Genomic DNA, 114,950 nt, shown 5'->3' with positions numbered 1-114,950 from the left:
ACCGCACCGGTCGGCCATTCGGCCACCAACGTCATCTCTTCTATAGTGATTTCCAGTCCCGGTTTAGCGGCACGATGAGCGTGGAAAAAAGCGCTCAGCGCGGCGAAACCCAGTCGACTGCCGTTTAACGCGATCATGCTGAACGCCGGGTCAAAACGTGCCAATAAGGCCTGTTCTTCCCCAGTACCTTTATCCAGCCAGTTTTCAATGGCGACATGAGCGTCGATCACTTCGGTAAAATATCGGTTCATCAATTTTCCTGTTGAGTATTGAGACGGCGCACGATGGCGCGGTTAGCGATGCGCAGACACAGCAGCAGTGGTACTAGCGTGCTGGCGGCGGCCAGGTAAAAACAGCTTTGGTAAGCGACGGCGGGTGAAAAATGTTCAAGCAACAGATTCAGCAGCAGGCTGAGCAGGGCAACCCCCAGGCAAAAGCTGAGCTGTCGATTGATATTCCACAGTGCGCTGGCATCCGCCAGTTGCTCATCGGCAATCTGCAGGAAAGCGCTGCTTTGCGCGGTGCTACTGCACAGGCTGCCGCCAAAACCCATCAGGGCGAAGGCCGCCAACTGCAATCCATGATCTCCGGCGTGGCTAATTTGCGACAGCGCCAGAATGCCCAGCCCCTGCAGCAGACAACCGGCGGTAAACAGCGGTCGTGGGCCAAAGCGGTTAAATTTCTTGCCGGTCAGCGTAATGGCCAGGAACGAGGCCAGCGACCAGGGGATCATCAGGCTGCCGACCTGCGCGGCGTGCATGCCCAATTGATTTTGCAGATACAGCATGGCGACCAGGCTGACGCCGATAAACAGGCCGGGGATGCATTGATAAATCATCATTGAAGTGCGCAGCAACGGATCCTGCATCAGCCGTAAATTCAGCAGCGGTTGGGCAATGCGCAGGCTGCGTCGCAGGTAATAGGTCAGCATCAATGCCCCGCCAGCCAACAACATCAGGCCCTGAAGCAGGCCATCGGCTTCACCCAGCCAGGTCAGCCCCAGCAGGATTAGCGTCAGTGCCGCGCAGGCGCTGAGCAGCCCATTAAGATCGAGCGGTCTGCGCTGCGTATCCGCTGCCTGCGGGTGTAACCACAGCGCGGCCAGCAGCAACGCCAGCGCCGCCAGCGGCAGGTTGGCGAAAAACACCCAACGCCAGTCAAGACTGTCGACAATCACCCCGCCCAGAGCCGGTGACAGCGCCGGTGCCAGCAGGCCGACCAGCATAATGGCGGCGGAAAGTCCGGCGCGTTCGTGGCTGCGATACAGCTGATAGGTCAGCGTTTGGCCGATAGGGATCAGCAAGCCGCCCCCCATACCTTGCAGCACCCGCCAACCAATCAACTCGCCAATGGAGCCGGCGTAGCCCGCCGCGGTCGTCGCCAGCATAAACAGTGTCAGCGACAACAGGAATACCCGTCGTCCGCCGATACGCTGTGCCAGCCAGGCGCTGAGTGGGATCACCAGCGTCAGGCCGAGAATATAACCGTTACTGAGCCAGGCCAGTTCACCGACCGAAGCCTGTAGGGCATGGCCGATCGACGGGTAAGCGACATTGGCGATAAACATGTTGATCAGATCGACAAAAAATCCGAGCAGATAGACGATTGCGACTTTGATGCGATAGGGCATGAGGCCTCCGGTTGAAGGCCCGCAGTGTAGCGGGTGGGAAACTGGGGATAAATCGGCTGCGAACGATTACACTGTCAAAATAATTTTGACAATAATAGGCAACACTATGCTTAACCTGCAGCGTTTGGCGATCTTTGTGGCGGTGGTGGATGTGGGGAGCTTCACCGCCGCAGCGGTGGCATTGGGGCAAACCAAGGCGGTGGTCAGTTTCAATGTCAAACAGTTGGAAAGCGAATTGGGCGTTTCGTTGCTGGTGCGCAGTACCCGGCGGCTGGCGTTGACCGATGCCGGTGAACGCTTTTATCAACGCTGCCTGCGGCTGCTGCAAGACGCGGAGAATGTGCTGGATGACGTGCGTCGCGATCACCACGGCCTGAGCGGGGTATTGCGTATCACCACCACGCCGGAATACGGCGCACAGGTGGTGGTACCGGCGCTGGCTGCATTTTCCCAGTTGCATCCGCGCTTGCGCATTCAGCACGTTTCTTCTTCTTATCATGCTGATTTGATTTCGGAGCGCTTCGACGTGGCGATCCGGCTGGGACAACTGGCGGATTCCAGTCATCACGCCGCGCGGCTAGACAGCTTTGCCATCCTGCCGGTCGCCTCACCGGCGTATCTGGCCCGCCATCCTGTTGGCTCGCTGGCGCAACTGGCACAGGCGCAGTGGATCGCCCACAGTCGATTGAGTTCCCCCTTGAACTGGCAGGTGATTACCCCGGAACGGCAGGCGGTGCTGTTCAAGGTTGAAGACACCGCCACACTGATGGGGGACAGCGCCGCCGCCCTGCTGGCTTTTGCCCTGCACGGTGCCGGGGTAGCATTGCTACCCGAATGGCTGGTGCGGCCCGCCATTGCCGAAGGCAAGCTGTGCCCGCTGCTGGCAGACCATCAATTTCCGGCGCAAAGCATTTATGCGCTTTACCCAAACACGCGTCACGTGCCGGAAAAGGTGCGGGCGTTTATTGATTTCCTGCGGGCGAGGGTAGCCACGGGCGAATAAACGTCATTATGGCCTCCACTGTCTTCTGGTGTACCCATTCACGCTGCGTGTTGGAGGAAGCGCATAACACCGCTGCGTCTTCCTCCTCTGCGGCCAGAATTTGACTGCCATTCGGCTGACACAGCGGAAGAAAATCGAAATGGTTACCTTTCGAGAGCCGCAGTGCATCAATCGGTTGCTGTCCTGCGTCTTTGGCCAGTGCGGCACCGCCAAGGCCGGGGAGCTGGCTGTCTGGTTCGAAACGTTGAGGTTCGATAACCAATAAAGGGGCGCTGAGCCGACGCAGGCTGGCAGGCAGCAGGTAAGGCACCATGCCGGGATCGAGGGCGACGGCAAAACGGATGCGCGGGTCGGTATAATCCGTATCAAATTGCCGGGCGGAGAGTGCGCCCAAATCAACCTTGGCCCCGGTATAAAACTGGCAGTTGGGTGACTGCGGGGCCTGTCGGCAGCCGCTGATGAAATCGGCCAGCCGGACTCGCCCGCCGATGGCGGCAATGGCACTGTAACCGCCCTTGGAGTGGCCGATAACACCAATCATCTGGCGATTAATGACTTTATCCCACTGGGGGGCGGCGGTGATGGCGCTGATCAAGGCGGAAATATCTTCGGTCTGTAACCACAATTCGGCGGAGAGCGCCGGGACAGAGTTGCCGGTGGTGCTGCCGGGGTGGTTGGCTGCTACGACAATTATTCCCTGTTGAGCTAACGCCGCCGCCAGCCAGGCCTGACTGGCATTATTGCCGCCGCTGCCGTGGCTGATAACGATCAGCGGAAAACGTCCACTGGCCACAACGGCATCCGGTTGGCTGTTGATACCGGTAAAGACTGGATTCGCCCCGATGATCCGTTGTTGATGGGTCTCGGTGGTGGGGTAGTAAATTTGGCTGTTCAACGAACGTGAACCGGCCTGAAAGACTTCATCGCGGGTGGCGACCTGATAAGGGGTCGCGCCGGCAACGCCGCACAGCAGTATCCACAACAATAACGCTCTGTTCATTTTCACTCCTCAAAATGTTGACCTGGGGAGGGTGGCATTGGCGGCGCTATCCGGCGACCTCGATCGCGATCCGGGTCGTTAAATGATTGTTTTGACAGTACACTGCCGGTTCTGTGTGAACACAACAAGATGCCAACAATGCCACTTATTCCGCTCACTTTTCTGTTTGGTTTGCTGTGCCTGGGGTTGCTGTGCCGCCTGGGACGACCGCGGGCGCAGCTTTGGATTTTCCAGCTATTGCTGCTGTTATGTGCCTGGCAAAGTTTGCTGGTGGGTGTCCGCTATGGTTATGGCGTGACGCAATTCAATGGGGTGCAACCCTTCGGTGCGGTGGCGATCCCTGCGTTGACCTATCTGGCCTTTTTGGTCAGCACCCAGGGTCGGCTTCGCTGGCGTGAGCTCGGGCACCTGACGCCGCTGGGGCTGACGCTGTTAGCCTATCTGATCGCGCCTTGCTGGTTGGATCCCCTGATTGTTAGCGTTTATCTGGGTTACGGCGTGGCACTGCTGTATACACTGCGGCGCGGTGAGAACGGCTTACAACAGGTGGCGCTGGCGGAAAGCTGGCTCAGTTACCGGTTGTGGCGTGGTCTGGGCATGCTGTTGATAGCCATCGCGCTGGCCGAACTGGTGATTGCACTCGATTTCTCACTGTTCGATGGACGGCAAGCAGGCGTGCTGGCGACCATCGTTAACTTGCTGGTGGCCTTGAGCCTGTACCTGGTGGTGTCCCGTAGCCGCCCTCTGGATAACCCGGTGGAGCCGCTGTCGGAGCCGACGACGGAGGTCACCGAAGACGAAGAGCAACTGGCCGAGTGGTTTGACCGGGTACAACAGCGGCTGCGGCAGGATGATCTTTATCTGGAGCCCGAGCTGAATCTGGCCCGATTGGCGCGCAAAGTGGGTCTACCGACACGTCGGGTGTCACAAGCCATCAATCGGCATGCGGGCATGAATGTGTCGCAATATGTGAATCAGCTGCGTGTCCACCAGGCGGCGCAGTGGTTACTTGCCAGTGATGATCCGGTGACCGATATCATGCAGGCGGCGGGCTTTACCACCAAGTCGAACTTTAACCGCGAGTTCTTGCGTATTTATGGCGTCAATCCGAGCGAATGGCGCAGGCAACAAACGCGTAGTTAAATAATAATTCGTTATAACTCTCACATTTATCATCGGATCCCATCGGGGTGTGCTGAGCACTGTTGCTTACCCCGTTCGATGCGAGCCATCTTCGATAACTGCAATCAGTTCCAAAGAAAAACATCTCCAGCTGAATAAACGTATTTTGTCGGTCGTGATGTTCACCTTCGTTTGCTACCTGACCATCGGCCTGCCGTTGCTGAGTTTAATCCTGCTATGTGTCGGCCGGGGGGTTCTGGGCGTGCTGTTGACGCTGCGTTTGCTGCTGCAAAACCGAGAAAATCCATAGTTAAGGATTATTCCTAAACCCACATCCATACCGAAAAATTTATTGTTTCATCTCATGATTACGGTAAGGTCGCTCAGCGGTCCAGAACGAGAGGAGAAATCGATGTATTTACGGCCGGATGAAGTGGCTAGGGTGTTGGAGAATACTGGCTTTGAGCGTGATTATGTCACCGACCAGTCTTATGGTTACCGCAAGGGTGAGCACTACGTGTATGTGAATCGTGAAGCGCGGATGGGCAGAACCGCGTTGGTGATCCACCCGGCGCTAAAAGAGAAAAGCGTGCATTTTGCCACGCCGACCTCGCCGGTACGCATCAGCAATCAGTACCTTGAGTTCCCCCTGGATTTAAGCAGCGATGCCCCGAGTGCGCGTTACGGCATTCCACACGGCTTCAGCTCGCGTGATGCGCTTTCGCGCTATATCTACAGCATGTTCCAGTAATGCTTCCCCCGCCAGCGGGGGACACACTTTTACCAATTCGCAATCGCTTCCTGATTAAAACGCTCATTGTAAGCGCGGCGAAACTGCGCCAGTTCGAAAGCGTCGATATCCAGATCGGCAAAGTAAAACAGCGCGGCCTCAGTGTGTTCGGCATGCAGTTCCGGCGATAACCCGGCGCGCACCAGCGTTTCCCGCCACAGGGCTATCTGGTGGTCATCTGCCTGTTTGATAAAGGTCAGGTAGATAAACAGCAAATAGGCCGCCTGGTGCATTTCTTCGGTGTAACCGTTGTTCAGCACGCGGATAAAAGTCTGGCTGTTGCGGCTGCCCATCTCCTGAATCATGGATTCAATCAGCATCGGTTTTACTTTCAGCAGGTGGGCCAGAGAGTCGATGGCTTTGCGAGTATCGGAAGTCAGAATACGGTAACCAATAATAAATACAACGATCAGGGCAGCGATGATGATCCAGGTCATTTATGATTTATAACACTCTCAGAACGCCAGTATTTGGCAGGAGGCGCTGTGTGACAGCGCCCGGTGTCAACGCTGTTCGCCGCTGAAATTGTCGGCTGCCCGCTGTTGATGACGCAGGTGGTGGTTGAAGGTGGCAGCATCCTTGGCCAGCGCGTCCAGATGGGCGCCCAGCATTTTGATTTGCTTCACTAACGCGTGCTGTTCCGGCACTGAACTGGCGGTGCTCAGCTTGCGCACCAGCTGCTCATTTTGCATACGCAATGCGACTTCACGCTGTTTAGCCTCTTCCAGCAACTGCTGCAGTGCCTGATAGCTGTGCTGCCACTCACGGTGCTGCTTTTCGAAGCTGGCCTGCAACTCGCTCATGGCATTTTGAAACTGGGTTTCCAGCTCGCGCATTTTCATGGGATCGATCCTTTGCGGCACTCAATAATGGTTTAGCAGTATAACGAAAACTACACAGAACCTCACCCGTTGACGACAATTGCGGAAAATTCCCGGCTTGCAACCGGGGCGCGCCGTCTTACAATCTGTTTCATCCCCGGTATTAAAGGCCCAGTCTAAGAGTGGCAGAAAGATGAGCAACCAGGACAAAGACTTTTTTGAGCAGGCGATGGCGGATGTCATCCCGTTATCCAGCGCCCCCGAGACCCTGTACCTTAAACCGCAGGAGACGATGGATAAAAGTGCGCGGCGTGAGGCGCAGGCGCTGCGGCAGGAAAACTTTCTCAGTACCGGTTTTCTCGAACTGATCCCTTGCGAAGTCCCGTTGGAATACAAAGGCGAGGGGATCCAGCAGGGGGTACTGGACAAGCTGAGCCATGGCCGCTATCCGCCGCAGGCCAGCCTGAACCTGCTGAAACAATCGGTGGAGGCTGCGCGGCAAGCGCTGTTCCGCTTTATTTTGCAGGCAGAAAAGCAAAACCTGCGTTCGCTGCTGATTATCCACGGACGCGGGCGGGAAGAAGAGAGCCATGCCAATATCATTCGCAGCTATCTTGCCAAATGGTTGGCACAGTTTGAACAGGTGCAGGCTTTTTGTCGGGCGCTGCCGCGTGACGGCGGTGAAGGTGCCTGCTATGTCACGTTGCGCAAATCGGCGCAGGCCAGGGCGGATAATTTCGAGCGCCACGCCAAGCGCAGCCGTTAGAAAATAACAGCCGGCAGAGCGGCTACCGGCTGGAAGTGGCTATTTATTGAAGAATTTGTAGTCCAGTGAATAACGCCCGGCGCCGGTAACCGCCAGCAGCAGCAGCCCGCCGATAATGCTGATATTTTTAAAGAAGTTTATTTCGTTGCCCATCATTTCCATGCCGGTCATTTTCCAGAACGGGTGACCGATAAAGGCGGTGCAGAGAACATAAACGGCAAAAATAACCGCAATAGGCCGAGTAAATAACCCGAGAATAAGCGCGATGCCAAAAAAGAACTCAACCACCACGGCGATAATCGCCGCCAAATACGGCATTGGCGTACCATAACCCTCCATTGCCGTCACGGTTGCGCCAAAGCTGGTCAGCTTCATCCAGCCAAAAATGATAAACAGGATCATCAACAAGATTCGAGATAGCAGAAGAACGCCGTCTTTTGAGCTTTCACCCATTTTGAACTCCTCAGCCACTGTCACGATTATGTTGTGTTGTTGATTAAATAGTAGACTAATATCAGCTTTGTTCTAGACCCTTCATCTTTCAAGCTGCAGCTTAAAAGCTATAGGGTATAAATTTATGTATTTTTAAGATGGGATAAATTTATGGATTTTGAAATTCTGGCAGATGAAAAACGTTTCTATATAAACGATCGGCAGGGAAAAATGATAGCCGAGATATCTTTTGTGCCGAGCGGCGATAAATTAGCCATTATCGATCACACTTGGGTGGATGAGGTGTTGAAAGGCCAGGGTGTCGGTAGAAAGCTGGTGGCGTTGGTGGTGGCGAAAATGCGGGCGGAAAACCGTAAAATTATTCCGCTGTGCCCGTTTGCCAAACATGAGTTTGACACCACGCCTGAATATCAGGATATCCGTGCCTGAAGGCTGAATCATCGGTGACTTTGGGGGAGGCAGCCTCCCCAATATTGGATATGTTAAGGATTTACTACGCAGGGCAATAATTATGCGGGTTTATGGGCAGCCAGAATAAAAATCATCGGGCGTTCTTTCTCTTCGTCCAGCGCGGGGTTTTCTGCGATTTGCCGTGCCGAAGGGCCCCATTCATTGAGGTAGTTCACGACGAAACCTTGCTGCACCAGCAGATTAAGGTAACTGCCGAGCATGCGATGCTGCTTGATCACCCCTTCCGCCAACCAGTTTGAAATGCGTTGACCTTCCTGCTGATAACCGTTGACCGGCCAGGATTTTTGCCCATTTTCGTCCAGCAACCAGCCCTGCTGTTTTGGTGCGGTGTAAATCGGGTGCTCAGCGGTGAAGATAAAATGCCCACCCGGCACCAGCGCCTGATAAACCGTGGCAAACAGCCGGGCCAGATCTTCGATGTAATGCAAAGTCAGCGAGCTGTAGGCTAGATCAAAAGACAGCGATGGTAATTGAAGCTGTTCCAGATCCTGTTGACGGTATTCAATGCCGCTATCCTGAGTCATCGCCCGTGCCTTATCGAGCATTTTCTCCGACAGATCTAATCCCAAAACGCTGGCGGCACCCTGTTCACGTGCGCTGCGGCAGAACCAGCCATAACCACAGCCGAGATCGACCACACTTTTACCCTGCAAGTCCGGCAGGACGCTACGGATGGTTTGCCATTCCGGTGCGCCGTCCAGCCCCTGTACCGAGCGGCTGAGCTGGGCATAGCCGTCGAAAAAGGCCTGATTGTCATAAATGTTTTGCGTCATAACGACTCCTGTTTGAGTAAATCGCTGCCGTAAATTTAGGCAGCGTCGTCATGTTATCTGCACATCTCGCTGATTTCCATGTTAAATAAGTAGGCTTGATTAAGGCCATATTTAACCCGTGGCGATTTGGAGCCGGTGCTTGAAGCCTGGTGGCCACAATTTTCCGGTCTCTATCTCTATTATTCTGACCGCCGATTTATTCCCGCGCCATTGCGGGCCTTTATCGATTTTATCAAACAGGCGCAGGACCACGGCTGACAGGGTTGGCGAGGTTAGACCAATCGATGCTCATGCAGCTTGATGGTATTCATGATGCTGTCCATCATCACCTGTACCCGATGGGGTAACACTCCACGTTGGCGGTAAATCAGGTACGCCTGCACACCCGCCTGCGCGTTTTGGATCATAAAAATTTTTCAGTTTTATTTTTCTACAAATCACCCCGCCAGCCCGCGCCGCTGCTGGGGTTTTGCGAACAGGGCCAAACTGAAAACTTTGAAACGGATTTCAGGTTTTTACAGTTTTGACGATCTCGGCAGGATCTCGCCAAAAATCCAGTTGATTGAAAGTTAAGGGAAAAGTTTGTTTTACGTGAGTTTTATGCTTGCTGATAGGGATCGTTAGAGTTTTGGAGGAAACCTCATGACGCCAGGCGCCGCAAGGTTTCGAGGGCTGTTAAGGGGTTTAAGTCAAACTGAAAAATCTGAACAGCAGGGAGCTAACAAAAAACCCGCATGTTAATGCGGGCTTGCTGGATTCAAAAGGTTTTACTTGGGCGCTATTTCACTAAACTTAAAGATAAACTCTGGTTCTTCAAGCCCACCGCTTAAGCCCATGCTCGACTCTCTGATGCAGCTTTCATTGTCTGCTATGAATCGGCCAGAAAAGACAACGTAATCGCCTTTCTTAAGGTTTGAAGCAGCATTGAAAATTGGAGTCCTGGGAGTTAGCAAGGTGTTATCAGAGATATCAGATAGCGCGTTATTCCAAGTTTTTACCGAAATATCGCGAGTAAGTTGAATGGTTAACACCCCTTTACCGTCACTATTAGAATCAACGGTATCAACTTTACCGACCCAATCTTTTACCGATTTATTCTTCAATAAACCACATAAGGCGTCTGTACGGTCTGCTTTAACTCCGCCTTTTTGCATGTCATTGGCGGAAGCTTTCGAGCCACTGATTGCCTGCTCAACAATTTGAATGAAGCGTTTTTCCTGATCAGGGTAACTATCTTCTACCCTTTCCTTTTTGGGTTGCTCTGTAGTTGTACTGCTAGAAAGCGCTGTTGTGCTGGTAGTCTGTTTGTCCTTACCAGAGATATAACCAATTACAATAAGAACAACGAAAATTATTAAAACCCATTTTAGAAATTTTTTCATGAAATCCTCTATAAATCTCCATATTAAGGAAAGCTAATGTTAACCCTTTGAGGGGTTCGAAAAAAGCCCATAGTGAGCTGATTGATAGGGATCTCTCAGAGCCAAGGCGGTTATTGTTATGTCGCCATTTTGTCGCCACTGTAAAGAAAAAGGGGCTACGCTTTCACGTAACCCCTTGTTTTATTTGGTGGAGCTGGGGGGATTTGAACCCCCGTCCGGAATTACTACACCGTCGGCACTACATGCTTAGTCCAATCTTCACATTCGCCGGTCAGCTGCGGATGGACACGCCACTAACAAACTAGCCTGATTGGGTTTAACGCTTCAGCCCCAGGCAGGACATCCACGCGATCTCTTTTGGGTTTGACCTCTCTTGATCCCCGTCCTAAGAGCGGAGGCTAGGGAGAGAGGGAATCTTCAGTTTCTTAGGCTGATTAAGCTGCTAAAGCAGCAGATTCGAATTGCGAGTCGTTTGCAATTATTTTTTTTGCGGCTTTTAACGAGGCAAACCGCCCCTCGGCATGCTCCTAAGGCCTCACAATCCCGTCGAATCCAGAATCAGCCCCAAGTTACGTCGCGCAGTATAACAGAAGTTTTACCCGATAAGCCAGTGGCTTATCGGTTGGCGTGTTTCATGATACGGGATTTCGCCGTCTGCCATTCACGATCTTTGATGTCATCGCGCTTATCGTGTTCTTTCTTGCCTTTGGCTACGCCGATTTTGATCTTGGCCCAGGCATTTTTCCAATACATGGACAAGGCAACCACGGTGTAACCGTCACGGTTTACACGGCCGAGCAGTGAGTCCAGCTCACGTTTTTTCAGCAGGAGTTTACGGGTACGTGTCGGATCGCAGACCACATGAGTAGAAGCTACGTTGAGCGGTGAGACAGTGGCGCCAAACAGGTAGGCTTCACCATCGCGGAAGGTCACGTAGCTGTCACTAATGTTGGCTTTGCCGGCACGCAGTGATTTGACTTCCCACCCTTGCAGGGACAGGCCCGCTTCGAATTCTTCCTCAATGGAGTATTCGAAACGCGCTCGCTTGTTTTGCGCAATGGTGGCAGAGCCGGGTTTGTGTGCTTTTTTCTTTGTCATAGTGCGTTCATTATACTGGATGCGTCAGCGAAAGAAATCCTTTACCTCTCAGCACCTGCGCAATTTTTCGCATTTTTGGCCTCCGCGTTGCATAGCAGATTTTTTGTTTGCCGATAGATAAATGGTATGATTTGTACGTTTTGTGTCTCACAGGAAATGATATGCCCCAGATCAGTCGATCTGCGTTAGTGCCATTTAGTGCCGAGCAGATGTATCAGTTGGTTAACGATGTTCATTCTTATCCCGATTTTCTGCCAGGTTGTACCGGTAGCCGGGTGATTAACGCGTCCAACAACGAAATGACCGCCGCGGTAGATGTTGCCAAAGCCGGTATCAGCAAAACTTTTACCACGCGCAATACGCTGCTGGATAATCAGAGCATCAATATGCAGTTGGTTGACGGCCCGTTCCGCAAGTTGATGGGGGGCTGGCACTTTACGCCGCTCAGTCCGGAAGCCTGTAAGGTTGAGCTGCACCTGGACTTCGAATTTACCAACAAACTGATCGAGTTGGCGTTCGGCAAGGTATTTAAAGAGTTGGCCGGTAATATGGTGCAGGCATTCACCCAGCGGGCGAAAGAGGTTTACAGTGTCTGAGATACGGGTTGAGGTGGTTTATGCCTTGCCGGAGCGTCAGTATCTGCGCAATGTGAAACTGGCAGAGGGCAGCAATGTTGAGCAGGCCATTATGGCCTCCGGATTGCTGGAACTGCGCAGTGACATTGATTTGCAAAGTAACAAGGTGGGCATTTATAGCCGACCGGCCAAGTTGAGCGATGTGCTCAATGATGGCGACCGGGTGGAAATTTATCGCCCCTTGATTGCCGATCCCAAAGAGCTGCGCCGTCAACGGGCAGAGAAGGCAAAAAAATAAGGCGCTGAGTGCGCCTTATTTTTTTATCAGAATTTTATCTTCCGAGTTGCAGCCTGTGACTGTCATGAAGAACTTGATTTGTCCCTCACGGGCCGGACGACAGTTCCTGTACTGATTACTTGGTCAGCGCAGGCTTGTTCTGAATATCGGTCAATACGCCCGCGCTGTTAAAGGTCAGCGTCAGAGTTTGCTGGGTGATATTTTCATGACCCGGCTGCTGGCGGAACACATAGAACCACGTTTGAGTACCGAACGGATCCTGCAGCATTGGGGTTCCCAATGTATAAGCGACCTGTTGCTGGGTCATACCTTTTTGGATTTTAGCTACGTCGGTTGACGTCAGGTAGTTCCCTTGGTTGATGTCAGGCCGGTAAACCACCTTCTCAAAAGTAGAACAGCCTGCACTCAGCATCACAAGAACCACAGCGGCGGCAGTCAGCGTTTTACAGCGCATAGTAATCACATTCCTTTAGGGCATAGGATGCCGATGATAATAGACCTTGCAGCAGTTGGAAACCTTTACAGGGCCCCAATATGACCTCAGGAAAGTAAAAAAGTTGAGCTTTTCTATGCAGCAAGCAGTTCTTTCGCGTTTGCCAGGGTATTTCGGGTGACTTCACTGCCGCCCAAAAGACGCGCCAATTCTTGCAAACGAGCACGTTTATCCAACGGTGACATCTTCGTTTCGGTTTCCGTGCCGTCAGTCTGCTTGCTGACAAACAGGTGCTGATGCCCACAACCGGCCACCTGCGGAAGGTGGGTGACGCACATGACTTGGGTAGATTCTCCAAGTTGACGCAACAGGCGACCAACAATGGCGGCCGTCGGGCCGCTGATACCAACATCCACTTCGTCGAAAATCAGCGCCGGGGTTTCCATCTTACGAGCGGTAATCACCTGGATGGCCAGCGCAATGCGGGACAGTTCGCCACCGGAGGCCACTTTTGCCAGCGCTTGCAGCGGTTGGCCTGGGTTAGTGGACACACAGAATTCGGTGCGGGTCGCGCCTTCAGCACTCAAATGCTGCGGCTCGAAGCGGACGTCGATATTGAATTTGCCGTGCGGCATGGAGAGTGCCTGCATGCTGTCGGTAATCAACGTGGTCAGCTCAGCGGCATAATGCTGGCGTTTCTGATGTAGTTGCTCTGCCAACAACAGCGCTTGTTGATGATGCAGCGTAACCGCCTCGGTCAGGTGTTCGTGGTCGTTTTCTTGCTGTGACAGCAGCTGTTGTTCAGCCAGCATTTGCTGGTGCAACTGCGGCAGCTCTTCAGGCGCGACGTGATGTTTACGCGCCAGGTTGATTTGCCGCGACAGGCGCTGTTCGAGTTCTTGCAGGCGGTTCGGATCCAGATCCATGCGATCGGCGTAGTGGCGCAGTTCATCGCTGGCTTCACTGATTTGGATTGATGCCTCTTCAAGCATATCCAGCAGGCCACTGAGCTTTTCATCCATGCCGACCAGCTCAAGCAGCAGGTGTTTGGCGGTATAGAGCTGGCTCAGCATATTACTTTCTTCGCTATCGGCCAGTAATTGCAGGGTTTGCTGGCTGATGGTCAGCAACTGGCCGCTGTTGGCCAGGCGTTTGAATTCGGTGTCGATTTGTTCAAACTCACCGGCCTGCGGCGCAAACTCGTTCAGCTCTTTCAATTGGTATTGCAGCAGTTGTTTGCGCGCGTCGCGCTCGATGGACTGCTGCTGATGATGAGCCAGTTCGCGGCAGCTTTGGTGCCAGCGCTGGTAAGCCTGTTGCATTTGCGTTAGCAGGGCGGGTTCATCGGCGTAGGCGTCGAGCAATTGTTTTTGGTGCTCTGGTTTGAGCAACAACTGGTGGGCATGCTGGCCATGGATTTGAATCAGGCGCTGGCCGAGTTCGCGCAGTTGCGAAAGCGGGACGGCGGTGCCATTGATAAAGCCGCGGGAACGGCCATCTGCGTTGATCACCCGGCGCAGCAGGCACTCATTGCTGTCGTCCAACTGGTTCTGCTCGAGCCATTGTCGTGCAGAAGGGGTATCCGCCAGTGAGAAACGGGCGCAGATATCGGCACGGGCGGCTCCCAGCCGGACGACGTTACCATCGGCGCGATTACCGAGGCATAGCCCCAACGCGTCGATGGCGATCGATTTGCCGGCGCCGGTTTCACCGGTAATCGCCGTCATACCCGGTTGAAAATCAATTTCCAACTCACGAACGATAGCAAAATTGCTGATGGTCAATTGCGCCAGCATGGGAACCTTCCTGTGTATAAAATCATAACTGTATTTTCATACAGTATAGACTGGTTTTATATACAGTAAAGAGGCTGGTGCAGTTTTTAGAATAATTTTTTTGACCAACCCAGCTTGGTGCTTAACGTATTGAAATAGCTGTAGTCCTTTGGGTGAATAAGATTCAGATGGAAATCACTACGGCGTATCAATACCTCTTCACCTTCCTGGATTGGTAACGCGATTTGGCTGTCGCAGCTGATCTCCAGATCGCTGCCAATCTGCGAAAACTTCAGCCGGATGGTGCTGTTGCCGTTGATCACCAACGGGCGGGCCGAAAGGGTGTGTGGGAACATCGGGACCAGCGCGATGGCTTCCAGCGACGGCGTCAGGATCGGCCCGCCAGCAGAAAGCGAATAGGCGGTCGAACCGGTTGGGGTGGCGATGATCAGGCCGTCAGAGCGTTGTGAGAAGGCGAAGCGATCGTCGATATACACTTCAAACTCAATCATGTGCGCCACTTTACCGGGGTGCAGCACCACTTCGTTGATAGCGGTGCTGATGCGGCACTGCTGGTTTTCTTTGTGTACGATGGTTTCCAGCAGGAAGCGCTGTTCATCGATATATTCGCCTTCCAGCACGTCGGCCAATTGCTGCAATGCGTTGTCGGGATCAAGATCGGTCAGGAAACCGAGATTTCCACGGTTAACACCGATAACTTTTATGTCGTAACGCGCCAGCACGCGCGCTGCACCCAGCATATTACCGTCGCCACCGACCACTACGGCCAAATCGGCCTTTTGGCCAATCTCTGCCAGGCTGCCGGTGACCGCATCTTTCAGCGCCAAATCCTGGGCTATCTGCTGTTCAACCATTACCGAATAGCCTCGGGCGACCAGCCAGTGAAATAACATCTCATGTGTTGCCAGCGCCGAAGGGTGACGCGGGTGGCCAACAATGCCAATACAGGCGAATTTTTTATTCATTGTTGTGATTTTCCTCACCGGGACCAGTTTATGCCCCACATTATGACCGGTTGACTTGAAACCCCGGTTTTGATCCCCATAATAAGCCAAGTTGCGAGATTAATGCTAAAACGCGGAGATATTCATGAGTAGTAAAGAACAGAAGACGCCAAACGAGCAAGTCTCGGAAGAAATGGAACAGCAGGAAGTCTTGCCGGAAGCGGCTGAGGGCGTCGATCTGCGGGATGAGCGCATTGCTGAGCTGGAAGCTCAACTGGCCGAAGCCCAGCAGCATGAACGCGACAGCCTGCTGCGTGCCAAAGCGGAAATGGAAAACGTCCGCCGCCGCACCGAGCTGGATATTGAAAAAGCACACAAGTTTGCTCTGGAGAAATTTTCCGGCGACCTGCTGCCGGTGTTGGATAACCTGGAGCGTGCGTTGGAACTGGCGGATAAAAATAATCCGGAGCTGACGGCGATGATCGAAGGTATCGAGCTGACGCTGAAGTCCCTGCAGGACGTTGTGCGCAAGTACGGTATCGAGATCGTTGGTGATATTAACGTGCCGTTCAACCCGGATGTGCACCAGGCAATGAGCCTGATGGAATCTGCCGATCACCAGCCGAACCACGTAATGATGGTGATGCAAAAAGGCTATACGCTGAATGGTCGCCTGCTGCGCCCAGCGATGGTCGCGGTTTCCAAAGCCAAGGCTTAAGCTAATTAAGTAAAGAAAAGGCACCCTCGGGTGCCTCAGACTGATGACAAACCTCATTCCTGCCCAGAGCGAGTAGAGGCCGATAAATAAAAATCAGGAAAATCAATTTATTGATTTTCGGCTGCTCACCACAAAGCAGGAAAAACCACGCTTTTTCCTGCTTTGTCAGAAACTTAAGGCACCCTCGGGTGCCTTTTTTACGTTTGAATCAGGCTAGCGGCAGTTGCGGCAGCCAGTCGATAGGTTGCAATCCCTGTTGCACCAACAGCTGGTTGGCCTGCGAGAAGTGGCGGCAGCCGAGGAAACCCCTATGGGCGGAAAGCGGTGAAGGGTGCGGCGCTTTCAGCACGTGGTGGCGGTTGCTGTCGATAAAGTTGCCTTTCTTCTGGGCGTGAGCGCCCCACAGCAGAAACACTACGCCTTCGCGGTTTTCATTCAGCGCGGCAATCACCTTATCGGTAAAGGTTTCCCAGCCCAGCTTGGCGTGTGAATGTGCCTGGCCGCCTTCCACCGTCAACACCGTGTTCAGTAGCAGCACGCCTTGTTCCGCCCAGCTTTGCAGACAGCCGTGGTCAGGACGTTCAAAGCCAGGAATGTCGGTTGCCAGCTCTTTATACATATTCACCAGCGAAGGGGGAGCAGGTACACCGGGCAGCACCGAGAAAGACAGGCCATGGGCCTGATTCGGGCCGTGATAGGGATCCTGACCGAGGATCACCACTTTCACGTCTGCCAGTTCGGTATAACGAAAGGCGTTGAACACGTCTTTTTGCGGTGGGTAAATGGTTTTACCTGCCTGACGTTCAGCGGCAACAAAGGCAAGCGTTTCATGAAAATAGGGCTGCTCTTTCTCCTTGCCGATAACATCATGCCAGGTGAGGGAGGTGGACATAAACGCTCTCCTTTGTTTTCGTTAACAATTCACTGGGCATAGCTTACCGTTTAGCTTCACTCAGTGAAACCCGCTTTTATCCTGACGTCTTTTCGGTTGATGCAAATAATGTTGAAAATTTACAAAAATAATTGCGATGTGTCCTGCGGGGAAAATTGACATAAAACATAAACTTGCCCCTTTTCGGTGTATGGGTACCCCGTGAAAATTGACTTTAATCAAAGAATTGCCCCGGTCAGACTGGTATACAGAACAACAAGACAACAATGGTTTTACCAAATGGCCGAAACCAACATTGGGTTTTCTTTCGAAGTAGAATTTTTCGCCCTTGTACGGAGGCAACAACATGATTACTGGTATTCAAATCACTAAAGCGAACGACCAGGCGCTGGTGAACTCTTTCTGGCTGCTGGACGATGAACAATCCGAAGCTCGCTGCGTTTGTGCGAAAGCCAACTACGCGGAAGATCAGGTCGTTCCGGTCAGCGAACTGGGCCAGATCGAGTACCGTGAAGTGCCGTTGGAAATGCAATCGACCGTTCGCGTAGAAGGTGGTCAGCACCTGAATGTGAACGTGTTGCGCCGTGAAACGCTGGAAGATGCGGTTAAGCATCCGGAAAAATACCCGCAGCTGACCATCCGCGTGTCCGGTTATGCGGTGCGTTTCAACTCGCTGACGCCAGAACAGCAACGCGACGTGATTACACGTACTTTTACAGAAAGTCTGTAATTGTCCGCGTGATTAATAAGGGAGCTTCGGCTCCCTTTTTTCTTGCCGCAACGGCCAGAAAGTGAATCCTGATCACATTCCCCGCAAAGATAATCGCTCGCATTACAGAACTGCTCCGACCTGCCGATAGCTACAGCAGCACTCATTTGGGTGCGGCATAGATAAGTCTATCGACAAGGAGTTGGCATGAGTATGTCTTTGAGTTTTACCTCTGCGGTCAGCCCTGCGGCCATTCAACCCCCGCTGGCCCGTGCGATACCGGAACCCCTGAGTTCGCCACAGCCGATTGAGTCCCCAGCGACCAAAGCCCCTGCGGTCACGCTTTCCCCAAACAGTCTGAATGCGCAGAATCTGCTGAATACGCTTGTGAGCGATATGTCGGCCGCTGTGCCGGTGGCTGCCAATCAGGGCGTGACGCGTGGGCAACAGTCACAGCAAGGGGACTATACGCTGGCGTTACTGGCCAAGGATGTTTACAACACCGCCAGTCAGGGCGTTGGTGGTTTCACCCGCTTGAGCGACGGTGCCTTGCTCGGTGCAGGCATTGACCCCGCCAGTCTGCATGACTCGGCATCGGGTTTCCAGGCCGGGATCTACAGCGATAATCAGCAGTATGTATTGGCTTTTGCTGGCACCAATGATATGCGTGACTGGTTGAGCAATGTGCGTCAGGCGACCGGCTATGATGATGTGCAGTACAATCAGGCGGTCGCGGTTGCCAAAAGTGCCAAAGCGGCATTTGGCGAGGCACTGGTGATTGCCGGCCATTCGCTTGGCGGTGGTCTGGCAGCAACGGCGGCACTGGCGACTGGCACTGTGGCGGTTACTTTTAATGCCGCAGGCGTTTCCGATTACACGTTGAACCGTATGGGGCTCGATCCGGCAGCGGCGAAACAGGATGCTCAAGCGGGGGGGATCCGCCGTTACAGCGAACAATACGACATGCTGACTGGCACCCAGGAGTCCACTTCGCTAATTCCGGACGCCATCGGGCATAAAATCACATTGGCCAATAACGATACTCTGAGCGGCATTGACGACTGGCGGCCGAGTAAACATATGGATCGCAGCCTGACCGCGCACGGTATCGATAAGGTCATCAGTTCGATGGCGGAGCAAAAGCCATGGGAGATCAAGGCCAATGCCTGACAGACGGCGCGTACGGCAGACCTTGATTATCGCCATGCTGGCGTTGGTTGCGATCGCCGGTTTGCTGATGATGGCTAAGGAGCAACAGATGAATCAGGAAAACTCTCCCTTCAACGGGCACGACAATGCGGCGCTGGCCCAGGCGGTAGCGCGTGGTGACACCAAGGGTATCCTCGAACAGGCAACGCAGGGGCGTCTGAGCGAGCAGGGCGACCGTCAGGTTACTTTGCTGCAATGGGCAATACTGGCACAGCAACCGCAAAGTCTGGCCTTACTGCTGGAGCTGGGGGCTGATGCCTCCATTCCGGGGCTGGATGGCAACAGCGCGCTGCATACTGCGGCGGCGGTGCAGGACTCGCAGTATTTGCGGCTGTTGCTGGAGCAGGGGGGAGCGGTTAACCCACGTAACGCGGTAACCGGTGCCACACCCCTGGCGACTGCCGTATTGGCCGGGCGGGAAGAGCAACTGCGGTTACTGTTGGTCTCCGGGGGCGATGTCACGTTGAGCGATCGGCTGGGCGATACGCCTTTGCATGTCGCGGCAAAAACCAATGCGCCGCAGTTGGCGTTGATGCTGTTGCAGGCGGGGGCGGATGCCAAGGCTCGCAATCAGCAGGGGATGGCCTTTCAGTTCTATTTCTCACAAACGCCAATGTCGTTGCAGAGTGAAGAAATGCGCGAGGGTTCTCGACAACTGAATGCCTGGTTGAAAGGCCATCAGCAGGCAACGCATTATGCACAACTGTAAGCGGGCATAAAAAAACCGCCTTCAGGTTAATGGAAGGCGGTTTTTATTCACTACGGCAGCATTACTTCGCGCCGTTGCTCTCAGGTTTTGCCTTCGGCTGGCGACGTTTGCCCACGTTTTTCGCATCGCGATGACGTACTTTCACCTTGGCTTTTTCTTTGTTCTTTTCTTTGTCGGCTGCGCGTTTGGCAAGCACCTTCTTGGAAGGCTTGCCGTTGCTTTTTTCGCTCGGCACTTTGGTTGACGGACGCAGCTCTTCGATCACCCGCGCTTTCAACGGCTCGTTCAGGTAACGGCCCACTTTGCCCAGCAGCAGGTGGTCGTGTGCCTCAACCAGCGAGATCGCGGTACCTTTACGCCCGGCACGACCGGTACGGCCGATGCGGTGCAGGTAGGTATCCGCCGTGCGCGGCATGTCGAAGTTGAACACGTGGGTGATATCCAGAATATCCAGACCACGGGCAGCAACGTCGGTGGCGACCAGCACGTTGACACGGCCGTCCATCATGCGTTTTACCGCTTCGTTACGCTTGGCCTGCACCATTTCGCCTTCGAGGTAACAGGTATTAATACCGGCCTCGCGCAGCCAGGCTGCCAGCTCATGCACGCGCTCACGCTTACGCACGAAGATCACGGATTTCTGCACGTCCGGTTGTTGCAGCAAATGCACCAGCAGGGCGGTTTTATGTGCCACATCGTCGGCGCGGTAGTACCACTGCAGGATCTTTTTGCGCTCGCGGCGTGACGGGTCAGCTTCGACTTCTACCGGCTCTTTCAGAATACGTTCGGCGAATTCGCGGATGGCATCGCCTTCCAGCGTCGCGGAGAACAGCAGGGTCTGGTTACGCCAGCGGGTTTCGGCGGAAATGGTTTCGATGTCCTGCGCGAAGCCCATGTCGAGCATGCGGTCGGCTTCATCGAGGATCAGCGTTTCTACCGCGCGGCAGTCGAAGTTTTCTTCTTTAATGTACTGCAGCAGACGACCGGTAGTGGCAACGACCACGTCCTGGTTTTCGCTGAAGACTTCCGCGTGGTTCATATAGGCGACGCCACCGGTGATGGTAGCGATATCCAGCGAAGTATGAGCAGCCAGTTCACGTGCCTGATCGGCTACCTGCATCGCCAGCTCGCGTGTCGGGGTCAGGATCAGTACGCGCGGTGGGCCGGACTTCTTGCGTGGGAAGTCGAGCAGATGTTGCAATACCGGCAGCAAAAATGCAGCGGTCTTGCCGGTGCCGGTCGGCGCCGAACCCAATACGTCGCGCCCATCCATCGCAGGCGGGATCGCCTCGGCTTGAATGGCGGTTGGGCGTTCGTAGCCTTTATCACGCAGGGCGTTGATCAGGCGTTCATCGAGTTCGAGCTCGGAAAAATTGGTTACTGTCATGGTCTACCTCTACTTGGGGCGCCGATTATAGACGGGTTGGCCGCGTTCTTCACCTATTTAAGCGGAAAGCATCTCTTTTCCCAAAAATCAGATTGCCTTATGCTACGCCAGTTTTGTATTCAGGTGGTTATTGTGAGCACTCAATCGAAAGCGAATTTTACTCCGCGTCGCGGCGGTTTTACCTTTAAGCAATTTTTTGTTGCTCACGATCGCTGTGCAATGAAAGTGGGTACCGACGGCGTGTTGCTCGGTGCATGGGCCCCCCTGGCGCAGGCACAACGGGTGCTGGACATCGGCAGTGGCAGCGGATTGATCGCGCTGATGCTGGCGCAGCGTACCGCCGAGAACGTGCAGATTGACGCTGTAGAGCTGGATGAAGCCGCCGCTGCACAGGCGAATGACAATGTGCTGGAATCCCCCTGGTCGCCGCGCATTCGGGTACATGCGCAGGATATTCACCATTTTTCCCAGCATCATGCCGGTGAATATGATTTGATCGTCAGCAACCCGCCGTATTTCGAGCCTGCGGTTGCCTGTCGTGACCAGGCGCGACACAACGCACGCTATACCGAAACCCTGACCCACGATGCCCTGCTGGCCAGTGCGGAACAGTTAATCGCGCCGCAGGGGACTTTTTGCGTGGTGCTGCCGCATGACATTGGCGAAGCTTTCGAAACTAATGCCCAACGCCGTGGCTGGCATACTGCGCAGCGACTGAATGTCAGCGATCGTGCGGATACGCCGATGCACCGGGTACTGTTAGCCCTGGTGCGTCAGCCTGCGGAAGATGCAACCGAGCAGAAGCTGGCGATTAAGTTGGCCGATGGCAGTTACACCGATGATTTTCGCCGTCTGATTACCGATTTCTACTTGTTTTACTGAGATGAAAAGGGCACCGCTATTGGTGCCCTAGCGATGCGATTAAGGCTGCAGAATGGTCGGCAACGCTTCCGGCAGCAGGTCCGGATAGTCCAGCGTATAGTGCAATCCACGGCTTTCCTTGCGTTCCAGGGCGCTGCGGACGATAAGCTCCGCCACCTGTACCAAATTGCGCAGTTCCAGCAGGTTGTTGGAGATGCGGAAGTTGGCGTAGTACTCGTCAATTTCTGCCTGCAAGGTATTGATGCGGCGCAGCGCTCGCTCCAGCCGTTTGGTGGTGCGCACTATCCCTACGTAGTCCCACATAAACAAGCGCAATTCATGCCAGTTATGTTGGATCACCACTCGTTCATCAGCGTCGTCCACCCGGCTTTCATCCCACTGCGGCAGCTGTTTCGCCAGCTTGATAAACGGCAGACGCATCATGATGTCTTCCGCTGCCGACCAACCGTAGACCAGACATTCCAGCAGTGAGTTGGATGCCATGCGGTTAGCGCCGTGCAGGCCGGTATAGCTGACCTCGCCAATGGCATATAGCCCGTCAAGATCGGTACGACCATGCTGATCGACCATCACACCCCCGCAGGTATAGTGCGCGGCGGGGACGATAGGGATCGGCTGGCGGGTCAGGTCAAAGCCCAGCGTCAGCAGTTTTTCATGGATCATCGGGAAATGCTGGGTAATGAATTCAGCCGGTTTATGGCTGATGTCCAGATACATGCAGTCCGCACCCAGACGCTTCATTTCGTGGTCGATGGCTCGCGCGACTACGTCTCGTGGTGCCAGTTCGCCGCGAGGGTCAAAATCGGGCATAAAGCGGCTGCCGTCCGGGCGTTTCAGATAGGCACCTTCACCGCGCAACGCTTCGGTCAGCAGGAAGTTACGCGCCTGCGGATGGAACAGGCAGGTCGGGTGGAACTGATTGAACTCCAGGTTGGCGACGCGGCAACCTGCGCGCCAGGCCATGGCGATACCGTCGCCGGACGAGATATCCGGGTTGGTGGTGTATTGATACACTTTGGCTGCACCGCCGGTAGCCAGCACCACGGTTTTGGCGCGGTAGGTTTCTACCTGCTCCAACTCGCGGTTCCACACATAGGCGCCGACGACCCGGCGAGTGCCCGGCAGGCCGATTTTGTTCGAGGTGATCAGATCGACCGCATTACGGCGTTCCATCACGCAAATATTGGGGTGGTTGCTTGCTTTCCCCACAAGGGTAGTCTCTACTTCTTTACCTGTAGCATCAGCGGCATGCAGGATACGGCGGTGGCTGTGCCCCCCTTCCCGCGTCAGGTGGTAATGAGCTTCGCCCTGAGCGTTGACCTCGGTGTCGAACAATACCCCCTGATCGATCAACCACTGCACGCAGTGGCGCGCATTGCCGGCGATAAACTCAACGGCGTCTTTGTCACACAGGCCGGCTCCGGCAATCAAAGTGTCATCTACGTGTGAGGCAATGCTGTCCGTTTCATCGAAAACCGCGGCGATCCCGCCTTGGGCATAAAATGTGGCGCCTTCGTTGAGCGGCCCCTTGCTGAGTACGGTAACCTTGCAATGCTGCGCCAGGCGCAGCGCCAGTGACAGGCCGGCAGCACCGCTACCGACGATCAGTACATCGCTAACATGTTCAGATGATGGTTGCATAGCGTATGATGTGCAGAAGAAGAGTGAAATTCATGTTAGCCTAATTGTCCGGGCAAAAGCCACGGATGGGTGACATCAACATAAAAAACAATGGCCATACGGAACTTCGTGTTCTGTATGAACTCCAAGCGAGTGCTTGCTCAGGAAAATAATGTATGGCTGGCAGTACAATTTTACGCGTGGAGACGGATTTGGGGAGAGTTTACCTCGGATGAGCGAGCAGTTAACGGATCAAGTTCTGGTTGAGCGGGTCCAAAAGGGCGATCAGCAATCGTTTAACTTACTGGTAATTCGTTACCAGCATAAAGTGGCGAGTCTCGTTTCCCGGTATGTACCGCAGGGCGATGTGCCTGATGTGGTACAGGAGTCGTTTATTAAAGCCTATCGCGCACTGGAATCGTTCCGTGGGGATAGCGCTTTCTATACCTGGTTGTATCGAATTGCTGTGAATACGGCAAAAAATTATTTGGTGGCTCAGGGCCGTCGTCCGCCATCCAGCGATGTGGATGCCAACGATGCCGAAAATTACGAAAGTGCGGGTGCACTGAAAGAAATTTCGAACCCTGAGAACTTAATGTTGTCAGAAGAGCTGAGACAGATAGTTTTCCGTACCATTGAGTCTCTCCCTGAGGATCTTCGCATGGCGATTACCCTGCGGGAGCTGGATGGTTTAAGCTACGAAGAGATAGCTGCCATCATGGATTGCCCGGTCGGAACCGTACGTTCGCGTATTTTCCGCGCCAGGGAGGCTATCGATAATAAAGTTCAACCGCTGATTCAACGTTAGCAATGGCGGACACAGGAAGGGTACTTAGGCATGCAGAAAGAAAAGCTTTCCGCTCTGATGGATGGGGAATCGCTCGACAGCGAGCTGCTGAGTTCGTTGTCTAAAGACAGAGCGCTTCAACAAAGCTGGCAGAGCTATCACCTGATACGTGACACACTACGGGGTGATATCGGACAAGTCATGCATCTCGATATCGCAGATCGTGTTGCTGCTGCACTTGAGAAAGAACCTGCACGTCTGGTTCCTTCTGCAGTTCCGGAATCTCAGCCGCAACCTCACACCTGGCAGAAAATGCCGTTCTGGCACAAAGTCCGCCCTTGGGCTAGTCAGATCACTCAGATTGGTATGGCGGCCTGCGTGTCGCTGGCGGTGATTGTAGGCGTACAGCAATACAACCAACCGGCTGCACAATCTGGTGCCGCTGAATCACCGGCGTTTAATACCCTGCCAATCATGGGGCAGGCGTCACCGGTTAGCCTCGGCGTACCGGCAGACAGTTTCTCCACCGGCAGCGGTCAACAGCAGCAGGTGCAGGAACAGCGCAAACGCATTAACGCTATGCTGCAGGATTATGAGTTGCAACGTCGTTTGCATTCTGATCAACTGCAGCTTGAGCAAAGCACCCCACAACAGGCTGCCGTTCAGGTTCCCGGAACTCAGTCTTTAGGAATGCAACAGCAGTAATGAAGCAAATTTGGTTCTCCGTCTGTCTATTGACGGGCAGCCTGCTCTACTCAAACATCGCCCCGGCGCAGCCCTCTGCGTCCGGGGCGTTGTTACAACAGATGAGCAGTGCCAGCCGTTCGCTCAATTATGAACTCGCCTATATCAGCATCAGCAAGCAGGGGATTGAATCACTGCGCTATCGTCATGCGGTGATTGACCAGCAGCCGCTCGGCCAATTACTGCATATGGACGGTCCGCGCCGTGAAGTGCTGCAACGGGGTGGTGGGATTAGCTATTTCGAACCCGGCCTGGAGCCCTTTACGCTGTCGGGCGATCACATCGTCGATGCGTTGCCGGCCATTGTTTATGCTGATTTTGACCGTCTGGCGAAATATTACGATTTTATCTCCGTCGGCAGCACCCGCATTTCCGATCGTCCCTGCGAAGTGATCCGCGTGGTTGCTCGTGATGGTTCACGCTATAACTATATTGTCTGGATGGATGAAGCTACCAAGCTGCCGTTACGGGTGGATTTGATCGACCGTGATGGCGAAACGCTTGAACAGTACCGGGTGATTTCGTTTGTCGTCGGATCGCAAGTACAAGGCGCAATGCAGGGGCTGATCAAGGCTAACCTGCCACCCTTGCTGTCGCTCCCGGCGGTAGATAAAATCAAGTTGAGCTGGAGCACCGGCTGGTTGCCTGCTGGGGTCGATGAAGTTGCACGTAACCGCCGCAAGTTGCCGAATGTGACCGAACCCGTTGAGTCGCGGCTCTACAGCGACGGCTTGTTCAGTTTTTCGGTCAACGTCAGCCCTGCGGGCAGCGGTGCCGGCCAGCAATATTATCGCCAGGGTCGTCGTACTATCCAAACCGAAGTCCGTAACGGCAATGAGATCACTATCGTTGGCGAACTGCCGCCGGCAACGGCCAAGCGAATCGCTGACAGCATTTCCTTCAAGGTGTCACCACAATGATGAAAGAGTGGGCCACGGTCGTTTCGTGGCAACAGGGCGTGGCGCTGCTGCGCTGTGAGCCGAAAGCCGGATGTGGCAGTTGTACTGCCCGTTCTGGCTGTGGCGCACGGGCGTTGAATGAACTGGTGCCGGAAACCGAACACCAGTTACAGGTTCATATCGCGCAGCCACTTGAACCGGGACAGCGGGTTGAGGTGGGGATTGCGGAAGGCAGCCTGCTGCGCTCAGCAATGCTGGTTTATCTGACGCCGCTATTGGGCATGATGCTGGGGGGCAGTCTGTTGCAATACTGGCTGGGTACCGATGCTTCTGCCGCGATTGGCGCACTGCTCGGCGGTGTTGCGGCCTTTATGTTGGCGCGTAGTTTGGCACACCGCCTCGGTGAACAGGCAAATTACCAACCCGTCGTTCTGCAAATTGGTTTACCGCCTGGGGCCATGCGCCTGAAAACGGAAAACCAGCCTCTGTGTTAAAACTGCTGCCGCGTCATCGCCGGGTTATGGTAGGCGGTGATGCGGGTGTAGATCATATGCTCCAGCAGCGCGATAAACAGATCGGCGCTGAGCAGCGAAAAATAGCCGATAGTAAATAATGCATTGCCCTGATTATCCAACAGGCGAATGGTGCCGCGCTGCGGATTATTTTCCAGTTCGCGGATCTGCTCAATCGGGATAGACCCCTGAGGTGTGATCAGTGCCGTTGAACTCAGGTTCAACGTTTGGGCCGATTGTCCTTTCCGATGGTCAGCCAGCAATTGAGTCAGCCAGCGAGCGCCGCAACTGAGATAGTGAAATGACAGCACTTCCCCCTGATACAGTGCATTCAAGGCCAGTGGTCCACGCTGTTGGATCTGCTGAGCGATAATGGTATCGGCCAGCCGCATGGAGTGGGAAACATTGCTGAACACCGGACACCAGGGGTGATCGGCCGACGCGCGAAACGCCATTACATCCAAGACTCCTCTGAACAAACGACCGCCGCGAAAACGATAAATATCACCAATTTTTTCAAAGGGAATAAATCGTTCTTTATGACTATATGGGTTAATCACCCGGACACCGTGTTCGTACAGGCGATAGGTCAATGCCGGCCGCAGGTAATGGCGCAGTGCCAGCAGGATACAGCCGAGTAAAATAGTCGCTGCGCCGGTTTGCAGTAAGGTCAGTACCTCATTTTCATCCATGTTGCTCAGCAGCGGCAGCAACAGCAGTGCCGCACCGAGAGTTAGCAGCAGCGCTGCCGCTGCAAGAATGCCCCAATTGACCTTTGAAAAATCGTGCCGGCTCAGCATTTGCCCTTTATCGATCATTATGCACCTTCCAATCAACACGCAGAGATATGCTGGTGAACCCCGGTGGGCATGCCGATGTAGTGCCCTGAATTATGTTTTATCGCGGTGTTCACCTTCATTTCTATAGGAGCAGCCGGCGAGCGTACATCGGGTTTTTCCTAAAGCCCGGAGAGCAAAGTACAATTCTAAGATGTTGATCCGAATATTATTTTATTCGGAATTAGGAGAGGGTTTATTGCGTTATTGGCGGTTATGTATTAATACACGATCCTGACAGCGGCAGGCGAGGCAATATGGGGGGAAGATTGTTATCACTTACCGTTTTGACCGCGTTGGGCTTTGTTAACATCCGCTTTCATAACCCGGAGCGCTCTGTAACATTAAAGTGTACATAATAGAACGCCTTCGCTGCACCGATCGCTAGGTTTTCAGTGGTGTGGCATGTAGAATGCAGCGATTCAGGCGCAAGACGGCCGAACCCATTCACTGTCGCTTTAGGTCCATGCGGGTTTCTATAGGCGAGTAATTCAGAAATACCAAGGCAGAAAAACTTTTATAATGAAGCACATACGAAATTTCTCCATTATTGCCCACATTGACCACGGTAAGTCGACGCTGTCCGACCGTATTATCCAAATCTGCGGTGGCTTGACCGAACGTGAAATGGCCGCGCAGGTGCTCGATTCTATGGATCTTGAGCGCGAGCGTGGCATTACCATCAAAGCGCAGAGCGTGACGCTGGATTATAAGGCGCAAGACGGCCAAACCTACCAGCTCAACTTTATCGACACGCCTGGGCACGTTGACTTCTCCTACGAGGTTTCCCGTTCACTGGCCGCCTGTGAAGGCGCACTGCTGGTGGTTGATGCCGGGCAGGGCGTAGAAGCCCAGACGCTGGCCAACTGCTACACCGCGCTGGATATGAATCTGGAAGTGGTGCCGGTACTGAACAAAATTGACTTGCCGGCAGCCGATCCCGATCGCGCCGCGCAGGAAATTGAAGACATCGTTGGTATCGACGCTACCGATGCGGTGCGTTGCTCGGCCAAAACCGGCGTTGGCGTACCAGAAGTGCTCGAACGCCTGGTGCGTGATATTCCGGGGCCGGCAGGCGATCCGGAAGCGCCACTGCAGGCACTGATCATTGACTCCTGGTTCGATAACTACCTGGGCGTAGTTTCCTTGGTGCGCGTCAAGAATGGCACCATGCGTAAGGGCGACAAGATCAAGGTCATGAGCACCGGCCAAACCTATAATGCCGATCGTCTGGGCATCTTCACCCCGAAACGTGTCGATCGCGACGTGTTAAACTGTGGTGAAGTAGGCTGGTTGGTCTGTGCAATTAAAGACATCCTTGGCGCACCGGTGGGCGATACCCTGACACTGGCTCGTCAACCGGCGGACAAAGCCTTGCCGGGCTTCAAAAAAGTGAAGCCGCAGGTTTACGCAGGCTTGTTCCCGATCAGCTCCGACGACTATGAATCCTTCCGCGATGCGCTGGGCAAGCTGAGCCTGAACGACGCCTCTCTGTTCTACGAGCCAGAGAGCTCCACTGCGCTGGGCTTCGGCTTCCGCTGTGGCTTCCTCGGCCTGTTGCACATGGAGATCATTCAGGAACGTCTGGAGCGTGAATACGATCTGGAGCTGATCACCACCGCGCCAACGGTAGTGTATGAAGTGGAAACCACCAGCAAAGAGACTATCTACGTTGATAGCCCATCCAAGCTGCCGCCACTCAATAACATCGAAGAGCTGCGTGAACCGATCGCCGAATGCCACATGCTGATGCCGCAGGAATTCCTGGGTAACGTGATCACTCTGTGTATCGAGAAACGCGGCGTGCAGACCAACATGGTTTACCACGGTAATCAGGTTGCGCTGACTTACGAAATTCCAATGGCAGAAGTGGTACTCGACTTCTTCGACCGTCTGAAATCTACCTCGCGCGGTTATGCGTCACTGGATTACAACTTCAAACGCTTCCAGACCTCTGACATGGTGCGTGTCGACGTGTTGATCAACAACGAGCGCGTGGATGCGTTGGCGCTGATCACTCACCGCGATAATTCGCAGTACCGTGGCCGTGAGCTGGTAGAGAAGATGAAAGAGCTGATCCCACGTCAGCAGTTCGATATTGCCATCCAGGCCGCGATCGGTACCCATATCATCGCGCGTTCGACGGTGAAACAGCTGCGTAAAAACGTTTTGGCGAAATGCTATGGCGGTGACGTCAGCCGTAAGAAGAAGCTGCTGCAGAAACAGAAAGACGGTAAGAAACGCATGAAGCAGGTGGGTAACGTCGAGTTGCCGCAAGAAGCGTTCCTGGCCATTCTGCACGTTGGCAAGGACAAGTAAGTAACAGCGATAAAGTCGCGAAACTAGGGAGTTTGCATGGCGAATATGTTTGCCCTGATCCTGGCACTGGCCACCTTGGTGACCGGGATCATCTGGGCTTTTGAGCGCTTCAGATGGGCGCCGGCCCGCCGAGCGAAGATTGCGGCGGTGAATGCACAGACAGCGGGTGCCGTAGACGAGAAAACGCTGGCAAAAGTGGCGAAACAACCGGGTTGGATTGAAACCGGCGCATCGGTTTTCCCGGTATTGCTGCTGGTCTTTGTGGTGCGTTCGTTTATTTACGAACCTTTCCAAATCCCGTCCGGTTCCATGATGCCGACGTTGTTGATTGGCGATTTTATTCTGGTGGAGAAATATGCCTACGGCATTAAAGATCCTATTACCCAGACCACGCTAATTGAAACCGGTCATCCGAAACGCGGGGATATTGCGGTATTTAAATATCCGCTGGATCCGAAACTCGATTATATCAAGCGCGTGATTGGTCTGCCGGGCGACCGTGTGAGTTACGATCCGATCAATAAGCGTGTGACCGTTCAGCCTTCGTGTAATAGCGGCCAGTCATGCGATACTGCATTGGCCGTGACTTATAACGACGCACAGCCAAGTGATTTTGTGCAGCTGTTCAGCCGCAGCGGCATGGGTGAGGCCAGCAACGGTTTCTACCCGATCCCACTGAGTGAAAACGTGCCGCAGGGTGGCATTCGCCTGCGTGAACGCCAGGAAACGCTGGGTAATGTTTCTCACCATATTCTGACCGTGCCGGGCACGCAGGATCAGGTAGGCGCTTACTATCAGCAGCCGGGCAAACAGTTGGCGGAATGGGTTGTGCCGGCGGGTCATTACTTCATGATGGGTGATAACCGCGACAACAGCGCTGACAGCCGCTATTGGGGCTTCGTACCGGAGAAAAATCTGGTAGGCAAGGCCACGGCTATCTGGATGAGTTTTGAAAAGCAGGAAGGCGAATGGCCTACCGGCGTAAGATTTAGCCGCATCGGTGGAATTCATTAATCCAGCGTCTATAAACGCAGCATTATATTTCCACTCGTTGTAGAATACCGGCTCTAGCGATAAAAAGTTGGCTCCCTGTTGGGAGCCACTGCAAACGAAACAGCTTTGGATTGGCTTTCGGCAAAGCAGGCCTGTTCCGTATGCTGCAAGTTTTTGACGCATTCTTGATCTATTGGTAACTCATGAACCCCATCGTAATAAATAGGCTGCAGCGGAAGCTGGGCTACACTTTTCAACAGCAGGAGCTCTTACTGCAAGCGTTAACTCACCGTAGCGCCAGCAGTAAACACAATGAACGTCTTGAGTTTCTGGGTGACTCCATTCTCAGTTTTGTCATCGCCAATGCGCTGTTCCAGCGTTTTCCTCGCGTAGACGAGGGCGATATGAGCCGTATGCGCGCCACGCTGGTGCGCGGTAATACGCTGGCAGAAATGGGGCGTGAGTTTGATCTGGGCGAATGTCTGCGTCTTGGCCCGGGTGAGTTGAAAAGTGGTGGATTCCGCCGCGAATCAATCCTGGCGGATACGGTGGAAGCCTTGATTGGCGGCGTGTTCCTGGATAGTGACATCCAAACTGTTGAACGACTGATTTTGGACTGGTATCGCAGCCGGTTGGACGAAATCAGCCCCGGTGATAAGCAGAAAGACCCAAAAACCCGTTTGCAGGAGTTTTTGCAGGGTCGTCATCTGCCGTTACCTTCTTATCTGGTGGTGCAGGTTCGCGGTGAGGCGCACGATCAGGAATTTACTATCCACTGTCAGGTGAGTGGTTTGAGCGAACCCGTCGTGGGAACCGGCTCAAGCCGCCGTAAAGCCGAACAAGCGGCAGCGGAACAAGCGTTAATAAAGCTGGAGCTTGAATGAGCGAAGAGAAACAATACTGTGGTTTTATTGCGATAGTCGGTCGCCCCAACGTGGGCAAGTCCACGTTGCTGAACCAACTGCTGGGGCAAAAAGTCTCCATCACCTCGCGTAAACCACAGACGACCCGTCACCGCATTATGGGTATCGATACCGATGGCGCCTATCAGGCCATTTACGTCGACACCCCGGGTCTGCACATCGAAGAAAAACGCGCCATCAACCGTTTGATGAACCGCGCGGCCAGCAGCTCAATCGGCGATGTCGAGCTGGTGATCTTCGTTGTGGAAGGGACCAACTGGACCGCCGACGATGAAATGGTGGTCAACAAGCTGCGTAGCCTGAAATGCCCGGTCCTGCTGGCGATCAACAAGGTCGACAACGTTACTGACAAATCCAAGCTGTTGCCGCACATTGCGTTCCTCAGCCAGCAGATGAACTTCCTCGACGTAGTGCCGATCTCTGCTGAAAAAGGCATGAACGTGGATACCATCGCGGCTATCGCGCGTAAGGTACTGCCGGAAGCGGAACACCACTTCCCGGACGATTACATCACCGACCGTTCGCAGCGCTTTATGGCGTCGGAAATTATCCGTGAAAAGCTGATGCGTTTCCTGGGTGAAGAACTGCCTTACTCGGTGACGGTTGAGATCGAACAATTTGTGCCGAATGAACGTGGCGGTTACAACGTCCACGGGCTGATCCTGGTTGAGCGTGAAGGCCAAAAGAAAATGGTCATCGGCAACAAAGGCGCCAAGATCAAAACCATCGGTATCGAAGCTCGCCAGGATATGGAACAAATGTTCGAAACCAAAGTTCATCTGGAGCTGTGGGTGAAAGTGAAATCGGGCTGGGCGGACGACGAACGTGCGTTGCGTAGCCTGGGCTATACCGACGACCTGAAATAAACCCACTAATGGACGGCTGGGAACGCGCTTTCGTCCTGCATGGACGACCGTACAGTGAAACCAGCCTGATGCTGGATATGTTTACCGAAGGTCATGGGCGGGTGCGTTTGCTGGCAAAAGGCGCGCGCAGCCGCCGTTCCAATTTAAAGGGTTGCCTGCAACCCTTTACTCCTCTGCTGGTACGCTGGGGCGGTCGTGGCGAAGTCAAAACGCTGCGTAGCGCCGAAGCGGTCTCTCTCGGTTTACCCCTTAGCGGCATGATGCTCTACAGCGGCCTGTACGTGAATGAACTGCTGTCACGGGTACTGGAGCAGGAAGCCAATTACTCGGTATTATTCTTCGATTATCTGCAATGTTTGCAGGCGTTGGCGGCAGAAGACGTTTCGCCGGAGCAGGCACTACGTCAGTTCGAATTGGCCTTGCTCAATCACCTGGGCTACGGCCTGGATTTCCTGCACTGTGCCGGTAGTGGCCTGCCGGTGGACGACGGCATGACTTACCGCTACCGCGAGGAAAAAGGCTTTATCGCCAGCCTGGTGGTGGACCATTACAGCTTTACCGGCCGTGAGCTGCGTGCGCTGGCAGAGCGCCAGTTCCCAGACGTGCAAACCTTGCGTGCCGCCAAACGTTTCACCCGCATGGCACTCAAACCCTACTTGAGGGGCAAACCACTGAAGAGCCGCGAGTTGTTTCGTCAGTTTGTCCGTAAACAGCCGGATCCGCCGGTCGACGACGCCTGACCTTTTCCCTTTTGCAGCACTGTCACCGAGTGTAAACTACGGTCACTGAAAATCGTTTTTTAGAGGGTTGTCATGGCTGATTTGCTGTTGGGCGTCAATATCGATCACATCGCCACGTTACGTAACGCGCGCGGAACCCAATACCCGGATCCGGTTCAGGCGGCATTTATTGCCGAGCAGGCAGGGGCCGACGGGATCACCGTACATCTGCGTGAAGACCGCCGTCATATCACCGATCGCGACGTTCGCATTTTGCGCCAGACCATCCAGACGCGCATGAATCTGGAAATGGCCGTGACCGATGAAATGCTGGATATCGCTATTGAGCTGAAGCCGCACTTTTGTTGCCTGGTACCGGAAAAGCGTGAAGAAGTAACTACCGAAGGTGGACTGGACGTCGCCGGGCAGCAAGACAAGATGGCCATCGCGGTTGAGCGTTTGGCGAAGGCCGGCATTCTGGTTTCGCTGTTTATCGATCCGGACCATCGTCAGATCGATGCGGCGGTTGCAGTGGGCGCTCCCTATATCGAAATTCATACCGGTGCCTATGCCGAAGCTGAAGGTGAACTGGCGGTGAAAACCGAGCTGCACCGCATTGCTGTTGCCGCGACCTATGCCGCAGAGAAAGGCCTGAAGGTCAACGCCGGCCACGGCCTGACTTACCATAACGTTCAGCCGATAGCGGCCCTACCGGAAATTCATGAGCTGAATATCGGTCATGCAATAATCGGCCAGGCAGTGATGTGTGGGTTGCCGGCAGCGGTGACAGACATGAAGTTGCTGATGCGCGAAGCGCGTCGCTAATGGCGGTGCTGGGGCTGGGCACCGACATTGTCGAAATGGCGCGCATCGAAGCGGTCGTGGAGCGCAGTGGCGATCGTCTGGCACGTCGCGTGCTGAGCGAGGCTGAATGGGAACTGTACCAGCAACATCAGCAGCCGGTACGCTTTCTGGCCAAACGGTTTGCGGTGAAAGAAGCCGTCGCCAAGGCGTTTGGCACCGGTATCCGCAATGGGCTGGCATTTAATCAGTTTGAGGTGTTCAACGACGGTCTCGGCAAGCCGAATATCCGCCTGCATGCTCGCGCTGCCGAGCTGGCGCAGGAGATGGGGGTAACCTCGATTCATGTTTCGCTGGCGGATGAACGCCGCTATGCCTGTGCCACGGTGATTATCGAAGGGTAACAGTTTTGTCCGGCGACAAAACCCAAGGGCGCCTGTCGGTGCCCTTGTTGATCTGACCGCAGTGGTCAGAGGCGGTCGGCGTGGTGCAGCACCACAAACTTGTCCCACAGCTGTTCGTTGGTTTCGTTGTGCTGTGGATCAACCACAATAGTGTTATCGATAGGGCACACCTGCTGGCAGGTGGGAACATCGTAGTGGCCGACGCATTCGGTACAGCGATCGGTATCAATCTGGTAGATATCCTTGCCCATCGAAATAGCCTGATTAGGGCATTCGGGTTCGCACATATCGCAGTTGATGCATTTCTTGGTAATCAACAGTGCCATGTCAGTTATCTTTTAATCGGTGCACACGAACAGGCGCGCAATCTATCATAAAACCCATTTTTCCGGGCGTTTTTTCACCTGTAGCAGCAGATGCGCTTAACCGGGCCGTCATAGTAACTCCGGTGGGTCGTTGGCCAACTGATCAAAATCAACCATTTCCTGACCATTGAAGACGTGCCTCTTGTCTTGTGCCATTACCGCTGAAGATAATTGTGGCCGGGTAATGGTGATCCCCGCCTGTTGGGCAAACAGACTGAGGAAGTCAAAGGCACTATGCGGATCCTCAATAAGAGTCCGTTGTCGGTCCGAATCAGAAAGCACCAGTAGGGGCACTTCATAATTCTGCCAATAATTGCCGCCATGGCGCAGGTAAAGTTTACCGTCAATTTCTCGGTGAGAAAGGCCGTGGTCAGAGAAATAGATTAATTTAAAGGGGGTGTGAGTCGCTTGCAGCATCCGATAAGCATGCTCGATGAAGCGGTCTGTCTTGCGGTAGGTTGAAAGATAACAAGCGAGCTCAGCGTTATCGCTGGTGAAAATCGGCAGTTCGTCACCGAGGCGTTCGCAAAAGTCTGAGTGAGATCCCATGATATGCAAAACATACAGATTTCCCAGACCATTATTAGCCAATGCGCTTTGCAGCAGGGGTAACAGCTCATCATCATCGGTATTACGTGATTGATAATCCCCTTTTTTCAGGAAGCGGCGTTCATCACTGAACATGGCTATTTTGGAAACCGGTGAATCAAATTGGCCAATCAAACCTTGATTGGAAAACCAATGGGTGTGTAATCCTGCCGCTTTCGCCAGCGTAATAATGTTATCTGCAATATTGCTGCTTTTCCCCTCGCTCAATGCCAGGGTTCTCGGCAGAGATTCGAACGTGTTCGATGCGGTGGATATATAATCACTGTAAAAGGTCCCGTTCACGTTATCCAGGAAGGGGGTGGTCGGTGTCGCATAACCGAATGATGACATATAGTCTCTACGCATGCTTTCGCCAACGATTATCACATAGTTAGCCTGGGTGCTATTCCCTGCATCTACTATCCAGTTAGGGTGAGCCAAGGTGCCGGTTTCAATTTCTGCCATTTGTTGGTTGTAGCTGTGGTATGAAGAAATCAGCGAGGAAAAGAAATTCACTAATTTAAGATTTTCCACTCCCCCACTGAGTATCCTGGCGAACAGCAAAACGATAAAAATTACCAAGAATGGTAATATTTTTTTTATCGGGAGCGAACGCTGCCAGCTATAGCGAGCAAGAATAAACAACGTTAGCAGTGTGGCGCTGGGTAATAGATAGCAGCTGGCAGGTATGGTGTGCAGAAATTCGACGGCTTCCGCCCGGTTGGTTTGAAACAGGGCCGACACCACGGGAACGGAAGGTGGGCCGTAGATCACGCCGACCGGGGCATAAATGGCACAAAATATAATATAGGGTATAACCAAAAAGTACCGAGTGAGGGGGATTTTAGATAATAATAACAGGCTAAGTGAAATAAATAGGACATCAATCCCTTTGGCACCGCCATAACCCATGGCTTTTATTAATATCAACGAAGCGACAACGAAAAGTAAAAAATGGCGGACCACGGGTGATGTTGCGAGTATGTGGGTTTTATTTAAAATTTCTGTATGTGTTTTCATAAGAACTCGGTTATCAATATATTGCTATCCATGCTTGTTTAAATTCTGGACGGAATTTAAACAATAAACGCCACACGCTCTATTTTTAGATGTGTTTTTTATATCCTGGTGTTTGTGGCATGGGCATTATACGATTCAGACGAGTTTTTTCACTAATTGTTCGCTGTGTTTTATTCTAACGCGGGCGTGATCAAGATCGTGCTGAATTAAGGCCATAAACAGCAGATCGGTGAGGGCATATTGAGCGGTGCTGGAAGAGATAGCCGCGCTGCGGGTATTGGGCTCTTCGGCGATGGTATATAAGCAGTGGTCGGCACGTTGCTGCAGGCCGTTCGGTGAGAAGCTGGTCAGCGCCAGCACTTTAGCGCCGGCCAGGCGGGCTTCTTCCGCCGCCAGGTTGATTTCCCGTCGTTCGCCGCTGAACGAAATGGCCAATAACAAATCCCGCTTGTCCAGCGCCTGAACCGTTGCCAACTGGACGTGCATATCCTGCTCGGCTACTGCCATCACGCCAATTTTAAGTAACTTATAGGAGAAATCTTTGGCGACCAGGCCGGAAGCCCCTACCCCCAGCAAAATAACCCTTCGCGCCTGACGCAACATTTCCAGTGCCTGATGCAGGCGTTCCTCACTATTGATGTCCAGTGTGGCACGCAGCGCTGCCTGCTTTTCAACCAACAGTTTTTCACCGACGGTTTTCAAGACATCACTGCTGAGGATCTGGTTATGTACCGTAACTACGGGCTCTGTTTGCGGTTGGGCCAGGGTTTCACTCAGCGCCAGTTTTAGTGCCGGGAAGCCTTTGTAACCCATCTTCTGAGCAAACTTCACCACGCTCGACTGACTGATGCCGGCCAGTTGGGCCAGCTTTTGCGAGCTGAGATGTCGCGCCTGTTCGGCGTTATGCAGCAGAAAGTCCGCCAGCTTGCGGTCATTTTGAGCCAGCGTTGGATACATCTGACGAATACGAAGAAGGGTACTCATTGGTAATCCCCTGGAAACCAGACGTCATTCTGCCACGGCGATGGCGAAAACGCGCAGTGAAAATTTTTTGTGAGCCAGTCTCTAAAATAGCAAAAAGCGCTCGCTTTGTTGAATAAAATATTCAAATAATGATTTTGTTTTTAGAATTAAAAATTCAAAGGTGAAAAAATGAACTTGGGCGCATTAGTATCCGAAACCCGCAATCCGGCCACCATGGGGCTCGATGAGATGTCGACGCTGGAGATGGTGAGCTGCTTTAACCAGGAAGACCGTAAGGTACCGGAGGCGATTGAAAAAGTATTGCCGGCCATCGTACAAGCGGTGGATCTGGCGGCTGCGGCGTTGAAGGCCGGTGGGCGGTTGATTTATCTGGGGGCCGGCACCAGCGGCCGCCTTGGGGTGTTGGATGCCTCCGAATGTCCACCGACCTTCGGCGTGCCGCATGGCATGGTGATAGGGTTGATTGCCGGTGGCCCGGGCGCGCTGCTCAAAGCGGTGGAAGGTGCGGAGGATGATGCGGCGCTGGGCGAGGCAGATCTCGTCGCGCTGGATTTGACCGCCACCGACATGGTGGTAGGACTGGCAGCATCCGGGCGCACACCTTATGTGATAGGTGCTCTGCGCTATGCACGCCAATTGGGCTGCCCAACGGCGGCGATTTCCTGTAACCCGGATTCGCCGATCGCCCATGAGGCGCAGGTGGCTATTTCACCGGTGGTGGGGCCGGAAGCCCTGACCGGTTCGACGCGTTTGAAGTCCGGCACTGCGCAGAAACTGGTGCTGAACATGCTGTCGACCGGGGCGATGGTCAAACTGGGTAAAGTTTATGAAAACCTGATGGTGGACGTGAAGGCTACCAACGTAAAACTGGTGGATCGCGCCTGCCGCATCGTGGTGGAAGCCACCGGTGCCGAGCGCAGTCAGGCCGAAGCGGCGCTGACGCAGACCGGTTTTGAAGTCAAACCGGCAATCCTGATGATTCTGGCCGATATCGACGCACAAGAGGCGCAGCAGCGCTTACAACAGCATGACGGCTATTTGCGCGCGGCATTGATGCGCTAAACCACACCAGGGGCGGGCGATGGACAAGACAACGGGACTAGCGACACAGATCCTGGCGGGCATTGGCGGTGAGGAGAATATCCTCCGGCTGGAGAACTGCATGACACGAGTCCGTGTCGAGGTTAGCGATGAGCAACGCCTTGACCTGGCGGCGCTCAGGCAGTTACCGGGTGTTAAGGGCTACATCAAACAGGGCGAACAGCACCAGTTTATCGTCGGCCCTGGGGCCGCCGCCAAGGTGGTCGATGCCATGCGTTCACTGCTCACCGGCGCACCGCCTGCCGTGGACAGCGGGGATGATGTCGCCCGTAATAAAGCACAAGCCAAACAAAAGTATGCTGCGCCAGTGAGCGGCGCGCTGAAAAAGCTGGCCGATGTCTTTATTCCATTGATACCGGCGTTCATCGCCTCCGGCCTGATTACCGGCATCATTAACCTGCTGAAACGGCCGGATATTGCCGGCGAACTGGCGCTAAATTACCCCAACGTGCTGGGGCTGCTGGCGATTTTTGGCAGCGCAGTGTTCGCCATCATGAATATTCTGGTCGGGGTTAACGCCGCCAGGGTGTTTGGCGGTTCTCAGGCGATGGGCGGCGTTATGGCCGGTATTCTCTCCAGCCCGGCGTTGGCGCAAATCACTTTATTCGGTGAGGCATTGCAGCCTGGGCGCGGTGGGGTGATTGCGGTGCTGCTGGTGGTGGCGTTGATGTGCTGGGTTGAAAAGCGCCTGCGTAATTGGTTGCCGGAGTCGATCGAGCTGATCCTCAATCCGCTGATCACCACCCTGGTGACCGCATCGTTGGCGATCGTGATCCTGCAGCCGTTGGGCGGCTACATTTCTGATGCCATCGCCCACGGTGCTAACCTGGCGATCGACAAAGGGGGCCTGCTGGTGGGCGCAGTGCTGTCCGGGTTGTTCCTGCCGTTGGTGCTGTCCGGTTTACATCAGGGGCTGGTGCCGATCCACGTCGAACTGGTGCAGGCACACGGTTCTAACCCACTGTTGCCGATTTTGGCGATGGCGGGTGTCGGTCAGGTCGGGGCTGCGCTGGCCGTATTAATGAAAACCCGTAATGCACGGCTGAAAAAGGTAATAAAAGGGGCGTTGCCGGTCGGTATTCTCGGCATTGGCGAACCTTTGATTTTCGGGGTGACCTTGCCGCTGGGGAGGCCCTTTATCGCTGCGTGTCTCGGCGGTGCTGTGGGTGGGGCGCTGATCAGCTACTGGAAGGTGGCTACGGTGATCACCTTTGGTATCTCGGGTTTACCTTTGGCGTTAACCATTGTCTCGGGTAAGGTGATGTTGTATCTGACGGGGCTGGTGATTACCATTGCCGCTGGATTTATTTTCACCTGGATAATGGGATTCAACGATCCTGAGGAGTAGCGCTTGAGCGAGAAACAGAGCCAACAGGCCGCGGAAGGCCGCCGTGTGGTGTTCTTTGATCTGGACGGCACGCTGCATCAGGAAGACATGTTTGGCAGTTTCTTGCGTTTCTTGTTGCGCCATCTGCCATTGAATTTGTTGCTGGTGGTGCCGTTGTTGCCGGTTGTCGGGCTGACGCTATTGGTGATGGGCCGTGCTGCCCGCTGGCCGATGAGTGTGCTGCTGTGGTCGATTACCTTTGGTCGCTCGGAGGCTCGCTTAAAGGCGCTGGAACAGCGCTTTGTCAGCTATTTCCGCGATAAGGTGACCGCCTTCCCGGTGGTGCAAATGCGTCTGCGTCAGTATCTCGAAGCGCATGATACGCAGGTATGGCTGATCACCGGTTCGCCGGAGCGTTTGGTGGAACAGGTGTATCAGGACTCTGCTTTTCTGCCGCGGGTTCACCTGGTAGGTAGCCGTATTGTACGGCGTTACGGCGGTTGGGTACTGGCTCTGCGTTGCCTGGGGGTCCAGAAGGTGACCCAGTTGGAACAGCGTCTCGGTACGCCGCTCAAGCTATACAGTGGTTACAGCGACAGCAAGCAGGATAACCCCTTGCTGTATTTCTGCGAGCACCGCTGGCGGGTCAGTAAGCTGGGTGAGTTGCAGCAATTGGAATAGCAAAAGGGCGGATTATCCGCCCTTTTATATTTTTGAAGCTTACATTGCCGCGCGGAAGATGGCGACAATCTGTTCGTGGGTGGCTTGTATCGGGTTAGTGAAGCCGCAGGCGTCTTTCAGCGCATTGGCCGCCAGCGTATCGAAATCCTGCTCTTTCACTTTTAAATCGAGCAGCCCAGCTGGGATGCCGACGTCTTTCGCCAGCAAACGAATGGCGGCGATACAGGCAGCAGCGCCCTGTGGATCGTTAAGGTGCTTCACATCCAGCCCCATGGCGACGGCGATGTCTTTCAACCGTGGTGCACAAACCCGGGCGTTGAACTCCTGCACGTGTGGCAGCAGCACCGCGTTACATACCCCATGCGGCAGATCGTAGAAACCGCCGAGTTGGTGCGCCATGGCGTGCACATAACCGAGAGAAGCGTTATTGAAGGCCATTCCGGCCAAGAACTGGGCGTAGGCCATATTTTCACGCGCCTGCATATTGCTACCGTCGGCGACCGCGTCGCGCAGCGATTCGGCAATCATGGTGACGGCTTTCAGCGCGCAGGCGTCGGTAATCGGGTTGGCGGCGCTGGAAACGTAGGCTTCAATCGCATGGGTTAATGCATCCATCCCGGTGGCGGCGGTCAGTCCTTTTGGCATGCCGGCCATCAGGTGCGGATCGTTGACCGACAGGATTGGGGTGACGTGTTTATCGACAATCGCCATTTTGATGTGGCGTGCTTCGTCGGTAATGATGCAAAAACGGGTCATTTCAGACGCGGTGCCGGCGGTGGTGTTGATGGCAACCATCGGCAACTGCGGTTTGGCAGAGCGATCGACACCTTCATAATCCTTGATCTCTCCGCCGTTGGTCGCGACCAGCGCGATCCCTTTGGCGCAGTCGTGTGGCGAGCCGCCGCCAAGAGAAACTACGCAATCGCAGCGGTGTTCTTGCAGCAGGGCCAGACCCTGCTGCACGTTAAGGGTAGTTGGGTTAGGGTGGGTGCCGTCATAAACGCAGCTTTCAATCTGCTGTGCAGCAAGTAACTGTTGAACCTGAGCGACTACGCCAATGTTATTCAGCACTTTGTCGGTCACGATCAATGCGTGGCGCAATCCTTGTTGCTTCATGGTGTTCGCCGCATCGTTCAGACAACCGGAACCGATCATATTGACGGAAGGGATAAAGAAAGTTGAGGCAGCCATAACTCACTCCTTGATAAAAGCTTTATTGCTTGCCTTAAACATTACTCCGCTAATTATTAATTGTTTATGATCTATCGCAATTTCGCGCTATACCCGCTGTCTTTTAAACCACCCTGCTGTTAGCTGCGCTGCAGAGGAGGCCGGATGTTAATCATCGGTCAGGTCGTGCGGTTTGCGGCCCAGTTGCCATATTTTTTCAGCGTAGTGGCCTAATGCCCACAGGCTCAGGCCAAGCAGCACAAAGAAAATCGCCTTTGGCATCGCGTCCCAGAAAAACTCGAAAAAGCGAGTATAGAGGTTAATGCCAAGGAAAGTCAGGCCGAACCCGCGCAGCATGCCGTCGTCACGTTTTAGCCCCAGCCAAATGCAGCCGACGGCGACCAGGCCGAACAACAGGCTCCAGTGGAACAGTTCTATCTGACGAGCATTGTACCAACTGTCGAGGTCACCATAATTGCCAAAGATTGACAGTAACCACAGGGCAATAAACAGATACAACAAGCCCATCGCCAGGGAAACTCGTTCCAGCCCGCGGCTGGCGAGCAGCGGTCGTAACAGCAAAGCCGCGGCGATCAGGACCACCCCGAAGGCGATAAAGCGCATCGGGAAGCTCATGCCCAGCCAATAAGCTCCCCAGCCGGACATATAACCGGTTTCGGCGCCGAAGGCGTTGCCGAGTGACAGAAGGGCAAACCACCACACCAGCCCGGAGCGGCTGAACCAGCCAATTACGCCATACAATAGGGCGGCGAATATCAGCAGAAGTGAAACCCGGCCGCTGCCGTTATCCAGCCAGACGCCCATCTGCCACAGGGCACAGGCGGTAAACAGCACGGCAACGAACAGCGCTGCCTCATTGCCGTAGCGTTTTTCCGGATGGCGCCGACGGCGGCGCAGCGCCCAGATATAGCAAAGTGCGGCTACCACGGCGGCGATAGTCATGCGCACCGGTGCGTCGAAGCGGAACAGTTTGCTCAAGCGATAAAGCAGCTCGTTGTCGGCGAACAGGCTGCTGATGGCAATCACCAGAGAAGCCAGTGCGGCGAGAAACGCATAACGTGCCAGTCGTCGCCAGTCGAAGGGCTGCACTTCGACATGTTGCAACAGTTGTTGCTGCTGTTGTGTGGTTAATGCCCCTTCACCGACCCAACCATCCAGCGCCTTACGCACCACGACGGCATTCTTTTTGCTGAATTTCATGTTTCCTGTCCCAGAAAAACACTGTTATTCGGCCAGTATAGTCGAGTGGCTGCGACAAAAGGGGCTACTGTGTATAATGCCCGCCGCAAAGTGCACGAGGAATGATGCAATGACTGAATATAACGATGAATACTGGATGCGTCAGGCATTGCGGTTGGCCCTGCGTGCGCAGGAAGAGGGTGAAGTGCCGGTAGGTGCACTGCTGGTGCTGGATAATCAGGTGATTGGCGAAGGCTGGAACCGGCCGATTGGCCGCCACGATCCGACGGCGCATGCGGAGATCATGGCGTTACGGCAGGGCGGGGCAGTGCTACAGAATTACCGTCTGCTGAATGCTACTCTGTATGTGACCCTGGAACCCTGTGTGATGTGCGCCGGGGCTATGGTGCACAGTCGTATTCGTCGGTTGGTGTACGGTGCAGCCGATGTGAAAACCGGTGCAGCAGGATCGCTGGTGGATATTTTGCGCCATCCGGGCATGAATCATCAGGTGGAGATCCTGTCCGGCGTGTTGGCCGAGGAGTGTGCCGCTACGCTGAGCAACTTTTTCCGCCTGCGTCGTGAGCAGAAAAAGGCGTTGAAGCAGGCGCAGCGCACCGCTGTGGATAACAAGCCGGAATAATCAGAAATTCAGTGCCAACTCCGGTGTCACGGCCGGATAGCCTTTCCCCAGTTCCACCTGCTCGGCCGCTTCCTGCGTCGCCTTTCTCTCCTTTTCTTGCAAATAACCCACCAGGCTAACCTGATAGCGGCGAATGTTTTCCACGTAGTTATAGGCTTCGCGCCCACGCGCATAGCCGTAGGTTAATTGCGGGTAGTGGCGTTTCTGGCTGAGCATCGGCAGACGCTGTTTGACGTCGACCCAACTGTCCGGATTGCCTTTTTGCATTTTGGTCAGCTTACGGGCATCGAGCATATGGCCCCAGCCCATGTTGTAGGCCGCCAGTGAGAACCAGATACGTTCATCTTCGGGCACGCTGTCGGGCACCTTGGCCATCAGCCTTTGCAGGTAGAGGGCACCGCCCTGAATACTTTCCTCGGGATCGAGACGATCGTTAACCCCCAGGCCGTCGGCAGTGGCTCGTGTCAGCATCATCAGACCACGTACGCCGGTCGGTGAGGTTGCCTGCGGGTTCCAGTGTGATTCCTGATAGGCAATGGCCGCCAGCAGCTTCCAGTCGATCTCGTTGGCATACTTTTCGAACAGCGAGCGAAAAGTCGGCAGTACCGAATCGATGGCGGACAGGAAGGTCTTGGTGTCGACGTAATCGAAACTGCCTACGTGGCCGAGATACTTCTCTTCTAGCCGCGCCAGGGTGCCGTCGTCCACCATCTGGCTGTAGAAGTCCAGCATTGCCGCATATAGGCTATCGTCGGTGCCACGTTTCAAGTACCAGGTAACCGGTTCTTCATCGGTGACGTCGAACGCCACGGCCAATTGTGGGTGGATACGTTGCAGTAGCGCGATGGTGACGGAATCGCCGAGGGTGTAATCCAGCTTGCCGTCGGCCACCTGCTCCAACAGCTCCTTGGAGGTGAGATCGCTGGAGGCTTCCCAACTGAGATCCGGGAATTTACTTTGTTTGAGCTGTTTCAGGGTTCTGACGTGTGCCGAGCCGGAGGCCACCGCCAGTTTGCCTTTAATGTCGGCAAAGGTTTTCGGCCGGGCAGTACCCAGACGATAAACCAACTGTTGAGAAACGGAATAATAAGCCGGGCCGGTGCGCGCGCGACTGAGGCGATCCTGATTGTAGATCAGGCCGGCGGCCAACAGGTCGGCATCGTCATCGTCCAGATCGTCAAACAGGTCATTAATGTTCTTGTGCGGGATCACTACCAGTTTCACGCCCAGGTAGTTGGCAAAGCGTTTCGCCAACTCGTAGTCGAGACCGCTTGGCCCCTGCTTGGTGGTGAAATAGTTCAACGGTGAGTTTAGCGTACTGATACGCAACTCTCCGCGTGATTTGATCTCTTCGAGTTGCCCGCCCTGGCCGCCGCGCCAGGTGATATTGGGCCACAGGGCGAGCGCCAGAAGCAAGGTAACAACACCGATTAGAATGTAGTTTATTTTAAGGCGTTTCAAATAGTTATCCAGTGGTGGCACACATGCACTGCTGACCGCAAACCAGTCTTTTCTTATGGTTAAATCACCAGGGCCGGGGCATTTTGCGCAACAAAGCGCCAGCGTGCAACTTTATTGACACGTTATGACAATTCGAGGGGGCGGAGAGCTTTTATCAATAATAGCTACGCAAACGGTTTCGTCGGCGGCCTAGATTCTCTATAATGGCGCGCGTTTTCCCCCTGTTGCGCCCAATGAAGTGCTGAAGTCAGTTGCTTCGAAGACGAGAGAACTTTGATTATGGAAATACTGCGTGGTTCGCCCGCTTTGTCGGCTTTTCGTGTTACCAAACTGCTGTCCCGTTGCCAGGACGCTCACCTTCCTGTCAGTGATATCTACGCCGAGTACGTCCACTTTGCTGATGTTAGCGCGCCGCTAAATACCGAAGAGCACGCCAAGCTCGCGCGTCTGCTCAAGTACGGCCCCTCTCTCGCCGAACATGCCCCTGAAGGCCGTCTGCTGTTGGTGACGCCGCGTCCGGGTACCATTTCTCCGTGGTCTTCCAAAGCCAGCGATATTGCCCACAACTGCGGTTTGAAGCAGGTGCTGCGGCTGGAGCGCGGTCTGGCGTTTTACGTCAAGGCAGAGGCGCTGACCGAAGCCCAATGGCAGCAGCTTGCCGTCTTGTTGCACGACCGCATGATGGAAACCGTCTTCAGCAGCCTGCAACAGGCGGAGCAACTGTTCGCTCAACATCAGCCGGCACCTTATCAGAGGGTCGATATGCTGGGGGAAGGGCGCAGCGCGCTGGAGCAGGCTAACCTCAAGCTGGGTCTGGCACTGGCCGAGGACGAAATCGACTATCTGCTGAATGCCTTTACCGGTCTGGGGCGCAACCCGACAGATATCGAACTCTACATGTTCGCGCAGGCCAACTCCGAGCACTGCCGCCATAAAATTTTCAACGCCGATTGGGTCATCGATGGTGAACAGCAACCGAAGTCGCTGTTTAAAATGATCAAAAATACCTTCGAACAGACGCCGGATTACGTGCTGTCGGCTTATAAAGACAACGCGGCGGTGATGGAAGGCTCGCAGGTTGGTCGGTTCTTCGCCGCACCGGAAAGCGGCCAGTATGACTACCATCAGGAAGAAACTCATATCCTGATGAAGGTGGAAACCCATAACCACCCAACGGCGATCTCCCCATGGCCGGGTGCCGCTACCGGTTCCGGTGGTGAGATCCGTGACGAAGGCGCAACCGGTCGTGGCGCCAAACCCAAGGCCGGTCTGGTGGGCTTCTCGGTTTCCAACCTGCGCATTCCCGGCTTTGAACAGCCCTGGGAGCAGGATTTCGGCAAGCCAGACCGTATTGTAACGGCTCTGGATATCATGACCGACGGCCCATTGGGCGGTGCGGCGTTCAACAACGAATTCGGCCGTCCGGCACTGGTGGGTTACTTCCGTACCTATGAAGAGCAGGTCAATAGCCATAACGGCGTGGAACTGCGCGGCTACCACAAGCCGATCATGCTGGCGGGCGGTATTGGTAACATTCGCGCCAACCACGTACAAAAAGCTGAAATCACCGTTGGTGCCAAACTGGTGGTGCTGGGTGGCCCGGCGATGAATATCGGTCTGGGCGGCGGCGCGGCATCATCGATGGCCTCCGGCCAGTCTGATGCCGATCTGGACTTCGCTTCGGTACAGCGTGACAACCCGGAAATGGAACGTCGTTGCCAGGAAGTGATCGACCGCTGTTGGCAGTTGGGCGAACAAAACCCGATTCTGTTTATCCACGATGTCGGTGCCGGTGGCTTGTCCAACGCCATGCCTGAACTGGTCAGCGACGGCGGCCGCGGTGGTCGTTTCGAACTGCGCGATATTCTGAACGACGAGCCGGGCATGAGCCCGCTGGAAGTCTGGTGTAATGAATCGCAGGAACGTTATGTGATGGCGATTGCACCGGCACAGATGGCTCAGTTTGACGAGATTTGCCGCCGTGAGCGTGCGCCTTATGCGGTGATCGGTGAAGCCACCGAAGAACAACATCTGACGCTGAATGACAGCCATTTCGACAACCAGCCGATCGACATGCCGCTGGACGTGCTGCTGGGTAAAACGCCGAAGATGACACGTGACGTGACCCGCCTGCAGGCCAAAGGCCAGCCGCTGCTGCGTGACGAAATCACCCTGAATGATGCGGTCAACCGCGTACTGCATCTGCCGGCGGTTGCAGAGAAAACCTTTCTGATCACCATTGGCGACCGTACCGTGACCGGTATGGTGGCGCGCGATCAGATGGTAGGCCCGTGGCAGATCCCGGTCGCCGACTGCGCGGTGACCACTGCCAGTCTGGACAGTTATTACGGTGAAGCGATGTCTATCGGCGAACGTGCGCCGGTGGCCCTGCTGGACTTCGCCGCCTCTGGGCGTCTGGCGGTCGGGGAAGCGCTGACCAACCTGGCAGCGACCGAAATCGGTTCGCTCAAGCGCGTGAAGCTTTCCGCTAACTGGATGGCGGCAGCCGGTCACCCGGGTGAAGATGCCGGTTTGTATGAAGCGGTGAAGGCGGTGGGCGAAGAACTTTGTCCGGCGCTGGGTATCACTATTCCAGTGGGCAAAGACTCTATGTCGATGAAAACCCGCTGGCAGGAAGGCAACGAACAGCGCGAAATGACCTCGCCGTTGTCACTGGTGATCACCGGTTTTGCTCGCGTAGAAGATGTCCGCCACACCGTGACGCCACAGCTGCGCACCGATAAGGGTGACAGCGCACTGTTGTTGATTGATCTGGGTAACGGCCATAACGCGCTGGGTGCTACTGCGCTGGCGCAGGTTTATCGTCAACTGGGCGACAAACCGGCCGACGTGCGTAACGTTGAGCAGTTGGCGGGCTTCTTCAATGCCATGCAACAGTTGGTGGCCGACCGCGCGCTGCTGGCTTACCACGACCGTTCCGACGGTGGCCTGTTGGTCACGTTGGCGGAAATGGCATTTGCCGGCCACTGCGGCGTGCAGGTGGATATCAAAGCGCTGGGCGACGATGCACTGGCGGCGCTGTTTAATGAAGAGTTGGGCGCAGTGATCCAGGTTACGGCTGACCAGCTTGCTGTGGTACAGCAGGTATTTGCTCAGCATGGTCTGGTGGACAATGTTCACCACATCGGCAGCGTACAGGCCGGCGATCGCTTTGTGATCACCCAGGGCGATAAAACGGTATACAGCGAAAGCCGCGCGACGCTGCGCACCTGGTGGGCGGAAACCACCTGGCAGATGCAGCGCCTGCGTGATAACCCGGAATGTGCCGATCAGGAGCACCGGGCCAAGCAGGATGAGCGTGACCCTGGCCTGAACGTCAAACTGAGTTTCGCTCCGGGAGAAGACATTGCTGCGCCGTACATCGCCAAGGGCGCACGTCCTAAAGTAGCGGTGCTGCGTGAGCAGGGGGTTAACTCCCACGTTGAGATGGCTGCAGCATTCCATCGCGCCGGTTTTGATGCGGTAGACGTGCATATGAGCGATTTGCTGGAAGGCCGTCGTGACCTGCAGGACTTCCATACGCTGGTGGCCTGCGGTGGCTTCTCGTACGGTGACGTACTGGGCGCCGGTGAAGGCTGGGCGAAGTCGATTCTGTTCAACGATCGCGTGCGTGACGAGTTCGAGTCCTTTTTCCACCGTCCGCAAACCCTGGCGCTGGGGGTGTGTAACGGTTGCCAGATGATGTCGAACCTGCGCGATCTGATCCCAGGGGCCGAACATTGGCCGCGTTTCGTACGTAACCTGTCAGACCGTTTTGAAGCGCGTTTCAGCCTGGTGGAAGTGGCGGCCAGCCCGTCGCTGTTCATGCAGGGCATGGCGAGTTCCCGCATGCCGATCGCCGTCTCGCACGGTGAAGGGCACGTTGAAGTGCGCGATGCTGCGCACCTGGCGGCGCTGGAAAGCAACGGCCTGGTGGCGTTGCGTTTTGTGGACAATGCCGGCCAGGTAACGGAAACCTACCCAGCCAACCCGAACGGTTCACCGAACGGGATCACCGCAGTGACCAGCAGCAATGGCCGCGCGACGGTGATGATGCCGCATCCGGAGCGGGTATTCCGCACCGTCAGCAACTCGTGGCATCCGGAAGAGTGGGGCGAAGACAGCCCGTGGATGCGCATGTTCCGCAACGCCCGTAAGCAACTGGGCTAAGCGAGCATTTAGCGGTAGCCTGAGGGGCGCAAGAGATTGCGCCCCTTTTTATTGTTCTGCCTGCCGAGCATTGTTGGTATTTTGCGACAGAGGCTGTTTTCATTGTCTCTAAAAAGAGACATTTAACTCATTGATTTATAATGGTGGAAAATTAATTGGCTTAAGTTGTCGGTTTTTGGCGACAGGGTGGCGTTTTTTTCTTCACCGGATAGGCTACTTATTTTATAACTTTGGCGATGTTTTTATTTTTTATTCAATAATATCAATTAATTGAAAATAACTTGAAAAGTTGGCACGCTAAGTGCATTATTCTGCCCAGTTGCTCATTCAACTATTTATGACGGCCCCGTATTTAGACGGAATTGTTGCCTCATAAGCCTCCGAATGATGCCAAAGAAATGGTGCCTATCGTCCAACCAAACCGATAACAGACGCGCAAGCGCTTTATCAAGCATCGGGCGACACGTGGAGTGAGGCACCGCCTGTATCCAACTGTGATGAGTGTTCATCAACCCCGGATACGTACGGATGCTATTCGTCCTGTTCGATGCCAGCCTGGTGCTACATCACCCTGGGGACGAGATTCAAGGGCATCCACACATTCTTGCGCTGGGGCAGCCCTGCCCCAGCGTCAAATCGTCAAAACGCTGTTTTCCACTCTTTCATTATCGCCAGATCCAAACGCAAACTCCTACCTGCGGCACGCTTCCCTATATTTTCCTGACGCTGCGCTGAACGCCGGGCTTTCCTCTCATCGGCGACTCGGTTAGCATCGAAGCAGACTAGAGACAATGAGATGATTTCGTTGAAAAGATGGCGTTTATTTCCCCGCTCGCTGCGCCAACTGGTGCTGATGGCGTTCCTGCTGGTACTGTTGCCGCTGCTGGTGCTGGCCTATCAGGCTTACCAGAGCCTGGATCACCTCAGCGCCCAGGCGGCAGACATCAACCGCACCACGCTGGTGGATGCACGACGCAGCGAGGCGATGACCAGCGTAGCGCTGGAAATGGAACGCAGTTACCGCCAATATTGCGTACTGGTCGATCCCACTCTGGCGCGGCTGTACCAAAACCAGCGCAAACAGTATTCACAGATGCTCGATGCCCACGCGCCGATCCTGCCGGATGAACGCTATTATCAAACCTTGCGCGATCTGCTGACCCAGCTCGCGACGATTAAATGCCAAAGCAGCGGCCCGGATCCGCAGGCTTCCACGCTGTTAGAATCGTTTTCACGCTCTAATGCCGAGATGGTGCAGGCCACGCGCGCCGTGGTGTTCTCTCGCGGTCAGCAGTTACAGCAGGCGATTGCCGAGCGCGGCCAGTTCTTCGGCTGGCAGGCATTGATGCTGTTCCTAGTCAGCGTGATGCTGGTGGTGTTATTCACCCGGATGATTATCGGCCCGGTAAAAGCGGTAGAGCGAATGATCAACCGTTTGGGGGAAGGGCGAGCATTGGGCAGTACCGATACTTTCAAAGGGCCGCGTGAACTGCGTTCACTGGCCCAGCGGATTATTTGGTTGAGTGAACGTCTGGCGTGGCTGGAGTCGCAGCGCCATGAGTTCCTGCGCCATATCTCGCATGAGCTAAAGACGCCGCTGGCCAGCATGCGTGAGGGTACCGAGCTGCTGGCGGATGAAGTGGCCGGTCCGCTGACCTCCGATCAAAAAGAGGTGGTGGCTATTCTCGACGGCAGCAGCCGCCACCTGCAGCAACTGATTGAACAACTGCTGGATTACAACCGCAAACTGGCCGATGGCCCGGCAGAGCATGAGAATGTCGAGCTGGAAGAGATGGTCGAAATGGTGGTGGCGGCACACAGTTTGCCGGCCCGGGCAAAATTGATCCGCACCGAGATCCAATTGGATGCGGAAATATGCTGGGCAGAGCCTACGCTATTAATGCGCGTGCTGGATAATCTCTACTCCAATGCGGTGCACTACGGCCAGGAATCCGGTAACATTTGGATCCGCAGCCGTCAGGTTGGGCAACGGGTACAAATTGATGTCGCAAACAGCGGCACGCCGATCCCCGAAGCTGAGAGAACCATGATTTTTGAGCCTTTTTTCCAGGGTAGTCACCAGCGAAAAGGGGCGGTAAAAGGAAGCGGTCTGGGGCTGAGCATTGCGCAGGATTGTATCCGCCGCATGCGTGGCGAACTGCAGTTGGTTGAAGTTGCCGGCACAGACGTTTGCTTCCGTATTGAATTGCCATTAACCGCCGAGAATGAATAATAATGTACACATGGTCTAAACGCCTTCGTCTCTCGCAGACCGAACGTTCACCGCGTGCCACACAGGGCACGCCGCTCGGCAAGCGTCGATTTTCCTTTTTAGGCAGCGTTCTTTTTATGCCGTTTCTGCTGGCGGGGTGCGTCGATCGGGCGGTCAGTGGTGACCTGGGTCAGCCTCAGCAGGAAGCGATCCCGGACACCAAAGTGGTGGATTACCGTATCGCAGCATGCGACAGCCTGTGGTTGCTCGACGAAAAAGATGCGTTGAATAACTCACTTTACTGGCTGCGTGCCATGGACTGTGCCGATCGTATCGGTTCAACCCAGGCGCGTACGCTGGCGAAAACGCTGCCCGGCAACAGCTGGGACGGTATTTTCAAGCAAAGCATCCTGCTGAGCAGTGCCGAGCCGACCTCGGGCGAACGTCGCCAGATGATCGACCGCCTGAACAGTTACCGCATGGAGTTCCCAAGCTCACTGCGCCCGCTGTTGCAGTTGTGGCGTCAACAGCAGGTGCTGCAGATCACTCTGTTTGATGAAAAGGCGCGCTATCAGCACCTGCAGGAAAGCTCCGACAGCCAGATCGATACGCTGCGCCAGAGCCAGGTGCGCTTACAGGCACAGTTGCAGGACACTTCGCGCAAGCTGGAAAATCTGACCGATATCGAACGCCAGCTCTCTTCGCGCAAGCAGATGCAGAGTGATATCCCGGACAACAGCGGAACGCAGCAAAAAACCGACGCCACGGGCAAGAAAGTCGCGCCGGCCAAGGCTGCAGAACCGGATGCAGAACCTGAGAAGGGTACCGCTTTGCCGGTGGAGCCGGAAGATACCTACGCGCCGCCCCCCGCTAACAAGGAGTCTCACGCGCAATGACCGCACGCAAACCGGCCAATTTGTTATTGGTTGACGACGATCCCAGCCTGCTTAAGCTGCTGGGGATGCGCCTGACCAGCGAAGGTTTTCATGTCACTACCGCTGAAAGCGGCCAGGAAGCGCTACGCCTGTTAGGGCGTGAGAAGATTGATCTGGTGATCAGCGATCTGCGGATGGATGAAATGGACGGCATGGCGCTGTTTGCCGAAATCCAAAAGCATCAGCCTGGCATGCCGGTGATCATCCTGACCGCTCATGGCTCGATACCGGACGCGGTGGCGGCTACCCAGCAAGGGGTGTTCAGCTTCCTGACCAAACCGGTGGATCGCGATGCGCTGTACAAAGCCATCGACGATGCATTATCGCTGTCACTGCCGGCCGGTGATGACAGTTGGCGTGAAGACATCGTCACCCGCAGCCCGATTATGCTGCGTCTGCTGGAGCAGGCAAAAATGGTGGCGCAGTCTGATGTCAGCGTATTGATTAACGGCCATAGCGGCACCGGTAAAGAGGTGTTGGCGCAGGCGATCCACGGTGCCAGTCCTCGTGGTAAAAAGGCGTTTATCGCCATTAACTGCGGTGCGTTGCCGGAGCAACTGCTGGAGTCCGAGCTGTTTGGCCATGCCAAAGGGGCCTTTACTGGTGCGGTCAGCAGTCGCGAAGGGTTGTTCCAGGCGGCAGCCGGCGGCACACTGTTCCTCGACGAGATCGGTGATATGCCGCTTTCGCTGCAGGTTAAGCTGTTGCGCGTATTGCAGGAGCGCAAGGTGCGCCCGCTGGGCAGCAACCGCGATCTGGACATTGACGTCCGCATCATTTCCGCCACCCACCGCGATCTGCAAAAGGCGATGGCGAAAAACGAATTCCGCGAGGATTTGTACTACCGCCTGAACGTGGTGAACCTGAAGATCCCGGCGTTGAATGAGCGTGCCGAGGATATCCCGCTGCTGGCCAATCATCTGCTGCGCGAATCGGCCAAGCGCCATAAACCCTTCGTCCGCAGCTTCTCAACGGACGCCATGAAACGCCTGATGACTGCCACCTGGCCGGGCAACGTGCGCCAACTGGTGAACGTCATCGAGCAGTGTGTGGCCCTGACCTCTGCGCCGGTGATCAGCGAAGCGCTGGTTGAGCAGGCGTTGGAAGGGGAAAATACCGCCTTGCCGACCTTTGTCGAGGCACGCAATCAGTTTGAATTACACTATCTGCGCAAACTGTTGCAGATCACCAAGGGTAACGTGACCCAGGCCGCGCGTATGGCGGGCCGCAACCGTACCGAGTTTTATAAGTTGCTGTCGCGCCATGAACTGGACGCCAACGATTTTAAAGAATGATGTTTTCCGCCGCAGCCTGAGCATGCAGGTTCTCAACAAATGCGGTGGAATGATTTACACTCCGTTCTCTGGTTTGTGGCGTGGCCCAACACAAAGCACCATGGAACGTATTAAGCGGGATCCTAAACAATGAGCAGATCACTTTCCATCGCACTGGCCCAGCTAAATCTGCTGGTCGGTGACATTGAAGGCAACACCGAACGCATGTTGCAAACCGTGCAAGAGCAGCAGAAGGCGGGAGCCGATCTGGTCATGTTCACCGAGTTGGCGCTCTCCGGCTATCCGCCGGAAGACCTGCTGTACCGCAACGATTTTTATCAGCGCTGTGACGCACAGCTGCAGCGTCTGCAGCAGGCCTCTGCCGAGGTCGCCATTCTGGTTGGCCATCCGTGGCGCGAAGGTGACAAGCTGTATAATGCGCTGTCGCTGTTTTCTGAAGGGCAGTTACTGGCGCGTTACTTCAAGCAGCAGTTGCCGAACTACGGCGTTTTCGATGAGAAACGCTACTTCTTGGCCGGTAACGAAACCTGCGTGGTTGAGCTGAAAGGCTATCAATTGGGACTGCTGATTTGCGAGGATCTGTGGTTCCCTGGGCCGGTCGATGCCGCCAAGGCTGCCGGTGCCGAAATGATTTTGTCGATCAATGCCTCGCCTTACAATCGCGAAAAGCCGTATATCCGCAAGACGCTAATGGCCGGCCATTGCCAACGTACCCATCTGCCACTGGTGTATCTGAACCAGATTGGTGGGCAGGATGAGCTGATTTTCGACGGGTGTTCGAAGGTGTTCGATGCGGCCGGCAATATGACCCATCGGTTGACGGCGTTTGCCGAGCAGGTGACCCTGCTTGAGCTCAATGAGCTGGAAGTGGTGCCAATGACCGCACCGGCCGCCGAGTTGCCACAGTTGGCACAAGTGTACGAAGCCCTGGTGTTGGCGGTGCGTGATTACGTCACTAAAAATGGCTTTAAGGGCGCGGTACTGGGATTGTCTGGCGGCATTGATTCGGCACTGACGTTGGCGATTGCCGTCGATGCGTTGGGTAAAGATAAAGTGCAGGCGCTGATGATGCCGTTCCGCTATACCGCGGATATCAGTATCGCCGACGCCAAAGAAGAGGCGGAAATCCTCGGCATTGAATTCGATATCGTTTCTATTGAACCTATGTTCGACGCCTTTATGGGCCAACTAACGCCAATGTTTGCCGGTACCGAACGCGATACTACCGAAGAAAATCTGCAGGCACGCTGCCGTGGCGTGGTGTTGATGGCGCTGTCCAACAAGCGCCGTAGCATCGTGCTGACTACCGGCAATAAAAGCGAGATGGCCGTAGGTTACGCCACGCTGTATGGTGATATGGCAGGCGGCTTCGACGTGCTGAAAGACGTACCGAAAACGCTGGTGTTCAAACTGTCCGAATACCGCAATACCGTATCTTACGTGATCCCGCAGCGGGTAATCGATCGTCCACCGTCCGCAGAACTGGCACCGGATCAGCTCGATCAGGACAGCCTGCCGCCGTACGACATTCTGGATGCGATTCTGGAAGGTTACGTTGAACGTGATAAGTCGGTTGCCGATCTGGTGGCCGAAGGCTTCGACGAGGCGATCGTGCGCAAGGTCATCCGCCTGGTGGATATCAACGAATACAAACGGCGTCAGGCCGCCGTTGGGCCGCGCATCACCGCCCGCAATTTCGGCAAAGACCGCCGCTACCCAATCACATCCGGCTTTGGCCGCAAAAATTGGTAAAGGAAACAAGATGAAAAAGATCGACGCTATTATCAAGCCGTTCAAACTGGATGATGTCCGTGAAGCGCTGGCTGAGGTTGGCATTACCGGGATGACCGTCACCGAAGTGAAAGGCTTCGGCCGCCAAAAGGGCCACACCGAGCTGTATCGTGGCGCGGAGTACATGGTCGATTTTCTGCCAAAGGTGAAAATTGAGATCGTGGTGGCCGACGATATCGTCGATACCTGCGTCGAGACCATCATGCAGACTGCGCAAACCGGCAAAATCGGCGACGGCAAAATCTTTGTCTTCGACGTGGCGCGCGTAGTGCGTATCCGTACTGGCGAGCAGGACGAAGAAGCGATTTGATGTGACGTTTCTGATCTGAACCCCCTGAGGGCGCAGCATGCTGCGCCCTTGTCATATCTGCATGACTACGGGCTGGCGTCGTCACTGTGGACCCGGGACGTGGGGTGGGCGCACCGTCTGAGCGCCCGTTTGCAATACGGGGGCACCTGGGGGAATACCCATTTCATGCTGGTGAGCGAGATGCCGCACGGTGGCCAAAAGTTGTCCGGCTACGGCAAGGATATGTCGATGTATGGTCTGGAAGATTACACTGCTATTCGCCACGTGGTGTTTACACATTGATTAATCAGGTTTTATCTGAAAGATAACGCGGCTTTCAGACCGGCTCCGGCCGGTCTGATGATAATAAAAATAGAAGGAAGCCAATTATGAGCATCACCAGACGCGATTTTCTTAATGGGGTGGCGATCACCATCGCCGCCGGGTTAACGCCGATGCAGATCCTGCGGGCATCGCCGCAAACCGCCAATCAAACCCTCTATTACCCACCGACGCTGACCGGGCTGCGCGGCAACCACCCCGGTTCGTTTGAACATGCACATCAACTGGGGCGTGACGGCAAGGCCTTCGATTTTGCCAGCATCCCAGCCATGGAAGAGTTCGATCTGGTGGTGGTTGGTGCCGGTATCAGCGGGCTGGCGGCCGCCTGCTTCTGGCAGCAAATGAAGGGGCCGCAGCAGCGTATTTTGCTGATTGATAACCATGATGACTTCGGCGGCCACGCCAAGCGCAATGAATTCAGCAGCGAAAATGGCACCATTCTCGGCTACGGCGGCAGTGAGTCGCTGCAGTCACCGCGATCCAACTTCAGTCCGGTGGCGATGGGGCTGCTGCAAAAGCTGGGCGTCAGCATCGACAATCTGGAAAAGGCTTTTGATAAAACCTTCTATCCGGATCTTAACCTGAGCCGCGGCGTCTATTTCGATCGCAAAAACTTCGGCGTCGACAAAGTGGTTAACGGTGATCCTGGCCGTATGGTAGCGGATGATATTCCCCGAGATCGCCTCAATGGCCGTTCCTACGAAGCTTTTATCGGTGATTTCCCGCTGCCGGAAAGCGATCGCCAAGCGCTGATTGCACTGCACACTGTGGATAAGGATTACCTGCCGGAATTGAGTCAGGAGCAGAAAAGCGAATGGCTCGACAAACACAGCTATACCGAGTTCCTGCGTGACAAGGTCGGCCTGAGTGAAATGGCGATCCGCTATTTCCAACAAACCACCAGTGACTTCCAGGCGGTGGGCATCGACGCCACTTCCTGCAGCGATGCGCGTATTTGCGATCTGCCTGGCCTGAACGGCATGAACCTGCCGCCGCTGGACGAAGAGTCACAGGCGGATCTCGACGATCCTTACGTGTTCCACTTCCCCGATGGCAACGCCACTCTGACTCGCTTAATGGTACGCCATCTGATCCCGGCGGTAGCGCCAGGTGGCAAGGACATGAATGACATAGTGCTGGCGAAGTTCGACTACAGCCAGCTTGACCGGGCGGAGTCACCGGTAAAATTACGGTTGAACAGCACCGGACTGCACGCGGCCAACGTCGGTGACAAGGTCGAAGTGACCTACATGACCGGCGAGAAAATGACCAAGGTGCGCGCCGGGCAGGTAGTGATGGCCGGCTACAACATGATGATCCCTTATCTGGTGCCGGAAATGTCGCCTGAACAGCAGCAGGCGCTGAAGCTGAACGTCAAGTCGCCGCTGGTGTACAGCAAAGTGGTGATCCGTAACTGGCAGTCGTTTATTAAGCTGGGTGTGCATGAAGTTTACTCGCCAACGGCGCCGTATTGCCGCGTGAAGCTGGATTATCCGGTGAGCATGGGCGGCTATCAGCACCCGCGCGATCCAAACCAACCGATCGGCCTGCACATGGTGTATGTGCCGACGCTGGCGGGCAGCGGATTAAGCCCGCGCGAACAGTCGCGCAAAGGTCGTGCCTTGCTGTTGGGCACGCCGTTTGAAGTGCATGAGCAGATGATCCGTGAGCAGTTGCAGGGCATGCTCGGTTCCGCCGGTTTTGATCACCAGCGTGATATCGAAGCGATCACCGTAAACCGCTGGTCGCATGGCTATTCCTATTTCCTCAATGGACTGTTTGACGACGAAGATGAAGCAAAGAAAATCATTGCGACAGCGCGTAAGCCGATCGGCAAGATTGTGATTGCCAACTCGGACTCTGACTGGAGTCCATATGCCAACTCGGCGATCGACCAGGCATGGCGTGCGGTTAATGAACTGGCTTTCGGCCATGCTCCCGCTGCCGCCAAGGAGGGGGCATGAGCATGCGTTCACTGTACTTACTGACGTTATTGGCGGCGGGGGGCTCGGCGCAGGCGATGTCGGCCGGGGAATATGTGGCCAGGACCGGTGACTGCACCGCCTGCCATACCTCGCCGGGTGGCGCACTGTTTGCTGGCGGCATGAAGTTCCCGACCCCGCTGGGCAATATTTACGCTACCAATATTACGCCGGACAAGCAGCAGGGCATCGGTGCTTATTCTTTTGACGAGTTTGATCGCGCCATGCGCCAGGGGATCGCCAAAGACGGCCATCGGTTGTATCCCGCGATGCCGTATACCTCTTACGCCAAAATGAATGCGGAAGATATGCGCGCGCTGTATGACTATCTGATGGAGGAAGTCCCGCCGCAGAATACCGCCAACCGTGCCAGTGATATCAGTTGGCCGCTGTCGATGCGTTGGCCGCTGGCGGTCTGGAACCAACTCTTCCATGAGGATGCGCCTTACCAGCCGGACACCAGCCAGAGTGCCGAATGGAATCGTGGCGCCTACTTGGTGCAAGGGGCTGGGCACTGCGGCAGTTGCCATACGCCGCGTGGCTGGGCGATGCAGGAGAAAGGGCTGGACAGCAAAGCTCCAGCCTTCCTGAGCGGTGCTGAACTCGATGGCTGGTACGCTTCAGGAATACGCGGACTGAAACAGGATGAAGTGGTGGCCTTGCTGAAAACCGGGCGCAGCCAACATGCGGCAGTCGCAGGGCCGATGAGTGAAGTGGTTAGTCACAGTACGCAATATCTGACCGACGGTGACTTGAACGCCATTGCCACTTATCTGCACAGTCTGGCGGCAGAAAAATCGCCGCTGGAGAAACCCGTAACCATGGCGGTCGACAACTGGCAAGCGGGGCAACGTACCTATGCCATGTACTGTTCAACCTGTCACGGTAACAAAGGAGAGGGGAGCGACAACACCATTCCTGCCTTGGTCGGTAACGCAACGGTCACGGCGGAGAACCCGTTAACCGCGCTGCGCGTGGTGCTGGAAGGAGCACATACACCGATCACTCAGCATGCAACTGCGCTCGCCATGCCGGGTTACGCCTGGACCTTGAACGACCAGCAGGCTGCTGAGCTGATGAGTTATTTGCGGGGAAGTTGGGGCAACCAGGCGGCACCGGTCACGGCGCAGCAGGTAAAGGAGACACGCAAGCTGGCGGAGAAATAACGGAGGGGCGCGGTAACAGGCCGCGCCCCTTTCAATTACATGACCTTGTGCGGGCCGAAGCATTCATAGTGGATGCGATCGGCCTCTACGCCCATGCTCAGCAGTTGGCTGGCCACAGACTGCATAAACGGTAGCGGCCCACAGAAGTAGTAATGCATCTGCGGCGTGGCAAGCGTTTCGCGCAGGGCACTGAGGTTCATCAGGCCACGGCTCTGGTAGTCGCGGCCTACCACATCATTGGCACCCGGTTGGTTGTACCACACGTGACGGCTCAGATTCGGCATGCGGCCGGCAATATCCGCAACTTCATCGGCAAAGGCGTGAACGCCGCCGTTTTCCGCTGCATGCAGCCAGTGTATATCCGCCGGATGCTGGTTATCGTGCAGAGTGTGGAGCATGCCGAGCATTGGGGTTTGGCCGACGCCGGCGGAAATCAGTGCCACAGGCGTTTCCGGCTGCACATCGAGGAAGAAATCTCCGTGCGGCGGGGCGATGTAAATCACGTCACCTTCTTTGGCCTGCTGGTGCAGGAAGTTAGATACTTTGCCCTGATCTTCACGTTTGACTGCGATACGGTAGTATTCGCCGTTAGGTGAAGTGGTCAGCGAGTATTGGCGTACTTCCTGATTTTCCATGCTGTCATGTTTGATATAGACCGCCAGGTATTGGCCTGGTTTGAAGTCGATCACTTTGCCGCCGTCTACAGGCGCCAAGACAAAGCTACAAATCACGTCGCTTTGTGGCTGTTTTTTGACGATGCGGAAAGCTCGCAGGTCGCGCCAACCGCCCTCGGCGGTTTCGCTGGCCTGGTAAATCTGGCCTTCGCGCTGGATAAATACGTCCGCCAACACCCCGTAGGCTTTGCCCCATGCGTCCAGCACTTCCTGGCCTGGGCTGAACATCTCATCCAGCGTGGCAATCAAATGGCTGCCGACAATTTGATACTGGTCCGGGCGAATATTCAGGCTGGTATGCTTTTGGGCGATACGTTCCACCGCCGGCAACAGCGCCGCCAGATTCTCGATATTCACGGCGTAGGCGCAGATGGCATCGAACAGGGCCTGACGCTGATCGCCATTGCGCTGGTTGTTCATATTGAACACATCTTTTAACTCGGGATTATGCTCGAACATACGGTCGTAGAAGTGGGCGGTCAGCTTTGGCCCGGTAGCGGCCAGCAGGGGAATGGTAGATTTTACGGTGGCGATGGTTTGGCTATCCAGCATGGTGGCGCTCCTTGGTCGGACATTATTGGAATACTTTAATAATGCATTTATAATGCATCTTTTGTTTGAAAGCATCCTAACGGTTTCTGCCGTGGCTGTAAATACCCCTGTTTTTCTTGCGGAGTCGCCAGCCGACGATCTCGCTCACAGAACATGAAAAAACCGCATTATCAGCATGAGTAAAAGTCCGTTGCTGAATGAGGTGCTTTATCGGATCAAAGCCTTGCTGCGCCTAATGCCAATCGTTTGCGTAAAAACCTCTGTCAAGGCCTATCCTCGGTGGGGCGAAACAGTTTACACTGTGGCGCAGAACCCGAACGGGTAGTTATTTGGTGATTTTTTAGTTAGCTGATTTAGTCAGGAGAAGCCGGATGTTAAAGCGTGAAATGAACATTGCTGATTACGATGCCGAACTGTGGCGTGCAATGGAGCAAGAAGTTGTGCGTCAGGAAGAGCACATTGAGCTGATTGCGTCTGAGAACTACACCAGCCCGCGCGTAATGCAGGCCCAGGGCTCCCAGTTGACCAACAAATATGCTGAAGGTTATCCGGGCAAGCGTTATTACGGCGGCTGCGAATATGTGGATATCGTTGAGCAACTGGCCATCGACCGCGCAAAAGAGCTGTTCGGCGCAGATTACGCCAACGTCCAGCCGCACTCCGGTTCCCAGGCGAACTTCGCTGTCTATACCGCGCTGCTGCAGCCGGGCGACACCATTCTGGGCATGAATCTGGCGCACGGCGGCCACCTGACCCACGGTTCACCGGTCAACCTGTCCGGCAAGCTGTATAACGTGGTGCCTTACGGCATCGACGAAAAAGGTCAAATCGATTACGAAGATCTGGCTAAACAGGCTCAGACTCATAAACCAAAAATGATCATCGGTGGCTTCTCTGCCTTCTCCGGTATCGTTGATTGGGCAAAAATGCGCGAAATTGCAGACAGCATCGGCGCTTACCTGTTCGTTGACATGGCGCACGTAGCGGGCCTGATCGCCGCCGGCGTTTATCCGAACCCGGTCCCTCACGCACACATCGTGACCACCACTACTCACAAAACCCTGGCAGGTCCGCGCGGTGGCCTGATCCTGGCGAAAGGCGGTGATGAAGATCTGTATAAAAAGCTGAACTCCGCCGTGTTCCCAGGTGGCCAGGGCGGCCCGCTGATGCACGTGATCGCCGGTAAAGCGGTGGCGCTGAAAGAAGCCATGGAGCCTGAGTTCAAAATTTACCAGCAGCAAGTGGCCAAAAACGCCAAGGCTATGGTGGAAGTGGTGCTGGAGCGCGGCTACAAAGTGGTTTCCGGCGGCACCTATAACCATCTGTTCCTGCTGGATCTGGTTGATAAGAACCTGACCGGTAAAGAAGCTGACGCTGCCCTGGGCCGCGCCAACATCACCGTGAACAAAAACAGCGTGCCAAACGATCCCAAGAGCCCGTTCGTCACCTCCGGTGTGCGTATCGGTACTCCGGCAGTGACCCGTCGTGGTTTCACAGAAGCTGATGTGCGTGAACTGGCTGGCTGGATCTGCGACGTGCTGGACAACATCAACGATGAAGCCACCATCGAACGCACCAAGAAGAAAGTACTGGATATCTGCGCCCGCCTGCCGGTTTACGCATAATTTCCATTGCTGTAATAAATGCTGAGGCGTCAGGCCGGTCACTTGGGTGACCGGCTTTTTTTATGGCTCTGTCGCATTAAGGCGACGTCAGGTAACAGACTGTTTTTTGCGATGTTACCTGACAATGTCCCTGATCCGAAACAACCGCTGCGCCCTGATGACAAGGCTAAACTGTGAACTGCCTTACAGTCTATTCCCTCGGTGGTGAATGCACGTTGCTAGCCAGTGTGAGCTCTGTCAAAGTATCGCCCTCGCACCGGAGGGATCATGGTTCTGCAATCTACGCGTTGGCTAGCTCTCAGTTATTTCACCTATTTCTTTTCTTACGGTATCTTCTTACCCTTTTGGGGCGTTTGGTTAAAAGGTGAGGGCATACCACCTGAAACCATCGGTATTCTGCTTGGTGCCGGTCTGGTTGCGCGCTTTCTCGGTAGTTTGTTGATTGCTCCCCGGGTAAAAGATCCCTCTCATCTGGTGACGGCATTGCGCCTGTTAGCGTTACTGACGCTGGCTTTTGCCATCGGGTTCTGTTTCGGTAACGGCTGGGGCTGGCTAATGCTGGTGATCGCCGGTTTCAACCTGTTCTTCTCGCCGCTGGTCCCGCTGACCGATGCACTGGCCGGTACCTGGCAAAAGCAAATTACCATGGATTACGGCCGGGTCAGACTATGGGGCTCGCTGGCGTTTGTGATTGGCTCGGCGCTGACCGGGCAGATGGTTTCCGTCTGGGGCCATAACGTTATCCTCTACAGCCTGATAGTCAGCATACTGGCGATGCTGTTGGGCATGATGCTGAAGCCGAGCGTGATGCCGCAGGGGGAAGCGCGCACTCACAGCGAAACCGAGCATTCTTTGTGGGAGATGCTTAAGGAAGGGCCAGTTTGGCGCTTCCTGCTGTGCGTAACGCTGTTGCAGGGCGCGCATGCCGGTTATTACAGTTTCGGTTCTATCTATTGGCAGGAGGCGGGGTACTCGGCTTCAACCATTGGCTACTTGTGGTCGCTGGGCGTGGTGGCAGAAGTGATTATTTTTGCCAGCAGTGATTTCCTGTTCCGTCGCTGGAATGCGCGCAATCTGCTGCTGCTCTCTGCCTGCTGTGGGATACTGCGCTGGAGCCTGATGGCCAGTAGCACCGAGTTGGGGGGGCTGCTGGTGATCCAAATTCTGCACTGTGGCACCTTTACCGTTTGTCACCTGGCCGCGATGCGTTTTATCGCCGCACGCAAGGGGCCGGAAGTGATCCGGCTGCAGGCGGTGTATTCAGCGCTGGCGATGGGCGGCGGCATTGCGATTATGACGGTGATCGCCGGTTTCCTGTTCGAGTATCTGCAGGGTGGAGTGTTCTGGGTGATGGCGGCAGTGGTGTTGCCGGCGTTGTTTATCCGTCCGCCGGCCGTTGTGGTCAGCAGCAACCGTTAAGAGGTTTCCAGCAGCGCACGGATGAATTTTCGCTGCTGGCGCGCTAACGGCAATTCGGTATAAATCAGCGGTGGCTGCGGCTCACCATGCTCCATGGCATAAGGGGTGATCACCAGGGTGACTCCCTGCGGCGCGCCAGAATGCAGATAGTCGCGCAGCGGCAAATACTTGATATTCAGCGGTAGCAGCGTTAATTCGCGGATCTGATATTCCACTTCCTCTTCCAACTGCGGGTTGTCCAGCGTCAGCAATAACACCTGTTTTTCCTGCAACGCATTGCCCTGCATCAACCAGGCACCGAAACTGATTGCGACCAGCCCGGCTTCCTCGCTGGAAAAATGAATACCGTATTCCTGCTCAAGTGGGGCCAGGGCCTCCTGAGCGGTACGCATCAGGCGCGGATACTTGCGTTCAACTTCCTCCAACAGTGTGTTATCGATACCAATCTCAAAGCGGCAGCGTTCTACCGCAGGGGCCAGATGGGCAAACAGCTGGCTAATCAAATCTTCTTTACTGCTGAAAGTCATGCCGGAAATCTGTTGGAAGCGCTCGACCATATTTTCAATCGCCGCCATCAAACGCAGATCTTCCGCTGAGTCACTGCTGTGGTAGCTGTGGTTTTTCAGCATAGTAAACATCAGCAGCAGAAAATCACTTTCGCTGGCTTCGGGGGGCAGGGCAAATAGCTGATTCAATGATTGATGCAGCAAGCTGGTCGCCTGATGTTCCGGTTTTTGATGCAGCCAGTCGCGTTGTGCGTGGCTGAATGTCGGGTGCCGCTGGCGTTGGCTCTCCCATGCGCAGTAGCGCAGGTAGTGCTGCAGGAACTGACGATCGCGTCGATCAAAGCTGCGGTTGACTCGCGCTTCATACTCGCTGATGCACTGTTCCAACTGCGGTGTCAGGTCGGTGTTTTGCCCCAGAGCTTGCTGCAACCAGCGGGAAAAATGCTGATCGATAAATTCCGGGCTACAGCGCAGGGCTCTGCGCAGCCAGTGGAGCAGGCAGAGGCGTTGATTGAGTGCGGTGCCCCTGATCCGGTAACCCTCGTCGGGGTTACCGTCGATCTCCAGATGGTGGAAACGCTGGATTTCACTGGCAACCTCGGCTATATCTTGCCGGGTAACCGGGGGGGAAACGCCATTTATTTGGCTGATAGTCTCCAGTTGTACTGCGGGCACCGGCGCATACAACATCAATAACAGATGGCAGCGTCGTTGTTGACCGGAGAGCTCAGGCACGGGGGCAGTGTCCAGGCTCATATCACCTTCGGGCAGGTAACGTTTAAATTATGAATAAGCATAGCAAAAGGTGATGAGCGGCGCGGCAACGGCACCCGGTTTTACTTCGGCTTACAACTTTCGTCACAAATATTGGGCGGAAACGCAGCGGTTGAGGAACGGTTGATGTTACTTTATAACAATGATGAGTATCCTTTGATGATGAAGTTACGCTTTGTTTTGGCCGGTTTTTTATCGCTTTTCAGCGTCGGCTCTATCGCACACCCGCACAGTTTTATTGATATGAACACCACCTTTGTGGCGAAGGATCAACAACTGGTCGGTTTGAAAATGGTTTGGGTTATGGATGAAATCACCTCGGCAGATCTGCTGTACGATGCGGAAAATGCTAAAAACGACTCGGAAATGTGGAAAAAGCTGGCGGCGCAAGTGATGGCCAATGTCCTGGGGCAACACTATTTCACGGATGTTTATCGCGACGGCAAGCCGGTGAAATACCTGAATCTGCCAACGGAATACCATCTGTCGCGCCAGGGGCATCAGGCGGTATTGGAGTTTGTGCTACCGCTGGCCGAACCGCAGCCGCTGGCGGGCAAGCCGTTCGAGATCTCCACCTACGACCCCACCTATTTTGTAGATATGACTTATAAAGATAAAACGGCATTGCATCTGCCGCCGGATATGGCTTCGCAGTGCAAATTCAAACTGGTGACGCCCAAACCGGACTCCTCTTTACAGGCTTACGCGTTGTCCCTCGATAAAAACGATTCACCCGGCGAAGATATGGCGCTGGGGCAGCAGTTCGCCCAGCGGGTCAGCCTGCAATGTCAATAAATCTCAGTCAGCACACGCCGCGTAAGCGACACTGGGCTTTCAGCCTGTGGCCGCTGCTTCTGTTTGCGCTGTTACTGGCACTGGGCGCGCAGTTGGCGTGGCACTATTGGCCGCAATTACTGATGCAAAGCGTGGTGTGGCAGAAAGGGCTACACCTGCAGTTGTCGGGTCTGTTGCAGCAGGTAAAAGCGGCACCGCAACAGGCCGGACTGGCGCTGATGTTGTTCAGCCTGAGTTATGGCGTGTTGCATGCCCTTGGCCCCGGCCACGGTAAAGTGGTGATTGCCACCTACCTGGCCACCCATCCGGCACGGTTGAAAAGCAGCCTGAAACTGACCTTTGCTGCGTCGTTGGTGCAGGGGCTGGTGGCGATCGCGCTGGTGACATTGATGCTGGTGGTACTGCAACTGTCGTCCCGGCAACTGCACCAGAGCAGTTTCTGGCTGGAGAAGGGCAGTTTTATTCTGGTAATGCTGCTTGGGGTGTTGCTGAGCTGGCGAGCGCTGAAGCGTTTGTATTATGCGGTAAAAGCCATGCGTCCGTCGCCAGCGCTGCGAATCAACAGCCTGCAACCGCTGCCGGCGGATCACGTTCACAGTGAGCATTGTGGCTGTGGTCACCGCCATATGCCGAGCGACAGCGAACTGCAGGCTGGCGGCGACTGGCGTACGCAGACTGCCATCGTATTGGCGATGGGAATGCGGCCGTGCTCGGGCGCAATACTGGTGTTGCTGTTTTCCAAGGTGATTGGCGTGTTTGTCTGGGGGGTTTTCTCGGCGTTGGCCATGGCGCTGGGCACTTCACTAACCATCTCATTGCTGGCTTTGTTGGTGCATTACAGTCGCCGATTGGCGGTACGCCTCAGCCAGTCACGTGCACCTGCGGCCTGGAGCGCAGTTGCCTGGGGGGCACTGGCGCTGGCCGGTGGCCTGATTCTGCTGTTCGCCGGACTGCTGCTGTATCTCACTGCCCAGTCGGAGTTTATCGGCGGTATCCGGCCTTTCTCCCGCTGACAGGCATAAAAAAAGCGCTGCAATTATTGCAGCGCTTTAGGTTGCTGACAAAGCAGGAAAAAGCGTGGTTTTTCCTGCTTTGTGGTGAGCAGCCGAAAATCAATAAATTGATTTTCCTGATTTTTGTTCATCGGCCTCTACACGCTCTGGGCAGGAATGAGGTTTGTCATCAGTCTGGCGCTGCAATTATTGCAGCGCTTTTTTATTACTCATTCACTTCGCGATATTAACGCTTCAGCGCTTCGCTCAGTTCTTCACGCATGGTGGAAAGCATGGCTTTCACTACGCGCGGGTTGCCGGCTACCACGTTGCCGGAGCTGAGGTGGTTGTGGCCGCCAACAAAGTCGGTCACCAGGCCGCCGGATTCACGCACCAGCAGTTCACCTGCGGCGAAATCCCATGGCTTCAGGCCAATTTCGAAGAAACCGTCAACGCGGCCGGCGGCCACGTAGGCCAAATCCAGCGCGGCAGAGCCGGTACGACGGAAGTCGGCACACTGAGTGAACAGTTTGCCAACCACATTAATGTATGGAGTTGCGTGCTGTTTAACCTTGAACGGGAAGCCGGTCGCCAGGATGGTGCCATCGAGATCTTTGGCATTGGTGCCGCGCAGACGGTAACCATTGAGCTGTGCGCCCTGGCCACGAGTGGCGGTGAACAGTTCGTTGCGCATTGGATCGTAAACCACAGCCACTTCAGTACGGCCTTTAATGCGTACGGCGATGGAAACTGAGAAGTGTGGGAAACGTTTGATGAAGTTTGATGTGCCATCCAGTGGATCGATCACCCATTGTACATCTTTGTCTTCGCCGACCAATTCGCCGCGTTCTTCGGTAACAATAGTATGTTGCGGATAGGACTTGCGAATGACGTCGATGATCAGATGCTCTGCATCGCGATCGACGTTAGTGACAAAGTCATTGGTCCCTTTCTGGCTCGCTTCTACAGCGTCCGGGGTTTCGTAGTTTTTGGCAATCAGGTTACCGGCCTTGCGCGCAGCGCGCACGGCGATCGTCAGCATCGGATGCATGGGTATCTTCCAACTAGGATGTTAAAGAACAGGAAACGGCGCGAAGTATAGCAGGTGTTCGGCAAAATGCCTACGGCTGTGTTAAGCTGCTGTGATTTTCCGCTACGCTCAGAGTTTGTATGCTGCATAACATCCGCATTGTTCTGGTAGAAACCTCTCATACCGGTAACATGGGCTCGACCGCCAGAGCCATGAAAACCATGGGGTTAACCAACCTTTATTTGGTTAATCCGCTGATAAAACCTGATTCTCAGGCGATCGCCCTGGCCGCTGGTGCCAGCGACGTGATCGGCAACGCCACTATTGTTGATACCCTGGATGATGCCATTGCTGGCTGCAGTCTGGTGGTGGGCACCAGTGCGCGTTCACGTACCTTGCCGTGGCCGATGCTGGAACCGCGTGAATGCGGCATACGTGCCGTGCACGAAGGTGAACATGCGCCGGTAGCGCTGGTGTTCGGCCGTGAACGTGTCGGCCTGACCAATGATGAGCTGCAAAAGTGCCATTACCATGTCGCCATCCCTGCCAACCCGGATTACAGCTCGTTGAATCTGGCGATGGCGGTGCAAATTCTAGCGTATGAAGTGCGTGTGGCTTACCTCGATCGTCAGCAGGTAGGTGCGCCACAGCTGGAAGAAACGCCGTATCCGTTGGTGGACGATCTGGAACGCTTCTATCAGCATCTGGAACAAACGCTGCAGCAGAGTGGATTTATCCGCCCATCTCACCCGGGGCAGGTGATGAGCCGTTTGCGTCGTTTATTCACCCGTGCGCGGCCGGAAGCTCAAGAGTTGAATATCCTGCGTGGTATGCTGACGTCGATCGAGAAACAGGACAAACATCAAGGTAATTAATTTGATGTGGAATTACGGCTTGCGGTAATAGTATTAGTTATCCAACGGTTATAATATGTATTTCATATGCACATTATATGGCTTAGTCCAAAAGGTGCTAATACTTGAGTAAATTGCTGGGTTAAATAGTTGACTGATTTACTCAGGAATGTCAGACTTTCGGCCATGTTTGACCAACAGGTAACCACTTAGCTATGAGACTGACATCCAAAGGCCGTTATGCCGTAACCGCTATGCTTGACGTGGCATTGCACTCCCAGGAAGGGCCCGTTCCTCTGGCGGATATTTCTGAGCGCCAGGGTATCTCGCTCTCTTATCTGGAACAATTATTCTCCCGTCTGCGCAAGAATGGCCTGGTGGCCAGCGTACGTGGACCGGGCGGTGGTTATCTGCTGGGCAAAGACGCGAGTGAGATTGCCGTTGGTGCAGTTATCACTGCCGTCGATGAATCGGTAGATGCGACCCGTTGCCAGGGTAAAGAAGGCTGTCAGGGTGGCGATCGCTGCCTGACCCATACCCTGTGGCGCGATCTGAGCGAGCGCATCAGCGGGTTCCTAAACAACATTACGCTGGCTGAACTGGTGAACAACCAGGAAGTGCTGGTGGTGGCGGACCGTCAAAACAACGATACCCGTCGCACGGCCAACGGTCGTCCGCAAGAAACTATCAACGTTAATCTGCGCGCATAAGCAGCTGGCGATATTTTTTTAGTTTTTGGAAGTGATGTACGGAGTACAAGAGCAATGAAATTACCGATTTATCTGGATTACTCAGCAACGACGCCGGTTGATCCGCGTGTTGCTGAGAAAATGATGCAATTTTTGACTCTGGACGGGACTTTTGGTAACCCGGCTTCCCGTTCCCACCGTTTCGGTTGGCAGGCGGAAGAAGCGGTAGATATCGCCCGTAACCAAATTGCTGAACTGGTTGGCGCTGACCCGCGCGAAATCGTGTTCACTTCCGGAGCCACCGAATCCGACAACCTGGCGATCAAAGGCGCTGCCAATTTCTATCAAAAGAAAGGCAAGCACATTATCACCAGCAAAACCGAACACAAAGCCGTGCTGGACACCTGTCGCCAGCTTGAGCGTGAAGGCTTTGAAGTGACCTATCTGGCACCGCAGAGCAACGGTATTATCAGTCTGCAGGCCCTCGAAGCTGCGATGCGCGAAGACACCATTCTGGTTTCTATCATGCACGTGAATAACGAAATCGGCGTGGTGCAGGATATCGAAGCTATCGGCGAAATGTGCCGTGCGCGCGGTATCATTTATCACGTTGATGCTACCCAGAGTGTGGGCAAATTGCCTATCGACCTGAGCAAGCTGAAAGTTGATCTGATGTCATTCTCCGGCCACAAAATTTATGGCCCGAAAGGCATTGGTGCACTGTACGTGCGTCGTAAGCCGCGTATCCGTATCGAAGCCCAGATCCACGGTGGCGGCCATGAGCGCGGTATGCGTTCCGGTACCTTGCCTGTCCACCAGATCGCCGGTATGGGCGAAGCCTACCGTATCGCCAAAGAAGAAATGGCGTCGGAAATGGCTCGTCTGCGCACGCTGCGCGATCGTCTGTGGAACGGCGTGAAAGATATGGAAGAAGTGTATCTGAATGGCTCGCTGGAGAACGGGGTGCCTAACATCCTGAACGTCAGCTTCAACTATGTTGAAGGCGAGTCGCTGATCATGGCGCTGAAAGACCTGGCCGTCTCTTCGGGTTCTGCCTGTACCTCCGCCAGCCTTGAGCCATCCTACGTGCTGCGTGCGTTGGGCATGACTGACGAATTGGCGCATAGCTCGATCCGTTTCTCTCTGGGGCGTTTCACCACAGAAGAAGAGATCGATTACACCATTCAACTGGTGCGTAAATCCATCGGCCGTCTGCGTGACCTGTCTCCACTGTGGGACATGTTCAAGCAGGGCGTGGATATCAACAGCATCGAATGGGCACATCATTAATTCTCAGGATTCAGGAGCAAGGTCATGGCTTACAGCGAAAAAGTAATCGATCACTATGAAAACCCGCGTAACGTGGGTTCTTTCGACAACGAAGATCCTAGCGTTGGCAGCGGCATGGTGGGTGCACCGGCCTGTGGCGACGTGATGAAGTTGCAGATCAAAGTCAACAATGAAGGTATCATTGAAGACGCCCGTTTCAAGACTTACGGCTGCGGTTCCGCCATCGCCTCCAGTTCGCTGGTGACCGAATGGATGAAAGGCAAGTCTCTTGATCAGGCCGAAGCGATCAAAAACACTCAGATCGCCGAAGAACTGGAATTACCGCCGGTAAAAATTCACTGCTCAATCCTGGCCGAAGACGCCATTAAAGCAGCGATTGCCGACTACAAGAGCAAACACAGCGCCAAGTAATTATTTCTGAGTCATTTAGCCCGACCTTGGTTGGGCTTTGAAGTGTGAGGTTGTGATGTCAATTACCATGAGCGACAGCGCTGCACAGCGCGTTCAGGCATTTATGAATAACCGTGGCAAAGGCCTTGGCCTGCGTCTGGGGGTGAGAACCTCTGGCTGCTCCGGGATGGCATATGTGCTTGAATTTGTTGACGATATTAACGATGACGACATCGTTTTTGAAAACAAAGGCGTTAAGGTGATCATTGACGGCAAGAGCCTGGTCTACCTTGACGGCACCGAGCTTGATTTCGTTAAGGAAGGCCTGAACGAAGGCTTCAAGTTCAACAACCCCAATGTCTCAAGCGAGTGCGGCTGCGGCGAAAGTTTCAACGTCTGACAGTCCATCGTGCTCCCCCGCCAGGTGCGGGGGAACTTCATCCGATAACGCCCAGAGCACGCTATGGATTACTTTACTTTATTCGGGCTGCCAGTTCGCTATCCCGTGGACGGCAGCCTGCTTGCCTCTCGCTATCAGGATCTGCAGCGCCAATTCCATCCCGATCGTTTTGCAAGTCAGCCAGAACGCGAACGCCTGATGGCGTTGCAACAGGCAGCGACTATCAATGAAGCCTACCAAACGCTGAAGCACCCATTAAAACGCGCGGAGTATATGCTATCTTTGCACGGCTTTGATTTGGGCAACGAGCAGCACACTATGCGTGATACCGCGTTCCTGATGGAACAGTTGGAACTACGCGAGGAGCTCGACGCCATTGAGTGCAAAGCAGATGCGGAAACCCAGTTGGCCAGCTTTGGTGCGCGGGTGAACGAGACGGTCAAACAACGCAGCGCTCTGATGATTCAGCAACTCGAGAGCCAGCAGTGGATTGATGCCGCCGACACCGTGCGTAAGCTGCGCTTTTTGGACAAACTCCAGCAACAGGTTGAACAACTCGAAGAAAAACTGCTGGGTTTTGAGTAATTCTTTTCATTTATACCCAAAATAATTGGAGTTGCATCAAGGCGGCAAATTTGTGAGTCCCCAGGAGCATAGGCAACTATGCGACTGGTGCGAATAAATGCAGCCAACAAAGATGCAGCTTCAAGTATGAAGGATATGGGAAGCTTCAATATGGCCTTATTACAAATTAGTGAACCTGGCCTCAGCGCCGCGCCACACCAGCGCCGTCTGGCTGCCGGTATTGATTTAGGCACCACCAATTCTCTGGTCGCCACGGTGCGCAGCGGGCAGGCGGAAACGCTGGCCGATGCCGAAGGGCGCGATTTACTGCCCTCGGTAGTGCATTACCAGGCTGACACTTTGCGCGTTGGTTGGGATGCGCGCCAACAGGCAGCAGAGGATCCCGCCAATACCATAAGCTCAGTCAAACGCATGATGGGCCGCTCATTGGCCGACGTACTTGCGCGTTACCCGAACCTGCCGTATCAGTTTCAGGCCAGTGATAACGGCTTGCCGATGATCCTGACCGCTGCCGGTGCAGTTAACCCGGTAGGGGTTTCTGCCGATATCCTCAGAGCCCTTGCCGAGCGAGCGAAAACCGCGCTGGAAGGGGATCTGGACGGCGTAGTGATCACCGTTCCCGCCTATTTTGATGATGCACAACGTCAGGGCACCAAAGACGCTGCGCGTCTGTCCGGGTTGCATGTGCTGCGTCTGCTGAACGAACCGACGGCGGCGGCGATCGCCTATGGACTGGATTCCGGGCAGGAAGGCATTATCGCGGTGTATGACCTGGGCGGCGGTACCTTTGATATTTCCATTCTGCGGCTGAGCCGTGGGGTGTTTGAAGTGTTGGCCACCGGCGGGGATTCCGCGCTGGGGGGCGACGACTTTGATCATCTGCTGGCTGACTGGCTGCGTGAACAGGCCGGTGTGGCTGACCGTAGCGATCACGGTGTACAGCGCCAACTGCTGGATGCGGCTATTGCCGCCAAAATTGCACTGAGCGATGCCGACAGTACCGTCGTTGAGATTGCCGGCTGGCAGGGCGAAGTGACCCGTGCACAGTTTGATGCGCTGATCGCCACTCTGGTGAAACGTACCCTGATGGCCTGCCGCCGCGCGCTGAAAGACGCGGGCGTGAGTGCTGAAGAAGTGCTGGAAGTGGTCATGGTTGGCGGTTCCACCCGCGTGCCACTGGTACGTGAGCAGGTGGGCACGTTCTTTGGCCGCACGCCGCTAACTTCGATCGATCCGGATAAAGTGGTCGCTATTGGCGCTGCGATCCAGGCGGATATTTTGGTGGGCAACAAGCCTGACAGCGACATGCTGCTGCTGGATGTGATCCCACTTTCGCTGGGTCTGGAAACCATGGGCGGCCTGGTAGAGAAAGTGATCCCACGTAACACCACCATTCCGGTGGCGCGAGCGCAAGAGTTCACCACTTTTAAAGACGGCCAAAGCGCGATGATGATCCATGTGCTGCAGGGCGAACGCGAACTGGTGCAGGATTGCCGCTCGCTGGCGCGCTTCTCACTGCGCGGCTTACCGCCTCTGCCTGCTGGTGGCGCCCATATTCGCGTTACCTTCCAGGTGGATGCCGATGGCCTGTTGAGCGTCACCGCGATGGAGAAATCCACCGGCGTTGAGGCTTCAATTCAGGTTAAACCGTCGTATGGTCTGTCCGACGCCGAAATCGCCGGCATGATCAAAGATTCGATGGCCAATGCGCAGAGTGATGTTGGCGCGCGCATGCTGGCGGAGCAGCGGGTTGAGGCGTCGCGGGTGCTGGAAAGCCTGCAGGGCGCACTGGCCAGCGACGCCGCATTGCTGAGCGAAGCAGAAAGTACAGCAATCCCCGCAGCGGTAGAAGCTTTGCAACAGGCGGCGCAGGGCACCGATCCTACCGCTATTGAAGCCGCAATTAAAACATTAGATGCACAAACGCAAGACTTTGCCGCGCGCCGCATGGATGCTTCCATTCGCCGTGCGCTGGCTGGCCATTCTGTGGATGAGGTTTAATCATGCCTAAAATTGTTTTCCTGCCCCATCAAGATTTATGCCCGGAGGGGGCAGTACTGGAAGCCGAACAAGGGGAGTCAATCCTCAACGTTGCGCTGCGCAACGGTATCGACATTGAACATGCCTGTGAGAAATCCTGCGCCTGCACCACCTGTCACTGCATCGTGCGTGAAGGTTTCGACTCGCTTGAAGAGAGCAGCGAACTGGAAGACGACATGCTGGACAAGGCCTGGGGTCTGGAGCCGGAAAGCCGTCTGAGCTGTCAGGCACTGGTGGCTGACGAAGATTTGGTGGTTGAAATGCCGCGTTATACCGTCAACCACGCGCGTGAAGGGTAAGAGGACAGTAGAAATGGGATTGAAGTGGACCGACAGCCGTGAAATCGGCGAAGCTCTGTACGACCAATACCCGGATACCGATCCGAAAACCGTACGTTTTACCGACATGCATCAGTGGATTTGCGATCTGGAAGATTTTGACGACGATCCACAGGCTTCCAACGAAAAAATACTGGAAGCTGTTCTGCTGGTCTGGTTAGATGAAGCGGAGTAAATAGCGTAGCGGGCTGCCATAGGCTGGCCCATTTATACCCGTCATACTTCAAGCTGCATGTGCGTTGGCTGCACCCGCTCACCCCAGTCACTTACCTGAGTAAGCTCCTGGGGATTCTCTGATTTGCCGCCTTCCTGCAACTCGAATTATTTTGGGTATATTTTTGTATCCGACACGATTAATAAAAGAATAATCCGGAGTAAGAAGGCTATGACAACTGAATTTATGCTGGTAACGCTGTCGAACCAACCTGCTGACGCTCGCTGGGGCGAGAAAGCGCTACTGAGCACCGGTACAGAAGGGATGACCATCCACCTGACCGGCAAAGATAAACTGGGCAGCATTCAACGTGCGGCTCGTAAGATTGACGGCCAGGGCATCAAGAATGTCAAACTGGCCGGTGACGACTGGGATCTGGAAAACAGCTGGGCATTCTGGCAGGGCTTCCGTGGGCCGAAAGGTAAACGCAACGTCGAATGGGCACCATTGCCGGAAGCTGAAAGCAAAGAGCTGGAACAGCGCCTGAAGATTGTTGACTGGGTGCGTGACACCATCAACATGTCGGCGGAAGAGTTGGGGCCAGAGCAGTTGGCTACCCGTGCGGTTGATCTGATGTGTGGCATCGGTTGTGAAGCCGTCAGCTACCGTATTACCAAAGGTGAAGATCTGCGTGAGCAAAACTACGCCGGTATTCACACCGTGGGCCGTGGGTCAGATCGTTCACCGGTGTTGTTGGCACTGGATTTCAACCCGACCGGTAACCCGGAAGCGCCGGTATTTGCTTGCCTGGTGGGCAAGGGCATCACCTTTGACACCGGTGGCTACAGCCTGAAACAAAGCGCCTTTATGGACTCCATGAAGGCGGATATGGGGGGGGCAGCCACCATTACCGGCGCTCTGGCGCTGGCGGCAGCTCGTGGTCTGAAACAGCGTGTAAAACTGTACCTGTGCTGTGCCGACAACATGGTCAGTGGCAATGCTTTCAAACTGGGCGATATCATCCGTTACCGCAACGGCAAAACCGTTGAGGTGATGAATACCGATGCGGAAGGGCGTCTGGTATTGGCCGATGGCCTGATCGATGCGTCCGCGCAGAACCCTCAGTTGATCATCGACTGCGCCACCCTGACCGGTGCGGCGAAAACGGCTGTGGGTAACGACTACCATGCGCTGTTCAGCTTCGACGACGCTCTGGCGCAAGATCTGCTGGCCAGTGCGGCTGCGGAACAAGAGCCATTCTGGCGTCTGCCGCTGGCCGAATTCCATCGTAGCCAACTGCCCTCCAACTTTGCCGAATTGAACAACGTAGCCGGTCCGGCCTACACGGCGGGTGCCAGCACTGCGGCTGCTTTCCTGTCGCATTTTGTGACTAATTACCAGCAGGGCTGGCTGCACATCGACTGTTCCGCTACTTACCGCAAGGGTGCAGTAGAACAATGGTCAGCCGGTGCGACCGGTCTGGGTGTACGTGCTCTGGCCAACCTGCTGTTGAGCAAAGCCAAGTAATTGAATGCCCACCCCGGTGGGCGTTATACCCGTCATCTTTCAAGTTGCAGCGTTGTTACCTGCTTACAAGACCCATTCATGGGTCTTGCCCCTGCGGGGCCGCTGCAAACAGCGTTCAAATCTGTTCCCGACAGATTTGTCGCTCACCCCAGTTACTTAACTTTTGTAAGCGCCTGGGGATGAGCGAGCTGGGCGCCTAGCTGCAAAATGAAAGCTATAGGGTATAGAATGTCGTTTATCCCCGGGGCCCAGCGTGCTGGGCCCCGTTATTTGATTGCTGGAGTTTGTCATGAGTTCTCATCATCACGAAGCCGCCGCGGGCGAAAACGAACTTGAACGCCTGTTGAAACTGGCGGTGACGGAGCCGGCCCATCGTCCGGCATTCTTCCGTGAACTGCTTGAGGCTACGGTGTTGATCCTCGGTGACAGCGAACAGGTGCAACTCGGCGGTGACATCACGCTCAATGCCGATACACCGGTGAATATCCAGCATTGGGAAAAGCAGGATGGCGGCAGCATCATCCCGTTTTTCACCTCGGTGGAAGCGCTGCAAAAAGCCGTTGAGGATGAACAGCCCTTTATCGCCATGCCGGCACGAGTCTTATTCGAGATTACGCAGGGTGCGGATCTGTTCCTCAACCCGAAGGCCGAGTACGGCAAAGAGTTTTATCCTGAAGAGGTGGCTATGCTGCTGGCTACCGGGGGCGTAAGCAAACCGGCAGAACGCTATATCGACAAGGATACCCAGATCCTGTTGGGCCAACCGGAAGAATATCCGTCGGCGATGGTCGATGCCTTGACCACATTGTTCAGCCAGCGCAAGCCGGTCCGCCGCGCGTTTCTGGCGCTGATGCACGATCAGGCGGTCGACGAAAAACCCAATCTGCTGGTTGGGCTGGAAGTAGACGGCGAACAAGGCGATATCGAGGCGCTGATCAATGAAGCGGGCAGCGTGGCCAGCGAAACCGCGCCTAACGACGAACCGGTGGATTTTTGCCTGGTATCGGAAAAGGAACGTGGCGTCAGCCATTACCTGATCACCCATACCCAACCCTTCTACCAGCGCCGCTGGGGCAGTTGGTTGCGCAATATCATTCCTTCCACTGAAAAAACGCAGTAACCCTTCCCTTGCTACCGTGCGGCGCGCAGCCCGCCGGTAGCGCTCAGTTTTTTCTATCCTATTGTTTTAAAAATAAATAACGCTAATGGTAACAAGTAACGTTACGCAGTGTGATCGGCATAACAGTTCCTTGCATGGTGCTTCGTCATTAGGCCCGACACAGATTGAAATGTTTCACGGCCCGGGGAGCAGCGCTGCTATTATTCATCCATATCCGGATATTGCGCCGACGAGCCGCGCAAACGTTGCCAGGGAGTTAAACGATGAAACCATGCCGTTCAGGGGCATTTGCATCAGGCAAGAAGCTTTGTCAGGGGATCGCATTGGCGGGGGGCCTGCTGCTGCTGGCCGCCTGTGATGACGGCGGAAAAAAACCAACCGCAGCGCAGGCTGATGCACAGGCGAGTAGCGTCATGCAGATCAAGCGACCGGATGCCGCCGCGTTGGCGGCGTTGGCGAAACGCGACGCCGGTAAGCCGCTGACGCTGCTTGATGCCTCCGAACTGCAACTCGACGGTGCCAGTGCCATGGTGCTGACGTTTTCTTTGCCGCTGGATCCGAATCAGGATTTCGCTGCGCGAGCGCATCTGGTCGACAGCGTTAGCGGCAAAATCGACGGTGCCTGGGAGCTGTCCGATAACCTGATGGAACTGCGGCTGCGCCATCTGCAACCCAATCGCAAGCTGGTACTGACCCTCGAGAGCGGTCTGAAAGCGGTCAACGGTGCCGAACTGGGCAAACAGCAAGAACAGACTATCACCACCCGCGACATCAAACCGAGCGTCGGCTTTGCCGGCAAAGGTTCGCTGCTGCCGACCAAACTGGCGCAGGGGCTGCCGGTGATGGCGCTCAACGTCGATAACGTCGACGTTAACTTCTTCCGGGTGAAGGCCGATGCCTTACCGGCATTCCTGGCCAACTGGGAGTACCGCAATTCGCTTTCCAGTTGGGAGTCGGAAGAACTGCTGAAAATGGCCGATCTGGTCTACAGCGGCCGCTTCGATCTCAATCCGCAGCGCAATACTCGCGAACGCCTGCTATTGCCACTGAGTGGCATCGAAGCCTTGCAGCAGCCGGGTGTCTACCTGGCGGTGATGCAGCAGGCTGGGCATTACGGTTATACCAACCCGGCGACCCTGTTCACCCTCAGTGATATCGGCGTTTCGCTGCACAGCTATCACGGCCGTCTGGACGTGTTTACCCAGGCTCTGGATGGCGGCGCGGCATTGGGCGCGGTTGAACTGCGCCTGCTGGATGAAAAAGGTCAAACGCTGACCCAGGGCACCACCGATAAGCAAGGGCACGCCCAGTTGGTGAAAAGCGCTAAGGCGCGATTGTTACTGGCGACCCAACAGGGCCAGACCAGCATGATCGATCTGTCGACACCGGCGCTGGATTTGGCTGAGTTCGATATTGCCGGGCCGGAAGGCTACAGCAAGCAATTCTTCGCCTTCGGCCCGCGTGATCTTTACCGTCCAGGTGAAACGCTGATCGTTAACGGGCTACTGCGTGACGCCGACGGTAAACCACTGCCGGCCCAGCCGGTGAAGGTGGATATCGTCAAACCGGACGATCAGGTGGCGCGCAGCTTTGTCTGGCAGCCACAGGACGGCTTGTATCAATATCAGTATCAAATTCCTGAAGGCGGGCCGACTGGTAACTGGTCGCTACGTTTCAACCTGGGTGATAACCAGCCGCGGCTTTACAGCTTCAAGGTCGAGGATTTCCTGCCGGAACGCATGGCGCTCGATATTACCGCAGAGAAAACCCCGCTGCGCCCTGATGCGCAACTGGTGTTCGACGTCAGCGGCCGTTACCTCTATGGCGCACCGGCTTCGGGTAATCGTCTGCAGGGGCAGGTGTTCCTGCGACCGCAGCGTGAGGCGGTCAGCAGCCTGCCGGGCTATGAGTTTGGTTCGGTAATAGAAGAAAGCCTGTCGCGCAATATGGATGAATTCGATCAGGTGCTGGATAACGCCGGCAAGGCGCAGGTCGCGGTGGACAGCAGTTGGGCAGAGGTAAAATCACCGTTGAAAGCCATCTTGCAGGCCAGCCTGCTGGAGTCCGGTGGCCGCCCGGTGACGCGCCGCGCCGAACGGGCGATCTGGCCTGCCGATGCGCTGCCCGGCATTCGACCTTTGTTCAACAAACAACAGATTTATGATTATCGTAGCAATAGCGACCAGGCCCAACCGGTGGTGGATGAAAACACCCAGGCCGGGTTTGATATTGTTTACGCCAATGCCGCCGGTGAAAAACTGGCGGTCAGCGGACTGAAGGCCCGTCTGGTGCGTGAGCGCCGCGACTATTACTGGCAGTGGTCTGAAGGCGAAGGCTGGCAGTCGTTATACGACAAAAAAGATCTGCTACTGGCGGAACAGACTATCGACATCGCCGCCAACGGCAGCACCAAAGTCAGTTTCCCGGTGGAGTGGGGCGCGTATCGCATTGAGGTGGTAGATCCGCAGAGCAATCTGATCAGCAACCTGCGTTTCTGGGCCGGTTACAGCTGGCAGGACAACACTAATGGCAGCGGGGCGGTACGTCCGGACCAGGTGAAGCTGAAGCTGGACAAACCGGCCTACCGACCGGGTGAGAAAGTGAAACTGCATATCGAAGCCCCGGCCGCCGGTAAGGGCTACCTGCTGGTGGAATCCAGCGACGGTCCGCTATGGTGGCAGGAACTGGATGTGCCGGCCAAGGGCGTTGATGTTGAAGTGCCTATCAATCAGGAGTGGAAACGCCACGATCTGTACCTCAGCGCATTGGTGATCCGCCCGGGTGACAAGCAACAGCAGTCGACGCCGAAGCGGGCGGTAGGGCTGTTGCATCTGCCTCTGGTGGATGAAGGGCGAAAACTGGCGCTGCAATTGGACGCGCCGCAGCGTATGCGGCCGAACCAAATGCTGACGGTGAAAGTGAAGGCCGCCCACAGCAGCGGTAAACCGCCACAGCAAATCAACGTGCTGCTTTCCGCGGTTGACAGCGGCATCCTCAATATTACCAACTACGCAACGCCGGATCCGTATCAGGCCTTCTTTGGTCGCAAACGCTATAGTGCCGATCAGTACGATGTTTATGGTCAACTGATTGAAGGCAAGGGGCGTTTGGCAAATCTGCGCTACGGCGGCGACGGCGATGAGGAAGATGCGTTGTCACGCGGCGGTAAAAAGCCGATCACCGCGGTCACCATTGTTGCCCAGCAGGCGCAGCCGGTTAAGCTGGATGCCAACGGCGAAGGCGAAATTCAGATTGCCATTCCTGACTTCAACGGTGAATTACGGCTGATGGCGCAGGCATGGAGCGATGAAGACTTCGGCAAGGCGGAAGGCAAGACCGTTGTTGCCGCACCGGTGGTGGCAGAGCTGGCGACGCCGCGTTTCCTGGCCGGGGGCGATAGCACCCAATTGGCGCTGGATGTCAGCAATCTGTCGGGTCAGCCGCAGACATTAACCGTGAAACTGGCTTCCAGCGGGTTAGTGGCGCTGCAGGGGGCTGCCGAACAACAGGTCAGCCTGGCCAACGGCGAACGAACCACGCTGCAAATTCCGGCACAGGCACTGGCGGGCTTTGGTCAGGGTGAGGTCGCGCTGACCCTTAGCGGTTTGGTACTGCCGGGGGAAACCCTCAAGGACTATCAGCATAGCTGGAAGATTGGCGTAAGGCCGGCGTATCCGGCGCAAACCCGCCAGTTCGCCAGCGTGATCCACGCCGGTGAAAGCTGGGGTCTGCCGACAGATGCCGCTGCCGGGCTGGAACAGGCGACGACCGAAGGGCAACTGCTGTTGACCAGCCGTCCGCCAATCAACCTGGCGCGTTACATCAGCGAACTGTATGCCTATCCCTACGGCTGCCTGGAGCAGACCACCAGCGGGCTTTATCCGTCGCTGTATACCAACCGGGCGCAGCTCAGCGCACTCGGGATCAAATCCGGTAGTGATGAAAGCCGCCGCAACAGTATCGATGTAGGCATCGAGCACCTGCTCAGCATGCAGCGTTATAACGGCGGTTTTGGTCTGTGGAGTCGCGACAGCCAGGAAGAGTTCTGGCTGACGGCCTACGCGACCGACTTCCTGTTCCGTGCCAGTGAACAGAACTACAGCGTCCCGACCGATGCGCTGACGGCGGCCAACAATCGTCTGCAGCGCTATTTGCAGGACCGCAGCCAGATTGACGTTGCTTCCACCCAGTATCCGGACCATACCCGTTTTGCAGTGCAGGCCTATGCCGGCTTGGTATTGGCGCGTCAACAGCAGGCACCGCTCGGGGCATTGCGACAGCTGTTTGAGCGTCGCGGCGATGCTCGTTCGGGCTTGCCGCTGGTGCAGCTTGGCGTGGCGCTGAAGCTGATGGGTGATATGCCGCGTGCCAATCAGGCTATCGAGCAAGGGCTGGCGACGCAGCGCAATGCCAAGGATTACTGGCTGGAAGATTACGGCAGCCCGCTGCGTGATGACGCGATGATCCTGGCGCTGCTGACCGAAAATAACCTGCTGCCGGCCGAGCGCGACCAACGCTTGCTGACGCTATCTGAACGTCTCAGCGGTGAACGTTATCTGTCTACGCAGGAGAGCAATGCCCTGTTCCTGGCGGCGCGCAATCTGATTGGCAGTGCTGAAACGCCATGGCAGGCACAAACGGCGCAGGGCAAAACCCTGTCCGGTAGCCAGGCGCTGACGCAAAACCTGTCCGCTGAACAGTTGGCTTCCGGGCTACAGCTCACCAATACCGGCAAGGGTACGCTGTACAGCCGGGTCGATTTGGTCGGTTATCCGCAACAGGCGCCGCAACCGCAGAGCAACGTGTTGAATATCCGCCGTGAATTCCTGGGGCTGGATGGTAAATCCGTGGATCTGAGCCAGCTGAAAAGCGGTCAGTTGATCCTGGTGCATCTGGACGTCTGGGCCGATAATCAGGTGCCGGACGCACTGGTGGTGGATCTGTTGCCGGCCGGACTGGAACTGGAGAACCAGAATCTGGGGGACAGCAGCGCCAGCCTGGGCGAAAGCGCCAGCAGCGTGACCGAACTGCTGCAGGACATGCAGCAGGCCGACATCAAACATCAGGAGTTCCGGGACGATCGCTATGTGGCGGCGGTGAATATCGACGGCTACCGTCATACCACACTGCTGTATCTGGCACGGGCCGTGACGCCGGGCACTTATCTGGTTCCGGCACCGCAGGTTGAGTCGATGTATGTGCCTGCCTGGCGTGCGCTGGGCACGACACCAGCGCGGCTTGAAATTGCCAAATGATCCTCTTTGCCTCGTCCCGGTGGTTTAGCCGGTGGTGGGGCAAGGGAGTGATACCTTCCTGATGAATCGACTTCTTATGCATTTACGTCGCCGGGCAGCCATCTGGCTGCTGGCGATTTTGCTGCCGCCCGCTTTACTGTGGTTGGCGGATCGGCTGTGGCCGTTACCGCTGAAAGATGCCGAGATGGCGCGGGTGGTGGTAGCGGAAGACGGCACCCCACTGTGGCGCTATGCGGACAGTGACGGTGTATGGCGCTATCCGGTCAACCTGCAACAGGTCTCGCCCTATTATTTGCAGGCGCTGCTGACCTATGAGGACCGCTGGTTTTATCGACACCCCGGTATTAACCCGTTGTCGCTGGCCCGTGCCGCCTGGCAGGCTCTGCGCAACGGGCAGATCGTTTCCGGCGGCAGCACGCTTTCGATGCAGGTAGCGCGCCTGATTGATCCCCATCCACGCACGCTGGCCGGCAAGTTACGGCAGGTTTGGCGTACCGCCCAGTTGGAATGGCATCTGTCGAAGGAGCAAATCCTTGAAATCTACCTTAACCGGGCACCTTACGGCGGCACGCTACAGGGGATTGGCGCGGCTAGCTGGACTTATTTGGGCAAACCGCCTTCGACGCTGACGCGTGGCGAGGCGGCGTTGCTGGCAGTGTTGCCGCAGGCTCCCAGCCGTTTGCGGCCGGACCGCTATCCTGAACGGGCGCAGGCTGCGCGTGACAAGGTGCTGGAACGCCTGGCGTATTATCAGGTTTGGCCGGCGCAGCAGGTGGCCGAAATCCGTCAGGAAGCTTTGTGGTTGGCCCCGCGCCAGGTGCCGCAGTTGGCCCCGTTACTGGCGAGACGGATGACGCAGGGCAATCGTAGCCAGGTTGTGACCACCACGCTGGACGCCACCTTGCAACGGCGGTTGGAAGAACTGGCTCGCGGCTGGAAGAGCCAACTGCCGGAAAAAACCTCGGTTGGCGTATTGGTGGTTGATCACACCAATATGAAAGTACGCTCCTACCTCGGCTCGCTGGATTTGAACGATAACAGCCGTTTTGGCCATGTCGACATGGTGGCTGCCTGGCGTTCGCCTGGCTCGACGCTAAAACCCTTCTTGTATGGCCTGGCACTGGACGACGGTCTGATCCACGCCGAATCTCTGTTACAGGACGTACCACGCCGTTTTGGGGATTATCGGCCCGGTAATTTTGATACCGGTTTTCACGGCCCGGTCAGTGCCAGCGAAGCGTTGTCACGTTCGCTTAATTTACCGGCGGTACAACTACTGGAAGCCTACGGGCCGAAGCGCTTTGCCGCCAATCTCCGTAATGTGGGGGTTGAACTGCGGTTGCCGGCACACGCCGAACCGAGCCTGGCGCTGATCCTGGGCGGGGCCGGTGCCCGGTTGGATCAGTTGGTGGCCGGGTTTAGCGCGCTGGCTCGTCAGGGCCGGGTGTCACCGCTGCGCTTTACCCCTCAGCAAGGGACTTACGATCGTCAGTTAATGTCGCCGGGCGCCGCCTGGATTGTACGGCGAATACTGGCGGGAGAGGCTCGCCCGTTGCCGGATGAGGCGTTACCCGCCAGCGTGCCGCTGGCGTGGAAGACCGGCACCAGTTACGGCTACCGCGATGCCTGGGCCATCGGTGTTAACGCGCGCTATACGATAGGCATTTGGGTGGGGCGACCGGACGGTACCCCGGTGGCCGGGCAGTTCGGCTTCGCCACGGCGGTGCCCCTGCTCAATCAGGTCAATAATCTGCTGCTGACCTCTTTACGCCAGCGTGGCGAAGGGATCCCGGCCGATCCGCGCCCCGCCAGCGTCAGCCGTGCGGTGATCTGCTGGCCGGGCGGTCAGCCACTGCCGGCCGGGGACAGCAATTGCCGCCAACGACGTCTGAGCTGGACTCTCGACGGGACTCTCCCGCCGACGCTGCCCGCACCCGGTCAGGAAAGCGTGCTGGGCAGCCAGCCGCTAATCTGGTTGAACGCGCGTGGATTGCGGGTGGCGGCGGATTGCCCGGGGGCCACGCCGCGTCGGCTGGCACTGTGGCCTACGCCGCTGGAACCCTGGTTGCCTCCGGCTGAGCGTCGCGCGCAGCGCTTGTCGGCTATTGATCCGCAGTGCCCACCGTTGCAGCAGCAAGAAGTACCGCCGTTGTTAATGCTGGGCGTGCGTGACGGCGCGATACTGCGTCGCCTGCCGGGTAACAATACGCTGGATTTGCGGGTCAGCGCCCAGGGCGGCGGCGGACAGCGCTGGTGGTTCCTCAATGGCCAGTTGGTGGGGGAAGGGGAGTCGCTGCTGCAGACGCTGACCCAACCTGGTCGTTACCAGCTCAGCGTGCTCGATGAGAGTGGTCAGGTGGCATTGCGTGACTTCACCCTCGATTAAGGTAAGTTTTCATAACCTGTGCTCTGGGCCGCAAAGTGAAGAATAAAGATAATGATTTTTTAATGAAATGTTGATTTTCCCGTAGGCAAGCGTTGGCAGCGCACATATAATCTGCGCCACTTGAGAAGGCCGGCACCCTGTTTGCAGACCGGCCTGTTTTGGAAGTTATACAGAGGCCATCATGACCGTAGAACGTACCTTTTCCATCATTAAACCAAACGCTGTAGCTAACAACGATATCGGCGCAATCTATGCTCGCTTTGAGCGTGCCGGTTTCAAAATCATCGCATCCAAAATGCTGCGTCTGACTCGCGAACAAGCCGAAGGCTTCTACGCTGAGCACAAAGGCCGCCCATTCTTCGATGGCCTGGTTGAGTTCATGACCTCTGGCCCGATCGTGGTTCAGGTTCTGGAAGCAGAAAACGCAGTACAGCGTAACCGTGACATCATGGGCGCAACCAACCCGGACAACGCACTGGCCGGCACCCTGCGTGCTGACTACGCGGACAGCTTCACTGCCAACGCCGTACACGGTTCTGACGCAGTAGAATCTGCACAGCGCGAAATCGCGTATTTCTTTAATGAGAGCGAAATCTGCTCACGTTAATCTGCCCGTCGCCTTTCAAGTTGTAGGGGGCGATATATTCGCCCCGATTGGCACAGGTGCAGTATGCAGCACCGCTACTCGAATTTTTCATTCATCGGCTGAAACAATAAAAATGCCCTGAATGTCTTTCAGACGTGGAAAGCTGCTACTAAAATTTGTACAATGCCGCGCCCCTGATGAGGCTTCTTGTCAGGGGCGCGCTTTTAGCGCCGTCACCGCAATTGATGCGGGTTGAACGACGCACTTACTTTCCACTCTTTCGCGCCGTAACGTGTAACAACGAGGCCAGAGATCAATTATGTTAGAACCCATCACGTCCGAGCACATCGTGTCTGAAAATAATTCGCTGACTACTCAATCCGTTAACGCGGAACAACCGGCTGTGGCCAAAATTAACCTGCTGGATTTGAACCGTCAGCAATTGCGTGAGTTTTTCGCCAAAATGGGCGAGAAACCCTTCCGTGCCGATCAGGTCATGAAGTGGATGTACCACTATTGCTGCGATGACTTTGAGCAGATGACCGACATTAACAAGGTCCTGCGCAATAAATTGCAAAGCGTCGCCGAGATCCGTGCGCCAGAAGTGGCGGAAGAACAACGCTCAGCCGATGGCACCATTAAATGGGCGATCAAAGTGGGCGATCAGCAGGTCGAAACCGTGTATATCCCGGACGGCGACCGTGCGACTCTGTGTGTCTCCTCCCAGGTGGGTTGTGCCCTGGAATGCAAATTCTGTTCGACCGCTCAGCAAGGCTTTAACCGCAACCTGCGCGTGTCGGAAATCATTGGCCAGGTTTGGCGTGCGGCAAAAATTATCGGCGCGCTGAAAGTGACCGGCGAACGTCCGATCACCAACGTGGTGATGATGGGGATGGGGGAGCCGTTGCTCAACCTGAACAACGTGGTACCGGCAATGGAAATCATGCTGGACGACTTCGGCTTTGGCCTGTCCAAGCGCCGTGTGACCCTGTCTACCTCTGGCGTGGTGCCGGCACTGGACAAGTTGGGCGATATGATCGACGTTGCGTTGGCTATCTCCCTGCATGCGCCGAACGACAAGATCCGCGACGATATCGTGCCGATCAACCGTAAATACAATATCGAGACCTTCTTGGCGGCGGTACGTCGCTACCTGGAAAAATCCAATGCCAACCAGGGCCGGGTAACGGTTGAGTACGTGATGCTGGACCACATCAACGACAGCACCGACGACGCGCACCAGCTGGCAGAAGTCCTCAAGGATACGCCATGCAAGATCAACCTGATCCCATGGAACCCGTTCCCGGGGGCACCTTACGGCCGCAGCTCCAACAGCCGGGTGGATCGTTTTTCCAAAGTGTTGATGGAATACGGCTTTACGACTATTGTTCGTAAAACCCGTGGTGATGATATCGATGCCGCCTGCGGGCAACTGGCGGGTGAAGTGATCGACCGTACCAAGCGTACCCTGAAAAAGAAAATGGCCGGGGAACCTATATCAGTACGTGCGGTCTGAACCCTATAGCATGATTTTTTTGTTATCTTACAGTCTGTTATGTATTCAGGCGGCCAGATGACATCTGACAAGGAAATGAATGCAGGCATGAAGCTGACTCTGTGGGGAACGTTGCTGGCGGCCGGTTTACTGGCCGGCTGTTCTGGTTCAACGCCGGAAGAAAAAGACGCACAGTCGCAAGCGGGTCAGACGCGTTTGCAACTGGGTCTGGAATATCTCAAGCAGGGCGATTTACCCGCCGCGCGACAGAATCTGGAGAAAGCGGCAGATGCTGCCCCACAGGATTACCGTACCCAATTGGGCATGGCGCTTTATGAGCAGCGAATGGGCGAAAATAGCGCGGCCGAACAGCGCTATCAGCAAGCGCTCAAACTTGCGCCGAACAATGGCACCGTGCTGAATAATTACGGTGCGTTTCTTTGCAGTTTAGGGCAGTATGTACCGGCACAACAGCAGTTTAGCGCTGCGGCAGTAGCACCGGATTACGGTCAGGTTGCCGACAGCCTGGAAAACGCAGGTTACTGTTTTCTCAAGGCCGGTCAGAACGATGAAGCACGTACCTTGTTAATGCGTGCGATGAAGATCGATCCGGACAAAGGCACTCCACTTTTGGTGGAGGCAGAAAAGCAATTTGGAGAAGGGAATCGCGCACAGTCGCAACTTTTACTCGATAGTTATCAGCATGTTCTGCCGGCTAGCGCCGACAGCTTATGGTTACAGATTCGTTTCGCCGCGTTAGCCGGGCGCCAGGATAGCGTGCAACGCTATGGCAAGCAGTTATCGCGAAGTTTTCCACAATCCAAACAGTACCAGCAGTTCTTAGCTAATGAATACTGAAGCCTCCCAAGATAAAACTGTATCAATGACGACAGGCGAACGTCTGCGTCAGGCCCGTGAACAACTCGGGTTGAGTCAACAGGCCGTTGCAGAACGCCTGTGCCTCAAAATGTCTACCGTGCGCGATATCGAAGAAGACAATCTGTCCGCAGATTTGGCTTCAACCTTCGTGCGGGGTTATATCCGTTCCTATGCCAAGCTGGTGCGTTTGCCAGAGGATGAACTGCTGCCGATGCTGGCCAAGCAGGCTCCGCTGAAGGTGGCGAAAGTTGCCCCAATGCAGAGTTTCTCATTGGGCAAGCGCCGCAAAAAACGCGACGGCTGGTTAATGAGCTTCACCTGGCTGATCGTTTTCGTGGTGGTTGGCCTGACCGGTGCCTGGTGGTGGCAAAACCACAAGGCCCAGCAGGAAGAGATCGTCACCATGGCCGATCAATCCTCTGCGCAGCTTTCACAAAACAATGAAGGCCAGTCAGTGCCGTTGACCGACAGCAATGCCGACAACAGTGCGCCTCTGGCTGACAATGGTTCCACGCCGGTAGATACCGGCGTTGCTCCACAGCAACCTCAGACTCCGGCCGTTAGCGACAGTACAACTGCGCAGCAGCCGGCGGTGGTTTCACCAAGCCAGACGACGCTGCCTGAGACAACGCCCGCGGCTCCAACTGCGCCTTTGCCAACTGCCGACGCGGGCGTGACTGCCCCGGCTGTTGATCCCAACGCGCTGGTTATGGAGTTCTCCGCCGATTGTTGGTTGCAGGTGAGTGATGCCAACGGTAAAACGTTGTACAGCGGCAGCCAGAAAAGCGGCGGCAAGCTGAGCCTGACGGGTACCGCGCCGTACAAACTGACCATCGGCGCACCGGCCGCAGTACAGATTCAATATCAAGGTAAGCCGGTTGATTTAAGCCGGTTTGTTAAGTCAAACCGTGTTGCTCGTCTGACCGTTGCCGCGCAGTAATTGCGCGGCCATTGTCGTTGAGTCAGGGCAACAATGGAGAGTTAAGTAATGCATAACCAATCGCCCATCATCCGTCGAAAATCAACGCGAATTTACGTCGGCAATGTGCCTATTGGTGATGGTGCGCCGATTGCCGTGCAGTCGATGACTAACACCCGTACCACTGATGTTGAAGCAACGGTTAATCAGATCAAAGCACTGGAGCGTGTGGGCGTTGATATCGTCCGCGTTTCAGTTCCCACCATGGATGCCGCCGAGGCGTTCAAACTGATCAAGCAGCAGGTTAACGTGCCGCTGGTCGCCGATATCCACTTCGATTACCGTATCGCGCTGCAGGTTGCCGAGTATGGCGTAGACTGCCTGCGCATCAACCCGGGCAATATCGGTAACGAGTCGCGTATCCGTTCGGTCGTAGACTGCGCGCGGGATAAAAACATCCCAATCCGTATCGGGGTTAATGGTGGTTCGCTGGAAAAAGACATCCAGGAAAAATACGGCGAACCTACGCCGGAAGCGCTGCTCGAATCTGCCATGCGCCACGTTGATATCCTTGATCGTCTCAACTTCGACCAGTTCAAAGTGAGCGTCAAGGCATCCGATGTGTTCCTGGCGGTGCAATCCTATCGTCTGTTGGCTGCGCGTATCGATCAGCCGTTGCACCTGGGCATCACTGAAGCCGGTGGCGCACGCAGTGGCTCAGTGAAGTCGGCGATTGGTTTGGGGTTGCTGCTGTCGGAAGGCATTGGCGATACCCTGCGCATCTCATTGGCAGCCGATCCGGTGGAAGAGGTCAAGGTCGGTTTCGACATTCTGAAATCACTGCGCATCCGCGCCCGAGGCATTAACTTTATCGCGTGCCCGACCTGTTCACGTCAGGAGTTTGACGTTATCGGCACGGTCAACGCGTTGGAGCAGCGTCTGGAAGACATCATCACGCCGATGGACATTTCAATTATCGGCTGTGTAGTCAATGGCCCGGGCGAAGCGCTGGTTTCCACGCTGGGCGTGACCGGTGGCCATAAAAAGAGCGGTTTCTACGAAGATGGCGTGCGCCAGAAAGAACGTTTCGACAACGAGCAGATGATTGACCAACTGGAAGCCAAAATTCGCGCCAAGGCGTCGATGATGGATGAAAGCAATCGCATCGCGGTCAACCTGCTGGAAAAATAAGCATTACACCGATACGGCGGGCTTTTTAGCCCGCTTGTTTATGAACCCGGGAGCAGAACTCGGTATTCGCGTTGAATACGGAGCGGCAAAGTCCCTATAATCGGGTTCATTTTTATAGACAACGGACAGAGAACTCACGTGGCAAAGAACATTCAAGCCATTCGCGGCATGAACGACTACCTGCCGGAAGAAACGGCATTATGGCAGCGTATTGAAGGCATCCTCAAGCAGGTGCTTAGCGGCTACGGTTACAGCGAAATCCGCTTGCCGATTGTAGAGCAGACCCCGTTATTCAAACGCGCGATCGGCGAAGTGACCGACGTCGTGGAAAAAGAGATGTATACCTTCGACGATCGCAACGGCGAAAGCCTGACGCTGCGTCCGGAAGGCACGGCTGGTTGCGTTCGCGCCGGCATCGAACATGGTCTGCTGTACAATCAGGAGCAGCGTCTGTGGTACGTCGGTCCGATGTTCCGCTACGAGCGTCCGCAAAAAGGCCGCTATCGCCAGTTCCATCAACTGGGGGCTGAAGTATTTGGCCTGCAGGGCCCGGATATCGACGCTGAGCTGATCCTGCTGAGCGCCCGCTGGTGGAAAGCGCTGGGGATCTCCGAGCACGTCAAGCTGGAGCTGAATTCCATCGGTTCACTGGAAGCGCGCGCCAACTACCGCGATGCTCTGGTGGCATTCCTGGAACAGCATCAAGAGAAGCTGGACGAAGATTGCAAACGCCGTATGTACAGCAATCCGCTGCGCGTACTGGACTCCAAAAACCCGGAAGTGCAGGCGCTGTTGAACGACGCGCCTCGGCTGTCCGAGCATCTGGATGAAGATTCCAAAGCCCACTTCGAAGGTCTGTGTGAACTTTTGGCGCAGGCAGGCATCCCATATACCATCAATGAACGCCTGGTGCGCGGTCTGGACTACTACAACCGCACGGTATTCGAATGGGTAACCACCAGTCTGGGCGCTCAGGGTACGGTGTGTGCCGGTGGTCGTTATGACGGTCTGGTAGAGCAATTGGGCGGGCGTGCAACGCCGGCGGTCGGTTTCGCCATGGGCCTGGAGCGTCTGGTGCTGCTGGTTCAGGCGGTTAACCCGGAATTCAAGGCTGCGGCGACCATTGACGTGTATGTGATCTCCTCCGGTGCTGGTACTCAGAGTGCAGCAATGCAGCTGGCGGAGCGCGTGCGTGATGCAGCGCCGCAGCTCAAACTGATGACCAACTACGGCGGTGGTAACTTTAAGAAGCAGATCACCCGTGCGGATAAGTGGGGCGCGCGCGTCGCCTTGATCCTGGGTGAGAACGAAGTCGCAGCCCAGCAGGTGGTGGTTAAGGACCTGCGCAGTGGTGAACAAGAAACGCTGGCGCAAAGCGAAGTCGCAGTGCGCCTGGCTCTGATGTTAGGTTAAGGAGAAGGACACCGTGGAAGTCTATACCACTGAAAACGAACAAGTCGACGCCGTGCGTCGGTTCTTTGCCGAAAATGGCAAAGCGCTGGCAGTGGGCGTGGTGCTCGGAATTGGTGCCCTGGTCGGCTGGCGTTACTGGCAGAGCCACGAAAACTCCAACATGATGGCTGCGTCCCAATCTTATCAGGAAGCCAGCGATCGTCTGGCTGTCGGTAAGCCGGATGATGTCGCTGCCGCGGAGAAGTTTGCCCAGGCCAACAGCAACAGCTACGGCGTGCTGGCCTCTCTGGAGCTGGCGAAGCATTTTGTTGAGCAGAATGAGTTTGCCAAGGCAGATCAACAATTGGTGCTGGCTCAGGGCCAGACCAAAGACGAAAACATGCTTTCGATGATTAACCTGCGTCTGGCGCGTGTCCAGTTGCAGGAGAAAAAACTGGATGACGCGCTGAAAACGCTGGATGGCGTGAAAGGCGAAGGCTGGGCGGCGATGGCGCAGGATACGCGCGGCGACGTGTTGTTGGCTAAAGGTGACACCAAAGGTGCACGCGAAGCTTACAGTAAAGGCATTGAGTCTAACGCTTCTCAGGCGCTGCAGGTTCTGCTGCGCATGAAATTGAATAACTTGTCCAGCTAAGGGGAATTCCCATGCAATTGCGTAAAACACTCTTGGTCGGACTGGTTTCCGTTGCCTTGCTGAGTGGTTGCTCGCTGTTTAACAGTGAAGAAGACGTGGTTACTATGTCGCCGCTGCCGAAAGTTGAAAATCAGTTCACGCCTAACAAGGCGTGGAGAACCTCGGTCGGCGACGGTGTTGGTGAGTTCTATTCTCACCTGCGTCCTGCTTTCCAGGACAACACTATTTACGCCGCCGATCGTCATGGCATCGTGAAAGCACTGGATGCCGATAACGGTAACGAAAAGTGGAAGGTTGATCTCTCTGAGAAAACCGGCTTCCTGTCCAGCAACCTGCCGGCACTGCTGTCGGGCGGTATGGCGGTCGCGGGCGACAAGGCTTATGTCGGCAGTGAGAAAGCCGTGGTTTACGCGCTCAATACCTCAGACGGTACCGTAGCCTGGCAGACCAAGGTGGCCGGCGAAGCGATTTCACGTCCGGTGATCAGCGACGGTATGGTACTGATCCACACCTCCAACGGCCTGCTGCAGGCGCTGAACGAATCTGACGGCGCGGTGAAGTGGACGGTTAACCTGGACATGCCTTCACTGTCGTTGCGCGGTGAATCCGCGCCAGCCGTTGCCTTTGGCGCAGCCATTGTTGGCGGTGATAACGGTCGCGTAAATGCCGTGCTGATGCAGCAAGGTCAGTTGATTTGGCAGCAACGTATTTCACAGCCGAGCGGCGCGACCGAAATCGATCGTTTGAACGATGTCGACACTACGCCGGTGATTGTTGAGGGCGTTGTCTACGCATTAGGTTACAATGGCAACCTGACGGCGTTGGATCTGCGTTCTGGCCAGATCATGTGGAAGCGTGAACTGGGCTCGGTGAACGATTTTATCGTTGATGCAGGCCGCATCTACCTTATCGATCAGAACGATCGCGTGGTGGCGTTGAGCACTGAAGGTGGCGTGACCGTATGGACGCAGAGCGATTTGCTGCACCGCAACCTGACTCCGCCGGTAATGTACAATGGTTTCCTGGTGACCGGTGACTCTGAAGGTTACCTGCACTGGATTAACACCACGGACGGCCGTTTTGTTGCTCAGCAGGAAGTGGATAGCTCCGGTTTCCTGTCTGCGCCGGTGGTAGCTGGCGATAAGCTGGTTATTCAGGCCCGAGGCGGAAAAGTTTACGCTTTCACCCGCTAACGCCGATCGTCGTAACCCTTCTTGCACCCGAATGATTTCGGGTTGCAGCCAGGCGGCAAGCGCATGAGTCCTCGGGAGCTTAGTGAGCTAAGTGACCGGGGCGAAGGTGCGCAGACAACGCCGCTGTGGCGCGAAAGATGAAGGGGAAAACGGCTCCTGAATGTTCAGGGGCCGTTTCGTATTTTATAAGCTGCACTTCTGGTGTCTATCCATAGTGTAGTAACGCATTGATTATTAAGTAATGAGGCTTCACAATGATACCTGTCGTCGCGCTAGTAGGGCGCCCGAATGTGGGTAAATCCACCTTGTTTAACCGTTTAACCCATACGCGCGATGCGCTGGTGGCGGATTTCCCCGGGCTAACGCGAGACCGCAAGTATGGTCGTGCTGAGGTTGAGGGTAATGAATTTATTATCGTCGATACCGGGGGCATTGACGGCACCGAAGATGGCGTTGAAACACGCATGGCCGGTCAGTCGCTGCTGGCGATCGAAGAAGCAGACATCGTGCTGTTTATGGTTGATGCTCGCGCCGGTCTGATGCCGGCTGATCTGGGCATTGCCCAGCATCTGCGCAACCGTCAGAAATCCACCTTCCTGGTCGCCAACAAAACCGACGGTATGGATCCAGACATGGCCGCCGCCGATTTCTATTCGCTGGGTCTGGGCGACGTGCATCCGATCGCGGCTTCCCACGGTCGTGGCGTAGCGCAGTTGATCGAGCACGTACTGGTGCCGTTTGTCGGTGAAAAGCCGGAAGAAGTCGAGCTGACCGAAGAAGAGGCTAACGCCGCTTATTGGGCCGAGCAAGAAGGTGAAACCCTCGAAGGCGCAGAAGAAGAACCGGAAGACGACTTCAACCCGCAGGATCTGCCAATCAAGCTGGCTATCGTGGGTCGTCCTAACGTAGGTAAGTCCACACTGACTAACCGCATCCTCGGCGAAGATCGTGTCGTGGTCTACGACATGCCAGGCACGACCCGTGACAGCATCTATATCCCGATGGTCCGCGACGAACGCGAATACGTGCTGATCGACACCGCCGGGGTACGTAAGCGCGGCAAGGTGACGGAAACCGTAGAGAAGTTCTCGGTAATCAAAACACTGCAGGCGATCGAAGACGCCAACGTGGTGTTGCTGGTGGTGGATGCACGCGAAGGCATTTCCGATCAGGATCTCTCGCTGCTCGGCTTTATCCTCAATAGTGGGCGCTCACTGGTGATTGTGGTCAACAAGTGGGACGGCATGAGCGAGGAAGATCGCGATCACGTGAAAGAGATGCTCGATCTGCGTCTGGGCTTTGTCGATTTCGCCCGCATTCACTTTATCTCAGCCCTGCATGGCAGCGGCGTTGGCAACTTATTCGTTTCGGTACTGGAAGCTTACGAGTGTGCGACCCGCCGCGTGAACACCTCAATGCTGACCAAAATCATGCAGATGGCTGCCGACGATCACCAACCGCCGTTGGTACGTGGCCGCCGCGTGAAGCTGAAATATGCGCACGCCGGTGGGTATAACCCGCCGATTGTGGTGATCCACGGCAACCAGGTGACCGATCTGTCCGATTCGTACAAACGCTACCTGATGAACTACTTCCGCCGTTCTCTGAAGGTGATGGGGACGCCAATCCGTATCCAGTTCAAAGAGGGTGAGAACCCGTTCGCCGGCAAGCGCAACCTGCTGACGCCGAACCAGATGCGCAAGCGTAAACGTCTGATGAGCCACCTGAAAAAAGGCTAATAATCAGTATTAGGGGCGCGGTATCACTACCGCGCCCTTTTTTATTGGGTCGAAATCGTTTTATTATCTGACTCTTACCGCCGTTAGCCTGAAGGAACATCATGTCCTGGGAAACCTGGAGTTTTGCATTCAACGTCACCGTACCCAATCTGTTAATGATGTTGCTGGGCATATTGCTGCGCCACTGGCGCTTGATGGACGACCGTTTTATTGACGGCGCCACCAAACTGGTGTTTAACCTGGCGCTGCCCTGTCTGTTGTTCTTCAGCATCGCTACCAACCACCCACAGCTGTTGGGCAACCTGCCGCTGGTGATATTCGGCGCTATCGGTACTCTCGTCACCTTCTTGTTGCTGGAAGTGGCTGCCGTCTGGCTGGTTAAAGAGCCACGTGAGCGCGGTGTCTTTGTGCAGGGGGGCTTTCGTGCTAATACCGCCATTGTCGGCCTGGCCTATGCCATGACCGCTTACGGTAGTGAGGGCGTGGCGTTAGGATCGTTGTACCTGACGGTGACGGTGATCCTGTTTAACATACTGTCAGTGATTACCCTCACGCGCAGCCTGCAAGGCGGGCGGGGCAAGCGGATCAGCCGCCTGTCGCTGTTGCGCAGTATCGTCACCAATCCGCTGATTATCGGCCTGGTGTGCGGGCTGGCTTATGCGCAGACCGGTCTGGGGATACCTCAGGTAATTCGGCAGACCGGCAGCTATATCTCGGCACTGTCGTTGCCGCTGGCATTGCTTTGCACCGGGGCAAGCTTGGATCTGCGCGCCATGTTTCGTTCGTCTAACGTGGCGGCGCTGTCCTCTTCGGCCAAGTTGTTTGTCGTGCCAGTGATAATGACGCTGAGTGGCTGGCTGTGCGGTTTTCACGGCGCGGCGCTGGGGATTATCTTCCTGTTCTCGGCTACGCCTACGGCTTCTGGCAGCTATGTGATGACTCGTGCGATGGGGGGCAATGCCACGCTGGCGGCGAATATTATTGCCATCACCACCGTCGGCTCGTTTTTCACTACCGCATTGGGCATCTATTTCTTACGCTCATGGGGCGTGATTTAACCAGGGAGTGACTATGGAAGCGCAGTGTCCGCAATGCGATCAAACGATGGAGTGGGTGAATGGTCACTACCATTGCACCGCCTGTAACAGCGATTATCAGCAATTGGGCCACTGCCCGGATTGCGGGCAGTTGCTACAAGAGCTTAAGGCCTGTGGCGCGGTGGACTACCTGTGCCAGAACGGCCATGGGTTGATATCCAAAAAGCGGGTGTTATTCAGTTATCAGCCGTTGTAAGCGTTCACTCATCCACCTGACCGGTTTTCCACAGGTCGACCAACGCCTGCGGGGCGCTGGTTTCCGGGATCAGCAGTACGATTTCACTGCACAGGGCCTGACTGTAGTAGCTGATCTGCACGCGAAAATAACGTTGGTCACCGCAGCCGGGTGAACCCGGTTGTCCCTCTTCCTGGGCGTAGGGCAGCGCCTGGTTCAACAGTTGATTCAGGCGCTGCCGTTGCTCTGGCGTAATGTCGGCCAGCGTAATGCGCCGCTGGCCCGCCAGTTTGGGAATAAAGGCGAAGCCGCCTTCACGCGCCAGCTCAATGACCGTATCCTGATTGAGTGCCGGCAAGGGTTTCATTACTCCACCCCCACCTGGTGCCAGGCCTGCTGTACCTTATCCGCTACGGTACTGTCGAAATGCTGTTTGGCATGTTTCACCGTGGTACGGGCAAAGGTGGCGAAGTCAGCGTCCTGCGGCAGTGACTTGTCGCAAAGCGTGTCGTACCAGATGTAACCGGCTTTCTCCCAGGCAAAGCCGCCCAGAGCGGTGGCCGCCAGATAGAAGGCGCGGTTGGGAATGCCGGAGTTGAGGTGGACGCCGCCGTTATCCTCTTTGGTCTGAATGTAGTCTTTCATATCGGCCGGCTGCGGATCTTTCCCCAGCAGCGGATCGTCGTAAGCCGTACCGGGGGCAGACATGGAACGCAGGCCCTTGCCGTTGATGCCTTTTGCCAGCAGTCCCTCGCCGATCAGCCAGTCGGCTTTATCCGCGGTCTGTTTGAGGTGGAATTGTTTAACCAGGGAACCAAACACGTCGGACAGCGACTCATTTAGCGCACCGGCCTGCTGGAAGTAAATTAGCCCTGCTTCGCTCTCGGTGACGCCGTGCGCCAGTTCATGGCCAACCACGTCGATGGCGATGGTAAAGCGGTTAAAGATTTCGCCGTCACCGTCGCCGAAGACCATCTGCTGGCCGTTCCAAAAGGCGTTTTGGTATTCCTTGCCGTAATGTACGCTGCCGGTCAGCGGCAGACCCCGATTGTCCAGAGAATTACGTTTGAATGCCTGCCAGAAGAAATCGTAGGTCACGCCGAGGTAGTCGTAAGCTTCATCCACTGCGACGTCATGATTACTGGCCTGGCCCTCATTACGCACCTGTTTACCCGGCAGTTGAGTACCGTTTTCGGCATCAAAAATATCGCGGATAACTTCACCGCCGGTCGAAGTTTTCGCACCGGGGGCGCGTAACGGCTTATTGCCGAGCAGGCTTTGAACGTGATTCAGGGTGTGTAATGCGCAGTCGCGCTGCGGCAGGCTGCCGTGCTCAATGATCCGGCGCAGCATATAAGGGGGGATGACCGCTCGTGCGGTTAGGGTCGGCATAGTGGCTCTCCTTAAGCAAAAAAGTTTACCCGTCATCTTTCAAGCTACAGGTTATCTATAAGGATTCAGCCACTAAGTGTAGTTCAGACATCGTAAAGACGGTGATCGTGAGTGCTGACCGCTGGGCTGGTTTTATGGGGACTGACGCGTTTGACCGAGGCACGAACCGCCAGGTTGCCGTGCAGCAGCAGGTTGCACGGGGGCGCATCGGCGCGCAGCATGCGGCGTTGCAGTAGCTGAATGGCCTCATAGCCCAACTCGTCACGCGGCACATGCACCGAGGTGAGCGGCACGTCATGAATTTCCGCCAGATTAAAGCCGTCGGTGCTCATCACCGAGATATCGCCCGGCACGCTCAGCTGCAGTTTGTTCAGCGCCTTGACCGCGCCGACCGCCATGTAGTCGCCACCGGCAAGAATGGCCGTTGGCAGCTGTGAGCGCTGACTGACCCGGTTGATAAAGGTGGTAAGCGCCTGTTCGGCTTCTTCGCTGCCGAAGCCGGAAGTGGTCACCAGATGGCGGCCGTCGTCAAAGGCGATATTGTGCCGCGCATAGGCTTGTTTAATACCCGCCAGCCGCAGTTCCATGGTGTGGCGGCGCAGGCATTGCAGATTCAAAATATGGCTGTGCCCTTGTTGCATCAGATAGTTGGCGGAGAACTCGCCAATCAGTTGGTGATCGGGTGACACGCTGTCGAGGCGCATCTGGCGGTCGGTGCAGTTAATCAGTACGCAGGGTTTATTCAGGTCGGCGGCCAACTGGTGAATGTGTTCGTCATCGATGCCGATAATCAGCGCCGCCTGAGTTTGCGGATCGCTCATTTTTTCCAAAAACAGCGTGCCGTCGCTGTGCAGTTCTTCCAGCCCACAATAGCGGATCCGCACTTCATGCTCAGCTAATGCGGCGGAGATCCCCTGGATCACCTTGTAGTAGAAGATATCGGTGCGCACATCAAAAGCGCGCTGGGGGGCGAAGACCATCACGTTATTGAGCATCAGCCTGCCGCTGGAAATGCCCTGCAGAATGCCGTTCTGTTGTGCGCAGGCCAGCACCTTCTGGCGGGCTTCGGCACTGGTATTGGATTTGCCGGCTAATACACGTGAAACGGTGCTGATCGACAGCCCGGTTTGGCGGGCGATCTCCTGTATTTTCAGCTTTCCGTTCATTCTGTGATCTCCTTCAAATTCGGTAATGAAAATATTTTCACGGTGCTTTTCCAGCGTACTGTCAGGCTTCTGTCGCCATTATGGCGAGCTTTTATTCTATACATGAGAATTTTTGCAAAAAACCTCGTTTCGCTCACGCTTCCGGCTGGTTAGTCTTAATTGGTATACCAACTTTATAGATTTATCAGTCCAATTTTCGGGCTGAATTATAAATAAAACGAAAATAAATCATGTGGTTGTGATCGTGATGCGTTGGTCTTTGTCAGACATACCGCAGTTTTCCACGGCCCATACCTTCGATACCAAAACGTACCCTACCAAAAGGCACGCCGTTTCACCGGGCAGCCGTCGTGGAGAGAAGACAGATGAGTGTTGAAATTAATCAAAGGGTCGCCGATACCGGCCGGCGCAAGTTCAAATCGCTGCGCTGGTGGATGCTGGCGCTGTTTTTACTGGGCGTGACGGTCAACTACATCACTCGTAATTCGCTGGGCATTCTGGCACCTGAACTGAAAACCAGCCTTAACATGACCACCGAGCAGTACTCCTGGGTGGTGGCGTCGTTCCAACTGGCCTATACGGTGTTTCAGCCGATCTGCGGTTGGCTGATCGACGTTATCGGCCTGAAGATGGGGTTCCTGATCTGCGCCAGTATCTGGGCGGTGGTTTGCATGATGCATGCCGGGGCCGGCACCTGGGTGCAGTTGGCGATCTTGCGCTTCTTTATGGGCGGGGCAGAAGCGGCGGCCACGCCGGCCAACGCCAAGGCGATTTCCGACTGGTTCCCGAAAAAGGAGCGGCCCATCGCCGCCGGTTGGGCAGGCGTCGGGTTTTCTATTGGCGCCATGCTGGCACCGCCGATCATCGTTATTGCCCACGTCTCCTTTGGCTGGCAGGGCGCTTTCTTGTTTTCCGGCGCGCTGGCGCTGCTCTGGGTGGTGCTGTGGTGGCGGTTCTACCACTCGCCGCAGCAGCACCCCAATTTAAGCCAGCAGGAGCTGGATCTGATCCGCGAAGACAACGAGCCGGAATTACCCCGACTGCCTTTCCTCAAGTCGCTGGCCCTTCTTTGCCGTAACAAAAAGTTTTACGGTATTGCCATTCCGGCCTTTCTCGCCGAACCGGCCTGGGCGGTGTTCAGTTTCTGGGTGCCGCTGTATTTGGCCACCGAGCGTGGTATGGACTTAAAGCACATCGCCATGTTTGCCTGGCTGCCGTTTTTGGCGGCGGACATCGGCAGCGTCGCCAGCGGCTATCTCACCACTTTGTACCGTAAATGGTTTGGCTGCAGCCGCGTCAACTCGGTGGTAGCCAGTTCGGTCACAGGCGCATTCATGATGGTCTCGCTGGCGTTCGTCGCGATAACCAAAGATCCCTATGTGGCGATCGCTCTGATCTCGATCGGTGGCTTCGGGCACCAGGTGATCTCCTGCATGCTCAGCGCGCTGGTGGTGGAATCATTCGATAAAAATCAGGTAGCGACGGTCAACGGTATGCGCGGCTCCAGCGCCTGGATCGCCAGCTTCCTGTTCACGCTGCTGATCGGTGCGGTTTCCGATACCGTCGGTTTCAATCCGCTGTTTATCGCCATGGGCTTCTTCGATCTGATCGGCGCCCTGTTCCTGATTGCCTTAATCGCCGAACGCGGCGGTAAAAAAACACTCAATAGTTAAGTTGGATATCTATGAAAACCTTAAAAAACTGGATGTTGACCGGTCAGTATGCCGATCGAATTGAGCTGTTGGTCGACGAACGTCACCTGTTCTGCCTGTACGTGCTGGAAAACGACCTGTTCCGCGTGTTGATTAAACGCAATGGCGAATTGGCACTGGATCGTACCTGGAGCATTGCGCCGCAGACTGACGTGCCCTGGGAAGGGCGTGATCGCCTGAGCATCGCCGGTTTTGGTCTGCCGGGTTATCAACTGCAACAGCATGAAGATCGGCTGGTGGTGACTAGCGCCGCATTGCGCGTTACCCTGCATCAGCCGCTGTGGCTGGAATGGGAGCACTGCAACGCCGCCGGTGAATGGCGCCCGCTGGCCGCCGATCGACCAACTAGCGCCTACCTGCTCAACCCGCATGGCGACGGTGTGGCGCACTACCAGCGCCGCTTTGCCGGCGAGCGCTATTATGGTCTGGGCGAGAAGACCGGCGATCTGGAGCGCAGCGGCCGCCGCTTTGAAATGCGCAACCTGGACGCCATGGGCTACAACGCCGCCAGCACCGATCCGCTTTACAAACATGTGCCCTTTACCATCACCCGCGGTGCAGAGGCCAGTTTCGGGCTGTTTTACGACAACCTGAGTAGCTGTTGGCTGGATCTGGGCAACGAGATCGACAACTACCATCTGGCCTACCGCCGCTATCAGGCTGAAGCAGGGGATCTCGATTATTACCTGTTCCTCGGCCCTAAGGTACTGGACGTGACCAAGGCATTTGTACGCCTGACCGGTAAGACCCACTTCGGGCCGAAATGGAGCCTTGGGTACAGCGGATCGACCATGCATTACACCGATGCGCCGGACGCCCAGCAGCAGCTACAGCAGTTTATTCAGCTCTGTCGCCAGCATGATATTCCCTGCGATTCGTTCCAGCTTTCATCGGGTTACACCTCGATCGGCAACAAGCGCTATGTGTTCAACTGGAACTACGACAAGGTGCCGCAACCCAAACAGCTGAGTCAGGCGTTTCATGATGCCGGGTTAAAGTTGGCGGCCAACATCAAACCCTGCCTGTTGCAGGATCATCCGCAGTACCGACAGGCGGCGGAGCAGGGGCTGTTTATCCGCGATTCGGAAAGCGACCAGCCGGAGCGTTCCAGCTTTTGGGATGACGAAGGCTCGCACCTCGATTTCACCAATCCGGCGACGGTGCAATGGTGGCAGCAGGGCGTGACGCAGCAGTTGCTGGAGATGGGCATCGATTCCACCTGGAATGACAATAACGAATACGAAGTGTGGGACTCAGAAGCGCGTTGCCACGGCTTTGGCACACCTATCGCCATCAAACACATTCGCCCGGTGATGCCCTTACTGATGATGCGCGCTTCAATGGAGGCTCAGCAACGCTTTGCTCCCGAGCTGCGGCCCTACCTGATCTCGCGTTCCGGTTGCGCCGGCATGCAGCGTTATGTCCAGACCTGGAGCGGCGACAACCGCACCAACTGGCAGACTTTGCGTTACAACATTCGCATGGGGTTGGGCATGAGTCTGTCCGGCCTGTATAACCTGGGGCACGACGTCGGCGGTTTTTCCGGCGACAAACCGGACGCCGAACTGTTGGTGCGCTGGGTGCAAAACGGCGTGATGCACCCGCGTTTCACCATTCACTCCTGGAACGACGACGCGACGGTTAACGAGCCCTGGATGTATCCGGCCGCCACCCCAGCGGTGCGCGAGGCGATTAACCTGCGTTACCGACTGATGCCGTATTTCTACACCCTGTTGTGGCAGGCCAGTGCCGACGACGAACCGATGCTGCGCCCGACCTTCCTCGACCATGAGCATGACGAACAGACCCTGAAAGAAACCGATGATTTTATGATTGGTCGCGATCTGCTGGTGGCCAGCGTAGTAGAGCAGGGGCAGCGTGCGCGTTCGGTTTATCTGCCGGATAATGGCGAAGGTTGGTACTGCTTCCACAGCGGCCAATGGTTCAGTGGTGGCCAGACGGTGGTGCTGGAAGCCCCACTGGAACGCTTGCCGCTGCTGGTGCGTGCCGGTGCGGCATTGCCATTGTCATCCCGCCTGGCGCATGTTGACGTAACGGCAGACGATCGACGTGAGCTTAAATTGTACCCGCAAAAAGGCTGTGGCAGCGCTTCTGGGTTGTTATTCGAAGATGATGGGGAAAGTTATGGCTGGCAGCAGGGCGATGCGTTGTGGCTGCGCTGGGAGATGCTCAGTGACAATCAGCGCATCATGCTGAACATCACCACCGAGGGCCGCTTTAAACCGGCATGGCGAACCCTGACCTTCAGCTTGCCTGCCGGAGAAACGCGGGAACTGTGGATCAACGGCGCGCCAGGCAACAGTTTTATGCTGGAATAAGCGGAGTTATTCAGTCGCGCGCTTTTTGCGCGGCTTTTTAGTCAGGGTAATGGTTTTTACCTCGCTTTCCACCCAGCCATCCTGCAGACGGGTTTTCAGTAATTCACCTACCTGCGCCTGTTTGGTGGTTTTCAGCAGTTCGCCGCGTGGGGTTTGCGTCACGCTGTAGCCACGCGCCAGCGTCGCCAACGGGCTGACTGCTTCGAGCTGGCTGCAGGCCACGCCGAAACGCTGGCGGTAAGCATTGAGTTGGCGCTCCAGCGCCTGCTGTAGTCGGTATTCCTGCTGCTGCACGCGTTGCTGATAACGGTGAATGCGTGCCTGTGGCTGCATCTGCGCCAAGCGTTGTTGCGCCCGCTCGCTGCGGCGTGAAGACACTCGCAGTTGGTTCTGCATGCCATCTTCCAGCCGGCGCTGCAGTTTGAACAACAGCGTCTGCTGACGCGCTAGGCGCAGGTGTGGATGCTGTTGCTGCAAACGGTGGTTGATGCGGGTGAACTGCTGCTGACGCTGGGCCAGATAGTAATCCATCGCCATTTCCATCCGCTGCTGCTGGGATTGCAACTGACGCAGCAGCTCCTGCTGATTGCGGCTGACCAGTTCGGCGGCGGCTGAAGGGGTTGGCGCACGCAGGTCGGCAACAAAGTCGGCAATGGTGACGTCGGTTTCATGGCCGACGGCGCTGACGATCGGAATGCGGCTGGCGAAAATCGCCCGCGCCACGCGTTCGTCATTAAAACTCCACAGATCTTCCAGCGAACCGCCACCACGGCCGACGATCAGCACGTCACACTCGTCGCGGCGGTTAGCCGTTTCGATGGCACGCACAATTTGCAATGGCGCTTCCGCACCCTGCACCGAGGTCGGGTAGATAACGATAGGCAGCGAAGGATCGCGCCGTTGCAGCACCTGCAGCACATCGTGCAGCGCCGCGCCGCTGGCGGAGGTGATCACCCCGACGCGTTTGGCCGGGTTGGGCAGCGGTTGTTTGAAGTGTTGGTCGAACAGGCCTTCGGCGCTCAGGCGCTGTTTCAGTTGATCGAATTGCTGTTGCAACAGGCCGTCACCGGCAGGTTGCATGCTTTCGGCAATCAGCTGATAGTCGCCGCGCGGTTCATACAGCGTGATGCTGGCGCGAACCAACACTTGCTGGCCGTTTTGCGGGCGGAAGGTGGTGCGGCGATTCGTGTTGCGGAACATCGCACAACGGACCTGCGCACGATCGTCTTTCAGCGTGAAATACCAGTGGCCGGAAGAGGGTTGGGAGAAGTTGGAGATCTCGGCAGAGAGCCAGATTTGGCCCATTTCCATTTCCAGCAGCTGTCGAACCGTCTGATTCAGGCGGCTTACGGTAAAAATAGACGGCGAGACAGGTAGCGACATGTGACCCAGATCAAATTCCAAAACAACCACTTAATTGGTCGATACTACAGGGCTGAAAAAGGTAATCAAGAGTTTTTGTGAGAAAGTGCTGGAGGCAACCGATTACGCTCTGTATAATGCCGCGGCAATATTTTATCTTTTTCACAGCCCACTCTGGTGAGATATTGCCCATGCTACGTATCGCGAAAGAAGCACTCACGTTTGACGACGTTCTACTGGTTCCAGCTCACTCCACAGTTCTGCCTAATACCGCAGAGCTTGGCACCCAACTGACCAAAACTATCCGCCTGAATATCCCTATGCTGTCCGCAGCCATGGATACCGTAACCGAAGCTGGCCTGGCCATCGCGCTGGCGCAGGAAGGCGGCCTGGGCTTCATTCACAAAAACATGTCCATCGAGCGTCAGGCTGAAGAAGTCCGCCGCGTGAAAAAACATGAAAGCGGCGTAGTTACCGACCCGCAAGCCGTAACCCCCTCCACCACGCTGAAAGAAGTGAAAGAACTGACCGCGCGTAACGGCTTTGCCGGCTACCCGGTAGTGACCGAAGAGAACGAACTGGTCGGTATTATCACCGGCCGTGACGTGCGCTTCGTGACCGATCTGAACCAGCCTGTTACCGCCGTGATGACGCCGAAAGAGCGCCTGGTCACGGTGAAAGAGGGTGAAGCACGTGAAGTCGTGCTGCAAAGAATGCACGAAAAACGCGTTGAGAAAGCGCTGGTGGTGGACGACAACTTCCATCTGCTGGGCATGATCACCGTAAAAGACTTCCAGAAGGCGGAGCGCAAGCCAAACGCCTGTAAGGACGAGCATGGCCGCCTGCGTGTTGGCGCGGCGGTTGGTGCCGGTGCAGGTAACGAAGAGCGCGTTGATGCGCTGGTCGCTGCCGGCGTTGACGTCCTGCTGATTGACTCCTCCCACGGCCATTCCGAAGGCGTATTGCAGCGCATTCGCGAAACCCGCGCCAAATACCCGGATCTGCAGATCGTTGGCGGCAACGTCGCTACGGCCTCTGGTGCCAAAGCGCTGGCCGACGCCGGCGTGAGCGCGGTGAAAGTGGGGATCGGCCCTGGCTCCATCTGTACCACTCGTATCGTTACCGGCGTGGGCGTACCGCAGATCACCGCTATCGCCGACGCGGTTGAAGCGCTGGAAGGCACCGGCATCCCGGTTATCGCCGACGGCGGCATCCGTTTCTCCGGTGACATCGCCAAAGCTATCGCGGCGGGTGCATCCTGTGTGATGGTCGGCTCCATGCTGGCGGGTACCGAAGAATCTCCGGGCGAAATCGAGCTGTATCAGGGCCGTTCGTTCAAATCCTATCGCGGTATGGGTTCACTGGGCGCGATGTCCAAAGGCTCTTCCGACCGTTACTTCCAGACCGATAACGCCGCCGACAAACTGGTGCCGGAAGGTATCGAAGGCCGCGTGGCTTACAAAGGCATGCTGAAAGCCATTGTTCACCAGCAAATGGGCGGCCTGCGCTCTTGCATGGGCCTGACCGGTTGCGGCACCATCGACGAGCTGCGCACCAAGGCTGAATTTGTGCGCATCAGCGGCGCCGGCATTCAGGAAAGCCACGTGCATGACGTGACCATCACCAAAGAGTCACCGAACTACCGCATGGGTTAATGCTTTAACTTCTCCTGCGGGAGAAGCCGGGGTGGGGCGTAACGCTTCACCCCGAAAACACTATTTTCGCTCTTTTTCTCTGTTGCTGGAATTCGCCTCACATGACAAAAAATATCCATAAGCATCGCATCCTTATTCTGGATTTTGGTTCGCAATACACTCAACTGGTAGCCCGCCGCGTGCGCGAAATCGGCGTTTACTGTGAGCTGTGGGCCTGGGACGTTAGCGAAGAGCAAATCCGCGAATTCAATCCAAGCGGCATCATCCTGTCCGGCGGCCCGGAAAGCACTACCGAAGCCAACAGCCCACGCGCGCCAGAATACGTGTTTACCGCCGGTGTCCCGGTGCTGGGCGTATGCTACGGCATGCAGACCATGGCGATGCAGTTGGGTGGCCAGGTAGAAGGTTCCAACGAGCGTGAATTCGGTTATGCCCAGGTGGAAATCACCACCGAAAGCGCTTTGGTGCGCGACATTGAAGACGCCCTGAGCCCGGCCGGCAAACCGCTGCTGGACGTGTGGATGAGCCACGGCGACAAAGTGACCGCTATTCCGGCTGACTTCGTGACCGTTGCCAGCACTGACACCTGCCCGTTTGCCATTATGGCCAACGAAGAAAAACGCTTCTACGGCGTGCAGTTCCACCCGGAAGTGACCCACACCCGTCAGGGCCAGCGCATGCTGGAGCGTTTCGTGCTGGATATTTGCCAGTGTGAAGCCCTGTGGACGCCTGCGACCATCATCGAAGATGCGGTTGAGCGTATCCGCGAGCAAGTGGGTGAAGACCACGTGATCCTCGGCCTGTCCGGCGGTGTGGATTCTTCTGTTACCGCCATGCTGCTGCACCGCGCCATCGGCAAACGCCTGACCTGCGTGTTTGTCGACAACGGCCTGCTGCGCCTGAACGAAGCCGATCAGGTACTGGAAATGTTTGGCGACCACTTCGGCCTGAACATCGTTCACGTCGCAGCGGAAGACCGCTTCCTGAGCGCTCTGGCCGGTGTTGACGAGCCGGAAGCCAAGCGCAAGATCATTGGCCGCGTGTTCGTTGAGCTGTTCGACGAAGAAGCTTGCAAGCAAGCCGATGTGAAATGGCTGGCGCAGGGCACCATCTACCCGGACGTGATCGAATCTGCCGCTTCTGCCACTGGCAAAGCGCACGTGATCAAGTCGCACCACAATGTGGGCGGCCTGCCGAAAGAGATGAAGCTGGGCCTGGTCGAACCGCTGAAAGAGCTGTTCAAAGACGAAGTGCGCAAAATCGGCCTGGAGCTGGGCCTGCCTTACGACATGCTGTACCGCCACCCGTTCCCGGGGCCAGGTCTGGGTGTGCGCGTGCTGGGCGAAGTGAAGAAAGAGTACTGCGACCTGCTGCGCCGTGCCGACGCCATCTTCATCGAAGAACTGCACAAGGCCGATCTGTACAACAAGGTCAGCCAGGCATTCACCGTGTTCCTGCCGGTACGTTCGGTCGGCGTGATGGGCGACGGCCGTAAATACGACTGGGTTGTTTCACTGCGCGCAGTGGAAACCATCGACTTTATGACCGCGCATTGGGCGCACCTGCCGTACGATTTCCTCGGCCGGGTCTCCAACCGCATCATCAACGAAGTGAACGGCATTTCCCGTGTAGTTTATGACATCAGCGGCAAGCCACCGGCTACCATTGAGTGGGAATGATTTAGTGGCCGGTTTAGGCTGGCGCTAAATAACAGCAATCACATCTAATCCCGCGTAACTGCGGGATTTTTTATTATGTGACGGAATTTTATGGAGTTATCAGGCATAAGTTCACAACGCATTGCCCGCCGCCGAGCTTGATGCGTTCGTCGATCGGTTAGTACGCAACATCGCGGCATTGCCTGCGGGGGCTTGGTGTTTAAGGCGTTTTTTGGCGGCGGGGCCAGAGCCCCGTTCCGGCCAGTCTGTGTTCGCTAACTGCTCGCCCATTGGCTCAACAAAGCATGCAATTTCGCCGGCTCCAGCGGTTTTCTCAATACCAGGTAGCCTTCCTGCTCGGCCTCTTGCAGTACCGGCGAGTTGAATTCCCCGCTGACCATGGCGCCGCTGGTATCCGGCAGGCGCTCAAACAGCGCTTTCAAGATATCGAAGCCGCTCTCCCCGGAGCGGAGTCGTTGATCGCACAGCACGGCGAAAGGCGAGAAGCCTTCGTCGATAATCGCAAAAGCCTCCTCTGCGGAAGCGGCGCAACGCACTGTGATGCCCCAGGTGCTCATTAAACTCTCCCAGGCGGAGGTCACCAGCGGATCGTCGTCCACCACCAGGCAGGAACCGTATAATGGCGCATAGCGGATGGGAGTAATGGCATTTGAGTAATTGTTTGCGCTTTCTGGTAGCTCGCATTCTCCGTTGTAAAGGGCGAAGCGCATCCAGAAACGTGAACCCTTGCCTTCAACGGATTGCATGCCGTATTTCACTTTCATCAGTTTGGCGCAGCGTGCCACTACCGCCAGCCCTAATCCATGGCCGGCACTGTCAATTTTCCACGCCAGCTCGGGACGATAATAGGGGGAAAAGACTTTGCCTTTCTCTTCGTCGGCAATGCCAACGCCGGTATCCCACACCTCGAACAGACATTCACTCCCCTGTGGGCGGATGGCTATCAGCACGCCCCCTTTTTGCGTATAACGCAGTGCATTTTGTATCAGGTTAATCAGTGATTGCCTGATGAGTAGCTGATCGCCCACCACGAGAATTCGTCGCTTGGGCCGCCAGGCCCGCAATGACAATTTCCGACTATTCGCCTCTTCACGAAACAGGGTCATCACCGAATCAAGCAGGGTACCAATATCTACATGGGTAGTGGCTGTGCTGACGTTGCCGGATTCAATTTTGCTGAGATCGAGTAAGGAATTAAACATAAGATGCACGGATCGTACACTTTGCTGCAGATCCAATAGCTGGGGGATGAGCGTGACATCGTGGTTTTTATGGATGATGGCTTCGATCAAAAAACCCATGGCATGCACCGGTTGACGCAAATCATGACTGGCGGTAGTAAGGAATTGGTTTTTATCCAGCAAGGCTTGTTCCGCTTCTTCTTTGGCTTGCCGAAATTGTTCCGCAAGGCGCGAGCTTTTCTCTTCGAGTAAGGCTTGCTGAATAAAGAAGGCATGCGAGGTTAGTGCGTGTCGGTAAATGGCGAACCCATAAAGCAAATTGAGCATCAGCACGATCGGCATGACATCATTTAATCGCCAGAGAATGCCAAGATTAAGCACCCCCCAGGAGGCGAAGAAAAAGCGCGTAAAGGTGCTGATGACCGGCGTCAGATGGGTTGCGTTGGCGGCGACGATGGCCGCGATACTGATGTTTAATAACAGGAAAAAATCGAAGCTGTTTTTTTCTGGGGTGATTAAATATAAGGATGAAATACCCAAGCCATGCACGAAGGCGACGTTATTAATGCGCGGCAACCAACGGCTAATCACTGTGGCGGCGTTATTTTCCTGGGTATCATGACGATAGCGGCGATGCCATAATCTGATGGCCAAGGCGCAGAGAAAATATATCACTATCCAGACAATAATTGGCGTGAGTTCTTTCCCCAATAAATAGAGCCAAATGGCGAAAGGAATACCGACAAAGGGCACGGCGGTAAAGCTGAAGACCAACCGCATGAAGGTATTGTCCAGCAGGCGGATCTGCGCGCGTGGGGAGATCTCATCATTTTGTAATGATTGAAGTAATTTCATTGCGAATGATCCTGCCTGCCATGCAGCAGGGTGATGGCTTCCACCCGGTTGTTTACGCCTATTTTTTTTAGAATGTTGCTAATGTGTTCTTTAACCGTGGGTTCGGAAATAGACAACTGCGAAGCTATTCTCTTATTGGGGAAACCGCGCATCATCATGATTAATACTTCTATTTGTCGCGGGGTTAAATTGAATTTTTGCAGGTAACTGTGAGCGTTGGTTACACATTCCCCATGCTCCAGAGGGAACCATTTTCGATTTTCCATCAGAGCGGAAACGGCTTCGGCGAATAATTCAGGCGGCTCGTTTTTAAGCACAAAACCGTGACCACCGGCCTCTCGCACCTTTTGCCATATTTCATTGTTGTCGTCGCCACTGACCACCAGTAGGCGAACCTGTGAATAACGCTCACTCACCTCTTTGAGTAATTTAAGGGCTGTACCATTGGATAACCAGAAATCTATAACCATTAAGCGAGGAGGGCCATTTAGCATAATGTGGCGATAGCAATTTTCTTCGTTGGTCGCCATGTGGACATGTTTAAATCGACAATGCGTATTAAGGAAATTGGCGATGCCACTTGCTACCAGAGGATGGTCATCAACGACCAGCGCATACTCCTGCCCCAAAGCTATCTCCTTCGTATAAACGTATCGGATGGTTCCGATGATCTTTCATTATCCACCCTCCCTACTTTAGGAGGGTTTTTTCGTTTAGGAAAGAGAAATATATTAAGTGGGGATTTGGATAAGTTAAAACATAGAACCATTCAGCGTTTGGATCTGTTTGGTTGAAAAGGATAATTTATGAAGAAACCATTTATCGCTCTTGCCGTGACTTTACTGGTCGCCGGTTGTTCAACGTTGAAAACCGATCAGGCAATACCTTTGCTACAGGCGGAAACGGCCAAAATGCTGGGTCTGGGCTCATCAGACGAAATTACCGTGACCAATGTTAACGGTGCCCAACCCGACGCACTGGGTGGACAAAAGCTCTCTTACCGTGCCACCACCGAGAAAGGCCGCATCTTCGACTGCTCCTCGCTGATGATGCCGGGTATTTTAGGCTCGGCACCCTCGCTGAGCGCGCCGAGCTGTACCCCGGTTGTCACGCATAAATAATCTCCTGTGGGCGTGAGCCGAGGGGGAAATCAGTATTGATCCGCAAGCCCAATAAATTAGGTATTGAGGCGTTAGCGCTGGGGGGGGGCAATAAGCTGGCGTCTCGATGTCAATCAATTTGTGTTTGCGGCATTACGCACTCTACACTTCTAATACATTGAATTTTTCATATAAATAATAATTTTGATGGTACTAAGTTAATTAGGCCGGAGAGAAAACATGAAAGATAAAATATCGCATCATTTAGCGGTAAGAAAACCGCTTTCCAAAGTTTACCTCGCACTTTTTTCCGCGCCATTGCTATTGATCGGGTCTGCCGATATTGCTCGGGCAGACGATGTTATTTTCGATGGTGAATCCAAGGTGACAGAATCCTTAGCCTACAGCGGGAATGTTTACGTCGGTCGCAATCAAAGTGGAAACCTGTTGATAGATAATGGCCAGGTCGGCGGCTATAACATCAATATCGGCACCCGCTCAGACGGCAAAATTTATGAAAGCCTGGTCACGGTCAGAGGACCGAATGCGGTATTGAGTGCCATAAACGATCAAAATGTTCTGCGTGGCAGTTTAAACCTCGGCCTGGGTACGTTGCGAGTTGAAGAAGGGGCGCTGGCCAGCGCGAAAGAGATCGTCGTCGGCTCCAGCCGTGGCTACGACAGTCATCTTGTCGCGACGGGCGCCGGTTCCAGAGTCGTCAGCAATTTTCTCAGCGTCGGCACCGATCTGGGGGCCCGATCCACACTGTCGATTGAAGACGGCGCGGTGCTGAACACCACGTTCGATGCGCGCATCGGCAACGGTTCCGGGCCCGGCGAGACCGATAAGCTAAGTCCGAAAGCCACGGTTACGGGGGCGAATTCGCAGTGGCATGTCGGCCGCGCGCTCACGCTCTACGGCGATCTGGACGTGCTGAATGGCGGCGCGGTCAACGTCGACAGCCTCGAGGTGGCGGGCGTCTCAGGGGCGAGGAAAACTGCCGAGCTCTATATCGCCGGTGAGAACTCGCGCTTTACCAGTGCCGGCAGCGTCAACGTGGGGGACTATGGCAACGGTGTGCTGTCGCTGGTGGACGGAGGAACATTCTCCGCCGGGGCTAACGAGCTGCGGTTGGGCGATACCGGCTCCGGTTCGAACAGGGGCGCGCTAATCATCGGTAGCCGCGGCAATATGGATACTGGCACCGGTCTGACCGAACCCACGCTCGGTACGGCGGGCGGTGCGGGTACTCTCGATGCCCAAACGGTGGTCAATCTGCGCGGTGGGTTATTCGGTAGTTATGTGTACTTTAACCATACCTCCGACAACTACGATTTCCGCAATAAGATGGTTGGCGAAGGTGACGTGATCAACACCGCCGGGCGGACGACGCTGAGCGGCGACCTGACTCAGCTCAAGGCGAATGTGACCGCCCGTGGCGGCAAAATCATCATTAACAGCGATATCAATACGCAGCCAGAAGACAGTCCTTTCGACGTGCAGACCCTGAGTGCCGAGAATGGCGGTACGTTGATCCTCAATGCGACAGCCGGTTCCGACGTCAGTAATGGTCTGGGTTACAGCAGCGCTGCGTCAATCAAATCCGGCGGCACGTTGGGTGGCAATGGCACTTTAGGTCAGACAGAAATTCAGTCCGGTGGCCATATTTCACCCGGTGACGGGAATATTGGCACTTTGACGCTGAAACGCTATCTGAATTTCATTGGTGAATCTTTCTACGACGTCGATATCGCCGGTGATGGCAGCAGTGACAAACTGGTGGTTACGGGTAAAACCACTATCAGCGATCAGGCCAAAGTGCAGGTGACCGCGTTGGACCCGCAAACCAGCTATCAGAACGGCCAAAGCTACCGTATTTTAACCTCGGAAGGGGGAATTGACGGGCAGTTCGCCGAGGCGGTCTCAAAATCTGCGTTCCTGGACGTGGCGCTCAAACACGATGCTAACGCCGTGGATCTGACGATTGCGCAGAAAGGCGGCGGTGAAAATCCGGGTGGCGAGAATCCAGGCGGTGAGAATCCGGGTGGTGAGAACCCAGGCGGTGAAAATCCGGGAGGCGAAAACCCAGGTGGTGAGAATCCGGGAGAAGGCAGCGGCAAACCAGGTATTTTCCAGACGGTGGCACAAACCGACAACCAATGGAATACCGCGGGTGCGCTCTCGACTCTGGCGCAAGGCGGCCCTTCATTAGCTCTGTACAACTCACTGTTGTTATTGAGTGCGCCCGAAGCTCGTGAGGCATTCAATCAACTTTCTGGTGAGGTCTACCCCTCCATGCAATCTAACCTGATTGCCGGCAGCACCATGCTGTTCAATGTGCTCAATCAGCGCATGTTGCGCGCTTTTGATAACGATACGTTGCCCGTTCCGCCATTGGCAATGACGCTGGTTCAACCGGCGCAGGCCGAAAACAGCGGCGTGTGGGGGCAGACGTTTGGCTCATGGGCAAGAAACAGCGGTAACGACAACGTCGGAAAACTCGATGGCAACACCAGCGGTTTCCTGCTGGGGGCAGACCATAAATTAGCGGATAGCAGTGTTCGCGTTGGTGGATATTTTGGTTATAGCCGCGGTGATTATGATGTCGATAGCCGCCGCTCCAAGTCCAACAGCGATAATTATCACCTCGGTCTGTATGCCGCAGGGCAGCAAGGCGCCTTCTCGTTACGCGGTGCGTTGGGTTACACCTGGCACCGGCTGGAAAATGAACGCAACGTAAACTTCGGTAATTACTCGGATCGGCTTAAGGCAGACTATGATGCTGACTCGCTGCTGGCATTCACCGAAGCGGGCTACCGGTTTGGGCAGTCGGACGCGAATCTTGAGCCTTTCGTCAATCTGAGCTACATCCGCCTGCATACGGATAACTTCGAGGAAAGTGGCGGCGCGGCAGCGCTGAGCGTGCGTAATGAAACGATGAATACCTTCTATTCCACGTTGGGCGTGCGCGGTACGGTTGAACTGCCGAAGAACGTTAGCCTTTATGGTTCATTGGGTTGGCAACATGCCTACGGTGATAAAACCACCTCTTCGCGTATGGCCTTTGCCGGCAGCGATGCGTTTACCACGCAGGGCACCGCGGTTGATGACAACCTGATGGTGGCGGACGTTGGGGTGAGCGTGAAGCTGTCGCGATCCACTAGCCTGGATCTCGGCTATCAGGGGCAATACGGTTCTGATACCCAGGTTAATGCCGTTAATGCCAACATCCGATGGTCATTCTGATGCTTGCGCGCAATCATTAGATGACATGTTTTTTGTTTGCTTTTTAAATCATTAACTTAAAAGTGATATTTTGGCGGCATCATTCGCGTTTTCTGGTTCCTGTGCCAAAAACGTGACGATGCCGCTGAATTTGCTTAAATGCTCACCGCTCAAGTGACCATATCCAACTTTTCCCATCCTCCCATTTCCTTTAATGCCATTAATGCCATTAATGGCGTACCGTTCTGAACGTGCCAGCTAGCCCAAGTATGGCGTAGGTCATGAAAACGAAAATCTGAGATACCAGAAAGCAGCAGTGAGTTTTCAAAGTCCCCCCTGTTTTATACCCCTCCCGTTCTCCATTTTCTGAGAAAACATATTCGTTGCCGCAGGGTATTCTCCGCATCACTGCAACGGCATCATCATTAAGAGGCAGCGCCCGTGCCTTTCGCAGCTCAATACACATGCGCCGACTGCCATACGTTGCATCCATTTCAGTATGAACAGGCTTAGCCGCTGCATGAAGCAGCAGAACATAGCGTTGTTCATTATATCTCTAACAAGGTGTCCGGAATGATTAGACTATTACAAACTTCTATCAGGACGAGAAATCTCACCGGAAAGTTGATTTGAAACTTATCGGTTGAGAGCACCAGAAACTTCAGTAATCGCTGGGGCTTTTTAATGGGCATTTGTAAAGATAAGCATTAGCTATTGTAAAGTCTAATATTGTTGTTTTAGAATCCAGCGCCTTGGCCCTTTAGCTCAGTTGGTTAGAGCGCGCGACTCATAATCGCTCGGTCGCTGGTTCAAGCCCAGCAAGGGCCACCAAACCGCCATTAGCTCAGCAGGAAGAGCAACGACCATTAAGTTGTAGGTACGGGGTTCGAGGCCTCGATGGCGGACCAATGCGGGCATCGTATAATGGCTATTACCTCAGCCTTCCAAGCTGATGATGTGGGTTCGATTCCCACTGCCCGCTCCAGAAAAAGCTTTTCAGCCTGCGAAGATGGGATTGCCCGGAGTGGCTGGAAAGCGCATCAGAAGGGCGCATTTAGCCTGATACGCACTATCGAACCCTTTGGTGGGGAGTTTCTAAGTGCGCCCCTCGGTGTGAAGTGAGAGTCGGGAAAGACCGGCAACCATTCAAGCCCTGGCTATAAACGCCGGGGCTTTTTAATAGCTCCAGATGTCACTGACAAAAAACAAAGCAAAAAATAGGGCCGAAATTATAGTCAGCATAACCAAGACGAACCAATCAAACATATTCATTCTCTACCTTAAAAAAGAGCCCTGAGTCAGGAAGGTCACTCAGGGCAAAGGGTAAGGGCAACTCTAGATTGACTGGTTCTCTGCCAGTAATAATAGTGTAATTACGCGATGAATTTACGCAAGCCTATGAATATAAATAATTTAATTTATCGCAAAGTGCCTTTTTTTCGATTGGATATCTCGCAATTAATGAAGAGTGCGACATATATTTAGATGTTTGGGCCGTAAGTTTTTAGTGATATCCGGTAGGAGAGATATTCTTGCAAGCAGGACTCTTGGAATAAGTAAAA

The 114,950-nt window shown here is 55.2% G+C and carries 103 protein-coding genes, 3 tRNA genes, 1 other RNA gene and 3 pseudogenes (1 of these 110 running past the window's edge); 75 read left to right on the top strand and 35 right to left on the bottom strand.

Going from position 1 to position 114,950, the window contains the following annotated elements:
- A protein-coding gene (locus tag ACUTQ5_RS17925; RefSeq protein WP_445652334.1) for a DUF4440 domain-containing protein crosses the window boundary here: on the bottom strand, positions 1-251 show its 5' portion. The gene continues 130 nt to the left of window position 1, outside the view; only the first 251 of its 381 coding nucleotides appear in the window; its start codon is at positions 249-251; its stop codon lies off the left edge, out of view.
- A complete protein-coding gene (locus ACUTQ5_RS17920; RefSeq protein ID WP_445652333.1) occupies positions 251-1,630 on the bottom strand; it encodes an MFS transporter in 1,380 nt (459 codons plus the stop codon). The genes ACUTQ5_RS17925 and ACUTQ5_RS17920 overlap by 1 nt, the downstream gene beginning before the upstream one ends.
- A gap of 106 nt (positions 1,631-1,736) precedes the next feature.
- On the opposite strand from ACUTQ5_RS17920, the gene ACUTQ5_RS17915 reads away from it, so the two are divergent.
- Positions 1,737-2,633 (top strand): LysR family transcriptional regulator, encoded by an 897-nt coding sequence (locus tag ACUTQ5_RS17915; RefSeq protein ID WP_445652332.1) that lies wholly within the window; start codon positions 1,737-1,739, stop codon positions 2,631-2,633.
- Here the strand turns inward: ACUTQ5_RS17915 and ACUTQ5_RS17910 are convergent.
- The gene (locus ACUTQ5_RS17910; protein ID WP_445652331.1) at positions 2,593-3,633 is read right to left on the bottom strand and encodes an alpha/beta hydrolase family protein; all 1,041 of its coding nucleotides are present in this window, start codon (positions 3,631-3,633) and stop codon (positions 2,593-2,595) included. The two genes, ACUTQ5_RS17915 and ACUTQ5_RS17910, sit on opposite strands and share 41 nt — an antisense overlap.
- A 129-nt stretch (positions 3,634-3,762) precedes the next feature.
- Between ACUTQ5_RS17910 and ACUTQ5_RS17905 the strand changes: the two genes are divergently transcribed.
- From ACUTQ5_RS17905 to ACUTQ5_RS17895, 3 genes are all read left to right on the top strand, one after another.
- Positions 3,763-4,776 carry a helix-turn-helix domain-containing protein gene (locus ACUTQ5_RS17905; RefSeq protein WP_445652330.1) on the top strand — a complete coding sequence of 338 codons (1,014 nt, stop codon included), beginning with the start codon at positions 3,763-3,765 and terminating at the stop codon, positions 4,774-4,776.
- A 145-nt stretch (positions 4,777-4,921) separates the two neighbouring features.
- Entirely contained in the window at positions 4,922-5,065 is a 144-nt protein-coding gene (locus ACUTQ5_RS17900) for a hypothetical protein (RefSeq protein ID WP_445652364.1), read from the top strand.
- A gap of 102 nt (positions 5,066-5,167) precedes the next feature.
- Positions 5,168-5,506: a DUF2002 family protein gene (locus tag ACUTQ5_RS17895; RefSeq protein ID WP_012146416.1), complete on the top strand. Its 339-nt coding sequence runs from the start codon at positions 5,168-5,170 to the stop codon at positions 5,504-5,506.
- A 29-nt stretch (positions 5,507-5,535) separates the two neighbouring features.
- On the opposite strand, the gene ACUTQ5_RS17890 is transcribed toward ACUTQ5_RS17895, so the two are convergent.
- Both ACUTQ5_RS17890 and ACUTQ5_RS17885 read right to left on the bottom strand, forming a co-directional pair.
- Entirely contained in the window at positions 5,536-5,982 is a 447-nt protein-coding gene (locus ACUTQ5_RS17890) for a DUF1198 family protein (RefSeq protein ID WP_037422188.1), read from the bottom strand.
- 66 nt (positions 5,983-6,048) lie between these two features.
- Positions 6,049-6,387, bottom strand: a complete 339-nt coding sequence (locus ACUTQ5_RS17885; RefSeq protein ID WP_012146414.1) for an MbeD/MobD family mobilization/exclusion protein — start codon at positions 6,385-6,387, stop codon at positions 6,049-6,051.
- 172 nt (positions 6,388-6,559) lie between these two features.
- On the opposite strand from ACUTQ5_RS17885, the gene smrA reads away from it, so the two are divergent.
- Positions 6,560-7,132 carry a DNA endonuclease SmrA gene (smrA, locus tag ACUTQ5_RS17880; RefSeq protein WP_261093257.1) on the top strand — a complete coding sequence of 191 codons (573 nt, stop codon included), beginning with the start codon at positions 6,560-6,562 and terminating at the stop codon, positions 7,130-7,132.
- Between the two features lie 39 nt (positions 7,133-7,171).
- On the opposite strand, the gene ACUTQ5_RS17875 is transcribed toward smrA, so the two are convergent.
- Entirely contained in the window at positions 7,172-7,585 is a 414-nt protein-coding gene (locus ACUTQ5_RS17875) for a DoxX family protein (RefSeq protein ID WP_445652329.1), read from the bottom strand.
- Between the two features lie 150 nt (positions 7,586-7,735).
- Between ACUTQ5_RS17875 and ACUTQ5_RS17870 the strand changes: the two genes are divergently transcribed.
- The gene (locus tag ACUTQ5_RS17870; protein WP_445652328.1) at positions 7,736-8,014 is read left to right on the top strand and encodes a GNAT family N-acetyltransferase; all 279 of its coding nucleotides are present in this window, start codon (positions 7,736-7,738) and stop codon (positions 8,012-8,014) included.
- Positions 8,015-8,094: 80 nt separating this feature from the next.
- Here the strand turns inward: ACUTQ5_RS17870 and ACUTQ5_RS17865 are convergent, their stop codons facing one another.
- Positions 8,095-8,829, bottom strand: a complete 735-nt coding sequence (locus ACUTQ5_RS17865; protein ID WP_445652327.1) for a class I SAM-dependent methyltransferase — start codon at positions 8,827-8,829, stop codon at positions 8,095-8,097.
- 99 nt (positions 8,830-8,928) lie between these two features.
- Here ACUTQ5_RS17865 and ACUTQ5_RS17860 point away from each other — a divergent pair.
- Positions 8,929-9,087: pseudogene (locus ACUTQ5_RS17860) on the top strand (LysR family transcriptional regulator); the annotation flags it as partial.
- 14 nt (positions 9,088-9,101) lie between these two features.
- On the opposite strand, the gene ACUTQ5_RS17855 reads toward ACUTQ5_RS17860, so the two are convergent.
- The 4 genes from ACUTQ5_RS17855 to smpB all read right to left on the bottom strand — a co-directional run bounded on the left by ACUTQ5_RS17855 (position 9,102) and on the right by smpB (position 11,309).
- Complete coding sequence (locus ACUTQ5_RS17855) at positions 9,102-9,236, bottom strand: hypothetical protein (RefSeq protein WP_445652326.1); 135 nt, start codon at positions 9,234-9,236, stop codon at positions 9,102-9,104.
- A 360-nt stretch (positions 9,237-9,596) separates the two neighbouring features.
- On the bottom strand, positions 9,597-10,211 hold the full coding sequence (locus ACUTQ5_RS17850; protein ID WP_060706411.1) for a hypothetical protein: 615 nt from the start codon (positions 10,209-10,211) through the stop codon (positions 9,597-9,599).
- Between the two features lie 185 nt (positions 10,212-10,396).
- Positions 10,397-10,777: a transfer-messenger RNA gene (ssrA, locus tag ACUTQ5_RS17845) on the bottom strand.
- A 49-nt stretch (positions 10,778-10,826) separates the two neighbouring features.
- Positions 10,827-11,309, bottom strand: a complete 483-nt coding sequence (gene smpB, locus ACUTQ5_RS17840; protein ID WP_135317654.1) for an SsrA-binding protein SmpB — start codon at positions 11,307-11,309, stop codon at positions 10,827-10,829.
- A gap of 161 nt (positions 11,310-11,470) precedes the next feature.
- Here smpB and ACUTQ5_RS17835 point away from each other — a divergent pair, with 161 nt between their 5' ends.
- The gene (locus tag ACUTQ5_RS17835; protein WP_020828273.1) at positions 11,471-11,905 is read left to right on the top strand and encodes a type II toxin-antitoxin system RatA family toxin; all 435 of its coding nucleotides are present in this window, start codon (positions 11,471-11,473) and stop codon (positions 11,903-11,905) included.
- The gene (locus tag ACUTQ5_RS17830; protein ID WP_445652325.1) at positions 11,898-12,182 is read left to right on the top strand and encodes an RnfH family protein; all 285 of its coding nucleotides are present in this window, start codon (positions 11,898-11,900) and stop codon (positions 12,180-12,182) included. Before ACUTQ5_RS17835 ends, ACUTQ5_RS17830 begins: the two co-directional genes overlap by 8 nt.
- Before the next feature lie 115 nt (positions 12,183-12,297).
- Here ACUTQ5_RS17830 and bamE read toward each other — a convergent pair whose 3' ends face one another.
- The 3 genes from bamE to nadK all read right to left on the bottom strand — a co-directional run bounded on the left by bamE (position 12,298) and on the right by nadK (position 15,376).
- A complete protein-coding gene (gene bamE, locus ACUTQ5_RS17825) occupies positions 12,298-12,636 on the bottom strand; it encodes an outer membrane protein assembly factor BamE (RefSeq protein WP_445652324.1) in 339 nt (112 codons plus the stop codon).
- Between the two features lie 113 nt (positions 12,637-12,749).
- A complete protein-coding gene (gene recN, locus ACUTQ5_RS17820) occupies positions 12,750-14,411 on the bottom strand; it encodes a DNA repair protein RecN (protein WP_445652323.1) in 1,662 nt (553 codons plus the stop codon).
- Between the two features lie 86 nt (positions 14,412-14,497).
- Complete coding sequence (gene nadK / locus ACUTQ5_RS17815) at positions 14,498-15,376, bottom strand: NAD(+) kinase (RefSeq protein WP_445652322.1); 879 nt, start codon at positions 15,374-15,376, stop codon at positions 14,498-14,500.
- A 124-nt stretch (positions 15,377-15,500) separates the two neighbouring features.
- Between nadK and grpE the strand changes: the two genes are divergently transcribed.
- Positions 15,501-16,073, top strand: coding sequence for a nucleotide exchange factor GrpE (gene grpE, locus ACUTQ5_RS17810; RefSeq protein ID WP_020828269.1), 573 nt, complete (start codon positions 15,501-15,503; stop codon positions 16,071-16,073).
- 208 nt (positions 16,074-16,281) lie between these two features.
- Here grpE and ung read toward each other — a convergent pair whose 3' ends face one another.
- Positions 16,282-16,965: a uracil-DNA glycosylase gene (gene ung, locus ACUTQ5_RS17805; RefSeq protein WP_445652321.1), complete on the bottom strand. Its 684-nt coding sequence runs from the start codon at positions 16,963-16,965 to the stop codon at positions 16,282-16,284.
- 346 nt (positions 16,966-17,311) lie between these two features.
- Between ung and grcA the strand changes: the two genes are divergently transcribed.
- The 3 genes from grcA to ACUTQ5_RS17790 all read left to right on the top strand — a co-directional run bounded on the left by grcA (position 17,312) and on the right by ACUTQ5_RS17790 (position 19,592).
- A complete protein-coding gene (grcA, locus tag ACUTQ5_RS17800; protein ID WP_445652320.1) occupies positions 17,312-17,695 on the top strand; it encodes an autonomous glycyl radical cofactor GrcA in 384 nt (127 codons plus the stop codon).
- 186 nt (positions 17,696-17,881) lie between these two features.
- Positions 17,882-18,844 carry a phospholipase gene (locus ACUTQ5_RS17795; protein ID WP_445652319.1) on the top strand — a complete coding sequence of 321 codons (963 nt, stop codon included), beginning with the start codon at positions 17,882-17,884 and terminating at the stop codon, positions 18,842-18,844.
- Positions 18,837-19,592 carry an ankyrin repeat domain-containing protein gene (locus ACUTQ5_RS17790; RefSeq protein ID WP_445652318.1) on the top strand — a complete coding sequence of 252 codons (756 nt, stop codon included), beginning with the start codon at positions 18,837-18,839 and terminating at the stop codon, positions 19,590-19,592. Before ACUTQ5_RS17795 ends, ACUTQ5_RS17790 begins: the two co-directional genes overlap by 8 nt.
- A gap of 61 nt (positions 19,593-19,653) precedes the next feature.
- On the opposite strand, the gene srmB is transcribed toward ACUTQ5_RS17790, so the two are convergent.
- Positions 19,654-20,979, bottom strand: coding sequence for an ATP-dependent RNA helicase SrmB (srmB, locus tag ACUTQ5_RS17785; RefSeq protein ID WP_445652317.1), 1,326 nt, complete (start codon positions 20,977-20,979; stop codon positions 19,654-19,656).
- A 99-nt stretch (positions 20,980-21,078) separates the two neighbouring features.
- Between srmB and trmN the strand changes: the two genes are divergently transcribed.
- Entirely contained in the window at positions 21,079-21,861 is a 783-nt protein-coding gene (gene trmN, locus ACUTQ5_RS17780) for a tRNA(1)(Val) (adenine(37)-N(6))-methyltransferase TrmN (RefSeq protein ID WP_445652316.1), read from the top strand.
- A gap of 39 nt (positions 21,862-21,900) precedes the next feature.
- On the opposite strand, the gene nadB is transcribed toward trmN, so the two are convergent.
- A complete protein-coding gene (nadB, locus tag ACUTQ5_RS17775) occupies positions 21,901-23,502 on the bottom strand; it encodes an L-aspartate oxidase (RefSeq protein WP_445652315.1) in 1,602 nt (533 codons plus the stop codon).
- A 211-nt stretch (positions 23,503-23,713) separates the two neighbouring features.
- On the opposite strand from nadB, the gene rpoE reads away from it, so the two are divergent.
- Genes rpoE through rseC form a run of 4 tightly spaced genes read left to right on the top strand, consistent with a single transcriptional unit; the run spans position 23,714 to position 26,405 of the window.
- A complete protein-coding gene (gene rpoE / locus ACUTQ5_RS17770) occupies positions 23,714-24,289 on the top strand; it encodes an RNA polymerase sigma factor RpoE (RefSeq protein WP_261414198.1) in 576 nt (191 codons plus the stop codon).
- Between the two features lie 30 nt (positions 24,290-24,319).
- Complete coding sequence (gene rseA, locus ACUTQ5_RS17765) at positions 24,320-24,973, top strand: anti-sigma-E factor RseA (RefSeq protein ID WP_012146381.1); 654 nt, start codon at positions 24,320-24,322, stop codon at positions 24,971-24,973.
- A complete protein-coding gene (rseB, locus tag ACUTQ5_RS17760; RefSeq protein WP_445652314.1) occupies positions 24,973-25,932 on the top strand; it encodes a sigma-E factor regulatory protein RseB in 960 nt (319 codons plus the stop codon). Before rseA ends, rseB begins: the two co-directional genes overlap by 1 nt.
- Positions 25,929-26,405 (top strand): SoxR-reducing system protein RseC, encoded by a 477-nt coding sequence (rseC, locus tag ACUTQ5_RS17755; RefSeq protein WP_445652313.1) that lies wholly within the window; start codon positions 25,929-25,931, stop codon positions 26,403-26,405. Before rseB ends, rseC begins: the two co-directional genes overlap by 4 nt.
- Here the strand turns inward: rseC and ACUTQ5_RS17750 are convergent.
- Positions 26,402-27,241 carry a hypothetical protein gene (locus ACUTQ5_RS17750; RefSeq protein ID WP_445652312.1) on the bottom strand — a complete coding sequence of 280 codons (840 nt, stop codon included), beginning with the start codon at positions 27,239-27,241 and terminating at the stop codon, positions 26,402-26,404. The genes rseC and ACUTQ5_RS17750 overlap by 4 nt on opposite strands.
- Positions 27,242-27,781: 540 nt before the next feature.
- Between ACUTQ5_RS17750 and lepA the strand changes: the two genes are divergently transcribed.
- From lepA to acpS, 7 genes are all read left to right on the top strand, one after another.
- Positions 27,782-29,578, top strand: a complete 1,797-nt coding sequence (gene lepA / locus ACUTQ5_RS17745) for a translation elongation factor 4 (protein WP_445652311.1) — start codon at positions 27,782-27,784, stop codon at positions 29,576-29,578.
- Between the two features lie 36 nt (positions 29,579-29,614).
- A complete protein-coding gene (gene lepB / locus ACUTQ5_RS17740; protein WP_445652310.1) occupies positions 29,615-30,592 on the top strand; it encodes a signal peptidase I in 978 nt (325 codons plus the stop codon).
- A gap of 182 nt (positions 30,593-30,774) precedes the next feature.
- Positions 30,775-31,455: a ribonuclease III gene (gene rnc / locus ACUTQ5_RS17735; protein ID WP_012146375.1), complete on the top strand. Its 681-nt coding sequence runs from the start codon at positions 30,775-30,777 to the stop codon at positions 31,453-31,455.
- On the top strand, positions 31,452-32,360 hold the full coding sequence (gene era / locus ACUTQ5_RS17730; protein ID WP_012146374.1) for a GTPase Era: 909 nt from the start codon (positions 31,452-31,454) through the stop codon (positions 32,358-32,360). The genes rnc and era overlap by 4 nt, the downstream gene beginning before the upstream one ends.
- Before the next feature lie 8 nt (positions 32,361-32,368).
- Positions 32,369-33,100, top strand: coding sequence for a DNA repair protein RecO (gene recO, locus ACUTQ5_RS17725; RefSeq protein ID WP_445652309.1), 732 nt, complete (start codon positions 32,369-32,371; stop codon positions 33,098-33,100).
- A gap of 72 nt (positions 33,101-33,172) precedes the next feature.
- Positions 33,173-33,904, top strand: coding sequence for a pyridoxine 5'-phosphate synthase (gene pdxJ, locus ACUTQ5_RS17720; protein ID WP_445652308.1), 732 nt, complete (start codon positions 33,173-33,175; stop codon positions 33,902-33,904).
- Complete coding sequence (gene acpS, locus ACUTQ5_RS17715) at positions 33,904-34,284, top strand: holo-ACP synthase (protein ID WP_017893718.1); 381 nt, start codon at positions 33,904-33,906, stop codon at positions 34,282-34,284. Before pdxJ ends, acpS begins: the two co-directional genes overlap by 1 nt.
- A gap of 65 nt (positions 34,285-34,349) precedes the next feature.
- On the opposite strand, the gene ACUTQ5_RS17710 is transcribed toward acpS, so the two are convergent.
- The 3 genes from ACUTQ5_RS17710 to ACUTQ5_RS17700 all read right to left on the bottom strand — a co-directional run bounded on the left by ACUTQ5_RS17710 (position 34,350) and on the right by ACUTQ5_RS17700 (position 37,241).
- Positions 34,350-34,610, bottom strand: a complete 261-nt coding sequence (locus tag ACUTQ5_RS17710) for a YfhL family 4Fe-4S dicluster ferredoxin (RefSeq protein ID WP_445652307.1) — start codon at positions 34,608-34,610, stop codon at positions 34,350-34,352.
- A 108-nt stretch (positions 34,611-34,718) separates the two neighbouring features.
- Complete coding sequence (locus tag ACUTQ5_RS17705; protein WP_445652306.1) at positions 34,719-36,257, bottom strand: phosphoethanolamine transferase; 1,539 nt, start codon at positions 36,255-36,257, stop codon at positions 34,719-34,721.
- A 135-nt stretch (positions 36,258-36,392) separates the two neighbouring features.
- Entirely contained in the window at positions 36,393-37,241 is an 849-nt protein-coding gene (locus ACUTQ5_RS17700; RefSeq protein WP_445652305.1) for a MurR/RpiR family transcriptional regulator, read from the bottom strand.
- Between the two features lie 168 nt (positions 37,242-37,409).
- Here ACUTQ5_RS17700 and murQ point away from each other — a divergent pair, with 168 nt between their 5' ends.
- From murQ to yfhb, 3 genes are read left to right on the top strand one after another with little or no spacing between them, the layout of a single operon-like run.
- A complete protein-coding gene (gene murQ / locus ACUTQ5_RS17695; RefSeq protein ID WP_445652304.1) occupies positions 37,410-38,303 on the top strand; it encodes an N-acetylmuramic acid 6-phosphate etherase in 894 nt (297 codons plus the stop codon).
- 19 nt (positions 38,304-38,322) lie between these two features.
- A complete protein-coding gene (locus ACUTQ5_RS17690) occupies positions 38,323-39,690 on the top strand; it encodes a PTS transporter subunit EIIC (protein WP_445652303.1) in 1,368 nt (455 codons plus the stop codon).
- A 3-nt stretch (positions 39,691-39,693) separates the two neighbouring features.
- Positions 39,694-40,350 carry a phosphatidylglycerophosphatase C gene (yfhb, locus tag ACUTQ5_RS17685; RefSeq protein ID WP_445652302.1) on the top strand — a complete coding sequence of 219 codons (657 nt, stop codon included), beginning with the start codon at positions 39,694-39,696 and terminating at the stop codon, positions 40,348-40,350.
- 39 nt (positions 40,351-40,389) lie between these two features.
- Here yfhb and yiaY read toward each other — a convergent pair whose 3' ends face one another.
- Both yiaY and ACUTQ5_RS17675 read right to left on the bottom strand, forming a co-directional pair.
- Positions 40,390-41,541, bottom strand: coding sequence for an L-threonine dehydrogenase (gene yiaY, locus ACUTQ5_RS17680; RefSeq protein ID WP_445652301.1), 1,152 nt, complete (start codon positions 41,539-41,541; stop codon positions 40,390-40,392).
- Positions 41,542-41,688: 147 nt separating this feature from the next.
- A complete protein-coding gene (locus ACUTQ5_RS17675) occupies positions 41,689-42,741 on the bottom strand; it encodes a DUF2157 domain-containing protein (protein ID WP_445652300.1) in 1,053 nt (350 codons plus the stop codon).
- A 76-nt stretch (positions 42,742-42,817) separates the two neighbouring features.
- Here ACUTQ5_RS17675 and tadA point away from each other — a divergent pair, with 76 nt between their 5' ends.
- The gene (tadA, locus tag ACUTQ5_RS17670; protein WP_445652299.1) at positions 42,818-43,363 is read left to right on the top strand and encodes a tRNA adenosine(34) deaminase TadA; all 546 of its coding nucleotides are present in this window, start codon (positions 42,818-42,820) and stop codon (positions 43,361-43,363) included.
- Here the strand turns inward: tadA and mltF are convergent, their stop codons facing one another.
- Positions 43,364-44,824 (bottom strand): membrane-bound lytic murein transglycosylase MltF, encoded by a 1,461-nt coding sequence (gene mltF, locus ACUTQ5_RS17665; protein WP_445652298.1) that lies wholly within the window; start codon positions 44,822-44,824, stop codon positions 43,364-43,366.
- A 279-nt stretch (positions 44,825-45,103) separates the two neighbouring features.
- Here mltF and purL point away from each other — a divergent pair, with 279 nt between their 5' ends.
- From purL to ACUTQ5_RS17620, 9 genes and pseudogenes are all read left to right on the top strand, one after another.
- On the top strand, positions 45,104-48,994 hold the full coding sequence (purL, locus tag ACUTQ5_RS17660) for a phosphoribosylformylglycinamidine synthase (RefSeq protein ID WP_445652297.1): 3,891 nt from the start codon (positions 45,104-45,106) through the stop codon (positions 48,992-48,994).
- A gap of 796 nt (positions 48,995-49,790) precedes the next feature.
- Positions 49,791-51,227: a HAMP domain-containing sensor histidine kinase gene (locus tag ACUTQ5_RS17655; protein WP_445652296.1), complete on the top strand. Its 1,437-nt coding sequence runs from the start codon at positions 49,791-49,793 to the stop codon at positions 51,225-51,227.
- 2 nt (positions 51,228-51,229) lie between these two features.
- Entirely contained in the window at positions 51,230-52,102 is an 873-nt protein-coding gene (qseG, locus tag ACUTQ5_RS17650) for a two-component system QseEF-associated lipoprotein QseG (RefSeq protein WP_445652295.1), read from the top strand.
- On the top strand, positions 52,099-53,436 hold the full coding sequence (gene glrR / locus ACUTQ5_RS17645; RefSeq protein ID WP_012146357.1) for a two-component system response regulator GlrR: 1,338 nt from the start codon (positions 52,099-52,101) through the stop codon (positions 53,434-53,436). Before qseG ends, glrR begins: the two co-directional genes overlap by 4 nt.
- A 129-nt stretch (positions 53,437-53,565) precedes the next feature.
- A complete protein-coding gene (locus ACUTQ5_RS17640; protein ID WP_445652294.1) occupies positions 53,566-55,188 on the top strand; it encodes an NAD+ synthase in 1,623 nt (540 codons plus the stop codon).
- Between the two features lie 10 nt (positions 55,189-55,198).
- Positions 55,199-55,537, top strand: a complete 339-nt coding sequence (gene glnB / locus ACUTQ5_RS17635; protein WP_004847623.1) for a nitrogen regulatory protein P-II — start codon at positions 55,199-55,201, stop codon at positions 55,535-55,537.
- Between the two features lie 63 nt (positions 55,538-55,600).
- Positions 55,601-55,819, top strand: a pseudogene (locus tag ACUTQ5_RS17630) (aldehyde dehydrogenase family protein); the annotation flags it as partial.
- 86 nt (positions 55,820-55,905) lie between these two features.
- The gene (locus tag ACUTQ5_RS17625; RefSeq protein ID WP_445652293.1) at positions 55,906-57,822 is read left to right on the top strand and encodes an NAD(P)-binding protein; all 1,917 of its coding nucleotides are present in this window, start codon (positions 55,906-55,908) and stop codon (positions 57,820-57,822) included.
- Positions 57,819-59,006, top strand: coding sequence for a c-type cytochrome (locus tag ACUTQ5_RS17620; RefSeq protein WP_445652292.1), 1,188 nt, complete (start codon positions 57,819-57,821; stop codon positions 59,004-59,006). Before ACUTQ5_RS17625 ends, ACUTQ5_RS17620 begins: the two co-directional genes overlap by 4 nt.
- Before the next feature lie 35 nt (positions 59,007-59,041).
- Here ACUTQ5_RS17620 and hmpA read toward each other — a convergent pair whose 3' ends face one another.
- On the bottom strand, positions 59,042-60,232 hold the full coding sequence (gene hmpA, locus ACUTQ5_RS17615; protein ID WP_445652291.1) for an NO-inducible flavohemoprotein: 1,191 nt from the start codon (positions 60,230-60,232) through the stop codon (positions 59,042-59,044).
- Positions 60,233-60,603: 371 nt separating this feature from the next.
- Here hmpA and glyA point away from each other — a divergent pair, with 371 nt between their 5' ends.
- Positions 60,604-61,857 (top strand): serine hydroxymethyltransferase, encoded by a 1,254-nt coding sequence (gene glyA / locus ACUTQ5_RS17610; RefSeq protein WP_445652290.1) that lies wholly within the window; start codon positions 60,604-60,606, stop codon positions 61,855-61,857.
- 267 nt (positions 61,858-62,124) lie between these two features.
- A complete protein-coding gene (locus ACUTQ5_RS17605; protein WP_445652289.1) occupies positions 62,125-63,276 on the top strand; it encodes a 3-phenylpropionate MFS transporter in 1,152 nt (383 codons plus the stop codon).
- On the opposite strand, the gene csiE is transcribed toward ACUTQ5_RS17605, so the two are convergent.
- Positions 63,273-64,538 carry a stationary phase inducible protein CsiE gene (gene csiE / locus ACUTQ5_RS17600; RefSeq protein WP_445652288.1) on the bottom strand — a complete coding sequence of 422 codons (1,266 nt, stop codon included), beginning with the start codon at positions 64,536-64,538 and terminating at the stop codon, positions 63,273-63,275. The genes ACUTQ5_RS17605 and csiE overlap by 4 nt on opposite strands.
- A gap of 177 nt (positions 64,539-64,715) precedes the next feature.
- Here csiE and ACUTQ5_RS17595 point away from each other — a divergent pair, with 177 nt between their 5' ends.
- Together ACUTQ5_RS17595 and ACUTQ5_RS17590 are read left to right on the top strand one after the other, a co-directional pair.
- Entirely contained in the window at positions 64,716-65,351 is a 636-nt protein-coding gene (locus ACUTQ5_RS17595; protein WP_445652361.1) for a DUF1007 family protein, read from the top strand.
- Positions 65,342-66,364, top strand: a complete 1,023-nt coding sequence (locus ACUTQ5_RS17590; RefSeq protein WP_445652287.1) for a nickel/cobalt transporter — start codon at positions 65,342-65,344, stop codon at positions 66,362-66,364. Before ACUTQ5_RS17595 ends, ACUTQ5_RS17590 begins: the two co-directional genes overlap by 10 nt.
- Before the next feature lie 226 nt (positions 66,365-66,590).
- Here ACUTQ5_RS17590 and suhB read toward each other — a convergent pair whose 3' ends face one another.
- Positions 66,591-67,394, bottom strand: coding sequence for an inositol-1-monophosphatase (suhB, locus tag ACUTQ5_RS17585; RefSeq protein ID WP_445652286.1), 804 nt, complete (start codon positions 67,392-67,394; stop codon positions 66,591-66,593).
- 119 nt (positions 67,395-67,513) lie between these two features.
- On the opposite strand from suhB, the gene trmJ reads away from it, so the two are divergent.
- From trmJ to ACUTQ5_RS17465, 24 genes are all read left to right on the top strand, one after another.
- Entirely contained in the window at positions 67,514-68,248 is a 735-nt protein-coding gene (trmJ, locus tag ACUTQ5_RS17580; protein WP_135317608.1) for a tRNA (cytosine(32)/uridine(32)-2'-O)-methyltransferase TrmJ, read from the top strand.
- 194 nt (positions 68,249-68,442) lie between these two features.
- Positions 68,443-68,937: a Fe-S cluster assembly transcriptional regulator IscR gene (gene iscR / locus ACUTQ5_RS17575; protein ID WP_006318200.1), complete on the top strand. Its 495-nt coding sequence runs from the start codon at positions 68,443-68,445 to the stop codon at positions 68,935-68,937.
- A gap of 54 nt (positions 68,938-68,991) precedes the next feature.
- Complete coding sequence (locus ACUTQ5_RS17570; protein ID WP_012146334.1) at positions 68,992-70,206, top strand: IscS subfamily cysteine desulfurase; 1,215 nt, start codon at positions 68,992-68,994, stop codon at positions 70,204-70,206.
- Between the two features lie 24 nt (positions 70,207-70,230).
- Positions 70,231-70,617 carry a Fe-S cluster assembly scaffold IscU gene (gene iscU, locus ACUTQ5_RS17565; RefSeq protein ID WP_012146333.1) on the top strand — a complete coding sequence of 129 codons (387 nt, stop codon included), beginning with the start codon at positions 70,231-70,233 and terminating at the stop codon, positions 70,615-70,617.
- A gap of 55 nt (positions 70,618-70,672) precedes the next feature.
- Entirely contained in the window at positions 70,673-70,996 is a 324-nt protein-coding gene (gene iscA / locus ACUTQ5_RS17560; protein WP_445652285.1) for an iron-sulfur cluster assembly protein IscA, read from the top strand.
- A gap of 63 nt (positions 70,997-71,059) precedes the next feature.
- Entirely contained in the window at positions 71,060-71,581 is a 522-nt protein-coding gene (hscB, locus tag ACUTQ5_RS17555; protein WP_445652284.1) for a co-chaperone HscB, read from the top strand.
- A 150-nt stretch (positions 71,582-71,731) separates the two neighbouring features.
- Positions 71,732-73,582, top strand: coding sequence for a Fe-S protein assembly chaperone HscA (hscA, locus tag ACUTQ5_RS17550; protein ID WP_445652283.1), 1,851 nt, complete (start codon positions 71,732-71,734; stop codon positions 73,580-73,582).
- Positions 73,583-73,584: 2 nt separating this feature from the next.
- Positions 73,585-73,920 (top strand): ISC system 2Fe-2S type ferredoxin, encoded by a 336-nt coding sequence (gene fdx / locus ACUTQ5_RS17545; protein WP_061808324.1) that lies wholly within the window; start codon positions 73,585-73,587, stop codon positions 73,918-73,920.
- A 13-nt stretch (positions 73,921-73,933) separates the two neighbouring features.
- The gene (iscX, locus tag ACUTQ5_RS17540) at positions 73,934-74,134 is read left to right on the top strand and encodes a Fe-S cluster assembly protein IscX (RefSeq protein ID WP_012146329.1); all 201 of its coding nucleotides are present in this window, start codon (positions 73,934-73,936) and stop codon (positions 74,132-74,134) included.
- Positions 74,135-74,344: 210 nt separating this feature from the next.
- Positions 74,345-75,640: an aminopeptidase PepB gene (pepB, locus tag ACUTQ5_RS17535; RefSeq protein WP_445652282.1), complete on the top strand. Its 1,296-nt coding sequence runs from the start codon at positions 74,345-74,347 to the stop codon at positions 75,638-75,640.
- Between the two features lie 289 nt (positions 75,641-75,929).
- On the top strand, positions 75,930-76,760 hold the full coding sequence (gene sseB / locus ACUTQ5_RS17530; protein WP_445652281.1) for an enhanced serine sensitivity protein SseB: 831 nt from the start codon (positions 75,930-75,932) through the stop codon (positions 76,758-76,760).
- Between the two features lie 263 nt (positions 76,761-77,023).
- The gene (locus tag ACUTQ5_RS17525) at positions 77,024-82,015 is read left to right on the top strand and encodes an alpha-2-macroglobulin family protein (RefSeq protein WP_445652280.1); all 4,992 of its coding nucleotides are present in this window, start codon (positions 77,024-77,026) and stop codon (positions 82,013-82,015) included.
- 61 nt (positions 82,016-82,076) lie between these two features.
- Positions 82,077-84,401 carry a peptidoglycan glycosyltransferase PbpC gene (pbpC, locus tag ACUTQ5_RS17520; RefSeq protein ID WP_445652279.1) on the top strand — a complete coding sequence of 775 codons (2,325 nt, stop codon included), beginning with the start codon at positions 82,077-82,079 and terminating at the stop codon, positions 84,399-84,401.
- 181 nt (positions 84,402-84,582) lie between these two features.
- A complete protein-coding gene (gene ndk, locus ACUTQ5_RS17515) occupies positions 84,583-85,008 on the top strand; it encodes a nucleoside-diphosphate kinase (RefSeq protein WP_012146321.1) in 426 nt (141 codons plus the stop codon).
- 298 nt (positions 85,009-85,306) lie between these two features.
- A complete protein-coding gene (locus ACUTQ5_RS17510; RefSeq protein WP_153859382.1) occupies positions 85,307-86,503 on the top strand; it encodes a bifunctional tRNA (adenosine(37)-C2)-methyltransferase TrmG/ribosomal RNA large subunit methyltransferase RlmN in 1,197 nt (398 codons plus the stop codon).
- 87 nt (positions 86,504-86,590) lie between these two features.
- Positions 86,591-87,340, top strand: coding sequence for a type IV pilus biogenesis/stability protein PilW (gene pilW, locus ACUTQ5_RS17505; protein ID WP_445652360.1), 750 nt, complete (start codon positions 86,591-86,593; stop codon positions 87,338-87,340).
- Positions 87,330-88,301, top strand: coding sequence for a cytoskeleton protein RodZ (rodZ, locus tag ACUTQ5_RS17500; RefSeq protein WP_445652278.1), 972 nt, complete (start codon positions 87,330-87,332; stop codon positions 88,299-88,301). The genes pilW and rodZ overlap by 11 nt, the downstream gene beginning before the upstream one ends.
- Positions 88,302-88,349: 48 nt before the next feature.
- The gene (ispG, locus tag ACUTQ5_RS17495; RefSeq protein WP_012146317.1) at positions 88,350-89,471 is read left to right on the top strand and encodes a flavodoxin-dependent (E)-4-hydroxy-3-methylbut-2-enyl-diphosphate synthase; all 1,122 of its coding nucleotides are present in this window, start codon (positions 88,350-88,352) and stop codon (positions 89,469-89,471) included.
- Between the two features lie 138 nt (positions 89,472-89,609).
- On the top strand, positions 89,610-90,884 hold the full coding sequence (gene hisS, locus ACUTQ5_RS17490; protein WP_445652277.1) for a histidine--tRNA ligase: 1,275 nt from the start codon (positions 89,610-89,612) through the stop codon (positions 90,882-90,884).
- A 13-nt stretch (positions 90,885-90,897) separates the two neighbouring features.
- Positions 90,898-91,518, top strand: a complete 621-nt coding sequence (locus tag ACUTQ5_RS17485; RefSeq protein ID WP_174354939.1) for a YfgM family protein — start codon at positions 90,898-90,900, stop codon at positions 91,516-91,518.
- An 11-nt stretch (positions 91,519-91,529) separates the two neighbouring features.
- Positions 91,530-92,711, top strand: a complete 1,182-nt coding sequence (gene bamB, locus ACUTQ5_RS17480) for an outer membrane protein assembly factor BamB (RefSeq protein ID WP_445652276.1) — start codon at positions 91,530-91,532, stop codon at positions 92,709-92,711.
- Positions 92,712-92,965: 254 nt separating this feature from the next.
- Positions 92,966-94,450 (top strand): ribosome biogenesis GTPase Der, encoded by a 1,485-nt coding sequence (gene der, locus ACUTQ5_RS17475; protein ID WP_445652275.1) that lies wholly within the window; start codon positions 92,966-92,968, stop codon positions 94,448-94,450.
- Between the two features lie 101 nt (positions 94,451-94,551).
- A complete protein-coding gene (locus ACUTQ5_RS17470; RefSeq protein ID WP_445652274.1) occupies positions 94,552-95,508 on the top strand; it encodes an AEC family transporter in 957 nt (318 codons plus the stop codon).
- A 13-nt stretch (positions 95,509-95,521) separates the two neighbouring features.
- A complete protein-coding gene (locus ACUTQ5_RS17465) occupies positions 95,522-95,743 on the top strand; it encodes a zinc ribbon domain-containing protein (RefSeq protein ID WP_445652273.1) in 222 nt (73 codons plus the stop codon).
- Positions 95,744-95,747: 4 nt separating this feature from the next.
- Here ACUTQ5_RS17465 and ACUTQ5_RS17460 read toward each other — a convergent pair whose 3' ends face one another.
- From ACUTQ5_RS17460 to ACUTQ5_RS17450, 3 genes are all read right to left on the bottom strand, one after another.
- Positions 95,748-96,089: a protealysin inhibitor emfourin gene (locus ACUTQ5_RS17460; RefSeq protein ID WP_445652272.1), complete on the bottom strand. Its 342-nt coding sequence runs from the start codon at positions 96,087-96,089 to the stop codon at positions 95,748-95,750.
- On the bottom strand, positions 96,089-97,114 hold the full coding sequence (locus tag ACUTQ5_RS17455) for a M4 family metallopeptidase (protein WP_445652271.1): 1,026 nt from the start codon (positions 97,112-97,114) through the stop codon (positions 96,089-96,091). The genes ACUTQ5_RS17460 and ACUTQ5_RS17455 overlap by 1 nt, the downstream gene beginning before the upstream one ends.
- Before the next feature lie 83 nt (positions 97,115-97,197).
- Entirely contained in the window at positions 97,198-98,280 is a 1,083-nt protein-coding gene (locus ACUTQ5_RS17450; protein ID WP_445652270.1) for a LacI family DNA-binding transcriptional regulator, read from the bottom strand.
- Positions 98,281-98,645: 365 nt separating this feature from the next.
- Here ACUTQ5_RS17450 and ACUTQ5_RS17445 point away from each other — a divergent pair, with 365 nt between their 5' ends.
- A complete protein-coding gene (locus ACUTQ5_RS17445; RefSeq protein WP_445652269.1) occupies positions 98,646-99,953 on the top strand; it encodes an MFS transporter in 1,308 nt (435 codons plus the stop codon).
- An 11-nt stretch (positions 99,954-99,964) separates the two neighbouring features.
- Complete coding sequence (locus tag ACUTQ5_RS17440) at positions 99,965-102,331, top strand: glycoside hydrolase family 31 protein (RefSeq protein ID WP_445652268.1); 2,367 nt, start codon at positions 99,965-99,967, stop codon at positions 102,329-102,331.
- Between the two features lie 6 nt (positions 102,332-102,337).
- Here the strand turns inward: ACUTQ5_RS17440 and xseA are convergent, their stop codons facing one another.
- Positions 102,338-103,714 carry an exodeoxyribonuclease VII large subunit gene (gene xseA, locus ACUTQ5_RS17435; protein ID WP_445652267.1) on the bottom strand — a complete coding sequence of 459 codons (1,377 nt, stop codon included), beginning with the start codon at positions 103,712-103,714 and terminating at the stop codon, positions 102,338-102,340.
- Positions 103,715-103,884: 170 nt separating this feature from the next.
- Here xseA and guaB point away from each other — a divergent pair, with 170 nt between their 5' ends.
- Both guaB and guaA read left to right on the top strand, forming a co-directional pair.
- Positions 103,885-105,348: an IMP dehydrogenase gene (gene guaB / locus ACUTQ5_RS17430; RefSeq protein ID WP_445652266.1), complete on the top strand. Its 1,464-nt coding sequence runs from the start codon at positions 103,885-103,887 to the stop codon at positions 105,346-105,348.
- Between the two features lie 101 nt (positions 105,349-105,449).
- A complete protein-coding gene (guaA, locus tag ACUTQ5_RS17425; protein ID WP_445652265.1) occupies positions 105,450-107,027 on the top strand; it encodes a glutamine-hydrolyzing GMP synthase in 1,578 nt (525 codons plus the stop codon).
- Positions 107,028-107,281: 254 nt separating this feature from the next.
- On the opposite strand, the gene ACUTQ5_RS17420 is transcribed toward guaA, so the two are convergent.
- Together ACUTQ5_RS17420 and ACUTQ5_RS17415 are read right to left on the bottom strand one after the other, a co-directional pair.
- The gene (locus tag ACUTQ5_RS17420) at positions 107,282-109,063 is read right to left on the bottom strand and encodes an ATP-binding protein (RefSeq protein WP_445652264.1); all 1,782 of its coding nucleotides are present in this window, start codon (positions 109,061-109,063) and stop codon (positions 107,282-107,284) included.
- Positions 109,060-109,692 (bottom strand): LuxR C-terminal-related transcriptional regulator, encoded by a 633-nt coding sequence (locus tag ACUTQ5_RS17415; RefSeq protein WP_445652263.1) that lies wholly within the window; start codon positions 109,690-109,692, stop codon positions 109,060-109,062. Before ACUTQ5_RS17415 ends, ACUTQ5_RS17420 begins: the two co-directional genes overlap by 4 nt.
- A 177-nt stretch (positions 109,693-109,869) precedes the next feature.
- Between ACUTQ5_RS17415 and ACUTQ5_RS17410 the strand changes: the two genes are divergently transcribed.
- Together ACUTQ5_RS17410 and ACUTQ5_RS17405 are read left to right on the top strand one after the other, a co-directional pair.
- Complete coding sequence (locus tag ACUTQ5_RS17410; protein ID WP_445652262.1) at positions 109,870-110,184, top strand: hypothetical protein; 315 nt, start codon at positions 109,870-109,872, stop codon at positions 110,182-110,184.
- Positions 110,185-110,403: 219 nt separating this feature from the next.
- A complete protein-coding gene (locus ACUTQ5_RS17405; RefSeq protein ID WP_445652261.1) occupies positions 110,404-113,409 on the top strand; it encodes an autotransporter outer membrane beta-barrel domain-containing protein in 3,006 nt (1,001 codons plus the stop codon).
- Between the two features lie 51 nt (positions 113,410-113,460).
- On the opposite strand, the gene ACUTQ5_RS17400 is transcribed toward ACUTQ5_RS17405, so the two are convergent.
- Positions 113,461-113,586 carry a hypothetical protein gene (locus ACUTQ5_RS17400; RefSeq protein WP_445652260.1) on the bottom strand — a complete coding sequence of 42 codons (126 nt, stop codon included), beginning with the start codon at positions 113,584-113,586 and terminating at the stop codon, positions 113,461-113,463.
- Positions 113,565-113,699 (bottom strand): annotated as a pseudogene (locus ACUTQ5_RS17395) (tyrosine-type recombinase/integrase); the annotation flags it as partial. The pseudogene ACUTQ5_RS17395 and the gene ACUTQ5_RS17400, both read right to left, overlap by 22 nt.
- A 443-nt stretch (positions 113,700-114,142) precedes the next feature.
- On the opposite strand from ACUTQ5_RS17395, the gene ACUTQ5_RS17390 reads away from it, so the two are divergent.
- The 3 genes from ACUTQ5_RS17390 (at position 114,143) to ACUTQ5_RS17380 (ending at position 114,373) form a co-directional block, all read left to right on the top strand.
- Positions 114,143-114,219, top strand: a tRNA-Ile gene (locus ACUTQ5_RS17390).
- Between the two features lie 2 nt (positions 114,220-114,221).
- Positions 114,222-114,296 (top strand) — tRNA-OTHER (locus ACUTQ5_RS17385).
- A gap of 2 nt (positions 114,297-114,298) precedes the next feature.
- Positions 114,299-114,373, top strand: a tRNA-Gly gene (locus tag ACUTQ5_RS17380).
- Positions 114,374-114,950 lie beyond the last annotated feature (577 nt).

This window comes from Serratia sp. NA_112.1 (genome assembly GCF_052691715.1).
Note: the sequence above shows the minus strand (reverse complement) of the source record. Positions and strands in the feature narration are given on the sequence as shown.

Coding starts and splice junctions, on each gene's coding strand:
- ACUTQ5_RS17920 (WP_445652333.1), bottom strand. CDS start 1,630: ATGCCCTATCGCATCAAAGTCGCAATCGTCTATCTGCTCGGATTTTTT.
- ACUTQ5_RS17915 (WP_445652332.1), top strand. CDS start 1,737: ATGCTTAACCTGCAGCGTTTGGCGATCTTTGTGGCGGTGGTGGATGTG.
- ACUTQ5_RS17910 (WP_445652331.1), bottom strand. CDS start 3,633: ATGAACAGAGCGTTATTGTTGTGGATACTGCTGTGCGGCGTTGCCGGC.
- ACUTQ5_RS17905 (WP_445652330.1), top strand. CDS start 3,763: ATGCCAACAATGCCACTTATTCCGCTCACTTTTCTGTTTGGTTTGCTG.
- ACUTQ5_RS17895 (WP_012146416.1), top strand. CDS start 5,168: ATGTATTTACGGCCGGATGAAGTGGCTAGGGTGTTGGAGAATACTGGC.
- ACUTQ5_RS17890 (WP_037422188.1), bottom strand. CDS start 5,982: ATGACCTGGATCATCATCGCTGCCCTGATCGTTGTATTTATTATTGGT.
- ACUTQ5_RS17885 (WP_012146414.1), bottom strand. CDS start 6,387: ATGAAAATGCGCGAGCTGGAAACCCAGTTTCAAAATGCCATGAGCGAG.
- smrA (WP_261093257.1), top strand. CDS start 6,560: ATGAGCAACCAGGACAAAGACTTTTTTGAGCAGGCGATGGCGGATGTC.
- ACUTQ5_RS17875 (WP_445652329.1), bottom strand. CDS start 7,585: ATGGGTGAAAGCTCAAAAGACGGCGTTCTTCTGCTATCTCGAATCTTG.
- ACUTQ5_RS17870 (WP_445652328.1), top strand. CDS start 7,736: ATGGATTTTGAAATTCTGGCAGATGAAAAACGTTTCTATATAAACGAT.
- ACUTQ5_RS17865 (WP_445652327.1), bottom strand. CDS start 8,829: ATGACGCAAAACATTTATGACAATCAGGCCTTTTTCGACGGCTATGCC.
- ACUTQ5_RS17855 (WP_445652326.1), bottom strand. CDS start 9,236: ATGATCCAAAACGCGCAGGCGGGTGTGCAGGCGTACCTGATTTACCGC.
- ACUTQ5_RS17850 (WP_060706411.1), bottom strand. CDS start 10,211: ATGAAAAAATTTCTAAAATGGGTTTTAATAATTTTCGTTGTTCTTATT.
- smpB (WP_135317654.1), bottom strand. CDS start 11,309: ATGACAAAGAAAAAAGCACACAAACCCGGCTCTGCCACCATTGCGCAA.
- ACUTQ5_RS17835 (WP_020828273.1), top strand. CDS start 11,471: ATGCCCCAGATCAGTCGATCTGCGTTAGTGCCATTTAGTGCCGAGCAG.
- bamE (WP_445652324.1), bottom strand. CDS start 12,636: ATGCGCTGTAAAACGCTGACTGCCGCCGCTGTGGTTCTTGTGATGCTG.
- recN (WP_445652323.1), bottom strand. CDS start 14,411: ATGCTGGCGCAATTGACCATCAGCAATTTTGCTATCGTTCGTGAGTTG.
- nadK (WP_445652322.1), bottom strand. CDS start 15,376: ATGAATAAAAAATTCGCCTGTATTGGCATTGTTGGCCACCCGCGTCAC.
- grpE (WP_020828269.1), top strand. CDS start 15,501: ATGAGTAGTAAAGAACAGAAGACGCCAAACGAGCAAGTCTCGGAAGAA.
- ung (WP_445652321.1), bottom strand. CDS start 16,965: ATGTCCACCTCCCTCACCTGGCATGATGTTATCGGCAAGGAGAAAGAG.
- grcA (WP_445652320.1), top strand. CDS start 17,312: ATGATTACTGGTATTCAAATCACTAAAGCGAACGACCAGGCGCTGGTG.
- ACUTQ5_RS17795 (WP_445652319.1), top strand. CDS start 17,882: ATGAGTATGTCTTTGAGTTTTACCTCTGCGGTCAGCCCTGCGGCCATT.
- ACUTQ5_RS17790 (WP_445652318.1), top strand. CDS start 18,837: ATGCCTGACAGACGGCGCGTACGGCAGACCTTGATTATCGCCATGCTG.
- srmB (WP_445652317.1), bottom strand. CDS start 20,979: ATGACAGTAACCAATTTTTCCGAGCTCGAACTCGATGAACGCCTGATC.
- trmN (WP_445652316.1), top strand. CDS start 21,079: ATGCTACGCCAGTTTTGTATTCAGGTGGTTATTGTGAGCACTCAATCG.
- nadB (WP_445652315.1), bottom strand. CDS start 23,502: ATGCAACCATCATCTGAACATGTTAGCGATGTACTGATCGTCGGTAGC.
- rpoE (WP_261414198.1), top strand. CDS start 23,714: ATGAGCGAGCAGTTAACGGATCAAGTTCTGGTTGAGCGGGTCCAAAAG.
- rseA (WP_012146381.1), top strand. CDS start 24,320: ATGCAGAAAGAAAAGCTTTCCGCTCTGATGGATGGGGAATCGCTCGAC.
- rseB (WP_445652314.1), top strand. CDS start 24,973: ATGAAGCAAATTTGGTTCTCCGTCTGTCTATTGACGGGCAGCCTGCTC.
- rseC (WP_445652313.1), top strand. CDS start 25,929: ATGATGAAAGAGTGGGCCACGGTCGTTTCGTGGCAACAGGGCGTGGCG.
- ACUTQ5_RS17750 (WP_445652312.1), bottom strand. CDS start 27,241: ATGATCGATAAAGGGCAAATGCTGAGCCGGCACGATTTTTCAAAGGTC.
- lepA (WP_445652311.1), top strand. CDS start 27,782: ATGAAGCACATACGAAATTTCTCCATTATTGCCCACATTGACCACGGT.
- lepB (WP_445652310.1), top strand. CDS start 29,615: ATGGCGAATATGTTTGCCCTGATCCTGGCACTGGCCACCTTGGTGACC.
- rnc (WP_012146375.1), top strand. CDS start 30,775: ATGAACCCCATCGTAATAAATAGGCTGCAGCGGAAGCTGGGCTACACT.
- era (WP_012146374.1), top strand. CDS start 31,452: ATGAGCGAAGAGAAACAATACTGTGGTTTTATTGCGATAGTCGGTCGC.
- recO (WP_445652309.1), top strand. CDS start 32,369: ATGGACGGCTGGGAACGCGCTTTCGTCCTGCATGGACGACCGTACAGT.
- pdxJ (WP_445652308.1), top strand. CDS start 33,173: ATGGCTGATTTGCTGTTGGGCGTCAATATCGATCACATCGCCACGTTA.
- acpS (WP_017893718.1), top strand. CDS start 33,904: ATGGCGGTGCTGGGGCTGGGCACCGACATTGTCGAAATGGCGCGCATC.
- ACUTQ5_RS17710 (WP_445652307.1), bottom strand. CDS start 34,610: ATGGCACTGTTGATTACCAAGAAATGCATCAACTGCGATATGTGCGAA.
- ACUTQ5_RS17705 (WP_445652306.1), bottom strand. CDS start 36,257: ATGAAAACACATACAGAAATTTTAAATAAAACCCACATACTCGCAACA.
- ACUTQ5_RS17700 (WP_445652305.1), bottom strand. CDS start 37,241: ATGAGTACCCTTCTTCGTATTCGTCAGATGTATCCAACGCTGGCTCAA.
- murQ (WP_445652304.1), top strand. CDS start 37,410: ATGAACTTGGGCGCATTAGTATCCGAAACCCGCAATCCGGCCACCATG.
- ACUTQ5_RS17690 (WP_445652303.1), top strand. CDS start 38,323: ATGGACAAGACAACGGGACTAGCGACACAGATCCTGGCGGGCATTGGC.
- yiaY (WP_445652301.1), bottom strand. CDS start 41,541: ATGGCTGCCTCAACTTTCTTTATCCCTTCCGTCAATATGATCGGTTCC.
- ACUTQ5_RS17675 (WP_445652300.1), bottom strand. CDS start 42,741: ATGAAATTCAGCAAAAAGAATGCCGTCGTGGTGCGTAAGGCGCTGGAT.
- tadA (WP_445652299.1), top strand. CDS start 42,818: ATGCCCGCCGCAAAGTGCACGAGGAATGATGCAATGACTGAATATAAC.
- purL (WP_445652297.1), top strand. CDS start 45,104: ATGGAAATACTGCGTGGTTCGCCCGCTTTGTCGGCTTTTCGTGTTACC.
- ACUTQ5_RS17655 (WP_445652296.1), top strand. CDS start 49,791: ATGATTTCGTTGAAAAGATGGCGTTTATTTCCCCGCTCGCTGCGCCAA.
- qseG (WP_445652295.1), top strand. CDS start 51,230: ATGTACACATGGTCTAAACGCCTTCGTCTCTCGCAGACCGAACGTTCA.
- glrR (WP_012146357.1), top strand. CDS start 52,099: ATGACCGCACGCAAACCGGCCAATTTGTTATTGGTTGACGACGATCCC.
- ACUTQ5_RS17640 (WP_445652294.1), top strand. CDS start 53,566: ATGAGCAGATCACTTTCCATCGCACTGGCCCAGCTAAATCTGCTGGTC.
- glnB (WP_004847623.1), top strand. CDS start 55,199: ATGAAAAAGATCGACGCTATTATCAAGCCGTTCAAACTGGATGATGTC.
- ACUTQ5_RS17625 (WP_445652293.1), top strand. CDS start 55,906: ATGAGCATCACCAGACGCGATTTTCTTAATGGGGTGGCGATCACCATC.
- ACUTQ5_RS17620 (WP_445652292.1), top strand. CDS start 57,819: ATGAGCATGCGTTCACTGTACTTACTGACGTTATTGGCGGCGGGGGGC.
- hmpA (WP_445652291.1), bottom strand. CDS start 60,232: ATGCTGGATAGCCAAACCATCGCCACCGTAAAATCTACCATTCCCCTG.
- glyA (WP_445652290.1), top strand. CDS start 60,604: ATGTTAAAGCGTGAAATGAACATTGCTGATTACGATGCCGAACTGTGG.
- ACUTQ5_RS17605 (WP_445652289.1), top strand. CDS start 62,125: ATGGTTCTGCAATCTACGCGTTGGCTAGCTCTCAGTTATTTCACCTAT.
- csiE (WP_445652288.1), bottom strand. CDS start 64,538: ATGAGCCTGGACACTGCCCCCGTGCCTGAGCTCTCCGGTCAACAACGA.
- ACUTQ5_RS17595 (WP_445652361.1), top strand. CDS start 64,716: ATGATGAAGTTACGCTTTGTTTTGGCCGGTTTTTTATCGCTTTTCAGC.
- ACUTQ5_RS17590 (WP_445652287.1), top strand. CDS start 65,342: ATGTCAATAAATCTCAGTCAGCACACGCCGCGTAAGCGACACTGGGCT.
- suhB (WP_445652286.1), bottom strand. CDS start 67,394: ATGCATCCGATGCTGACGATCGCCGTGCGCGCTGCGCGCAAGGCCGGT.
- trmJ (WP_135317608.1), top strand. CDS start 67,514: ATGCTGCATAACATCCGCATTGTTCTGGTAGAAACCTCTCATACCGGT.
- iscR (WP_006318200.1), top strand. CDS start 68,443: ATGAGACTGACATCCAAAGGCCGTTATGCCGTAACCGCTATGCTTGAC.
- ACUTQ5_RS17570 (WP_012146334.1), top strand. CDS start 68,992: ATGAAATTACCGATTTATCTGGATTACTCAGCAACGACGCCGGTTGAT.
- iscU (WP_012146333.1), top strand. CDS start 70,231: ATGGCTTACAGCGAAAAAGTAATCGATCACTATGAAAACCCGCGTAAC.
- iscA (WP_445652285.1), top strand. CDS start 70,673: ATGTCAATTACCATGAGCGACAGCGCTGCACAGCGCGTTCAGGCATTT.
- hscB (WP_445652284.1), top strand. CDS start 71,060: ATGGATTACTTTACTTTATTCGGGCTGCCAGTTCGCTATCCCGTGGAC.
- hscA (WP_445652283.1), top strand. CDS start 71,732: ATGGCCTTATTACAAATTAGTGAACCTGGCCTCAGCGCCGCGCCACAC.
- fdx (WP_061808324.1), top strand. CDS start 73,585: ATGCCTAAAATTGTTTTCCTGCCCCATCAAGATTTATGCCCGGAGGGG.
- iscX (WP_012146329.1), top strand. CDS start 73,934: ATGGGATTGAAGTGGACCGACAGCCGTGAAATCGGCGAAGCTCTGTAC.
- pepB (WP_445652282.1), top strand. CDS start 74,345: ATGACAACTGAATTTATGCTGGTAACGCTGTCGAACCAACCTGCTGAC.
- sseB (WP_445652281.1), top strand. CDS start 75,930: ATGAGTTCTCATCATCACGAAGCCGCCGCGGGCGAAAACGAACTTGAA.
- ACUTQ5_RS17525 (WP_445652280.1), top strand. CDS start 77,024: ATGAAACCATGCCGTTCAGGGGCATTTGCATCAGGCAAGAAGCTTTGT.
- pbpC (WP_445652279.1), top strand. CDS start 82,077: ATGAATCGACTTCTTATGCATTTACGTCGCCGGGCAGCCATCTGGCTG.
- ndk (WP_012146321.1), top strand. CDS start 84,583: ATGACCGTAGAACGTACCTTTTCCATCATTAAACCAAACGCTGTAGCT.
- ACUTQ5_RS17510 (WP_153859382.1), top strand. CDS start 85,307: ATGTTAGAACCCATCACGTCCGAGCACATCGTGTCTGAAAATAATTCG.
- pilW (WP_445652360.1), top strand. CDS start 86,591: ATGAAGCTGACTCTGTGGGGAACGTTGCTGGCGGCCGGTTTACTGGCC.
- rodZ (WP_445652278.1), top strand. CDS start 87,330: ATGAATACTGAAGCCTCCCAAGATAAAACTGTATCAATGACGACAGGC.
- ispG (WP_012146317.1), top strand. CDS start 88,350: ATGCATAACCAATCGCCCATCATCCGTCGAAAATCAACGCGAATTTAC.
- bamB (WP_445652276.1), top strand. CDS start 91,530: ATGCAATTGCGTAAAACACTCTTGGTCGGACTGGTTTCCGTTGCCTTG.
- der (WP_445652275.1), top strand. CDS start 92,966: ATGATACCTGTCGTCGCGCTAGTAGGGCGCCCGAATGTGGGTAAATCC.
- ACUTQ5_RS17470 (WP_445652274.1), top strand. CDS start 94,552: ATGTCCTGGGAAACCTGGAGTTTTGCATTCAACGTCACCGTACCCAAT.
- ACUTQ5_RS17465 (WP_445652273.1), top strand. CDS start 95,522: ATGGAAGCGCAGTGTCCGCAATGCGATCAAACGATGGAGTGGGTGAAT.
- ACUTQ5_RS17460 (WP_445652272.1), bottom strand. CDS start 96,089: ATGAAACCCTTGCCGGCACTCAATCAGGATACGGTCATTGAGCTGGCG.
- ACUTQ5_RS17455 (WP_445652271.1), bottom strand. CDS start 97,114: ATGCCGACCCTAACCGCACGAGCGGTCATCCCCCCTTATATGCTGCGC.
- ACUTQ5_RS17450 (WP_445652270.1), bottom strand. CDS start 98,280: ATGAACGGAAAGCTGAAAATACAGGAGATCGCCCGCCAAACCGGGCTG.
- ACUTQ5_RS17445 (WP_445652269.1), top strand. CDS start 98,646: ATGAGTGTTGAAATTAATCAAAGGGTCGCCGATACCGGCCGGCGCAAG.
- ACUTQ5_RS17440 (WP_445652268.1), top strand. CDS start 99,965: ATGAAAACCTTAAAAAACTGGATGTTGACCGGTCAGTATGCCGATCGA.
- xseA (WP_445652267.1), bottom strand. CDS start 103,714: ATGTCGCTACCTGTCTCGCCGTCTATTTTTACCGTAAGCCGCCTGAAT.
- guaB (WP_445652266.1), top strand. CDS start 103,885: ATGCTACGTATCGCGAAAGAAGCACTCACGTTTGACGACGTTCTACTG.
- guaA (WP_445652265.1), top strand. CDS start 105,450: ATGACAAAAAATATCCATAAGCATCGCATCCTTATTCTGGATTTTGGT.
- ACUTQ5_RS17420 (WP_445652264.1), bottom strand. CDS start 109,063: ATGAAATTACTTCAATCATTACAAAATGATGAGATCTCCCCACGCGCG.
- ACUTQ5_RS17410 (WP_445652262.1), top strand. CDS start 109,870: ATGAAGAAACCATTTATCGCTCTTGCCGTGACTTTACTGGTCGCCGGT.
- ACUTQ5_RS17405 (WP_445652261.1), top strand. CDS start 110,404: ATGAAAGATAAAATATCGCATCATTTAGCGGTAAGAAAACCGCTTTCC.
- ACUTQ5_RS17400 (WP_445652260.1), bottom strand. CDS start 113,586: ATGGGAAAAGTTGGATATGGTCACTTGAGCGGTGAGCATTTAAGCAAA.